Genomic DNA, 113,166 nt, shown 5'->3' on the forward strand with positions numbered 1-113,166 from the left:
GCATGCCCGCCACCGCGTCTACAGGGACGTGACGGCGGACGATCCCGTCGCCGTCGAACAACAGACCCGCCGCACCCGGCTCGGCGCCGCTGGCCTGGATGAAGGACTCCAGCCAGGCCTGCTGTTCCTCGGTCAGCCCGGCGCGGGCGTCACCCCAGGCGACGACGACGGGCGCGGGAAAATTGCGGATCGCCTTCGCCAGACGGAGGTCCTTCTCCGGCTCGGTCGGCTGGTCGAACAGGATGTCGAAGGCGACGCTGCGCACCCCGGCGTCACGGATGGCCTCCAGCACATCCGCCAGGAAGCCCCGGTCCACGGGCGAACGATAGGGCAGGCGCGCCATCGTCGCCTCGGTGATGGCGACGACCGAGATCCCGGGATGCTGGGCGGGGGCCGGGGGCCGCGCCACGGCCTGCAGGCGGTCGGTCAGTCCGCCTTCCAGGGCGGCGAACGGCGGCAGGCCTGCGAACGCGCCCAGCGACGCCGCCGCCGCGCCCCCGGCGACCAGCAGGCCGAGCGTCCAGCGCCGCCATCCGCCGGGCAACGCCCGCAGCCAATCCCCTCGCCTCGCCAGCAATTCCGCCCCTCTTTCGTGCGCCGGTTCCTCCGCTTCACTATGCCGCCCCGGCCCGCCAAAGTCTTTAACCGGAACGGAAAACTGTGGCAAAGTTCACGTTCAACTCGTCCGAGGGAACACCGGAAAACAACATGACGCTTCCTGTCCTGGTCCGGCTCTTCGCCGCCGCGGCCATGCTGCTGGCGGCCGCTGCGTGCTCGATGCACATCGAGACGCCGCCGATCGACCCCATGAACCCCGAGCCGGAGCTGTCCGAGACCCGCAAGGTCCGGCTGGCGGCGATCGACCTGGGCGACAACGCCCCGCCCATGCCGGCCATCGAAGAGCTCCGCATCCCGCCGATCGACCCGGATGTACGCCTGCCCCGGGCCGGTGAGAAAACCGCCTTCGGCCTGACGGTGACGCCGGAGCTCGAGCAGCTCTGGCGGGCGGCGCTGGACAAGGACTGGCAATACTGGGAGGCCCGGCTGCAGGAGGCCGAGGCCTCGCTGCCCGACACGCCGGAGGCGAAGTTCTTCCTGCAGTCGCTGCGCATCCAGACCCTGATCCATGCGGGCCGGACCGACGATGTGTTCGTCGCGCTCGAGACCTTCCGCGACATGGAATACGAACTTTTCGGCGACAACGCCGAGACGCTGTCGCAGTACGGCCAGGTGCATTTCTGGCTGGGCGAGCCCGACAAGGCGATCGGCTACTACACCCAGCTTCTCGCCGACGCGGGCGACTGGTGGATCCCTGACTTCTTCTACGGCATCCCCGACAACACCGGCACGGTGACCCGCATCGCTAAGGCGATGGCGCGGGCCTATATCGGCATGGCCGGCGCCTACCTGATGAAGCACGACTACGCGAAGGCGGTGCACTGGGGCCAGCGCGGGCTGGAACGCCAGCAGCAGGTCATCCGGCTGACGCAGCATCCGGTCTTCGGGCTGGTGGTGAAGGCGGACGCCCATCTCTACGAGGGCGAGGCCTGGCTGCTGACCTTCCTCGGCTCGGCCAGGATCGGCCTGACCGGCGACGTGGCGGGCAACCGCCCGATCCTCGAGAAGGCGGGGGCTTATTTCGAACAGGCCCAGTACCGCTGGAGCGACCTGGTCGTGAAGTCGATCAGCGACTACGCGCTCTACGACATCGGGCTGAAGCGGCAGGCGACCGACGTCATCGGCGTGCTGCCCGCGCCGGCGCCGGCGACGGCGGAACGCCTGTCCCGGGCCGTGCGCTTCCGCCCCGACGACCTGACCGCGCGCGAGGACATGACCCTTCCGGTCCCCGCCCGCCACACCATCGCGCTGCCTGGCGAGGGTCAGGTGAACAGCTACGACTTCGTCGTCACGCCGGCGCTGGCGCGCGTCAACGACGCATTCCTGGCCGGCGAGTACGAGACCGCGCTGGAACACCTCGACACGGCAGCGGCCGAAGCAAGCAGTCCGCTGCAGCGCTGGCATGCCTCCTTCAGCCGGGCGCGCACGCTCATCGCCGCCGGCCGGGCAGCGGACGCCGAGTCGGAGCTGGCGCGGACCGAGACGCTGGAGATCGCCTATTTCGGCACCAACCTGGGCAGCCGCGCGCTGCGCGGCGAAGCGCGGTTCTGGCTGGGCGACTACGAGGCCGCGATCCGCGACGAGCTGTCGGTCGTGGAAGCGCTGGGCGACTTCCGCGCGCCGACGCTGTTCGTCTTTCCACCCCAGATCCCGCAGCTCGCACTGATGAACCGGGCGCAATTCCGCGCCTATCTGGTCATCGCCAACGCGTTGATGTTCCAGGGCGACTATGCCGCCGCTCTGCCCTGGGCCGAGGCCGCCGAGCAGCTGTTCGAGGAAAGCCACTACGCCTGGCAGCACCAGCTCTACAGCGCCTATCTGAAGCTGGACGCGGACATGTTCTACGGGCGCGGGGTGAATCTGGCGGTGATCGCGGCGGCGCGGATGCAGGATGGCGGCGACGCCCGGCGCGCCGACCGGACCTTCGCCTCCGCCCGCGCCTATCTGCAGGCCATGGGCTATGACGCCGGCGTTTCCATCGTCGAGGCGGTCCGCGCCCGGGCCCTGCTCGACGCCGGACAGCCCGCGAAAGCCGAGATTGTCGCCGCCGAGGCCGCCGAACAGGCCGCGCGGCGCGGTCTCGCCGGCATGTTGTGGCAGCTTCAGGCGCTCCGCGGCGAGGCGCTGCTGGCGCTCGGCCGGCCGGCGGAAGCCGAGAGCGCCTACCGCGCCGCGCAGCTCGGCATCGAGGGTGTCACCGGCGCGCTCTCCACCGACAGCGCCAAGCGCCGCTTCGGCGTCGGCAAGGACGAGGTGACGCGTGTGCTGGCCGAACTCGCCCTGGCGCGCGGCGATCTGGATGCGGCCTTCGCCGATCTGGAACGTGGCCGGGCCCGCGCCTTCGTCGACATGCTGGGCCGGCGGAGCGTGGCCGAGGGACGCCAGGCGGAACTGGTGGAGCGCATCCGCGGCGTCTCCGACGCCATCCGCCGCCAGCGCATCGTCAATGCCGCGCCCGGCGCCGGCACGGCCGAAGGGGTCACCCGCGTCGCCGGGCTGATGGACGACCGGGTGGCGCTGGTGACGGAACTGCGCCGACGCGATCCCGAGATGGCCGACGTTCTGAACGTCTCCAGCCGGCCGCTGGCCGAGATACGCGCCCGGCTCGCCCCGCAGGACCGCCTGCTCTATGCCCTGCCGGCCGCCGACGGCGGCGAGCCGATCCGCTTCCTGGACATCCGCCGCGGCGGCGTCGCGCTCGGGACGACGGCGATGACCGGAGACGAACTGGAGCGGGCGCTGACGCCCTTCGCCTCCGACGAGCCGTTGAGGCATGCGCCGGCGCAGACGGCGGCGGCGCGGACGATCACCGAGGGGCTCGGCCTCGATGGCGGCGCGGACAGCGGCGTCCTCTATGTGGTGCCGAGCGGTCCGCTCTATTTCGTGCCGTGGGGCGCGCTCGCGATCGAACGACCCGTGGTCGTACTGCCCACGGGCGGCTGGCTCGCCCGGGGCGCCGAAGGTCGGAGTCGCGTCCGCCGGGCGGCCATCGTCGGCGACCCGCATCTCGGCACCAGCTGGGTTTCCCTGCCGGGCGCCCGGACCGAGGCGGAAGACATCGGCCGGCTCTACCGCGCCGAGACGCTGCTTGGGGGCCAGGCGACCGAGACCGCGCTCCGCGCTGCGGTCGGCGACGGCGTCGGCGTGCTCCACCTGGCGACGCATGGCCTGTTCGACGCCCGCGATCCGCTGGCCTCGGCCATCCTGCTCAGCGACGGGACCGGCCAGGCGCCGCTCACCGCCGCGCGCCTGTTCGAGCAGCCGCTGGCCGCCGATCTGGTCGTGCTGTCGGCCTGCGAAACCGGCCTGGGCGCGGCGACGGCGGGCGACGATTTCCTGGGGCTTGCGCGCAGCTTCTATCTCGGCGGCGCGCGGGCCGTGGTGAACAGCCTCTGGCCGGTGCACGACAGGCCGACGCGGATCTTCATGACCGAGTTCCACCGTCTCGCCCGCGGCGGCGACTACGGCGGCGCCTGGCTGGCCGCCCGCGACCGGCTCAGGGCCGAGGGTTTCCCGCCTTCGGTCTACGGCGCGTTCGTGCTCGGCGGCGCGGCTTCCGGCTGAGGCGGCGATGACCCGGCCCGTCGCCCACCCCGTCCTGGCGGAGATCGAACGCCGCCGGGCGGGCGGGCCGCGCGACCCGGACATCCGGCTGGCCCTGGTGATCGAGGGCGGCGGCATGCGCGGCGTGGTCTGCGGCGGCATGGTCGCGGGACTGGAAGCGCTGGGCCTCACCGAGGTCTTCGACGAGGTGATCGGCAGTTCCGCCGGGGCAATCGCCGGCGCCTATTTCGTCGCCGGTCAGGCCGCCTTCGGCACGCGCATCTTCTACGAGGAAATCAACAACCGCCGCTTCATCTGGAAGCCGCGGCTGTTCATGCGCCGGCCCGTGGTCTCGGTCGACTTCCTGCTGGACGATGTCTGCCGCGACGCCAAGCGGCTGGACTGGCGCGCCGTGCTGGCGGCCCGCTCGCGGCTGGTCTGCGTCGCCGCCAACCTCGACCGGGAATGCGCCGCGGCGCTGACCGGTTTCGCCGACGACAAGGCGCTGTTCGCGGCGATGAAGGCCAGCGCCCGCATCCCGGCCGTGGCCGGGCCGCCGGTCGTCATCGATGGCGAACGCCATGTCGACGCCGGCGTGTTCGAGAACATCCCGCTGGCCACCGCCGACAGTCGCGGCGCGACGCATGTGGTGGCGCTGTTGACCCGGCCCGAAGACACGCCGGCACCGGAACTGGAGCGGATCGAGCGCTTGCTGATCGTGCCCTGGCTCGACCGCCAGAAGCCGGGCCTCGGCGCCGGCTACCGCCTCTCGCCGGCGCGCTACGCCGGTGAACTGGCCCGCGCACGGGGTGTCGCCCCCTGCCCTGACGGGGCTGCCGTCCTGGCGATCGCGCCGACGGCGGCGCGGCCGGAGATCTCCAATATCGAGGTGGATGCGCGGATTCTGCAGCAGGGCGCGCTGGACGGCTACACGGCCGTCCTCGACGCGTTCGGCCGCCCGGCCCCGACCACACCGCCGGCGGCGCTGCGCCTCGACCGCCTCGGCTAGCCGATCGCGCGGCCGATCTTCAGGAACTTCTCGCGGCGGCGCTCCAGCAGCTTGTCGGCGGGCACCGCCTCCAGCTCCTTCAGGGTCTCCGCGATCACGTCGCCCAGCCCCATGATGGCGGCGCCCGGATCGCGGTGGGCGCCGCCCACGGGCTCCTCGATCACCATGTCGGCGACGCCGAGGCGCTTCATGTCCTGCGCGGTCACCTTGAGCGCCTCGGCCGCGTCCTGGGCGCGGTCGGCGGAGCGGAACAGGATCGACGAGCAGGCCTCGGGCGAGATCACCGAATAGACCGAGTTCTCCAGCATCACCACCCGGTCGCCGACGGCCAGCGCCACGGCGCCTCCGGAACCGCCCTCTCCCGTGATGCAGGCGATCAGGGGCGTCTTCACGTTCAGGCAGACCTCGATGCAGCGGGCGATGGCCTCCGCCTGGCCGCGCTCCTCGGCGCCGACGCCCGGATAGGCCCCGGCGGTGTCGACGAAAGTAAGGATCGGCAGACGGAAGCGCTCGGCCAGCTTCATCAGCCGCTGCGCCTTGCGGTAGCCCTCGGGACGGGCCATGCCGAAATTGTGCTTCAGCCGCGCTTCGGTGCTGGCGCCCTTCTCGGTGCCGATGACCATCACGCTGCGTCCGCGGAAGCGGCCCATACCGCCCATCATCGCCTTGTCGTCGCCATAGGCGCGGTCGCCGGCGAGCGGCGTGTAGTCCCGGATCAGACCGTTGATGAAATCACCCGCATGGGGCCGCTCGGGATGGCGCGCGACCTGCGTCTTCTGCCACGGTGTCAGGGTCCGGTAGGTGTCGGTCAGAAGCTTCTGGACCTTGGCCTCCAGGGTTCCGACCTCGCTGTCGATATCGACCTCCTGGCCGCCCTCGGCCAGATGCCGCAGTTCGCGGATCTTGCCTTCCAGTTCGGCGATGGGCTTTTCGAAATCGAGATAGGTCTTCATGTTCCGTCCGCGTTGTTGGGCTGCCGGCAGGACTAGCGCAACATCTGCCCGCCGTCCACGGCGACCGTCTGACCGGTGATCCATGAGGCCGCGTCGGAGGCCAGGAAGACGGCGAGGTTGGCGACCTCCTCCGGTGCGCCCATGCGGCCGAAGGGAATGGAGGCCTGGATCGAATCGTAAAGGGGCCGGTTGTGCTGGCGCGCCTGGTCCCAGACGCCGCCCGGAAACTCGATCGAGCCGGGCGCGATGCAGTTGACGCGGATGTTCTTCTCCGCCAGCGCCGCAGCCTGGGTGGTGGTGTACTGGATGACCGCGGCCTTCACCGCGCCATAGGGCGGCGTCCGGGTCGAGTTCTGCAGGCCCGAGATCGAGGAGATGTGGACAAGGCTGCCGCCGCCGGACTTCTCGATCAGCGGGATCGCCGCCCAGCCGGCCCGGACCAGCGCCATCAGGTCGACGTCGATGCTCTTCTTCCAGCCTTCCTCGTCGTCGCCACGCCCGAAGCCGGACGGATTGTTGACCAGCACGTTGAGGCCGCCAAGCGCGGCGGCGGCTTCTTGGATGTAGACTTCAAGCCTTTCGGGGTCAGCGACGTCGCAGATCGCCGTGTGCACCGTCACGCCGGCTTTCTCCAGCTCGCCCCGGGCGGCGTCGAGCGATTCCTGTCCCCTGGCGCAGATCGAGACGTTGGCGCCCTCCGCGGCGAAACCCTTCGCGATGCCGAGGCCAATGCCCCGGCTGCCGCCGGTGACGATGACGTTCCTGCCCTTCAGGCCGAGTTCCATGGACTTCCCCCGCTCGATATTGCTTGATTCCCCGGCGCGGACGCGCATCCCGCAACCATATGGACACGACCGGCCCGAAAGGAACCCGCAACATGGCGATTTCGGCGGAATTCCGCGACCATCTGCTGGAACTGCTCGACCCCCTGGGCGGCGTCGAGGCGCGGCGCATGTTCGGCGGCGCGGGCCTGTTCAGAGGAAACCTCATGTTCGCGCTGATCGTCGGCGACGTCGTCTATCTGAAGACCGATCCGACGACCCGGGCCGCCTTCGAAGCGCGCGGCAAGGGGCCCTTCGCCTATGACACGAAACACGGCCGGCGCGTCATCGCCGGGCTGCACGAACTGCCCGAGGAACTGTTCGACGAGCCGGACGAACTGGTCGAATGGGCCCGCACGGCGTTCGAGGTCGCCTGCCGCGCCGACGCCGCGAAACCGCCGTCCAAGCGCAAGCGGGTCTGACGGCGGGGCGCGATCCTGCGTATGTCATCCCGGCCTTGCGCGGGGATCGGGATCAGGACGAACCGTCGCCCGAACCTTACGAACATTGGAGACGGCGGGCCGGCCGGCCCATCCATCCCCGGCCCGCCTGCGTTTCAGGCCTCGCCGACGCAGTCCATCATCGCGGCCTCGGCGGCATCCTCGGCGGACTTGCCGCCCCAGAGGACATACTGGATCGCCGGATAGATGCGTTCGCATTCGCTGAAGGCGATCTCGAACAGCGCCTCGATCTGGTTCGGATCGATCTCGCCGTCCGCGCCCAGCAGCAGCGCGTGACGGAACAACAGCAGCCCCTCGTCGCGCCAGAGGTCGAAATGGCCGATGGTCATGCGTTCGTTGGCCAGGATGACCAGCGGATGCAGCGCCTTCTGCCGGCCCTCCGGCAGCTTCATGTCGAAGACGCAGGCGAAGTGGAGGGCGTTGATCTCCGGACGCCAGGAAATCCACAGATGGAAGTCGCACCACTTGCCGCTGACGCCGACCGTCATTTCCTCCTCGGTCGAGCGTTCGACGGGCCATTCATTGGCGTCGACGAACTCCTCGATCGTGTCGAGCGGATTGATGACGGACGGTTCAGCGAGTTCGATCAACAGTCCCATGAGATCGTCCTCCACTGCTGGATGCGCCGGGGCCGAAACCCTGCACATATGGAGCGTAAAGCGAATCGCTACGCTAGATATAGGCTAAGTGTGGCGGAGTCAGGGCGTCAACAAACTTGCGCCCGACGCGTCAAGCGCCCGCGTCGCCGGCCTTTTTCCGACGCGGCGCACGCTTCGGTTTCTTCAGTTCGGCGATTTCACGGCGAAGCGATTCGATTTCGCCCGACAGTCGCTCGTTTTCCATGCGCGCCTCGGCCGCCATTTCCTTCACCGCCTCGAAGCTGTCGCGGTCCACGAGGTCCATGTCGGCCAGAATGCGTTCCAGCCGCGTACGCACCGCCGCCTCGGCCTCGTCGCGGGCACCCTGCATGGCGCCGGCGGCGGAGGTCATCAGCCGTGCGATGTCGTCGAACAGCGGATTTCGCGTCTGCATGTGAGCCTCGTTTGCGGTCGAGGCCAGACTATGACGCGGATGGGTCCGGGGGCGCAACGCGTCAACGCCGCACGGGGCCGATACGCGCCAGCAGTGTCGGCAGATCGGCGAGATAGGGCAGTCTAGCCTGCGCCCGCGCGACCGAGTCCCGGTCGATTACCGCGCCGATCAGCGTCTCGTCCTCGACCCCGGCGCGGGCGCGGACCTCGCCGAAGGGCGAGACGATGCAGCTCAGTCCCGCACAGGCGAGGCCGTTCTCCTCGCCTGCGTGGTCGGCATAGACCATCCAGACACCGTTCTCGAAGGACCGGGCCGGGATCATGGCGTCGGCGACGACCCGCCATTGCCGCGCCAGCGCCGTCGGCACGAGGATCGCCTCGGCCCCCGCCCGGGCGAGCGCGCGGACGGCTTCGGGGAATTCCGCCTCGTAGCAGATCAGCATACCGCAGCGCAGGCCGGCGACCTCGAAGACGGCCGGGGGCTGATCGCCGGGCGCAAAGACCTCGCCCTCGTAGCTCGGCGGCAGAAGAAGCTTGCGGCGGCGGTTCAGTAAGCCCCCGTCCGCCCCGATGCAGATGGCGGCGTTGTAGAGACAGTCCCCGTCCCGCTCCGGATAGCCAAAGGCGAGGGCCGTGCCGCGCCGCCGCGCCAGGTCCGCCGCGGCCTGCGCGAAGGGGCCATCCGCCGGTTCCGCGCGCTCCCGGATCCGGTCGAGCCCGATGTTGTATCCGGACATGAACAGCTCCGGGCAGACCACCAGGTCATGGGACTGGTCGTCCATGGCCCGCGCCAGCCGCGCGAGCCGGTCCGTCGGACGGCCGCCGGGCCCGCTCTGGAAGACGCCGACGCGCACCGGGCGCGCGTCCACCGCTCAGTCCGCCGCCTCGGCCGCCGCTTCTTCGGGCTCCCAGCGCAGCACCGGATTCCGCGCCGCCCGGGTCTCGTCGAGCCGCCGCCTCGGCGTCAGCACCGGCGCCTGCTCGAACATCTCCGTCTCGCCGGCCTTCGCCTTCTCGACGAGGCCACGCATGACGCGGATGAACTCGTCCAGCGTGCCGCGGTTCTCCGTCTCGGTCGGCTCGATCAGCATGGCGCCGTGGACGACCAGCGGGAAGTAGACCGTCATCGGGTGATAGCCCTCGTCGATCAGGGCCTTGGCCAGCCCCATCGTGTCGACGCCGCTGCCGTTCAGGCCCTTGTCCGAGAACAGCGCCTCGTGCATGCAGTGACCCGCGTAGGCGGGCGGCAGCACGTCCTTCAGCCCGGCGAGAACGTAGTTGGCGTTGAGCACCGCGTCCTCGGCCACCTGCTTCAGGCCGTCCCTGCCGTGGCTCATCATGTAGGCGAGGGCGCGCACGAACATGCCGAACTGGCCGTGAAAGCCCTTCATGCGGCCCACACGCTGGCCGCCGTCGTGCTCGACCAGCTCGAAGGCGCCGTCCTTCTCCACCACCATCGGCAGCGGCGCGTAGGGCGCCAGCGCCTCGGAGAAGACCACCGGCCCGGAGCCCGGCCCGCCGCCGCCATGGGGCGTGGAGAAGGTCTTGTGCAGGTTGATGTGCATGGCGTCGATGCCCAGGTCGCCGGGCCGCACCTTGCCGACGATGGCGTTGAAGTTGGCGCCGTCGCAGTAGAAGTAGCCGCCGACCGCATGGATCTTCTCGGCGATCTCGACGATGTCGGTCTCGAACAGGCCGCAGGTATTGGGGTTGGTCAGCATCACCCCAGCGACATCGTCGCCCAGCTTCTCCTCGAAGGCCTTCATGTCGACGCGGCCGCTCTCGTCGGCGGGAATGGCGTCGACGGCATAGCCGCACATGGCCGCTGTCGCCGGGTTGGTGCCGTGCGCCGACTCCGGCACCAGCACGCGGCTGCGGCTCTCGCCCTTCGCGTCGAAGGCAGCGCGGATGGCCATCAGGCCGCAGAGTTCGCCATGGGCGCCGGCGCCGGGCGAGAGCGCCACCGCCGGCATGCCGGTCAGCGTCGTCAGCCAGTGCGCCAGTTCGTGCATCAGCCGCAGCCCGCCCTGCACGGTGGAGACCGGCTGCATCGGGTGCAGGTCGCCCAGGCCGCCCAGACGCGCCACCTTCTCGTTCAGGCGCGGGTTGTGCTTCATGGTGCAGGAGCCCAGCGGGTAGAAGCCGTAGTCGATGGCGTAGTTCATCCGGCTGAGGCGCACGAAGTGGCGCACGACCTGCGGCTCCGACAGGCCGGGCAGGCCGATCGGACCCTTGCGCTTCAGCCCGCCGAGGCGGCTCGCCGCCTTCGGGCCTTCGGGCAGGTCGACGCCGCTCCGGCCCTCGGCGTCCTGCTCGAAGATCAGCGGCTCGTCCTTGTCGAGGCCGCGCGCGCCGGAAATGGTCTGCTTCGCTTCGGTCATGCCAGCGCCTCCTTCAGCGCGTCGCGGAACGACGCGATGTCTTCTTCGGTCACCGTCTCGGTGGCGGCCACGATCAGCAGCCGCTCGCGGCTTTCGTCGCCCGGCCAGAGCCGGGAGCCGGGAATGCCGCCCAGCACGCCATTCTCCGCCAGCGCCTCGACCACCGGGCCGGCCGGCTTCGGCAGCTCCAGCGTGAATTCGTTGAAGAAGACGTCGGTCTTCAGGTCGACGCCGTCGATGGCCGACAGCGCCTGCGCCGCCGCAGCCGCGGTGCGGTGGTTGAGATCGGCGAGCGCCGTCATGCCGCTTTCCCCCAGCAGCGTCGCGTGGATGCAGAAGGCCAGCGCGCAGAGGCCGGAATTCGTGCAGATGTTGCTGGTCGCCTTCTCGCGGCGGATGTGCTGTTCCCGGGCGTTGAGCGTCAGCACGTAGGAGCGGCGGCCGTCGACGTCGACGGTCTCGCCGGCCAGCCGGCCGGGCATCTGGCGGACGAACTTGCGCCGGCAGGCGAACAGGCCGACATGCGGACCGCCGAAGCTCAGCGGCACGCCCAGGCTCTGGCCTTCGGCCACCACGATATCGGCGCCCATGTCGCCGGGCGGCGTCACCGCGCCCAGCGAGACGACTTCGGCCACGGCCACGATCAGCAGCGCGCCCTTCGCATGGCAGGCCTCGGCCAGCGGGCCGAGGTCGCGCAACTGGCCGTAGACGTCCGGATTCTGGACCACCACCGCCGCCGTGTCGTCGTCGATCGCGCCGGCGAGATCCTCCTCGGCGCCGGGCGCGGCTTCCAGCGCCACGGTCTCGAAGTCGGTGAAGCGCGTCAGGTTCAGCGTCGCGTCGCGGTAGTGCGGATGCAGACCGCCGGACAGCACCGTCCTGCGGCGCTTGTTGACCCGGTGGGCCATCAGCACCGCCTCGCCGCAGGCGGTCGCGCCGTCGTACATGGAGGCGTTGGCGACCTCCATGCCGGTCAGCAGCGCGACCTGGGTCTGGAACTCGAACAGGTACTGCAGCGTGCCCTGGGCGATCTCCGGCTGGTAGGGCGTGTAGGAAGTCAGGAATTCGGAGCGCTGGATCAGGTGATCCACGGTCGCCGGGATATGGTGGTGATAGGCCCCGCCGCCGATGAAGCAGGGCGCCGTCGACGGGCCGAGATTGTCCGCCGCCAGCTTCCGGAAATGGCGCTCCACCGCCATCTCGCTCATGTGGTCGGGCAGGCCCTCGATCGGTGCGTTCAGCACCCTGGCGGGCACGTCGTCGAAAAGGTCGTCGATGCTGCCGACGCCGATCGCCTTCAGCATCATCGCCCGGCTGTCGGGCGTCTGCGGCAGGTAGCGCATCAGTTCAGGGTCTCCAGGTAGTCCTCATAGGCCTGCCGGTCCATCAGGCCGTCCAGTTCGGACCGGTCGTCCAGCGTCATGCGGTAGAACCAGCCGTCCCCCTCCGGGCTCTCGTTCACCAGCGCGGGGTTGTCGTCCAGGGCATCGTTGCGGGCGGTGACCTCGCCGGACACCGGCGCGTAGACTTCGCTCGCGGCCTTCACGGATTCGACCACCGCCGCCTCGGCGCCCCGCTTCACCTTCGCGCCCGGCTCGGGCAGCTCGACATAGACGACGTCGCCCAGCTGATCCTGGGCGTAGTCGCTGATGCCGATGGTGGCCTCATCGCCGTTCAGTTCGATCCATTCGTGATCACGGGTGAATTTCATCTCGGACATCGGTGCGTGGCTCCTGCTCAGCGCTTGTAGTTGCGGGTAACGAAAGGAAGGGCCGTGACGGTCATGGGCAGCGACCTGCCGCGCTGCACGGCCGCGACCGCGCCGCCGGGAGGCGCGAACCCGACGGTGACATAGCCCATGGCGACCGGATGGCCGGCCGTGGGGCCGAAGCCGCCGGAGGTGACGCGGCCGATGACATTGCCGTCGGCGTCGGCGATCTCCGCGCCTTCGCGGACCGGCGCGCGGCCTTCCGGCTTCAGGCCGACGCGCAGCCGGGCGGGCCCGTCGGCCAGTTCCTTCAGAATGCGGTCGGCGCCGGGAAAACCGCCCTGCTCGCGGCGGCGTTTCTGCATCGCCCATTGCAGGCCGGCCTCGACCGGCGAAGTGGTCTCGTCGATGTCATGGCCATAGAGACAGAGACCGGCCTCGAGCCGGAGCGAATCCCGCGCGCCGAGGCCGATCGGCTTCACCCGTTCGTCGGCCAGCAGGCGCTCGGCCAGTTCCTCGACGCGGTCGGCCGGGACGGAAATCTCGAAGCCGTCCTCGCCGGTATAGCCCGAGCGCGAGATCCACAGATCCACGCCTTCCCACATGAATCCGGTGGCCTGCATGAAGCTCAGCGTCTCGACGCCGGGCACGATCGCCTGCAGCGCCGCCTCGGCCTCGGGCCCCTGCAGCGCCAGCAGGGCGCGGTCATCCAGGGTCTCGAGACGGACGCCGGCCGGCAGACGCTCGCGCATGTGGGCGACGTCGCCTTCCTTGCAGGCGGCGTTGAGCACCAGCAGCAGATCGTCTCCGCGGCGGGTGACCATGAAATCGTCGATGATGCCGCCCTTGTCGTTCAGCAGCATGGAATAGCGCTGCCGCCCGGGCTTCAGCTCCCGCACGTTGGACGGGATCAGCGTCTCCAGCGCCTTGTCCGCATCCGGCCCGCTCAGGCTCACCTGGCCCATGTGAGAGACATCAAACAGGCCGGCCGCCTCGCGGGTATGGCGGTGCTCGGCCATGATCCCCTCGAACTGCACGGGCATGTCATAGCCGGCGAACGCGACCATCCGTCCGCCCAGGCGGCGGTGCAACTCGTTCAGGGGGGTCGTCCGTACGCCGTCCGCGCTCTCGTTCACACCGATCCTCCGCGACAGGTCCATTGGCACGCGCCCGCCACGACCGGTTTTCACCGCGGCCGGCATGCCCCCTCTGTCACGGAACCTGAGAGATTGCGCCGGAGAGAACCTCCCTCCCGCCTTACCCCTTCGGTGAGGAAGACGGCCTCAGCCGCCTGCCTGCTTTCCAGAGCGTCGTCCTTCAGCGGTCCCTATTGCCTGAGAGTTTCCGGGGCGGTTGCTCCTTCGGCGCCGGACGGGCGGGCCCGTCCGGTCTCTCCCACTGAATTCGACCGAACGCGGACCAATGTGCCGACGATTCATCATGTCGTCAATTGGCCAGCGGATGACGATCCGATGACATTTCCCGCCGATTGCCCTTGCGGAAACCCCTCAGGCTTGAAACCATTTGCTCCCGTGGCGCGGCCCCGGGGCGGACGGAAAAGCAACAAGGGAGGAGCCGTCAGATGTCGGGAGGAAGAGCCGAAGGCCCCAGAAACATCGCCATTGTGGGACCCTATCTGAGCGGGAAGACCTCGCTGCTCGAGAGCATTCTCTTCGCCACCGGAGCGGTCGACCGCAAGGGCGGGGTGAACCAGGGCAACACGGTCGGCGACGGTTCGGCCGAGGCGCGCGAGAAGCAGATGAGCGTCGAGGTGAATGCCGCGACCACCGCCTATCTGGGCGACGAATTCACCTTTCTCGACTGTCCCGGATCCATCGAGTTCATCCAGGAAGCCGCGAATGCGCTGGTCGGCGTGGATGCGGCGGTGCTGGTCTGCGAGGCCGACCCGGCCAAGGCGACGGCGCTGCAGCCCTGGCTGAAGCTGCTCGACGAACTGGACCTGCCGCGTTTCATCTTCGTCAACAAGGTCGACCGCGCCAGCGGCGACGTGCAGACCGTGACCGAGGCGCTGCAGGCCGTCAGCGAGAAGCCGCTGATCCTGCGCCAGCTTCCCATCGTCAAGGACGAGATCATCACCGGCTATGTCGACCTGGTCCAGGGCCGGACCTACGTCTACCGCGAGAGCGGGCCGTCGGAGCTGATCGAGGCCGGGAGCGAGGTCGCCGACGTGCTGGGCGAGGCCCGCTTCGCCATGCTGGAGCAGCTCGCCGACTTCGACGACCATCTGATGGAAGAGCTGCTGGAGGACATCGAGCCGGAGAAGGAAGAGGTCTTCCGCGACCTGACCGACAACATGCAGGCCGGCAACATCGTCTCCGTGCTGATCGGCGCGGCGGAACGCGAAAGCGGCGTGCGCCGGCTGCTGAAGGCGCTGCGCCACGAGGTGCCGGGTCACGGCACGGCGGCGGCCCGCGCCGGCGTCGATCCCGCCTCGAAGGATACCGTCGCCCAGGTGCTGAAGACCTATCACACGCAGCATGGCGGCAAGCTCTCCCTGGTCCGCATCTGGTCCGGCTCGATCGCCGAGGGCGACGTCCTCAACGGCGACCGGGTCGGCTCCCTGGGCCAGCTCATGGGCCAGCAGTTCAACAAGCTCGACCGCGCCGAGGCCGGCCAGGTGGCGACGCTGGGCCGGATGGAAGGCATCGTCACCGGCGATGTGCTGACCGCCGGCGGCGAGGCGCCGAAACTGCGCCGCGCGCCGCGCTTCGCCCCGGTCTTCGCGCTGGCGCTCAATGTCGAGAACCGCAATGACGAGGTGAAGCTGTCCGGGGCGCTCGCCAAGCTGATGGAGGAGGATCCCTCGCTCTCGGTGGAGCAGAACGAATCCACGCGCCAGATGCTGCTCTGGGGGCAGGGCGACCAGCACCTGAAGGTCGCCGTCGCGCGCCTGAAATCCAAGTATGGCGTCTCCGTCGACACCGAGAAGCCGAAGGTTCCCTACAAGGAGGCGATCCGGAAGGGCGTGACACAACATGCGCGCCACAAGAAGCAGTCGGGCGGCCACGGCCAGTTCGGCGACGTCACCGTGGAGATCAAGCCCCTGCCGCGCGGATCCGGCTTCCAGTTCGACGACAGCATCACCGGCGGCGTCGTGCCCAAGCAGTACATCCCTGCCGTCGAGGCCGGCGTGAAGGAGTATCTGAGCCACGGGCCGCTGGGCTTCGAGGTGGTCGACCTGGCGGTCACGCTCACCGACGGCAAGTATCACGCCGTCGACAGCTCCGAGCAGGCCTTCAGGACCGCCGGCCGCATGGCCATGGCGGAAGGGCTGCCGCAATGCGATCCGGTGCTGCTGGAACCCGTCCTGCAGGTGCAGATCATGGTGCCCAATGAGCACACGGCATCGGTCAACAACCTGATCAGCGGCCGGCGCGGGCAGATCCTGGGCTTCGACGCCCGCGAGGGCTGGCCGGGCTGGGACCAGGTCTCGGCCTATCTGCCCCAGGCGGAAGTGGGCGACCTGATCGTGGAACTGCGCTCGCTCACCCAGGGCGTCGGCACCTTCACCTTCGAGTTCGACCGCCTGCAGGAAGTGACCGGCCGCGCCGCCGAACAGGCCATGGCCAACGCCGCCGCCTGACGCCTGCCCTTGTCCCCGGCGGACGGAGCACCGAAGATGCGCGCCGCCAACAAGGGGGACAGAGCGCATGGACAGGGCCGAAGAAGCGGCGCAGCAACTGATGGACGTCCGGACCGGCCGGCGGCGGATCGCCGCCCTGCCGCCGGAACTCGCGCCGGCGGACCCCGAGGCCGCTTACGGAATTCAGCGCCACATGCGCCGGCTGATCGGCGAGGGCGGCGGCGGCCGCCAGATCGGCTGGAAGATCGGCTGCACCAACGAACGCGCACAGGCCCATGTCGGCATCGACGAGCCGTTCTACGGCGGCGTCTTCGAAGCCACGGCCTGGACCTCGCCCGCCGAGATCGACGCCAGCGGCTTCTTCATGACCGTGATCGAGGCCGAGATCGGCTTCCTGATGGGTGAGGACCTGCCCGCGGCGGCGGCGCCCTACGACCCCGGCTCGGTAGCGGACGCGGTGAAGGCCGTGCTGCCCTGCATCGAGATCGTCGACAGCCGCTACGAGGACTGGACCGGCGTCGGCGCGGCCCACATGATCGCCGACAATGGCAGCCATGGCGGCTGGATCCGCGGCGCGCCGGTCGCCGACTGGCAGGCTCTGGATCTCTCCGAGATCGAGGTGACGCTTTCCGTGGACGGCAAGACCGTCCGCGAGGGCAACGGCTTCGCGGTGATGGGCAATCCGATCAACGCGCTGACCTGGCTGGCCAATGTCCGCGCCGTCTATGCCCGGGACGGACTGAAGGCGGGCGACTTCGTCTCCACCGGCACGACGATCGACGTCTATCCGGCGAAGGCCGGCGAAAGCCTGGTCGCCGATTTCGGGCCGCTGGGCGAGGTCCGGTTCCGGATCGTCTGAGACGGGTCCGGATCAAGCCGGAGCCGAAATGAAACCTTAAGCTTTCCCGTTCTAGCCTTACCGCTCCACCCATGTGCGGAGACAGTAGGGTATGACGACTCCGGCATCGCAACCGGGGCGGGACGAGGGGATGGAAACGCCGGATGCGAAGTCCGCCGGCCGCCGTATATGGTGGTCGGGGGAGTTCGCGGATCCACTGCTGGAAAACGCTTTCAAGACCGCCAGCTACGATCAGTTCGCGGTCCAGCACACGATCCTGGGCGTGATTATCATGCTCGTCGCCGGGCCCGTCTTGCTTGCAGATTATCTGCTTTACCACGACTGGGCCTGGGCCGGGCCCTTCACCGTGTTTCGCGGCTTCCATTTCCTGCTGCCGGGCCTGTGGGTTCTCGGCTGTCGGCTGCGCTGGCCGCGGAAGCGCATCGCGGCGATCGTCAGTCTGTATGTCTTGTTCATCGTCGGCGAGACACTGGTGCTCATCCTGGTCAACGACGGCCATTACGAGCTGACGGTCATCCGCATGGTGATCTTCCTGATCGCCGGCAACATCCTGCTGGACATCGACGCCCACTGGCGGCTGTTCTGCAACGTACTGCTGCTGGCCATCGGCTCGGTCGGTTTTCTCTACGCTTTCGACCTGCCGATCGAGATCCGCGTCGTCGAAACCTCTCTGTTCGTCGCCTCCGCTCTGATCGGCAATTCGGCGGCCGCGTGGCAGGCGGGAACGCGGCGCACCGACTTCGCGCGCAAGCTGGATCTGGAGGCCGCCAATGCGGCGCTGAGCGAGGCGCGCCGGAGATCGGACGAGGCCAGCGCCGCCAAGTCGGTCTTCCTGGCCAATGTCAGTCACGAACTGCGGACGCCGCTCAACGCCGTGATCGGCTTTTCCGAAACCCTTCGCACGGAGCTTTTCGGACCGCTCGGCCACAGCAAGTACAAGGAATACGTCGGCGACATCCACCAGAGCGGCCGCCATCTGCTGATGCTGATCAACGATCTGCTGGACCTGTCGCGCATCGAGGCCGGCAAGCTGGTCATCGAACCCGAATGGACGCCCCTAGCGGCGGAAGTGCGGGACTGGCGCGCGATGATGCGCCCTGCCCTGGAGGAACGGCGCCAGACCCTGGAGATCGATCCCGGATGGGATGCCTTCGAGATATGGATCGACCGGCGTTCGCTGCACCAGATGATCGTCAACCTGCTGACCAACGCCAGCAAGTACGCCCCCACGGGCACGACGATCCGCCTGGGCTTCGACCAGAACGGCCACCGCGAGACGGTACTTTCGGTCTGCGACGAGGGGCCGGGCATGAGTCCGGATCAGCTGGAACGCATTCTGCGGCCCTTCGAACAGGCCGACTCGCGGACGGCGCGCGATACCGACGGCTGGGGCCTGGGCCTGCCGCTGACCAACGCCCTGGCGGAAGCCAATGGCTGTGCGTTGCAGATCGACAGCCGCCCCGGTGAGGGCACCGCGGCGCGGCTGCGGATCCCCGCGGACAGGGTCCGGCCGCGCACCGGGGCCGGCGACGCCTTCGGGGTGCCCCTGGCCAGCGAGGCCGGAGCCTCTGACGGCGGCGTCACGGCCCTTTGATTGGCGCGTCAGCGCCGCGGGGGTCAACTTCGTTTCCGTAACGAAGCCACAGGGAGTCCGACATGCTGATCCGGAAACGACGCGGCTGGGAGATCCCGGAGAGCCAGGTGACGCCCGAGCATGTCTTCCTCAACCGCCGCCAGATCCTGAAGGCCGCCGGTTTCGGCGCCGCCGGCATCCTGGCGTCGCGCGGTATCGGCCCGGCCCGCGCGGCCGAGGAGACGATCCCCACCGCCGACCTCTACCCGGCGGCGCGCAACGACGCCTATACGGTCGAGCGCGCCATCACCGACAAGGACATCAACTTCACCTACAACAACTTCTACGAATTCGGCTCCCACAAGCGCATCTACCGCGACGCCCAGGATCTGGAGATCCGGCCCTGGACCGTCGAGATCGCCGGCATGGTCGACAACCCGAAGACCTGGGACATCGACGACCTGGTGCGGACCATGGGCGTGGAGGAGCGTATCTACCGCCACCGCTGCGTCGAGGCATGGTCGATGGTGGCGCCCTGGGCGGGTTTCCCGCTGGCGAAGCTGGTCGCCGCCGCCGGCCCGAAACCGGACGCGAAATATGTCGTCTTCAAGACCTTCATGGACCCCGATACGGCCCGCGGCCAGCGCCAGAGCTGGTATCCCTGGCCCTATGTCGAGGCGATGACGGTCGCCGAAGCGATGAACGAAATGCCGTTTCTGGTCACCGGTGTTTACGGCCAGCCGCTGGTCAAGCAGATGGGCGCGCCGATCCGCCTTGCCCTGCCCTGGAAGTACGGCTTCAAATCCATCAAGTCGATCGTCTCGATCGAGTTCACGGACACGCGGCCGAAGACCTTCTGGGAAGAGATCCAGCCCGCCGAGTACGGCTTCTGGGCCAATGTGAACCCGGAGGTCGACCACCCGCGCTGGAGCCAGGCCACCGAGGAGGTGCTGGGCACCGACGGGCGCGTGCCGACGCAGATCTACAACGGCTATGGCGAGCAGGTCGCCCATCTCTACAAGGACATGGACCAGAGCGCCCGCAGTCTCTGGATGTAGGTCCGGCGCCCCCCGGACCAGCCGGGCCGCGACGGCGAGAGCGTCGTCATTGCCCGGTTCATCCGGGCAATCCATGACGCTCATTCCTCCCGCGCGCTTTCGTCGGTTCTCCAGCGCGCGCGCCTGTGCTTCAAGACGGCCATGAATACGCAATCTGACACGGCGCCGGAGCCGCTGACGCCGGAAGTGGGCTTCGTCTCACCGTACTGGGAAGACTATGCGATCGGCCGGCAATGGACCGGCGGCCACGAGCCGCTGAGCGAGGAATCGATCATCGCCTTCGGCAGGCTCTACGATCCGCAGCCCTTCCACGTCGACCGGGAGGCGGCGAAGGATTCCATCTTCGGACGGCTGGTCGGCTCCTCCAGCCAGACCATCGCGCTGATGACGCGCATGTGGACGCAGATGCTGATGGCCCACGAGCACCTGCTCGCCGGGCCCGGCTATGACGAGATCCGCTTCGAGCGCGCGACGGAACCGGGCGACGTGCTCTCGCTCCGGGTGACCCTGGTCGACAAGCGGCCGCAGCGTTCGCGCGCCGACCGGGGCATGCTCACCTTCCTTGTGGAGGTGCTGCGCCAGGACGGGGAGACGATCCTCTCGGCGCGGGCGCCGATGATCTGCGCCCGCCGTCCGGCCGCCTGATGAGGCGCGAAAGCCGGGCATGACAAGGCCGCCGCGCGGCTGCTATAGAGCCGGCTTCCACCATCCCGGGAAGCCAGTTCCATGCGCACCGCCAGCTATGAACGCAAGACGAAGGAAACCGAGATCGCCGTCGAGCTGAACCTCGACGGCACGGGCGTCTATGACGTCGCCACGGGCATCGGCTTCCTCGACCACATGCTGGAACAGCTTTCCCGCCACAGCCTGATCGACCTGAAGGTGAAGGCGAAGGGCGACACCCACATCGACTTCCACCACACCACCGAGGACACGGGGATCGCCATCGGCACGGCCTTTTCCGAGGCGCTGGGCGACCGCGCCGGCATCGTGCGCTACGGCTCGGCGCTGATCCCGATGGACGAGACGCTGACCCGCGTCGCCCTCGACATCTCCAACCGCCCCTACCTGATCTGGAAGGTGCAGTTCAGCCGCCCGAAGCTGGGCGACTTCGACACGGAGCTGTTCAAGGAGTGGTTCCAGGCCTTCGCCCAGGCCGGCGGCGTCACGCTGCACATCGAGAATCTCTACGGCGACAACAACCATCACATCGCCGAATCCAGCTTCAAGGGCCTCGCCCGGGCGCTGCGCCAGGGCCTGGAGATCGACCCGCGCAAGTCCGACGCGGTGCCGTCGACCAAGGGCGTTCTCGGCGGGAGCCTGTAGGGAGCCATGAGCGTCGTCATCGTCGACTACGGCTCGGGCAACCTGCATTCGGCGGCCAAGGCCTTCGAGCGTCAGGCGGCGACGCTCGGCCGGCGTCCGAAGATCCTCGTCTCCGGCCGGCCGGAGGACGCGGCGGGCGCCGACCGGCTGGTGCTGCCGGGCGTCGGCGCGTTCGGCGATTGCCGCGCGGGACTGAAGGCCGTGGACGGCCTGTGGGAGGCCATCGCCGAATTCGTGGAGCGGCGCGGACGGCCTTTCCTCGGCATCTGCGTCGGCATGCAGCTGATGGCGAAGCAGGGGCTGGAGCACGGCGTCCATGAAGGCTTCGGCTGGATCGACGGCGTGATCGACCGCATCACACCCTCCGATCCGGCGCTGAAGATCCCGCACATGGGCTGGAACGAACTGATCGCCGATACCGACCATCCGGTGTTCCAGGAATTCGGCGACCAGCCGCACGCCTATTTCGTCCACTCCTTCGCCTTCCGCGGCCTGCCGTCGGCGGAATGCCTGGCGACCGTCGATTATGGCGGACCGGTCACAGCGGCGGTCGGCCGCGACAACATGGTCGGCACCCAGTTCCACCCCGAGAAAAGCCAGCATGTCGGCTTGACCCTGATCCGGAGCTTCCTGACATGGACGCCATGAAGAAGCCCGGCGATCACACCACCCTGGTCGAGCGCCTGTCGTCCATCGAGGAGGTGGACCTGCAGGATCTCTGCGACGCTACCGAGGCGGCGATCCGCGACGGCAACGGCTTCGGCTGGCTCGCGCCGCCGCGCCGCAGCGTGCTGGAGTCTTACTGGAAAGGCGTCATCCTGATGCCGGAGCGGGAGCTGTTCGTCGCCTGGCTGGACGGCCGGATCGTCGGCTCGGTCCAGCTCCTCCGCCCGTCCCGCCACAACGAGGCGCAGGCCCATATCGGCCGGCTGACGACCTTCTTCATCGCGCCGCACGCGCGCGGCCTGGGCCTGGCCCGCGAACTGCTGCGCCTGGCCGAGCAGGATGCGGTCGAGGACGGCTTCCAGCAGCTCGACCTGGACGTCCGCGCCACCCAGACCGCGGCGATCCAGCTCTACGAACGGCACGGCTTCATCCGCTGGGGCGAGCGGCAGGCCTACGCCATCGTCGATGATCAGCCCGTCGCCGGCTATTTCTACGCCAAGGTCCTGGACCGCAGAGGCAAGGCGAAGTCATGAACATCTACCCCGCCATCGACCTGAAGGACGGCAAGTGCGTGCGCCTGCTGAAGGGCCGCATGGAGGACGCGACGGAGTTCAATCCCGATCCGGCCAACCAGGCGGTGCGCTTCCGCGAGGCCGGTTTCGACCGGCTGCATCTGGTCGATCTCAACGGCGCCTTCGACGGGCGCTCGACCAACGAGGCGGCAGTCCGCGCGGTGCTGAACGCGACCGACGCGCCGGTGCAGCTGGGCGGCGGCATCCGCGACCGCCAGGCGATCGACAACTGGCTTGAACGCGGCGTCACGCGGGTGATCCTGGGCACCTTGGCGCTGCGCGATCCGGAGACCGTGAAGGCCGCCTGCCGCGATCACCCCGAGCAGATCGTGGTCGGCATCGACGCCCGCGGCGGCAAGGTCGCGGTCGAGGGCTGGGCCGAGCAGTCGGAGATGGATGCGCTGGACCTGGCGAAGGCCTTCGAGGACGCCGGCGTCGCCGCCATCGTCTTCACCGACATCGACCGCGACGGCGCCTTGCAGGGCGTCAACGCGGAAGCCACCGCCGAACTGGCGCGGGCGATCTCCATTCCCGTCATCGCGTCGGGCGGCGTCGCCGGCATCGAGGACGTGAAGCGCCTCAAGGCGCTGGAGGACGCGGGCATCGAGGGCGTCATCATCGGCCGCGCGCTCTATGACGGCCGCATCGAGCCCATGGAGGCGCTCCGGATCGCGCGCGACAACATTGTCTAGAAGCAGGTTGCCGTTCGCGCTTTCCACAGGCCCGGTTGCTGCACCTTTTGCGAGTCCTGGGGCCGGCGCAGCCGGAGCCCGGGATCCACGCCTGAGCCCCTCCGCATCTCGCGCCATCGCCGGACCGGCTCAGGCGTGGATCCCGGACCGGGCCTTCGGCCCGTCCAGGATGCGGGCATTGTTCGGGAGAACGGCATGCTGAAGGCGCGGGTCATTCCCTGCCTGGACGTCAAGGACGGCCGGGTGGTCAAGGGCGTCAATTTTGTCGACCTGGTCGACGCCGGCGATCCGGTGGAGCAGGCCACCGTCTACGATGCCGCAGGCGCGGACGAGCTGTGTTTCCTGGACATCACCGCCAGCCACGAGAAACGCGGCATCCTGCTGGACGTGGTCAGCCGCACCGCCGAATGCTGTTTCATGCCGCTCACCGTCGGCGGCGGCGTCCGCGAGGTCGCCGACGTGCGTTCGCTGCTGCTGGCCGGCGCCGACAAGGTCTCCATCAACACCGCCGCGGTGCATCGCCCCGAATTCGTCTCGGAGGCGGCAGAGAAGTTCGGCAGCCAGTGCATCACCGTCGCCATCGACGCCAAGTCGACCGGCGCCGGGAAGTGGGAAATCTTCACCCATGGCGGGCGCAACCCCACCGGCATCGACGCCGTGGAGTGGGCCCGCGAGATGGAGCGCCGCGGCGCCGGCGAAATCCTGCTCACCTCCATGGACCGCGACGGCGCGAAATCGGGCTACGACATTCCGCTGACCCGGACGATCTCCGATGCGGTGGGGGTGCCGGTGATCGCTTCCGGCGGAGTCGGAGATCTGGATCATCTGGCCGAGGGCGTCCTCGACGGCCACGCGTCCGCCGTTCTGGCGGCCTCCATCTTCCATTTCGGAACCTACTCCATCCAGCAGGCCAAGGCCCACATGGCCGCGCGCGGGGTGCCGGTGCGGCCGGTCTGAGCCGCGGAACCCGGTGCTAGAGCGCGAAGGCGCCGATCAGCACGAGGCCGACGCAGGCGACGATCAGCGCGGCGACAAAGTAGCGCCAGTGGCGGGTGATACGCCCCTGACGGGCATCCTGCGGGCGGATGTGGATGGGCATGGCGACGCTCCTCTTGTTCAATCGCTGTGGCGTGCCTTTCTCGCCACTTCGATCTGGCCTCCGGACCCGGCGCGTTCAAGCGGGACGCAGCCCCTGTTCGCAGCGCGGCCACTGCGGCATGATCGGATCCATGTATCGCGTGTTCTTTTCCCGGATCCGGATCGGCGGACCCATCGCCGGCCTGCTCGCAGGCTTCGTTCTTTCATTCGCGGCCGTTCAGCCGGCCGCCGCGCAGGCCGCCGCGGATGACATCGCCGGCGCGCTGACCGGGCTGTTGGAGAGCGGCGCCCCGCCCGGCGCAGAAGACCCGCGGGGGATGGCGCGCGCCGTTCGCGACTTCTACCTGGCGCGCTCGGGCCAGCCGCTCTGGTTCGGGACAGGCGCGGGCGGACAGGCCCGTCTGGCGGCGGGGCTCGACGTGCTAGCCAATGCAGGGCGGGAAGGGCTGGAGCCTCTCGACTACAGGCTTTCGCTGCTCGCGGGAGGGCTGCCCGAAGCGGCGAAGAGCGACGACCCGGCGACGCTGGCCGCCACGGAACTCCAGGCCACGCTGGGCCTGCTGCGCTATGCGCGCGACGTCTCTGTCGGCCGCACCGGACCGGCCAGGACCGATCCCAACGTCTTCGTCGCCGCAAAGACCTTCGATCCCGCGCCCGTGCTGAACGCCTTCGCGGACCCGGCGGCGAACCCCGGCGACGTGCTGCGCGCCATGCCGCCGTCCCACCGCGAATATGCCGGGTTGCGGGACGCGCTCCGGCGCTACGCGGAACTGCGGGGCGAACCGCGCCGGGTGGACGAAGGGCCGGCGCTGAAGCCCGGCATGCGCGATCCCAGGGTGGCCCAGATGCGCACCCGGCTCGCCTTCTTCGGCGATCTCGGCGCCACCGGGGCGGAAACCGATCCGGAACTCTACACGCCTCTGCTGACCCAGGCGGTCAGGCGGTTCCAGACCCGCCACGGCTTGGAGACCGACGCCATCGCCGGTGCGCAGACGCTGGGTGCGCTGAACGTCTCGAAGTCCGAGCGGCTGCACACGATTCGCCTCAACATGGAACGCTGGCGCTGGCTGCCGCACGAACTGGGCGAGCGTTTCGTGCTGGTCAACATCGCCGGCTTTCAGGCCGAGATGGTGGAGGATGGCCGGGTTGTGGACCAGATGCGGGCGGTCGTCGGCCGCACCTACCGCATGACGCCGGTGTTCTCCGACCGCATTTCCTATGTCGAGGTCAATCCGACGTGGACGGTACCGCCGAAGATCGCGCGCAAGGACCTGCTGCCCAAGATCATGGCCGATCCGGGCTATCTGGCGGAAGGCGGCTACGAGGTCTTCGCCGGCTGGGGCGAGGGTGCGGCGCGGCTCGACCCGTCGAGCATCGACTGGAGCCGCTACGGCGAAGGCAATTTCCCCTTCCGGCTGCGCCAGACGCCCGGGCCGAAGAACGCGCTGGGCGAGGTCAAGGTGATGTTCCCGAACCGCTTCGACGTCTACCTGCACGACACGCCGGCGCGGGAACTGTTCCAGCGAAGCGTGCGCGCCTATTCGTCGGGCTGTATCCGGCTGGAGCGCCCCTTCGACATGGTGAACTGGCTGATGAACGTGACCGGCGGTCCCGGTCCCGGCGAGATCGACAGCCTGAGGGAAAGCCGGAAGACCGCGGTGGTCGGCCTGCCCGAGACCGTGCCGGTGCACCTCATCTACGCGACCGCGTGGACCTCCCCGGGCGGCAATGTCCATTTCCGCCACGACATCTACAACCGCGACCGCTTGCTGAACCGCAGCTTGCAGGCGCGTTAACCAGAAATTCGGAAGCGCGTGTTGCAGTGGAAACCGGGTTGACGCCGCGGTCGGGCAATGGCCTTCTGTCGGCGTCGCAGTAGCATGTCATACGTGAAGGAAACTGGATGAACGACACCCACGATGGGGACGTCCGCGATGTCCCTCGTGCGTCGGCCATGGGCCGGCGCCTGTTTCTCACCGGCCTTGGCGCAGCCGCGCTCACCGCGGGTTTCGGCCTGCCGTCAGGCGAAGCCCTGGCGGCCCAGCCCGTGGCCCGGAGCCTCAGCTTCAACAACCTCCATACCGGCGAACGCCTGAAGACGGTATTCCAGGAACATGGCCAGTTCGATCCCGCCGCCCTGGGCGAGATCAACCATCTTCTGCGCGATCACCGCACCGGCGACGTCGAGGACATCGATCCCCGGCTGCTCGTCCTGCTCAGCGATCTCAGGCACAAGCTGGGCAGCAAGTCGCCATTCCAGGTGATCTCCGGCTACCGCTCGCCCAAGACCAACGCCATGCTCGCTTCCAACAGCAACGGCGTGGCCAAGAAGAGCTATCACATGCGGGGCATGGCCATCGACTGCTACCTGCCCGACGTCGATCTGCGGAAGCTGCACAAGGCGGCCCTGCAGCAGCGCGGCGGCGGGGTCGGTCTCTACGCCAGGTCCGGCTTCGTGCACCTCGACGTGGGCCGCGTCCGCTCCTGGTAGGGGCGCCCGCAGCCGAACGGTAACCAGAAATCAGACGCCGCCGGCGCCCGGGCGCCGGCGGCGTTTTCGTTTCCGGGCGCAGACGCGCCGCTCAGGCGATGTCGAAGCGGTCGGCGTTCATCACCTTCGTCCAGGCGGCGACGAAGTCGTGCACGAACTTCTCCGCGCTGTCGTCCTGGGCGTAGACCTCGGCATAGGCGCGCAGGATCGAATTCGAACCGAAGACGAGGTCGACGCGGGTCGCCGTCCACCTGACCGCGCCGCTCGCCCGGTCGCAAACCTCGTAGAGATTGTCGCCCGCCGGCTTCCACGCATGGGCCATGTCGGTGACGTTGACGAAGAAGTCGTTCGTCAGGGCGCCTTCCCGGTCCGTGAAGACGCCGTGCGGGACGCCGCCGTGATTGGCGCCGAGCACCCGCATGCCGCCCACCAGCACGGTCATTTCCGGCGCGGTCAGACCCATGAGCTGGGTCCGGTCGAGCATCAGTTCTTCGGGGCTGACGGCGTAGTCCGCCTTCAGCCAGTTGCGGTAGCCGTCATGGATCGGCTCGAGGACATCGAAGGACGCCGCGTCGGTCATCGCGTCGGTGGCGTCGCCGCGGCCCGGCGCGAATGGCGCCTCGACATCGAAGCCGGCGGCCTTCGCCGCCCGCTCGACGCCGACATTGCCCGCCAGCACGATCACGTCGGCCAGACTCGCGCCGCTCTCGGCGGCGATGGGCTCCAGCACGGACAGCACCCGGGCGAGGCGCTCCGGCTCGTTGCCCGCCCAGTCCTTCTGGGGGCGAGGCGGATGCGCGCGCCGTTGGCGCCGCCGCGCATGTCGGAACCGCGGAAGGTCCGCGCGCTGTCCCAGGCGGTGGCGACCATCTCGGCGATGCCAAGGCCGCTTTCGGCGATGCGCGCCTTGAGCGCGGCGGCATCGTAACCGGTGGGGCCGGCGGGCACCGGATCCTGCCAGATCAGGTCCTCGGCCGGCACATCCGGGCCGATATAGCGGGCCTTCGGGCCCATGTCGCGGTGGGTCAGCTTGAACCAGGCGCGGGCGAAGGCATCGCGGAACGCCGCCGGGTCGTCCCTGAACCGCAGCGAGATCTTGCGGTAGGCCGGATCGACCTTCATCGCCATGTCCGCATCGGTCATGATCGGGTTGTGACGGATCGAGGGATCCTCGACGTCGACCGGCCTGTCCTCCTCGGCGATGTCGACGGGCTCCCATTGCCAGGCACCGGCCGGGCTCTTGCGCGATTCCCATTCGTACCGGAACAGCAGGTCGAAATAGCCGTTGTCGAAGACCGTCGGGTGCGTGGTCCAGGCGCCCTCGAGACCGCTTGTCACAGCGTCATGGCCGACGCCCCGCGTGGTCTTGTTGATCCAGCCGAGGCCCTGATCCTCCGGCTCCGCGGTCTCCGGATCCGGTCCCAGCAGCGCGGCGTCGCCATTGCCATGGCACTTGCCAACGGTGTGGCCGCCGGCGGTGAGAGCCACGGTCTCCTCGTCGTCCATCGCCATGCGCGCGAAGGTCTCGCGTACCTCCGCCGCGGTCTTCAGCGGATCGGGATTGCCGCCCACGCCCTCGGGATTGACGTAGATCAGACCCATCTGCACGGCCGCCAGCGGGTTCTCCAGCGAACCCGCCTCCGCGTCGCTGCCATAGCGGTCGCGGCCCAGCCATTCCTTCTCGGAGCCCCAGTAGACGTCCTTCTCCGGGTGCCAGATGTCGGCGCGCCCGAAGGCGAAGCCGAAGGTCTTCAGGCCCATGGATTCATAGGCGATGTTGCCCGCCAGGATCATCAGGTCGGCCCAGCTGATCCGGTTGCCGTACTTCTTCTTGACCGGCCAGAGCAGCCGCCGCGCCTTGTCCAGATTGACGTTGTCGGGCCAGGAGTTGAGCGGCGCGAAACGCTGGTTGCCGGTACCGCCGCCGCCGCGGCCATCGGCCAGGCGGTAGGAACCGGCGGCGTGCCAGGCCATACGGATCATCAGGCCGCCATAATGGCCCCAGTCGGCCGGCCACCAGGGCTGGCTGTCGGTCATCAGCGCGTGCAGATCCCGCTTCAACGCCTCGACGTCAAGCTTCCTGACTTCCTCGCGGTAGACGAATCCCGGCCCCATCGGATCGGTCTTCGCATCATGCTGATGGAGGATGTCCAGGTTCAGCGCCTTCGGCCACCAGTCCATGTTCGAGGCGCCGGTGGAGGTCTGGCCGCCATGCATGACCGGACACTTGCCGGACGCGTTCATGTGCGGGTGCGTGTTCATGTGATTTCCTTCCATGCCCTCTGTCGCCTGGGGCGCGATCTACCTTGTCGGGGCGCTTCCGCAGGACCGCCGCATCGCCTTGGATACGTCCCGAACATTGCCCTAGTTTAGAATATTTCTAAAATATTTCATAGCGATTTCTCTTCATCACCGGCAATCGTCCGACGATTTGCGCTGGAACAAATGGCTGATCGACGGACCAGCCAGAGTTCCGCTGCGGCTGTCGGACGCGCTTGCTTTCGGGCGCACAACCGGTCAGCATCCGCATCAGCGGCAATAACAATCAGGGGGGTCGCCCCATGAGTGACAATAATACCGCCGTCGATGATGAATTCGACCGCCCGGCGGATCGGCGCAGGGCTGAAATCCGAACCTTTCTGTTCACCACTTTTGTCGTGATTCCAGCGCTTGCGGTGGCTTTTGTGGGCGCCTACGGCTTTGTCGTCTGGATTTCCCAGATGTTTTTCGGACCGCCTGGGCCACCTGGCAGCTGATCGGGGGAACGTGCCATGCCAGCCAACCCCCAGCCGCCGGACCGGAGCCGACGCGCCTTCCTGCGCGGCCGCAGCCGCCCGGTGCCATCACCCGTGCGCCCGCCATGGACGGACGAGACACGGCTGGCCCGCGCCTGCACGCGCTGCGAGGCCTGCATCGAGGCCTGTCCGGAGGGCATCCTGTTCAACGGCGAAGGCGGCTATCCGGCGGTGAACTTCCGGCAGGGCGCCGGCGCCTGCACCTTCTGCGCCGCCTGCGCGGAGGCCTGCCCGGAACCGGTCTTTGCCGAGACCGGAACGGCGCCATGGCGGCTGAGCGTGACGATCGACAGCGGCGCCTGCCTGGCCCATCGCGGCGTCCATTGCGAGACCTGCCGCGATGCCTGCGAGCCGGCAGCGATCCGCTTCGCGCCGCGCATCGGCGGGCCGTCGACGCCGATCGTGAACACCGACCGCTGCAACGGCTGCGGCGCCTGCGCCGGCGTCTGTCCCGCCGAAGCCGTACGCATCACGCCCGGGGAGGCGCTGCGATGACCGCCACCGTTCATATCTCCAGCCTGGTCGTGCAGTGCCGGCCGGAAAGGCTGGGCGACGTCCGTGCCGCCATCGCCGCCGAGCCCGGCGCCGAAATCCACGCCGACGATCCGGCGGGCAAGCTCGTCGTGGTCGTGGAGACCGCCACCGAGGGGGCGATCACCGACCTGTCCTACCGCCTCGGCCACACCGACGGCGTCCTGAGCTGCAACCTCGTCTACCACGCCGTCGACGACGGCGAGGCCGCGCCTTTCCAGGGGAGTTCAGCATGAACGAGTTCAATATCACCCGACGTTCCGTGCTCAAGGCGCAGGCGGCCGCGACCGCCGCCGCGGCCGCTGGCATCGCCCTGCCGGCCGGCGCGCAGAACCTGGTCACCGAACGCGAGAAGACGGACCTCAAATGGTCGAAGGCGCCCTGCCGGTTCTGCGGCACCGGCTGCTCGGTCATGGTCGCGACCAAGGACAACCACGTCGTCGCCACCCATGGCGACGTGAAGTCCGAGGTCAACCGCGGCCTGAACTGCGTGAAGGGCTATTTTCTGTCCAAGATCATGTACGGCACGGACCGGCTGACCAAGCCGCTGCTGCGCATGCGGAGCGGCCAGTACGCCAAGGACGGTGAGTTCACGGAAGTGAGCTGGGATACCGCCTTCGACGTCATGGCCGAGAAGTTCAAGGCCGCGCTGAAGGACAAGGGGCCCACCGCCGTCGGCATGTTCGGTTCCGGCCAGTGGACGGTGTGGGAGGGCTACGCCGCAGCCAAGCTCTACAAGGCCGGCTTCCGCTCCAACAACATCGATCCCAACGCCCGGCACTGCATGGCCTCCGCCGTCGGCGGGTTCATGCGCACCTTCGGCATGGACGAGCCCATGGGCTGCTATGACGACATCGAGGCGGCGGACGCGTTCTTCCTCTGGGGCTCCAACATGGCGGAGATGCACCCGATCCTGTGGACACGGGTGACCGACCGCCGGCTCAGCGCGCCGCACGTGAAGGTGGGCGTGCTGTCGACCTTCGAGCACCGCTCCTTCGACCTTGCCGACATTCCGATGGTCTTCACGCCGCACACCGACCTTGTGCTGCTGAATTTCATCGCCAACCACATCATCCAGACCGGGCGGGTGAACGAGGACTTCGTCGGCCGCCACACCATCTTCCGGCGCGGCAATACCAGCATCGGCTACGGCCTCCGGCCCGAGCACGCGCTGGAAAAGGCCGCGATGAACGCCGACGCGCCGTCGGGCTCCACGGACATGACCTTCGAGGAGTACCGGGACTTCGTCGCCGACTACACGCTGGAGAAGGCGCACGAGATGTCCGGCGTGCCGAAGGAACGGCTGCTGGAGATGGCGGAGCTCTACGCCGACCCGGACGTGAAGGTCACGTCCTTCTGGACCATGGGTTTCAACCAGCACACCCGCGGCGTCTGGGCCAACAACCTGATCTACAACATCCACCTGCTGACCGGGAAGATCGCCACGCCGGGCAACAGCCCGTTCTCGCTGACCGGCCAGCCCTCGGCCTGCGGCACGGCGCGCGAGGTCGGCACCTTCTCCCACCGCCTGCCGGCGGACATGGTGGTGATGAACCCCGCGCACAGACAGTACGCGGAGAAGATCTGGAAGCTGCCCGACGGCACGATCCCGGCGGAGCCCGGCTACCACGCCGTGCTGCAGAACCGGATGCTGAAGGACGGCAAGCTCAACGCCTACTGGGTGCAGGTGAACAACAACATGCAGGCGGCGCCCAACATGATGGAGGAGACGCTGCCGGGCTACCGCAACCCGGAGAACTTCATCGTCGTCTCCGACGCCTATCCGACGGTCACCGCCCAGGCTGCCGACCTGATCCTGCCCACCGCCATGTGGGTGGAGAAGGAGGGCGCCTACGGCAACGCCGAGCGGCGCACCCAGTTCTGGCGCCAGCTGGTCGATGCGCCGGGCGAGTCGCGCTCTGACCTCTGGCAGGTGGTCGAGTTCTCCAAACGCTTCTCGATGGAAGAGGTCTGGCCCGAGGAGTTGCTGGCCCAGGCCCCGGAATACCGTGGCAAGACGCTTTATGATGTCCTGTTCGCCAACGGCCAGGTGGACGCCTATCCGCTGTCCGAAACGGCCGGAGACTACGCCAATGACGAGGCGGAGGCGTTCGGCTTCTACATCCAGAAGGGCCTGTTCGAGGAATACGCCCGCTTCGGCCGCGGCAAGGCCCACGACCTGGCGGACTTCGACACCTATCACGAGGTACGCGGCCTGCGCTGGCCGGTGGTCGACGGCCAGGAAACCCGCTGGCGCTACCGCGAGGGGACCGACCCCTATGTCGAGCCCGGCGCCGGCTTCCAGTTCTACGGCTATCCCGACGGGCGGGCGCGGATCTTCGCCCTGCCCTACGAACCACCGGCGGAGAGCCCGGACGCGGATTATCCGATCTGGCTGTCGACGGGCCGCGTGCTGGAGCACTGGCATTCGGGGTCGATGACCCGGCGGGTGCCGGAACTGCACAAGGCCGTGCCCAACGCGCTCTGCTACATGCACATCGACGACGCGCGCGAGATGGGCCTGCGCCGCGGCGACGAGATCAGGGTGGTCTCCCGCCGGGGCAGCATCCGCACGCGGGTCGAGACCAAGGGCCGCAACCGCCCGCCCAGGGGCCTTGTCTTCGTGCCGTGGTTCGACGCCAGCCAGCTCATCAACAAGGTCACGCTGGACGCCACGGACCCGATCTCGAAACAGACCGACTTCAAGAAGTGCGCCGTCAGGATCGAGAAGGTCTGAGCGTGCGCGCAAGGGAGGACAAGCACATGCCGAAGCGCATCGCGATGATTGCCGCCGCCCTGCTGGCGCTGGCGGCCGCGCCGCTGCTGGCCCAGCAGCTGGCCACCGACGTCGACCCGGCGGCTGCGCTCAAGGGGCTGCGCGGTCCGGCCGCGCTGTCCCAGCACAACGAGGCCCCGATGATGATGCAGCTGGAGGACGGCGCGGAGCGGCGGGTCCGAAACTACCCGGAGCAGCCGCCGACCATTCCGCACGACATCGACGGCTACCAGGTCGACCTCAACGCCAACAAGTGCCTGTCCTGCCACGCCAGGACCCGCACGGGCGAGAGCGGGGCGCCCATGGTTTCGGTCACCCACTTCATGGACCGCGACGGGCAGTTTCTCGCCGCCGTTTCGCCGCGTCGCTATTTCTGCACCCAGTGTCATGTGCCCCAGCACCGGGTCGCCGAAGAGGTCGGCAACAGCTTCGTCGACATAGACAGCCTGATCGCGCCCCGCGCGGGCCGGCAATAGGCGGAGGTCGGGATGCGCAAACTGCTTCACTGGCTGCGGCTCTACTGGCGCACGCTCTGGCGGGCGCCGCTGCACCTCAGCCTGGGCGCGGTCACCCTCGCCGGCTTCGCTGCGGGCGTGATCTTCTGGGGCGGCTTCAACACGGCGCTGGAGGTGACCAACACCGAGGAGTTCTGCGTCTCATGCCACGAGATGGAGAACAACGTCTTCAACGAGCTGAAGAGCACGGTCCACTTCTCCAACGCCTCGGGCGTGCGCGCGACCTGCCCCGACTGTCACGTGCCGCACGACTGGACCGACAAGATCGCGCGCAAGATGCAGGCTTCCAAGGAAGTCTGGGGCCATCTCTTCGGCACCATCGACACGCGCGAGAAGTTCCTGGAGGAGCGCCTGCGGCTGGCCAAGCACGAATGGCACCGGCTGAAGGAGAACGATTCGCTGGAATGCCGCAACTGCCACAGCGAGGAGTCGATGGACCTGACCCGGCAGAGCCCGCGCGCGGCCGAGGCCCATCGCGAGCGCCTGATTACCGGGGCGAAGACGTGCATCGACTGCCACAAGGGGATCGCTCACGAACTGCCCAACATGGCCGGCGTCGAGGGCTGGCAGTAGGGTCAGCCTTCCGGCGCGGATGAAACTGTTCTAGCTTCCTCCCCCGCAATCGCAGAGGGGGGAATCGAGGGCATGGACGGCATTCTGGACGAGGTGACATTCCGGCAGGTGCCGACGAACGGGATCGAGCTGCGCGTCGCCACGCTGGGCGACGGGCCGCTGGTGCTCATGGTCCACGGCTTCCCCGAGAGCTGGTATTCCTGGCGTCATCAGATGAAGCCGATCGCGGAGCTGGGCTTCACGGCGGCGGCGGTGGACGTGCGCGGCTATGGCGGCAGCGACAAGCCCCACCCGGTCGAGGCCTACCGCCTGGAGGAGATCACCGCCGACATCGCCGGCGTCGCCGACGCCCTGGGCGGCGGCAGCGCCATCCTGATCGGCCACGACTGGGGCGCGCCGATCGTCTGGAATACCGCGCTGCTCCATCCGGAGAAGATCCGCGGCGTGGCCGGGCTGTCGGTGCCCTACATGCCCATGGGGGAGCGGTCGTTCATCGACGTCGTCCGCGCCGCCTTCACCGACCGCGGGCGCTTCTTCTACCAGGTCTATTTCCAGGACGAGGGCGTGGCGGAAGCCGAGCTGGAGGCGGACGTCCGCGCCAGTCTGCGCCGCTTCTGTTACGCCATTTCCGGCGATGCGCCGGACGGCACCTGGCCGGTCGACAAGCCGCACGGCGCGGCGCTGCTGGAGCGCCTGCCCGACCCGGACCCCTTCCCCGCCTGGCTGACGGACGCGGACATCGACTACTACGTGGCCGAGTTCGAGCGTTCCGGCTTTCGCGGGCCGCTCAACCGCTACCGGAACCACCGCGCCGACCATGCCTTCCTCAGACCGCACGCGAAGACGCCGATCGTCCAGCCATCGCTGTTCATCGGCGGCACCCGCGACCTGGTTCTGAAGATGCTGCCCGGCGTCGACATGGTGGCGATGATGCGGCCGAACCTGCCCGGCCTGCGCGGTGCCCGCCTGCTGGACGGCATCGGCCACTGGACCCAGCAGGAGGCGCCGGACGAGGTCAACGAACTGCTCACCGGCTGGCTGAAGGGGTTCCGGGCCGCCGAATGACCCGCCCGAAGGCCTATCTCGCCGGACCCGACGTGTTTCTGCCGGACGCACGCCGGGCGCTGGCCATCAAGGCGGACATCTGCCGCGCCGCGGGGCTGGAACCGCTGCCGCCGGTGGACGGGGAGAGCGCCGGCGACGCCGCCGACCCGCCGGCCCGGGCGGGCGCCATCGCTCGGGGCAACGAGGCGCTGTTGGACCGCGCCGACCTGATCGTCGCCGACTTCACGCCGTTCCGCGGGCCGGGGATGGACGCGGGCACGGCCTTCGAAGTCGGCTACATGCGCGCCCTGGGCAAACTCGTCTTCGCCTATACCAACCTGCCCGGCGCCTACATGGAGCGCGTGCAGGAACTCGGCCTGATCGGGCCGGACGGGATCCGCGACCGGGACATGTTGCTGATCGAGGATTTCGGCCTGGCCGAGAATCTGATGCTGGCGACAGTGGCGAGGGGCGGCGTCTTCGCCCCGGCGGCGCGGCCCGCCGACATCCGCCGCGACCTGGAGAGCTTCCGCCTCGCGGTCGCCGCGGCCGCCGAGATGCTGGCGTGAGCCGGGACGTCCGAAGCCCTATCTGAAGCGCGTGCGGGCGCGCTCCATGGCCGCATCGAGATCCTTCCAGGCGTTCTCGACCCCCGCCTGGATATCGCCCAGCGCGGATTCGCCGGCCTGGCGCAGATCATCCATGCGGCGCTGGAACTCGGCGCGGCGCGACTTCAGATCCGAAAGACTCTCGGCATATTCCAGCTGGGCGTCGGCCTCCTTGCCCTTGGCCTCGGCCTTCAGACGATCCATCTCGGCGTCGATGGCCTCCAGCCGGGCCTCCATCTTCTTTCGATAGGCGTCGTTGGCGGTCATGGCCTGGTCCTCCGCAATCTGCATCGTTCCGACGATTCACAATCTGGGAAGCGGCGGCGCGGACGCAATCGAGAGCGTCATTCCGCTGCTGCCACGCGGGCCAGCGGCAGAACCAGGCTGAAGCAGCTTCCCGTCCCGTCGCTGCGGGTCAGTTCCAGCCGGCCGCCGAGCCGCCGGGCGATCTGCGCGCTGATGGCCAGGCCGAGACCGGTGCCGGACCGGCCCCGCTCGATCTGCCGCCAGCCGCGGGCGAACTTGGAGAACAGGTGATCGGCCTCGACGTCGTCGACGCCGGGGCCGTTGTCCTCGACATGGACGCGGTAGTCGCCGTCCGCCGTCTCGCAGGCGATGCGCACCCAGGGTTCGGGGTTGTCGTTGTACTTGATGGCGTTGGAAATCAGGTTGATCAGCACCTGGGCGATACGGTCCCGGTCGCCATTGACGCGCGCAAGCAGCCCCGCGTCCTCATGCTCTATACGGACGCCGGAATCGGCAGCCAGTCCCTCGCAGGCGGAGATGGCGCGCTCCACCGCGGCCTCGGGGTCCAGCAGCTCCATCTTCCAGTTGACCTCGCCGCGCTCCAGATGACTGAGGTCCAGGATCTCGTTCAGCAGGCCGGTCAGGCGGATGCTCTCGTCGTGGATGATGCGCACGAAACGGCGCGCCTGCTCCGGGGGTAGATCCCCGGCATTCATCAGCACCTCGGCGAAGGAGCGGATCGAGGTCATCGGCGTGCGGAGCTCGTGGCTGACCTGGCTGAGGAAGTCGTCCTTCTCGTTGTCCAGGCGCATCAGCCGCTCGTTGGCGCGCCTGAGTTCGCCGGCAGTGCGCTCCAGCGCGCGCGAGTTCGCCTCCAGCGCCTGGCTGTACTCGATCACCTGCTGGGTCTCGTCGACCATGCGAATGAGCTCGTCGAAGCTGATGGTCTCGCCGGAGACGACCTCCGAGATCATCACTCTGGCGGAAGCGGCGCCGACGCTGCCGCCGATCTCGCGCTCCAGATGGGCGATGAAGGAGGCGTCGGGCGTCGGCGTCTCGTCGCCATGGCCCTGGCGGACGGCGAACTCCCGGAACAGCCGGTCGGCCCGCTCCGCGCCCAGGATGCGCCGGGTGAGGATGCGCAGATCGTCGATCGCCGCGGTGCGCACCAGGGCGCGCGATTCATTGCCCGCCGGATTGCGGAAGACGTTGACGAACAGCGCGCTCTGCAGCCGTTCCAGCGGCTGCGGCTCGCTGAACAGCGACCCGGCCACCAGCAGCACGACATTGGCCGTCAGGCTCCAGACGACCGAGTGAACCAGCGGGTCCATGTCGGTCAGGCCGAACAGGGCCTGGGGCCGGAGGAAGGCGTAGCCGCCCAGGCCGTCGCGCACGATGCCGGCGACCATGTTGCCCTCGGCCGCAAGGCTGGGCAGCAGCAGGGTGTAGATCCACAGCAGCACCCCGCCCACCAGGCCCAGCTTGGCGCCGGCCGCTGTGGCGCGCCGCCAGTAGAGGCCCGCCAGCATGGGCGGCAGGAACTGGGCGACGCCGGCGAAGGCTATCAGACCCATGGAAGCCAGGGCCTCGTTCTGGGCGGAGAAGCGGTAGTAGAGCAGGCCCAGGCCCAGCACCAGGACGATGGAGAAGCGGCGGCTGTTGAGCACCAGCGTCTTCAGGTCGCCGGAGCGGTTGAAGCCGAGCCAGGGCATGCGCAGCACCACCGGCATGACGATGTGGTTGGAGATCATGATCGAGAGCGCGATGCAGGCCACGATCACCATGGACGTCGCCGAGGAAAAGCCGCCGATGAAGGCGAACAGCGCCAGCATGTCCTGGTCGGCGGCCATGGGCAGGGTCAGCACGAACATGTCCGGGTCCGCGCCCTCCGGCAGCATGGTCAGCCCCGCCAGGGCGATGGGCAGCACGAACAGGCAGATCAGCAGCAGATAGAGCGGGAACAGCCAGCCGGCGGTCTGCAGGTGCGCCTCGTGCGAGTTCTCGACCACCGTGACCTGGAACTGGCGGGGCAGGCAGAGTATGGCGGCGGCGGCAAGGAAGGTCAGCGCCGCCCAGCGGCCGCCGAACATGTCCTCGCGCTGCAGCAACGCCCGCGCCCTGTCATTGTCGAACAGCTCCCCCATGCCGCCTGCGGCGAAGATCACGAAGGCCCCCACCATCACCAGCGCCAGCAGCTTGACCAGCGCCTCGAAGGCGATGGCGGCGACCACGCCCGGGTGCTGTTCGTTGGCCTCCAGATTGCGGGTGCCGAACAGGATGGTGAACAGCGCCATGCCCATCGCCACCCAGAGCGCGCCCTCGAAATCGCCGGCGGCGGCGGTGAGTTCGACGAAGTCGGGATCGTTGGCCGAGCTCAGCACCGCGAAGCTGGAAGTCACGGCCTTGAGCTGCAGCGCGATATAGGGCGTGGTGCCGACCACCGCGATCAGGGTGACGAGCACGGCCAGTGTGTTCGACTTGCCGAAGCGCGACGAGATCAGGTCGGCGATCGACGAGATGCGATGGACGTGGCCGATGCGCACCAGCTTGCGCAGCAGATACCACCAGCCGATGAAGATCAGGGTCGGCCCGAGATAGATGGTGACGAACTCCAGCCCGCCGCGTGCCGCGGAGCCGACCGCGCCGTAGAACGTCCACGATGTGCAGTAGACCGAGATGGACAGCGTGTAGATCAGCGGCGAATTGGTGATCCAGCGGTTGCCGCGGCGGGTCATGCGGTCGCTGAACCAGGCCAGCAGGAACAGGAAGCCGACATAGCCGAGCGCGATGACGATGACGGCGTCAGCGGTCAGCATCGCCCGCCTCCGCCGCCTCGGCCTCCATTTCCGCCGCCGCGTCCTCGATCGCCAGGCGCTCCGCCCGGCCCAGCCGCCGCGACAGCAGAACGCCCAGCGCGATCAGGCCCGCCCAGACCCCGAAGACGTAGAGCACCACCGCCGGGACGCCGGCGATTGTCCCGCCGCCGACGAACAGCCCGGCGAACGGCGGCATGATCAGGATCAGCCCCGCCGCCGGCAGGACCAGCGCGGCGTCGCGGAGCTTCTGACGGTCCATGGGCACCGTCCTCCCTAGCGCCCGGCCAGGCCGATCACGCAGTCGACCACGTCCTGGTTCGAGAAGGGCTTGGTGATGAACGCGCTCACGCCCAGCGATTCGGCGACCTTGCGGTCCTTCTCCTGACCCTTGGCGGTCAGCATCACGACCGGCAGGTCGCTGAGGCGGCTGTCGCCCCGGACCGCCTTGAGCACGTCGTAGCCGTCCCGCTTGGGCAGCATCAGGTCCAGGATCATCACGTCGGGCCGCAGGCCGCGCAGCGCCTCGATCGCGGCATCGCCGTCATAGACGGCGCGGGCGCGGCAGCCGGCGCGCTCGAGAATGAACGTCAGCAGCTCGACGATGTTCGGTTCGTCCTCGGCGATCAGGACCTCGGTCGCCACATCCTTTCCCTCCCGCTGATCCGGACGTTCTTGGCGCGCCCGGTTGGTTCCCTCGAAGTCTAGCGAACACGAAGTCGCGCCGGTACTCAATCCTCCCGCGCGCGGCCGGTACTCAATCCTCCCGCGCGCGCAGGACCGATTCCTCGCCGCGGTGGATGCAGGCGCGGCGAGGGCAGAGGCGGCAGGCCGGCCCGACCGCCGTCGCCATCTGCCGCTTCGCCAGATCCAGGCCGTCGCCGTAGACCGTGCGGTCGGCATAGACCACGTCGCAGGCCAGCATCACCGAGCGCAGGAACGGCTGTTCGTGGAACAGCCCCGGCTCGTGGCGGATGGTGCGGGCGACGAAAAGGTAGCGGCTGCCATTGGGAAACTCCGCCAGTTGCCGGATCACCCGGCCCGGCGTCTGGAAGACGCTGTAGAGCGGCCACAGCGAACAGCCATTGCCCGAGCGCGGGATCGGCAGGCCGGCGACGGGAAAGCGCTTGCTGATATGGCCCGAGGGATCGGCGCGGAAGAAGGCGAAGGGAATGCCCTCAGCATCCGGCCGGCGCAGCGAGACCAGGCGCTGGAAGACCTGCTCGACGCTGGCGGCGTAGCGCTGACGCAGCAGTTCCACGTCGTAGCGGAAGCGTTCGGCGTCCTCCAGGAAGGCGTCATAGGGCGCCAGCATGGCGGCCGCGGTGTAGGAGGTCAGCGCCTCGAAGGCGCGGGTCCGCGCCTCGTCGCTTGACAGCAGTTCGTCGCGCGCAGCCGCGGCCACGGCCGCCGCCTCCGACAGGCGCACCAGCAGCCGGGCAAGCTGGAAGCGGCGGGTCGAGGCCGGCGCGTTGTCGAGAAAGGTCAGCGTCCGGGCCCCGGCGTCATAGTGGCAGAGATTGCGGAAACGGCCGAGATCGGCCTCCAGCGCCGACTGGTGACGTATCCCGACGCCGAAGCGCTCCTCGAGATGGCCGGCCAGCGCGCCGTCCTCCAACGCGCCTTCGGGGCGGACGCGGCGGCGAAGGTCCGCCGCCAGGTCCTCCAGCGCCGGATAGTGGGACCGGTTCTGGATGATGAAGTCGTCGACCTCCTCGGCCGGCGAGAGCGAGCGCGGTCCCGCGCCGGCGGATCCGAAACGCTCGACCAGCTCCTGGGCGAGGGTGGAGAGTTCCCCGCTCTGGGAGAGTATGATGTCGACGAAACGCTGACGCTGGGTGGCGGTCAGATCGTCGACATTGGTAAGGATCTCGGAAGTGGAGCGAACCGCCGCCGCATGGTTCAGCACCTGATGCACCGCGCCGGCCAGCGCCGGATCCTGGGCCAGGCGGTCGCTCATCGCCGCGGCGTGCTGTTCGGCGTCGCGCCGGAGGCGCGCCAGGGCGAGCAGGGCGGAGGCCCAGTCCGGATGGCGGCTGACCAGCAGGTTGGCGCTGCCGGGATCGATGCGCAGGCCCGCCAGCGACGGGTCGGCCGCCAGCTCCCCGAGCCGCTCGATCAGGCGCCGCTCGGTGGTGCCCGTCAGGACGTCGAGCTGCAGTTCCAGGGCGTCCGCCAGCTTCTTCAGCAGACGGCCGCCGACCGCCCGCTTGTCGGCCTCGATCAGGTTCAGATAGGACGGCGAGATGCCGATGCGCTGGGCCAGCGCGACCTGCGTGACACCCAGCTCCTTGCGGCGCTGACGCACCCTGATCCCGACGGGTCCGGCCACCTGCATGACCCTGCTCCCCTGTTCCCGGCGCCTCCCCGCAGTCAATTCTTTACAGAACAGCGCCCCCTCTGTTGGTGAATTTTACAAAATTATTGAAGTTTTTCAATGACTAATTGCCGGAATTGACCCGGTGTTTTACGAATTGGTGGGTCTGGATGCGCAGATCCGGGCGACAAGAGCAAGTCGTTTCAAACGATATCCCCACGGGAGGGAACCCAATGAAGATCATCGACAAGAGCCTGTCGCGGCGCAGCCTGCTGAAGACCGGCACGGCGCTCGGCGCCGGCGCCATCGTGGCGCCGACGATTTTCTCCAGCCAAGCCTGGGCGGCCGGCTACACCAACGAACCGAAGGGCGGCACCGTGACCTTCGGCTTCAACGTGCCGCAGACGGGCGCCTATGCCGACGAGGGCGCGGACGAGCTGCGCGCCTACCAGCTGGCGGTCGAGCACATCAACGGCGAAGGCGACGGTGGCATGCTGAACACCTTCTCGTCGAAGGCGCTGCAGGGCAACGGCATCAACGGCAAGAAGGTCGTCTACGTCACCGGCGACACCCAGACCAAGTCGGACGCCGCCCGCGCATCGGCCAAGCGGATGATCGAGAAGGACGGCGCCATCATGATCACCGGCGGCTCCTCGTCGGGCGTGGCGATCGCCGTCCAGGGTCTCTGCCAGGACGCCGGCGTCATCTTCATGGCCGGCCTGACGCACTCCAACGACACCACCGGCAAGGACAAGCGCGCCAACGGCTTCCGCCACTTCTTCAACACCGAGATGTCGGGCGCCGCGCTCGGCCCGGTGCTGAAGAACAACTTCGGCACCGACCGCAGGGCCTACCACCTGACCGCCGACTATACCTGGGGCTGGTCGCAGGAAGGCTCGATCAAGAAGTACACCGAGCAGCTCGGCTGGGAGACGGTCGCGGCCGTCCGCACCCCGCTTGGCGCGGGCGACTTCTCGCAGTACATCACGCCGGTGCTGAACTCCGGCGCCGACGTGCTGGTGCTGAACCACTACGGCCGCGACATGGTCAACTCGCTGACCCAGGCGGTCCAGTTCGGCCTGCGCGACAAGCAGGTCAACGGCAAGGACTTCGCCATCGTCGTCCCGCTCTACAGCCGCCTGATGGCCCAGGGCGCGGGCGAGAACGTCAAGGGCATCTTCGGCTCGACGAACTGGCACTGGTCGCTGCAGGACGAGGGCTCGCAGGCCTTCGTCAAGTCCTTCGGCCAGAAGTACGGCTTCCCGCCGAGCCAGGCCGCGCACACCACCTACTGCCAGGCCATCCTCTACGCCGACGCCTGCCAGCGCGCCGGCTCCTTCCGGCCCTCCGAGGTCGGCAAGGCGCTCGAGGGCTTCGAGTTCGACGGTCTCGGCAACGGCCCGACGGAGTACCGCGCCGAGGATCACCAGTGCTTCAAGGACGTGCTGGTCGTGAAGGGCAAGGAGAACCCGTCGTCCAAGTTCGACGTTCTCGAGGTCGTCGAGGTCACGCCGCGCGCGCAGGTCGAATATCCGGCCAGCATGCTGGGCGGCGAGCTCGGCCCGTACAATGATGGCTCCGCCTAAGAAGAGCCTTCCTCCTCTCCAGAACTGGCAAGGTTGCTCCGGCGTTTCGCCGGAGCAACCTGCTCTTTCCGACCGAAGGGCCCACCGATGGACGTGATCCTGCTGCAGTTGCTGAACGGCCTGGACAAGGGCGGCGCCTACGCGTTGATCGCGCTGGGCCTGACCATCATCTTCGGCACGCTGGGCGTGGTGAACTTCGCCCATGGCGCGCTGTTCATGCTGGGCGCCTTCTGCGCAGTCAGCGTCAAGGCGCTGCTGGGCCTGGAGAAGGTCGCCCTGCACCCGACCGAGAAGACCGCATGGGGCTCGCCGGTGGAGATCCGCACGCCCTATGTCGAGGATCTGCTGGGCGATTTCGGCCTGCTGCTGCTCGACTACTCCGTACCCGCGTCGATCATCATCGCCATACCGATCATGCTGCTGATCGGCATCGCCATGGAACGCGGGCTGATCCGCTTCTTCTACAAGCGCCCGCACGCCGAACAGATCCTGGTCACCTTCGGCCTCGCCATCGTGCTGCAGGAAATCGTCAAGGCGCAGTTCGGCGCCAACCCGATACCTCAGCCGGCGCCGGACGCGGCCCAGGGCATGCTCGACTTCGGCGCCGCCATCGGCTTCGACGCCGGCAACGTGGTCTACCCCACCTGGCGTCTGGTCTACTTCCTGTTCTCGCTGGGCGTGATCGGGGCCGTGTTTGCCTTCCTGCAGTTCACCACCTTCGGCATGGTCGTCCGCGCCGGCATGGCCGACCGGGAGACCGTCGGCCTGCTGGGCATCGACATCGACCGCCGCTTCACCATCGTCTTCGGCATCGCGGCCATCGTCGCCGGGCTCGCCGGCGTCATGTACACGCCCATCCTCAGCCCCGACTATCACATGGGCATGGACTTCCTGGTCCTCAGCTTCGTGGTCGTCGTCGTGGGCGGCATGGGCTCGCTCCCCGGCGCGGTCACCGCCGGCTTCGTACTGGGTATCCTGCAGTCCTTCGCCTCGATGAACGAGGTCAAGAACATCCTGCCCGGGATCGACCAGATCATCATCTACCTGATCGCCGTCGTGATCCTTCTTGTCCGTCCACGCGGCCTGATGGGCCGCAAGGGCGTCATGGAGGGCTGAGCCAATGACTACCGTCACCGAGAGCTCGCCCCGCGGCGACCTGATCCTGCTGATCTGCTTTTCCGCATTCGTGCTGGCGGGGCCGATCATCCTGCAGCCCTTCGGCGCCGGCTATCCGGACCTGCTGCAGAAGTTCGCGATCTACGGCCTGTTCGCGATGGGCTTCAACATCCTGTTCGGCCTGACCGGCTATCTCTCCTTCGGTCACGCCGCCTTTCTGGGCGTCGGCTCCTACACCGCGGTCTGGACCTTCAAGCTGCTCAGTATGAACCCGATTCCGGCGATCATCCTCGCCACCCTGCTGGGCGGCGCCTTCGCGGCGCTGATCGGCTACATCTCGCTCAGGCGGTCCGGCATCTACTTCTCCATCCTGACGCTGGCCTTCGCGCAGATGTGCTACAACCTGGCGTATTCGGTGCTGACGCCGATCACCAACGGCGAGACGGGACTGCAGCTCACCCAGTCCGACCCGCGCGTGCTCGATGTCGCCTTCGGCCGCGACTACGGCGCGGTGCTGCCGTCCTCGGACCTCTTCGGCATCGACATGACCGGCTATCCGGGTTTCTACTTCTGCGGCGTCATCCTGATCATCTGCTTCTACATCTCGATGCGGATCTTCCGCTCGCCCTTCGGCATGATGCTGCGCGCGGTCAAGTCCAACCAGAACCGCATGAACTACACCGGCCTGAACACCCGGCCCTACGCGCTGACCGCCTTCGTGATCTCCGGCATGTACGCCGGCCTGGCCGGCGGGCTGCTGGCGGTCACCGACCCGCTTGCGGGCGCCGAGCGCATGCAGTGGACGGCCTCCGGCGAGGTCGTGCTGATGACCATCCTGGGCGGCTCGGGCACGCTGCTCGGCCCGGTCCTGGGCGCAGGCCTCATCAAGTATTTCGAGAACATCTTCTCGGCCTTCAACGACCAGATCCTGGCGGCCGTCTTCGGTTTCCTGCCCGACGGCCTCCGGGACGTCATGGTCTCACTCTCCGCCCTGTTCGTCGGCGAGGGCTGGCACCTGACCCTGGGCGTGCTGTTCATGGTGATCGTGATCTTCCTGCCCGGCGGCCTGATGGAAGGTTTCTCGCGGCTGCGCCGGCTGATCGTGACGCGCACGGGCCGGAACGGCGACGCCGCCGCGCCGCAAGCCGCCGAATAGGGAGCGGCAGCGATGAGCATTCTCAAGGTCACGGACGTCAATAAGTCCTTCGCCGGGCTGAAGGCCCTGGACGCGGTCAACCTGGAAGTCGAGGCGGGCAAGGTCCACGCCATCATCGGCCCCAACGGCGCCGGCAAGTCGACGCTGCTCAACTGCTTCGTCGGCCGGCTGATGCCGGATACGGGTTCGGTGGACTTCGACGGCACCTCGCTGCTCGGCATCAAGCCGCACCAGATCAACCAGGCCGGCGTGGCGCGCGTGTTCCAGACGCCCGAGCTGTTCACCGAGATGTCGGTGCTGGAGAACGTGATGATTCCGGCCTTCGCGAAGTTCGACGGCGCCTTCCGCATCAACGCCTGGGGTTCCATCCGGGGCCGCGCGGAAATCCGCGACAGGGCGGAGGGCGTGCTGGCCGATATCGGGCTGATCGACCACAAGGACGAGATCGTCGCCAGCCTTTCGCGGGGCGACAAGCGCCGGGTGGAAATGGCGATGTGTCTGGTGCAGGAGCCGAAGCTGCTGCTGCTGGACGAACCGACCGCCGGCATGTCGCGCGCGGACACGAACAATACCGTCGAACTGCTGCAGAAGGTCGGTACCCACATCACCAAGGTGGTCATCGAGCACGACATGCACGTGGTCTTCAGCCTTGCCGACCGCATCAGCGTGATGGCCCAGGGCACGGTGATCGCCGAGGGCCGGCCCGAGGAAATCAGGGGCAATCCGAAGGTACAGGAAGCCTATCTGGGAGGATCGCACCATTGAGCGCGACTGAAACCAACGCCCAGCGGCCCGCCGCGGCGCCGGAACGCGCCTATTTCTCCTGCCGGAATCTGGAGGGCTATTACGGCGAGAGCTACATCGTCCAGAAGGTCAGCTTCGACATCCGCGAAGGCGAAGTGCTGGCGCTGCTGGGCCGCAATGGGGCCGGCAAGACCTCGACGCTGCGCACCATCGCGCGCCTCGACAATCCGCAGCTCGTCAGCGGCGAGATCTGGCTCGAGGACAAGGCGCTGCACCGGATGCGGGCCTATCAGGCCTCGCGCTTCGGCGTCGGCCTGGTGCCGGAGGACCGGCGCATCATCGCCGGCCTCACCGTCGAGGAGAATCTGAAGCTGGCGCAGATCGCCGAGCCCGCCGGGTGGTCGCTTGAGCGGATCTACGGACATTTCCCCCGCCTCGCCGAGCGCCGCCGCCAGGAAGCCGTGACCCTCTCGGGCGGCGAGCAGCAGATGCTGGCCGTGGCCCGCGCCCTGGCGCGCGAGGTCAAGCTGCTGCTGCTGGACGAGCCCTATGAGGGACTGGCGCCGGTGATCGTTCAGGAGATCGAGAAGATCGTGGCCGAGATCAAGGAACTGGGCATCACCACCATCATCGTCGAGCAGAACGCGGTCGCCGCGCTGGAACTGGCCGACCGCGCCATCATCCTGGACATGGGCCAGGTCGCCTATGCCGGCACCGCCGCGGAGGTTCTCGACAACGCGGAGCTCAGGCAGGAATACCTGGCCATCTGATCGGAGGTCGTCATGCCGGCGCGGAAACCGCAAGCCGAAGCGCGGGCCGCCAGCCTGGAGGACGATTTCGTCACTCCACTGACCACGATCCGCGGTCTGCTGGAGATCCTGCGCGACTGCCCCGACCTGCCGCCCTCGGAGCGACGGCGCTTCGTCGACATGGCGCTGACCGACTGCGCGCGCCTGGACCGCGGCATCGAGCGGTTGCTGGAAGAGGATTGATTCCGGAGCGTGGACACGCCGCGTGAGGACGGTCCGGACAGCGGCGCGCCGCTCAGAACAGGCGGGTCATGCGGAAGAAGGCCAGGAACCAGGCCACGGCCGCCGCCAGAAGGGTCGCCAGCACGAAGAGCGACCAGACGACCCAGGCGGCCGGATCGAACAGCAGGATGCCGCACCATAGGACCAACACCAGAAGCGCAACCAGAAGCGTGGATTCGGTCTCGACATAGCCGAGCACGAAAAGCTGGTACAGGAGCACGGCGATCAGCGCCCCGCCGGTGAGCAGCATCGCGCGGCGGAGCGGCGACACCGTGCCCATCCTCCAGGCGAGGATCATCAGCGCAAGCGGGGTGGCGACGAGCAGCAGGGCGGCGAACTTTTCCATGTCTTCGGCAGGCTAGGGTGTTCCGGTGTTTGATTGAACCGCTCAAAATTGTCGCCATCGAACCCCGGATCACGTCCGAGGCAGGCTTGATCCGAGGGCCTGGGCGCCCGGCCGCGCCACGACACAGGTCCTAGGGTCTAGCCCGAGGACGTCAACAGAATCCGATTGATCTAGAGAACCCGGTCCGGCGGCACGTCGAGGCGCACCGTGGTGCCGACGCCGACAGCGCTGTCGATGTCCAGCGCGATCCTGTGCAGGTCGCAGAACTTGCGCGCCAGCGGCAGCCCCAGGCCGTAGCCCTGGTTCTCCTTCGAGGAAACCTGACTGGCGCGGGCGAAGGGGCGGAAGATGCGCTCCATGTCCTCCTCGGGAATGCCGACGCCGTCGTCGGCCACCGTGATCGCCATGCGCGCGCCGTCCGTCCGGCCGGCCCCGATCCGGATCTCGCCGCCGTCCTCGCTGTATTGCACGGCGTTGGAGATCAGGTTGATGAAGATCTGGCGCAGCATCCGCGCGTCCGCCCGCACCCGGGGCAGATCCCGGGGCACGGCGACACGCACGGTCTTGCGCTCGCGCCGGGCGCGCGGCTCCAGCATGCGCACCGCGCCGTCGAGTTCGGCGGCGACGTCGACGGCCTCCTCGTGCAGTTCGACGACGCCGGCCTCGATTCTGGACAGGTCGAGGATCTCGTTAATCAGCGCCAGCAGGTGCTGGCCGCTGACATGGATGTCCCGGGCGTAGTCGACATAGCGTTGCTGTCCGACCGGGCCGAACATCTCGCCGCCTATCAGCTCTGCGAAGCCGATGATGGCGTTCAGCGGCGTGCGCAGTTCGTGGCTCATGTTCCAAAGGAACTCGGACTTGGCGCGGTTGGCCGCCTCGGCCGCCTCGCGCGCCGCGATCAGATCAGCCTGGGCGCGCTTGCGTTCGGTGACGTCCTGGATGGTGACGTTGAACAGCCAGTGCCCGTCGAGCTTCAGCTTGGAGATCGAGGCCTCGGCCGGAAATTCGGCGCCGTCGCGCCTGAGCCCGATGATCTCGCCGCGCAGGTTCATCGGGCGGCTGACGATGTCGGAGTGCGCAAATTCGGCCATGCGCTTCTCGTGAAGATCGCGGAACCGCTCGGGCATCAGCCGTTCCACCCGCTGGCCCAGCATCTCCTCTTCCGCATAGCCGAACAGCCGCTGCGCGCCCTTGTTGAAGATCCGGATGCGGCTCTGTTCGTCGACCGACATGATCGCCTCCGGTGCGATGTCGAGGATGCCGGCCAGGCGTTGTTCCGTGCGCTCGAGCTCACGCCACGCCGTCTTCCTTTCCGTGACATCGTAGATCGTGGCAAGAACCGCCAGACGTCCCTCCCACTCGATGACGCGGGCGCGGTTCTCCACCCAGATCATGGTCCCGTCTCGGCGCTTCGCCCGCAGTTCGTAGTTTTCCGGCGCGTCCTCCCCCTTCAGCCGCGCCTGCCGGTAGGCTTCCAGACGAGGTATCTCGTCCGGCCAGAAGAGCTCGTGCACCGAATCCAGCTCGAGCAGTTCGTTGCAGCGCTCGTATCCCAGAATCTCGGCAATCTTCGGATTGGCGAAGACGATCCTGCCTTCGACATGAACCATGACGCCCTGGAGCGAACCTTCGACGATATCCCGGAACCGCCGGTCGCTCTCTGCGACGCGACGCTCCATCTCGACCAGATGCGAGATCTCCCGCCCAACGCCGCGATAGCCGACGAACTCGCCCGCGCGGTTCAAGACGGGCTTGCCGTCGACGCTGAAGTGCGCCAGGCCGCCTTCCTTGTTCCGCCGCGAATAGCGGAAGTCGCGAATGGTTTCGCGGTTGTCCAGTGCCCTGCGGTGCTTCAGCCAGAAAGCGGAGTCCGGCGCTTCGACAATACCGGGCACCTCCCAGCGGCGGAGACCGACAAACTCGTCGACACGCAACAGCGTGTGTTCGTCCACCGGATTGCCGACATAGACGAAGCGGTGGTCCGCATCCGTCTCCCAGTACCAGTCCGCGAACGCCTCCATGACGTCGGCAAAGCGCCGTTCGATCGCCTCGATGCGGCGGAGCTGTTCGCGGTCCTGAAGCACCCGATGAATCAGAACGAACCCGCCCGCGGCCATGACCGTGACCTCGACCTCGATCCGGATCGCCGCCGATTCGAACTGTATCCTCCCCTCGCCGGCGTCATCGGGTTCCGGGAAGCAGGTCCGGCGAAAGGCCCCGGCATCACCCACAAGGCCCAGGCGGTGGACATGGTCCGCCAGGTTCTGCGCCATCGCGGCGTAGTCGAGGCCGACCAGCATGAGGTGGCGGGGGAGCGCGTGAATCTCGCGGAAGCGGTCGTTCGCGAAAGCGATGCTGCCGTTTTGCCCGACCACGAGAAGGCCCGGTTCAGCCGCGCCCACGTCGGTCCGATCCCGTCCGATATGATCGAAAAAGTCCAAGTTCCAGCCGCCCGGCAGTTGATCCACGACCATGCACGACGCAACGGGAGATGACGGAGGATTCTCCCGTCAATGTTGAGTTCGTCTCTTAACTGACGACATCCGGGTTAAGAAAGGACTTAACCCGCACCGGCCTCTCACGCTGTCGTGATCGGCCGCGCCGCGGCCGGGCCGTGGCCGTAGCTAGAAGAACGCCATGGTGCGGATCTCGATGCTCTGCCGGGGCTTGCGGTCCGGCGGCGAGTTCGGGTCGTCGAAGGCGCTGTGGCCCATGAAGCGCGCCCGGCCGTCGGTCTCGCTGTCATAGGTCTTCAGCAGCAGCGCCTGGTCCGGCGCCATACCCGGAAAGTAGCGCCAGCGGTGGCCGGAGGAGTGGCGCAGCGTGTAGATCTCGCCGTCGCGGTCGCGATATTTGAGGTGCATTACCAGGAAGTCGTCGTCGGGCACGCTCCGCGCATCGCACAGCCCCAGCGGGAACTCCTCGACCGGATCGTAGAGGGGCTTCCAGACATTGTAGAACGCCACGCGCCGCGCCAGCAGCGCGTCGGCTTCGCCGCCCATGATGTCGCGCACACGCTGCGGGCCCGAGCGGGGGGTGAAGTCGCAGTGCGCGAGGAACACCACAGGGCGCTGCACCTCGGTCTGCGTGCGGATATCCTGGGAGCGCTTGCGGCGCAGCGTGTGGTCGAAGACCACCACCTGCCGCGCGCCGGTATGGCGCTTCACGAAGTCGACGGCCTGCGGGTAGAACGCGTCGCGTACCGTCTCGTCATTCTCGAAGGCGTCGAAGCCGCCCTCGAAGGGATGGACCTCGAAGCCCTCCACGTCGGCGGACAGCCGGTCCGCCTGCGGCCAGGCGTCCTCGACGAGGACGCTTCGGCGGTCCTGGCCCGCGGGACGGAAATTCTCCCGCACCTCCGGCTCGTAGAAGTAGTAGCCGATGGGCCCGCCAGCCTCGCTGGAGTAGTTCATCACCGTCTCGACTGTCGCGGCCTCCCCGGCCACCGTCGCGGTTCCGTGCGTTTCGGTCATCTGCTCTCCGGCCTCCCCTGCCGTTGCGCGCCCGTCCTAGCACGGCGCCGCCGGCCGTGCACGCCCGCGCCTAGTCGTCCCGGGTGGTCCAGACCGGCAGCACCGAGCCTCTCAGATCCGCGGCGATCACATCGGGCGCCCGCGCCGGCGTCTCGGCGGCATGCAGTGGCGTGATGCCGAAGCCCTCCAGCAGCAGGCGCAGATAGCCGATCTTGATGGCGAAGTTGACCTGCTCGACATCGCCGCCCTTCAGATGGGAGACGGAGACGGCAACGACATTGCCGTGGCGGTCGACCACAGGGCCGCCGCTGCTGCCGGGCTGGGTCGCCGCCGAATGCTGCAGCCGGGTCGGGTCGCCCTTGTCGCCGTTCTGGCCGTTCACCACGCCCGTGGTGACCTTCATCTTCTCGCCCAGCCGGCGCGCCAGGGGATAGCCCAGTACCGTCACTTCGGCCCCGTCAGGATAGGCCGGGCCGGCCGCCAGCGGCAGCGGCGGGCCGAGAATGTCCGGATTCTCGACCTCCAGCACGGCCAGGTCCATGCGCTCGTCGGCGATGACCACGCGGGCCGGCCGCCAGGGACCCTCACGGAAGCCGACGCGGATCTCGGCGGCGTCCTTGATGACGTGGAAATTCGTGACCACGTGGCCCTCGGCGGTCGCCACCCAGCCGGTGCCGTTGTGCAGCGGCTCCCGGTCGAAGTCGATCCGCGGTCCCAGCCGGACATAGCGCACCGCGCCCTCGGGCCCGTTCAGGGCGACCAGGTTCTCGCGCTCGACGCGCCAGACGATATCGGCGCGGGCGCGGTCGTCGCGGAACAGCGGCCCGCTGGCCAGGTCTTCCTCCAGCAGTTCCATCTCGAACTTGATCTCGCCGGTGCGCCAGGCCCCGTTCTTCGGGGCCTCCAGCACCATGGCGTGGTAGATCCGGCCCGGGGCCTCCAGGTTGCGGTAGATGCCGACCAGCACCTGGCCGTCATGGCGGCGCCAGACACCCTCGACCGGATCGGGCGGGCGGCGGCGGATGAATTTCTCGAACACGTCGGCACGCCGCGGCACGGTGCGCTCGGCCTCCACGATCTCGGCGCGGTCGCTCAGAACCTCCGGCCAGATCACGGAGACGACGGGGACATGCCGGCGGGCGGCCTCCTGCTGCAGCGCCGCGTCCAGTTCGGCGGCGAGGGCGTCGCGGGCGGCGTCGCCGGCGCCCCCGGCGCCCAGCATCTCCACATGAAAGGTCACGCCGCCCTGACGGCCGAAGGAGGCGCGCAGAAGCCGCGGCTCCACCAGGCCGAGCATGAAGGCGCCCTCCGGCGTGACGTGGGTGAAACGGACGACCTGCCGGATCCGGTCGTGCTGTTGGTCGGCGACACGGTAGCGCAGCACCTCGGCGGCCAGTTCCGCAGCCTCGGCGAGGGTCAGCGCCCAGGCCTTCGCCACCATGTCCCCGGGCTGGACGGGCGGCGCGGCGGCGTCCTCCGGCGGCTTCTCGACGGCATGGGCCTGGATGGGCGGGACGAGGGCGAGAATGATCGCGGACAGGATCACACGCGGAAAGCGGAACATGGCCGGGCACTCGAGAGGACTTCGGGTCGGCACCGATCCTAGCACGGGGCCCGGCTCCGGCGTGTGACGGATTTAACGCTTCTGCATGACCGCGCGGTGCGCCGGCGGGTCAGTGCGACCGCGCCGCCCTGACGATCTCGCCCACCAGTTCGCGTTCGGCGATCGGCTTGGCGACATAGCCGTCCATACCCATGGCCAGATAGCGCTCGCGGTCGCCCATCATCGCGTCGGCGGTGAGCGCCAGCACCGGCACCTTGCGCCAGGGCGCGTCCGCCTGGCGGATCCGGCTGATCGTCTCAGGCCCGTCCATGACCGGCATGTGCACATCCAGCAGGACGATGTCGAAGGTCTGGGCCGAAAGCCGGTCCAGCGCCTCCTGGCCGTTGCCGGCCTCCGTCACCGCACAGCCATAGGGCTCGAGATAGAGGCTGGCGACCTTGCGGTTGACCAGATGATCGTCGACCAGCAGCACGCGCAGGCCGCGGCAGCGTTCCGGGTCGATGGGCTGGCCCGTCTCGTCGACCATGCCCATCTCCTGCAGCGGCCGGGAGGGGATGACGGGGTCGGCGCGGAAGCTGAGCCGGAAGGTCGAACCCCGGCCCGGCGTGCTCTCGGCGACACAGTCGCCGCCCATCATCCGCGCCAGGCGGCGGGTGATGGAGAGACCGAGGCCGGTGCCGCCATGCTTGCGGGAGGTGGACGAGTCGGCCTGGGTGAAGGGATGGAACAGACGCGCCAGCGTCTCTTCTTCCATGCCGCAGCCACTGTCGCTGACCTCTATCTGGATCATCGGCTCGCCGTCGTCGCCCGTTTCCGTGGTGACGACGATCTGGATCCGGCCCTTCTGGGTGAACTTGATGGCATTGGAAATCAGGTTGTTGGCGCACTGGCGCACGCGCACGGGATCGAACACGACGCGCTTCGGCAGGTCGGCGTCCAGCATCAGCGACAGGGTCAGGCCCTTCTCGTCGGCGCCCGGCTGCCAGAGGCGGCGCAGGCCGCGCATGACATCGCCCAGGTCGCCGTCGCGCGGATCGATGTCCAGCCGGCCGGCCTCGATCTTGGAGAGGTCGAGAACGTCGTTCAGCAGGTCCATCAGCATCTGGCCCGACTCGGCGATGGTCTCCGCCTGACGCTTCTGATCGGGCGGCAGGTTCGCCTTGCACAGCATCTGGGACATGCCGAGGATGCCGTTCAGCGGCGTGCGGATCTCGTGGCTGATATTGGCGAGGAAGGCGGACTTGGTCTCGTTGGCGGCCTCGGCGGCCCTGCGCGCCTCCTCCAGTTCCTTCTCGCGCGCCCGGAGTTCGGTGATGTCGACGGAGATGGCGACGCGGCGGCCTTCACTCATCTCCCGGAAGCGGGTGCGCACGATGCGGCCGTTCTGGGTCTCCAGGTCGACCGTCTCGCCCGCCTCGAGGGTTTCGGTGAGGCGGCGTACCATCCTCTCCGCCTTTTCCTCGGGAATGTCCGGACGGGTTTCCCGGATGCCGCGGCGGTTGGCTTCCAGGAAGGTGCCGCCCTTCGACAGGGTGTCGAAGGCAATGGGGAAGCGGTTGAGAGACTCCCGGTTCACGACCAGAGGCCGGAAGTCCTTGTCGTATAGGGCGAAGCCGTCCGGCATGCAGTCCAGCGCCTCGAGCAGGACCGGCACCATACGCGCCAGCTTGTCGGCATCATTGTACATTTCGGGGTCCATCGTCCGTGTGGGCCATGGACGAAAGCTAGGATACCGACCTTAAATATTTCTGAATTGTGACGCCCGGACGGGCAGTTGCCCGGAATGCCGGCGCGCGCCGCCCGCTTTTCGTGCATCGGCCCTGCCGCGCAGGGCGCTCAGTCGGCCGCCTGGCCGTGGTCGGCCGCCTCGATCTCCCTGAGCTTGCGGTAGAGCGTAGAGCGGCCGATCTCCAGCCGCCGGGCGACCTCCGACATCTGGCCGCCATAGCGGTCGATGGCGTTGCGGATGATGTCGAGTTCCACCTCGGCCAGCGGCCGTGCATGGCCCTGCGCATCCAGCAGGCCGACGCGGTCCGGCTGGGCGGCGAACGTGATACCGATGTCGGCGCCGGTTTCGGCGTCGGCGGTCCGGCGCGGCCGATGTCCGGCGCCGGTCAGCTGCGGGAAGTCGTCCAGCGTCAGCATCTCGCTCTCCGCCAGCACGATGGCGCGGAAGATGGTGTTCTCCAGCTGACGGACATTGCCGGGCCAGTCATGGCTTTCCAGCAGTTCCATGGCTTCCGGCGCGACGCCCCGGATCGGCTTGTTCTCGCTCGCCGCGAAGGTGCGGGTGAAGTGCTCGACCAGCAGGGGGATGTCGCCGACCCGGTCGCGGAGCGGGGGAATCAGGATCGGATAGACGTTGAGGCGGTAATAGAGATCCTCGCGGAAGCCGCCTTCGCGCACCATCTCCGCCAGATCCCGGTTGGTGGCGGAGATCAGCCGGATGTCGACCTTGACCGGGCTGGCGGCGCCGACGGGATCGACCTCGCCCTGCTGCAGGGCGCGGAGCAGCTTGACCTGCATGTCGAGCTTGAGTTCGCCGATCTCGTCGAGAAACAGCGTACCGCCGGAGGCTTCCTGGAACTTGCCCATATTCCGGTGCGTCGCGCCGGTGAAGGAGCCCTTCTCGTGGCCGAACAGCACGCTCTCCACCAGGTTCTCCGGGATCGCGCCGCAGTTGACGGTGACGAAGGGCCGGCGCGCGCGTTCGCTGGAGCCCTGGATGGCGCGAGCGACCAGCTCCTTGCCGACGCCCGATTCACCCTCGATCAGGATGGGGATGGTGGAGGCGGCGGCGCGCTTCGACAGGTCGATGACCGATGTCATCGCCGGGCTCCGCGCCACCAGGTCGTCGAATCCGAGCTCGCCGGATATCTTGCGGGTCAGCCGCGAGATCTCGCCGGTCAGCGTCTTCAGCTTCAGCGAGTTCTCCAGCGTGACCCGGATACGTTCGGGCGAGGCGGGCTTGACCAGAAAGTCGGAGGCGCCGGCGCGCATCGCCTTGACCACCGTGTCGACGCCGCCATGGGCTGTCAGGACGACGACGGGCAGGTCGGGATGCTGCGGCCGGACCCGCTCCAGCACCTCAAGGCCGTCGATCTCCGGCATCGCCAGATCCAGCAGCACCACGTCAATGTCGCCTCGGCGGCCCTGAGTCAGGCGTTTCAGCGCCTCGGCGCCGCCGGTCGCCTTCTCGACCCGGAACTCCGCCTTCGCCACGACGCTCTCAAGCAGCCGCAACTGGGTCGGATCATCGTCGACGATCAGTACGGTCTTCGCCATGCCGCTCCCCGGACCATGCCATTCTGGGACAGGCTAGCATCGATACACCGCTGTATCAATCTGACACATCGCCGGGCGACCATTGAACGCGCCGGTTCCTGATGCATGGCGCCCGCGCGCACTCTATGTTCCGGGAAATGCCGGGCGGCGATGCCGAGACGCCGGCCGGAGACCCCACACGGATCACGGAGGACACGCCCCATGGCGGTCGATCCATCCAGCATGAGCTGGGAAGACAAGGTCAGGATGATGGCGGAGACCAGCGAAGGGCAATTCCGCGCGCTGGGCCTGTCGCTGGTCGAGGCCTCGAAGGAGCGGGTCACGGTGAAGCTGCCCTGGCAGGAGAAGCTGATCGGCGATCCGAAGGAACGGGTGCTGCATGGCGGCGCCATCACCACGCTGATCGATTCCGCCTGCGGCTACGCGCTGTTCACTCATCTGCGCGAACTGGCCGATATCGCCACGCTGGACCTGCGCATCGATTACCTGAAGCCCGCGGCGCCGGAAAGGGACGTCTTCGCCACCGGCGAGGTCTATCGCATGACCCGCTCCATCGCCTTCATCCGGGCCAGCGCCTACCAGGCGGAAGGCGATCCCATCGCCAACGCCGTCGCCACCTTCATGCTGGGGGCGAACGCCCCGAAATACGCCGCACGGGAGAAGACAGAATGAGCATCGCCGACGCCGTGGCCCGCGCCCGCGAGACCGGAGAGTATCAGGATGTGCTGGAATCGATCCCCTACATGGCCTTTCTCGGCCTGACGGTGGATCACGACGAGAACGGCCCCATCGTGCGCATGCCGGGCAGCGACCACATCATCGGCAACCCCGTGCTGCCGGCGATCCATGGCGGCGTGGTCGGCGCCTTTCTGGAATCGGCGGCCATCATCCACCTGATCTGGGCCCATGAAAGCCGGCAGGTGCCGAAGATCATCAACCTGACGGTCGAGTACCTGCGTTCGGCGCGGGTGGTGGAAACCTTCGCCCAGGCGACCATCACCAAGCATGGCCGGCGGATCGCCAATGTCCGCATCGAGGCCTGGCAGGCCGACCGCGCCAAGCCGGTGGCGGCGGCCCACGCCCACTTCCTGCTGCCCGCCGAGGAGGATTGACACCATGCGCCTGGTGGTCGAACCGCGCCCCGAATGGCGGCGCTTTCCGGCAGTCGACATGGCCGGCATGCAGCAACTGGAGGATACCCTGCCGCATATCCGGTCGCTGGGCATCCGCATCATGTCGCTGGACGGGCCGGTCGCGGTCTCGCGCCTGCCCTATGCCGACCGGCTGGTGGGCGATCCCGACACCGGGGTCCTGCACGGCGGCGCCATCACCACGCAGATCGACAATCTCTGCGCCGTGGCCATGCACTCGGCCATCGGCCACTACGTGCCCTGCGTGACCATCGATCTCAGGGTCGAGTATCTCAAGCCGGCGACGCCCGGCCACGACGTGATCGCGAAGGCCGAATGCCGCCGCATCACCCGCCAGGTCGCCTTCATTTCCGCCGTCGCCTATCACGACGAGAACGATCCCATTGCCTTGGCAAGCTGCACGTACATGCTGTTGCCGGAGCGGGAAAGCTCCATGTATGAAACCGGAGGAAACCAATGAACGAGATGTCCGCGCTGCCCGCATGGGATTTGCGGGATCTCTACCAGGGCGTCGACGATCCTGCCATCGACGCGGACTTCGGCTGGTGCGAGGCCGAGGCCGACCGGCTGCGCGCCGACCTCAACGGCCGCATCGCCGATGCCGCCGGCGATGCCCTGGCCGAGGGCATCGCGCGCTACGAGGCGCTGCAGGACCGCTTCGGGCGGCTGATGGCGTTCTCCTTCCTCAACTACTGCACCGACATGCAGGACGGCGCCCGGGTGCGCTTCTTCCAGGCGACGCAGGAGAAGGTGAACCGGATCACGGCGAAACTCCTGTTCTTCTCCATCGAGATCAATCACCTGGAGGAAGACGACCTGCAGGCGCGCATGGCCGCGTCGCCCGCCCTGGCCCACTACGGTCCCTGGCTGCGCGACCTCAGGACCATGCGCAAGCACGTGCTCTCCGACGAACTGGAGCGCCTGTTCCACGAGAAATCCATCACCGCCTACAGCGCCTGGACGCGGCTGTTCGACCAGACCATGGCCGGGCTGGTCTTCACTGTCGGCGGCAAGGAGATGCCGTCGCAGGACGCCATCAACCTGCTTTCCAACCGCGACCGCAAGGTCCGCCAGGAAGCCGCCGCGGAAATCTCCCGCGTGCTGGGCGACAACGTCCGGCTGTTCGCCCTGATCACCAACACTCTGATCCGCGACAAGCAGACCGAGGACGAATGGCGCGGCATCGCGCAGCCCGAATACGGCCGCCACATGATGAACCAGGTGGAGCCGGAAGTGGTCGACGCGCTGCGCGACGCCGTCTTCGACAGTTTTCCGCGGCTCTCGCACCGCTACTACGCGCTGAAGGCGAAGTGGCTGGGTCTGGAGAAGCTGGAGCATCACGACCGCAACGCGCCGCTGCCCGACAATGACGACGCGCAGATCCCGTGGAACGAGGCGGTGGAGACCGTGCTCCACGCCTATGACCGCTTCTCCGGCGGACTGGCCGACGTGGCCCGGAGCTTCTTCGACAAGCCCTGGATCGACGCCGCGCCGAAGGCGGGCAAGTCGCCCGGCGCTTTCGCCCATCCGGTGGTGCCGAGCGCGCATCCCTATCTGCTGATGAACTATCAGGGGAAGGTCCGGGACGTCATGACCCTGGCCCACGAACTGGGCCATGGCTGCCATCAGGTGCTGGCGGCGAAGCAGGGGCCGCTGATGTGCGACACCCCGCTGACGCTGGCGGAGACCGCATCCGTGTTCGGCGAGATGCTGACCTTCCAGTCCATGCTGGCCGGCGCGGAGACCCCGGAGCGGCGGCGGTTGATGCTGGCCTCCAAGGTCGAGGACATGATCAACACCGTGGTGCGCCAGACCGCCTTCTACGAATTCGAGCGCAGGCTGCACCACAAGCGCCGCGAGGGCGAACTGGCGCCGGAGGAGATCGGCGGGATCTGGCTGGACGTGCAGCGCGAGAGCCTGGGCCCCGTCTTCGACCTGGGCGACGATTACGGCGTCTACTGGGCCTATATCCCGCATTTCGTGCACACGCCGTTCTACGTCTACGCCTACGCTTTCGGCGACTGCCTGGTGAACGCGCTCTACCAGACCTACCAGGCCGAACCGGAAGGCTTCCAGGAGAAGTACCTGGAAATGCTCTCGGCCGGGGGCACGCTGCGCCACCGCGACCTGCTGCAGCCCTTCGGCCTGGACGCCAGCGACCCGCAGTTCTGGCAGCGTGGTCTCACGCTGATCGAAGGCTTCATCGACGAGCTGGAGGCAATGCAGGGGCCCGTCCCGGCTACCTGATAGTACGCTTGCGTACCATCGGGCGGCTCGCCATACTGCCGCCCGCTCCGAGCAGACCCTGGGGAGGGGACGTGACCGAGGAAAGCGACGTGGTGAAGACCGGCCGTGATGGGCCGGTCTTCCGCATCACCATCAATCGGCCGGACCGGCGCAATGCGCTGAACGACCATGTCACCGGCGGCATCGCGGCGGCGCTGAAGGCCGCACAGGCCGACGATGAGGTCCGCGCCATCGTGCTGACGGGCGCGGGCGACAAGGTCTTCTGCGCCGGCGGCGATCTCTCGCCCCAGCCGGACGGCAGCCCGTTCAAGACGGACCCGGCCCGGCCGCAGCTCAAGCTGACCGAGATGTTCGAGGCCTTCGAAGCCTGTACCCTGCCGATCATCGCCCGGGTCAACGGCCATGCCCTGGGCGGCGGCTTCGGCCTGGTCTGCGTCTGCGACCTCGCCGTCGGCGTGAAGGGCGCCAGGCTGGGAACGCCGGAAGTCGGCGTCGGCCTGTTTCCCATGACCATCCTGCCCTACATGCTGCGCGTCCTGCCGCGCCGGAAGGCGCTGGAACTGTGCATGCGCGGCGTGCCGTGGAGCGCCGAGAAGGCCTATGAGGAGGGGCTGCTGAACGCGGTGGCCGATCCCGGCGACCTCGACGCCGTGCTCGACGCCTTCCTCTCCGACATCACCAGCCGCTCGCCCACCGCCATCCGGCTGGGCAAGCTGGCCTATCACGCCATCCAGGACATGCCGATCCGCGAGGCGCAGCAGTACACCCAGCTGATGCTGCCGATCATGGCCGGCACCGAGGACGGCAAGGAAGGCTTCGCCGCCTTCCAGCAGAAGCGCGAACCCGACTGGCCCAACAAATGATCAAGCGACTCCTGATCGCCAATCGCGGCGAGATCGCCCAGCGCATCCAGCGCACGGCCAAACGCCTCGGCATCGAGACCGTCGCCGTCCATCATCCCGTCGACGCCGGCGCACCGTGGATGGCGCTGTCGGACCGGACCGTCGAACTGCAGGGCACCCCGCCGGTCCAGGCCTATCTGGACATGGACCAGATCATCGCCGCGGCGAAACAGAGCGGCGCGGACGCCATCCACCCCGGCTTCGGCTTCCTGTCGGAGAACGCCCGCTTCGCCCGCGCCGTCAAGGACGCCGGCCTGATCTGGGTCGGGCCGGACGCGGACGCGATCGAACTGATGGGCGACAAGCAGAAGGCCCGCGCCTTCGCCGAGAAGCATGGCGTCCCGCTGGCCCCTTCCGCCGAGGCCGACGATCCGTCGAAGCTGGCCGAGGCGGCGGCGAAGATCGGCACGCCGCTGCTGATCAAGGCGGCGGCCGGCGGCGGCGGCAAGGGCATGCGCATCGTCCGCGAGGACGCCGAGCTGAAGCAGGCCATCGAATCCGCGATTTCCGAGGCCGAGCGCGCCTTCGGCGACGGCCGCGTCTACGCCGAGCGCTATGTCGACCATCCGCGCCATGTCGAGGTGCAGGTGCTGGGCGACGGCAAGAAGGCGATCCACCTCGGCACCCGCGACTGCTCGATCCAGCGCCGTTTCCAGAAGATCGTCGAGGAAGCGCCGGCCCCCGCCCTGCCCGACGGGCTGTTGCGGGAGATCGAGGCAACGGCGGTGAAGCTCGCGGAAGCCTGCAATTACCGCAATGCCGGCACGGTGGAGTTCATCGTGGCGCCCGACGGCGCCTTCTACTTCCTGGAGATGAACACCCGCCTGCAGGTGGAGCATCCGGTAACCGAGGAGATCACCGGCGTCGACCTGGTGGCGGAACAACTCGCCATCGCCGCGGGCGGGGAACTCAGGTTCTCCCAGGCCGATATCCGCTTCGAGGGCCATTCGGTCGAGGTCCGTATCTATGCCGAGGACGCCGACGCCGGCTTCCTGCCGGCGGCCGGAACCCTGCTCCTGCTGGAGCCGCCGGCGGGCGTGCGCTGGGAGAGCGGAATCGAGACCGGCGGCGAGGTTACCGCCGACTTCGATCCGATGATCGCCAAGCTGGTCGTCTCCGGCCCGACGCGGGAGGCTGCGGTCCGCGCCTGCGCGCAGGCTGTCGGCAAACTGACGGCGCTGGGCGTCACCACCAACCAGTTCTTCCTGAAGCGGGTGCTGGAGCATCCGGCCTTCATGGCCGCCGAAGTCCATACCGGCTTCATCGACGAGCACGGCGAAGCTCTCGCCCTTGCCCCGCTGGCCCCGGAGACGCGGGACCGGCTGGCGCTGCGCGCGCTGGCCGCATGCGCCGGGCCGACGGCGGCGCCGGAACGCGCGCTTCCGATCCAGGAAGCCGCCGGCGACTGGAGGAACTGACGATGCGGCGGATGGCAGTTGTGGACGGCGAAATGCTGGACGTGGTCGCGCGGATTTCCGGCGCGGGCGCCGAGGCGTCGGCCCATGGCCGGATCGACATGCGGCCCGTCCCCCCGGCGCCGCTGGCTGAGACGCCGGAGGTCCGGGCGATCGCCCGCGCGGGCGACCGGGTCTTCTTCAAGCTGGCCGACCGGGTCGTCGAGGTGGAGGTGCGCGATCCCGACCGCACGGCGATGGAGGCCGGCGGCGCCGAGGTGGTCACGGCGGCCATGCCGGGCACGGTTGTCTCGCTGTCCTGCGCCGCGGGCGACACCGTGAGCGAGGGGCAGACGCTGATGGTGATCGAATCCATGAAGCTGCAGACCACCATCATCGCGACCCATGACGGCACGATCGGCGAGGTCCATGTCGAGCAGGGCGGCACCTTCAACAAGGGCGCGCCGCTCGTCACCTTTGCCGCGGAGGAGGAGGAATGAACCGTATCCAGAGCCGCGTCTCCACCGCCTCGGACGACTACAAGCGCTTCCGCGCCCACAACGAGAAGATGATCGCCGAGTTCCGCGAGGCGCAAGACGCCGCCCGGTTCCAGCGGCCCCAGCGCGATATCGACCGGCTGACGCGCCAGAGCAAGATGACGGCGCGGGAGCGGATCGACCTGCTGCTCGATCCGGGCACGCCGTTCCTCGAGCTCTCCACGCTGGCCGCCAACCAGGCCTATGACGGCGGCGCGCCGGGCGCAGGCCAGGTGGTCGGCATCGGCACGGTCTCGGGCCGCGAGGTCATCATCCGCGCCGACGATCCCTCGGTGAAAGGCGGCGCCTGGTATCCGCTGTCGATCAAGAAGATCGTCCGCTGCCTCGACATCGCCATCGAGAACCGCCTGCCCGTGGTCCATCTCTGCGACTCGGCGGGCGGCTTCCTGCCGCTGCAGTCGACGCTGTTCGCCGACCGCTATTACGCCGGTCGCATCTTCCGCAACCAGTCGACGCTCTCGAAGCTCGCCTGCAAGCAGCTCGCTCTCGTCTTCGGCCACTGCACCGCAGGCGGCGCCTACATCCCGGCGTTGAGCGACTATTCGATCATGGTGCGCGGCAATGGCGGCGTCTTCCTGGGCGGACCGCCGCTGGTCAAGGCGGCGACCGGCGAGGAGCACACGGCCGACGAGATCGGCGGCGCGGACCTGCACACCCAGATTTCCGGCACGGTCGACTTCGCCGCCGACGACGAGCGCCACGCCATCGATCTCGGCCGGGAAATCGTCGCCCAGTGGGAGCGCGCGCCGAAGACGCCGATCCAGCGCCAGGACTTCGAGGAACCGTACTACGACCCCGACGAGCTGCTGGGCGTCATCCCCGACGACGTGAAGATCCAGTTCGACATGCGCGAGGTCATCGCTCGGCTCGTCGACGGCAGCCGCTTCCTGGAATACCAGCCCGACTACGGCACCACCCTGGTCGCGGGCTTCGCCCATATCTGGGGCTACAAGGTCGGCATCCTCGGCAACAACGGCGTGCTGTTCAACGACTCGACCCTGAAGGCCACGCACTTCATGGAGCTCTGCAACCAGAACAACACGCCGCTGGTCTTCCTGCAGAACATCACCGGCTTCATGGTGGGCCGCGACTACGAGATGGCCGGCATCACCAAGGACGGCGCCAAGATGATCATGGTGCAGACCAACTCCAAGGTGCCGAAGTTCACCGTGATGACCAACGGCAGCTTCGGCGCCGGCAATTACGGCATGTGCGGGCGCGCCTTCGATCCGCGCTTCCTGTTCTCATGGCCCAACCACCGCATCTCGGTCATGGGCGAGGAGCAGGCGGCCAAGACCCTGGCTGAAATCAAGATCGCCCAGCTCAAGCGCCTGGGCGAGGATCCGGACCAGAAGGAGATCGACGAGATCTTCGAAAGCGTCGCCCGCGACTATCGCCAGCAGGCCAGCGCCTGGTGGTCGACGTCCGAGATCTGGGACGACGGCATGATCGATCCGCGCGACACCCGCAACGCGCTGGGACTGGCGATCCAGGCGAGCCTCAACGCGCCCTTCGGCACCGACGGCTACGGAGTGCTGCGGCTCTAGTTGCTGCAGAGGGAACTCGACCCCCGCCCCTGCCTCCGAGATATCCACTCCCGTCCCGGGGCTTGACCCCGGGACCCAGAATACGCGGTTCCGCAGGGCTGGGCTCCGGGATCAAGTCCCGGAGGGGGCGGACGCTCAATCCGCCGCGTCGGGCGCCATGCGCGGCCGTTCGGACTCGGCCAGCTCCTCCTCCAGAGCCTTCGCGGCATCGCCGCGAGGCTTCGCCATCCAGGCGAGCAGGACGTAGACGGCCGGCGTCAGCAGCAGGGTGAAGACCGCCGCCAGGCCGAGACCGCCGAAGACCACCCAGCCGATGGCCCCGCGCGCCTCGGAGCCCGGGCCGGCGCCCAGAATCAGCGGCAGGCCGGCCAGCACCGTCGAGACCATGGTCATGCCGATGGCGCGGAAGCGGATGCGCGCGGCTTCGCGGGCGGCCTCGCGCACCGACGCGCCGCGGTCTCGCAACTGGTCGGCGAACTCCACCATCAGGATGCCGTTCTTGGCCATGACTCCGACCAGCAGCAGCACGCCGATCTGGCTGTAGATGTTGATCGTCGTGCCGGTCAGCCACAGCGCATAAACGGCGGCGCCGACGCCGAAGGGCACGGTCGCCATGACGATCAGCGCGCTGGTGAGGCTCTCGAACTGCGCCACCAACACCAGGAAGATGACCACCAGCGCGATGACGTAGGTGATCTGCACGTCGGAGGTCGTCTCCTCCAGCGTCGCCGCCTCGCCGAGGAACAGCAGGCCGATGTCGCCGGGCAGACGCTCGGCGGCCAGTTCGCGGATGCTGTCGACGGCCTCCCGCTGGGAGAGGGTCGGCGGCAGGTCGGAGCGGATCTCGATCGCGCGGCGCTGGCCGTGGCGGTCGAGTTCGGCGGCAACGCCCTCCTCGCGGAAGGTGACCAGCTGGGACAGCGGCGTCAGCCGGCCGTCGGCGGCGGGCACGTAGAGGTTCAGCAGGTCCGATGGATCGGTCACGACGCCGGTCTTCGATTCCAGGATGACCGGTATCGCACGGTCGTCCACGGTCAGCTCGGCCACCTCGTCGCCGTCGACCAGCGCACGCACGGTGGCGGCCAGATCCTCCATCGCCACGCCGAGATCGGCGGCGCGGCTGCGGTTGATGAGCACGCTGAGCTGCGGCTGGGTGGACTGGTACTCGATGCGGACATTGTCGAGTTGCGGGATCTCGCGCTGCACCGCCAGGGCGAATTCGTCGGCGACGGCAGCAATGCGCGGGTAATTGGCGCCGGTGAGCGCGAAGTTGATACCGCTTTCGGAGCCGCGCAGCCCCAGGCTGTTGCCGCGGCGGATGCCCACATTGGCGCCGGCGATGTCCTTCAGGGCCGGCGAGATGGCGGCTTCGATCTCGGCCTGTCCGACCTCGCGCGCTTCCCAGGGGATCAGCGCGGCATCGATCTGTCCGCGGTTGAGGTCATAGCTGCCGGTGACCGAAAAGACGTTGCGCACCACGCCACGCTCCACCCAGGGGCGGAACAGCGCCTCCACCTGCTCGACCTGGCGGTCGGTATAGTCGAGGCCGGTGCCGTCCGGACCCTGCAGGCGGACATTGACCTCGCCGCGGTCCTCGGCCGGCGCGAGTTCCTCGCCGAGCTGGCCGAAGACCAGCGCCGCCGAGCCGGCGATCAGGCCGAAGACCGTGACGGTCACCAGCGGCGCCGCCAGCGACGCCGTCAGCGCCTTGTCGTAGAGGGCGGCAAGTCCCGCGCCGGCCAGCGCCAGCGGCCCCCGCTGCGCGGGCGCCCGGCCCAGCCCCGGCAGGCGGGAAGCGATCATGGGACAGAGACTGAGCGCCACGAAGGAGGACAGGATCACCGTCACCGCGAGGACGAAGCCGAATTCGCTGAACAGCCGCCCCGCGGTCGACGGCAGGAAGGAGATCGGCACGAAGACGGACACCAGCACCGCCGTGGTGGCGATGACCGCGAAGAACACCTGGCGCGCGCCGAGGACGGCGGCCGCGCGGGCCTTCATTCCCTCCCGCCGGCGGCGCTGGATGTTCTCCAGCACGACGACGGAGTCGTCGACGACCAGGCCGGTCGCGATCACCAGCGCCAGCAGCGTGATCAGGTTGATCGAGAAACCCATCAGCCAGATGCCGGCCACGGCGCCGATCAGGGCGACGGGAATCGTCGTCATCGGGATCAGCGTCGCGCCCAGGCTGCGGATGAACAGCGCCACCACGGTGACGACGATGACGACCGCGAAGCCGAGGCTGATCAGCACCTCCTCGATCGCGCCCTCGATGAAGACGGCGTCGTCGGAGATGGTTTCGATGGTGAGGTCCGGGAAGCGCGCGTTCAGCGCGGCGACGACGCGCTTGACGTCGCGGGAGATGGCGACGGTGTTGGCGCGGGCCTGACGGATGACGCCGACATTGATGACCTCGCGGCCGTCAAGACGCACCACGGAAAGCGGCTCGGCCGGCGAGAAGAAGACCTCGGCGACGTCGCCCAGCCGCACCGGCCCGCGCAGCACCAGCGCCTCGAGGCCGGCGACATCGGAGACCGAGGCGTCGGCGCGGACGATGACGTCCTGATCGCCGGAGGAGAAGCTGCCGGCGGGAACGTCGAGCTGCGCGCTCTGCAGCACGCGGGAGACGTCGGCGATGGAGAGGCCGTGGCTGGCCAGCAGCAGCGGGTCGACGGCGACCCGCAGCACCTTCTCCCGCTCGCCGAACAGACTGAGGTCGGCAACGCCCTCGATGGAGGTGAAGGCCGGCGTGATCTCGTTCTCGATCACCTCGGTAAGCGCCTCCACCGGCAGGCTGTCGCTGGAGATGGCGAGATCGATGATCGGGCTGGCGTCGGCGTCGGCCTTGACCACGAACAGGTCCTCGACGCCCGCGGGGAGGCGGTTGACGACGCGGCTGACGGCCTCGCGGACGTCGTTGGCGGCGTCGACAAGGTCCACGTCGGGGCGGAACTCGATGCGGATGCGGAAATTGTCCTCTTCCGAAGAGGACCGGACATTGACGACACCGTTGACCCGGGCGACGGCGCTCTCCAGCACACTGGTCACCTCGGCGTCGATGGTCTCGGGCGAGCCGCCGGGGAAGTCGGCGCGCACGCTGACCACGGGGCGGTCGACGTTGGGCAGTTCGCGCACTTCGACACCCATCAGTGCCGCGACGCCGGCGATGATGATCAGCAGGTTCAGGACGATGGCCAGCAGCGGCCGCCGGACGCTCAGTCCCGCCAGTCCGCCCTGGCCGCTCACGTCCCTTCTCCCCCGGCCGATGCCGTCTGGCCCAGCAAGCGTACCGGCCGGCCGGGCCTGAGACGCTGCACGCCCTCGACGACCACCAGATCGCCCGGCGCGATGTCGCCTTCCAGCAGGGCGAGACCCTTCTCGCGGCCGATGAGCCGCACTTCGGCGCGCTCGGCGACGCCGTCCCTCACCCGCCAGACATAGGCGCCGCCGCGCTCCCACTGCAGGGCGAGCTGCGGCGCCGCGGCGCGGACCTCGCCGGGCAGGCTGGCGACGACCTCGAAGGACATGCCGGGGCGGAGCAGGTCCTCGGCATTGGGAATCTCCGCACGCACCGGCGCGGTGCGCGACAGCGGATCGATGCGGCTGTCGATCTCCACCACGGTGCCCTCGAAACTGCGGGCCGGCCAGGCCGGCGTCCGCGCCTCCACGATGCTGCCGATGGGCAGACGGGAGAGATATTCTTCGGGCACGTCGAACCGCACCCGGATCGAGGAGCGGTTGTCCAGGCTGGTGATCGGCGTCTGTTCGTCGATGCGGGACCCCGTGTCGACAAGCGGCAGGCCGGTGACGCCGGCGAAGGGCGCACGGACGGTGCGCTTCGACAATGCGGAGGCGGCCTGGTCGCGCTCGATCCGGGCCAGCGCCGCAGCGGTTTCCGAATCTTCCAGGGTCACGCCCGCGGCGGAGCCCCGGTCCCGGAGCTGGCGCAGACGCTCGACATTGCGCTCCGCGTCCCTCAGCCGGACCTCGGCGAGTTCCAGCGCGAGCTGTTCCTGACGGTCGTCGAGACGCACCAGCGGATCGCCATCCCCGACGACGGTGCCGGCGTCGAACAGGATCCGTTCGACCTGGCCGGGAACCTGGGCGCGGACAGTGACCGAGCGCACGGCGCCGCCGGTCCCCACGGCCCGGACGCGCACGTCGTCCGGACGGCCGGTGACCGCGGCGACGATGACGGGAATACCCGGCTCCGCCCCGGTCTGCGCCTGGACGGGCTTCGTGTGGTCGAAACCGAGATAGGCGAGGGCGGCCTCGCGCTCCTTGACCACCCATATCGCAGCGGCGACGAGCGCCAGCGAAACACCGGCCTGCAACAGCAGCGCTACTCTTCTATTCAACTGCCGGACCTCGAACGGTCGTTCATGGCCGTCCTATATCACAATTCGCATGATCTACCGACAGGTACGCGGGCAGACCGGCAGCGGATCGCCGGGCGCGGCGCCTCAGTGGAAGAGGGGCTCGCGCTCCTCCCTGCAGTCCAGAAGGGCGGCGACGGTGCGCTCCACCATCTGCCAGATGGCGGCGAGATCGGAGCGGCCTTCGAGCTCCATCTCGGCGGTGCGCGCCTGCGCCAGACCCGGCGCGTCGTCGCCATGACAGTCGACCAGATGGTTCGCGGCCCAGATGACGGAGTTGCTGGACAGGCGGGCGGTGCGGGTCATGATCGTCTCCCTGTTCGGTCGTTGCGGCGGACAACGCAATGGATGCGCCAGCTTCGGAAGACATGATTTCAATGACTTGCGCTGGCCCGCATCGCGTCGGCGGCAGGAATTGCCCGGCAGGCCGCGCCGCGCCATGATGCGCGGGCGGGGAGGGCGGCATGATCGAGACCACGGAAATCAGGGCGGGCGGCTTCGGCTACACTGCCGATGTCGACGGGCCGGCGGACGGCGAGCGGGTGATCTTCCTGCACGGCTTTCCGAACTCCCGCCACAGCTGGCGCGCGCAGATCGCGGCCGTCGCCGGGGCCGGCTTCCGCGCCATCGCACCGGACCAGCGCGGCTATTCCGCCGGGGCGCGTCCGCAGGGCGTCGACAGCTATCACGTTGACCTGATCGTCGGCGACGTCATCGCCCTCGCCGACGCCACGGGCGCGGACCGCTTCCACCTGGTGGGCCACGACTGGGGCGGCCAGATCGCCTGGCTGACGGCGATCGCGCATCCGGAACGCCTGAAGACGCTGACGGTGCTGTCGCGGCCGCATCCGGCGGCCTTCGCGCGCGCCTTCAAGGCCGACGCCGGACAGGCCTCGCGCTCGCGCCACCACAAGGCGTTCCAGGATCCGGAGATGGCGGACCGTCTGCTGGCCGACGACGCGAAGGCGCTGCGCAACACCCTGATCTTCGAGAACGCCCGGGGGCTGTTCGGCCAGGACGATGGCGGCGGCCCGCCGGCGAAGCGCCGCATGTCCGACGAGACGGCGGCCGCGCACCTTTCGGTGCTGGGCGAACGGGCCGCGCTGGACGCGGCGCTCAACTGGTACCGCGCGGCCTTCGGCGGCGGCTCCACGCTCGCCGTGGCGGATGCGCCGAAGGTCACCGTGCCGACGCTCTACATCTGGGGCAACGAGGACATGAGCGTCGGCCGCATGGCCGCCGAGGGCACTGGCGGATTCGTCGACGCCCCCTACGCATTCCACGAGATTCCGGGCGCGGGCCACTTCCTGGCCGAGGAAGTTCCGGCCAAGGTCAACGCCGCGCTGCTCCGCCATATCGGCGGCTGAGACGACAGAAGAGGAGAGTACGATGGCCCGGTTCGACCACGCCGACGAGGCGGCCACCTGGCTGGACGAGGCCCATCGGGCGGGACGGCGCTACGAGCCCCTGCCCGACCGCTTCCGGCCCGCAGACCTCGCCGGCGCCTATGACATCCAGCGCGCCTTCGTCGCCCGTCTGGAGAAGCGGGGCCGGGCCATGCACGGCTGGAAGATCGCGCTGACGGCGGAGACCATGCAGCAGATGGTCGGCATCGACCGCGCCGTCGGCGGCCGCATCGCCGCGCCGGCCATCCTTGAGAGCCCGGCCGAGATCAGCGCCGCAGATCATGGCCGGGTCTGCATCGAATGCGAGGTCGCCCTGCGCCTTGGCCGCGATCTGGCCCCCGGCGGCGCGCCGTTCGCCGAAGCGGCGATCATCCAGGCCGTCGACGCCTGCGCCGCGACCTTCGAGATCGCCGACGACCGCAACGCCGACTACGGGACGCTCGACGCCTTCAGCCTGATCGCCGACAACGCCTGGAACGGCGGCATGGTGCTGGGAGAGGTTCACCCGCCCGCCGCGCCGGCGGACCTGGCCGCGGCCACCGCTGTGCTGGAAGAGGATGGCGTCGAGGCCGGGCGCGGCGAGGGCCGCGACGCCATGGGCCACCCCTATGCCGGCCTGCGCTTTCTGGCCGACGAGATGACCGCACGCGGCGAGACCTTGCGCGCGGGCGACTGGATCCTGACCGGCACCGTGATCCGCACCCGCTTTCCGGCCGTAGGCCAGACGCTGATCTACCGCCACAGCCTGCTGGGGGAGGTGCGCGCCCGGATCGTCTGACCGCCGGAGGCCCGAACTGTCCGAGAAGCCCATCCTCCACTGGTTCCGCCGCGACCTGCGCCTCGACGACAATCCCGGCCTCGACGCCGCGGCCCGCTCAGGCCGGCCGGTCATCGCGCTTTTCATCCTGGATGACGAGAGCCCGGGCCCGTGGCGCATGGGCGGCGCCTCGCGCTGGTGGCTGCACCATTCCCTCGAAGCGCTGGCGACGGAGATGCACAGGCGCAACAACCGCCTGATCCTGCGCCGGGGCCGCGCAGACGACGCCATGGACGCGGTGATCGAGGAGACCGGCGCCGACGCGGTCACGTGGAACCGGCTCTACGACCCCTGGGCGGTCGCTCGCGACCGGCGGATCAAGACCGCGCTGAAGGACCGCGGTCTCGACGTCCGCAGCTTTCCCGGCAATCTCGCCTTCGAGCCCTGGACCATCGCGGCCGGCGCGGGCGAGCCCTACAAGGTCTTCACGCCCTTCCTGAAGGCCTGCCTCGCCGCCGGGCCGCCGGCCGAGCCCCTGCCGCCGCCGGAGCGCATCGCCGTTCCCGGCCGCTGGCCGGCCAGCGACGAACTCGCCGACTGGGGTCTGACGCCCGCGAAGCCCGACTGGGCAGGCGGGTTGCGAGAGGCATGGACGCCCGGCGAGGCCGGCGCCAGGGCCCGTTTCGAGACCTTCCTGGACGAGAAGCTGGACGACTATGCGGCGGGGCGGGATGCGCCGGCGCGCGATGTCACCTCCCGTCTTTCACCGCACCTCCATTTCGGCGAGATCTCGGTCCGCCGGATCTGGCGCGCGCTGGACCACCGGGAGCGATCGGGCGTGCCGGGTGCGGCGAAGTTCCGCGCCGAGGTCATCTGGCGGGAGTTCAGCCACCACCTGCTCTGGCACTGGCCCGACCTGCCGGAAGCGAACTGGCGGGCGCGTTTCGACGGTTTCCCCTGGGCCGATGACCCGGAAGCACTCGCAGCCTGGCAGGCAGGCCGCACAGGCTATCCGCTTGTCGACGCCGGCATGCGGGAGCTCTGGGCCACCGGCTACATGCACAACCGGGTGCGCATGGTCGCCGCCAGCTTCCTGATCAAGGACCTGCTGATCGACTGGCGCGAAGGGGAGAAGTGGTTCTGGGACACGCTCTGCGACGCCGATCTCGCCAACAACGCCGCGGGCTGGCAGTGGGTGGCGGGCTCCGGCGCCGACGCCGCGCCCTATTTCCGCATCTTCAACCCCGCGAAGCAGTCCGAGGACCACGACCCGGACGGCGACTACATCCGCCGCTGGGTGCCGGAGCTCGGGGCGCTGCCGGCGAAGCACATTCACGCGCCCTGGAAGGCGCCGGCGGAGGTTCTCGACGCCGCGGGCGTCCGTCTCGGCGAGACCTATCCCCGCCCCATCGTCGATCACGGCCAGGCGCGGGGACGCGCCCTCGAAGCGTATCAGCAGGTGAAGGCCAGCTGACCGGTTCGCGGGCGTCCGTCCACTCTTTGTGGCGGCGGCGGGAAGCCGGAGCTTTACCGACGCTGTGGATCGCCCTAAATACCCGCCATTGGGCGAGGAACAGGAATTCCACGGAAAAATCATGGGTATCAAGAACGGCTTTGTCGGCACCATTGGAAACACGCCGCTGATCCGCCTGCGCAAGGCGTCGGAGGAAACCGGCTGCGAGATCCTCGGCAAGGCCGAGTTCCTCAATCCCGGCGGGTCGGTGAAGGACCGCGCGGCGCTGGCCATCATCACCGACGCCGAGCGCCGGGGACTGCTGAAGCCCGGCGGCACCATCGTCGAGGGCACGGCGGGCAATACCGGCATCGGCCTGTCGCTGGTCGCCGCGGCGCGCGGCTATCGCTGCGTCATCGTCATCCCCGAGACCCAGAGCGACGAGAAGAAGCAGATGCTGCGCATCTGCGGCGCCGACCTGCGCGAGGTGCCGGCCGTCCCCTACAGGGACCCGAACAACTACGTGAAATATTCCGGCCGCCTGGCCGAGGAACTGGCTGCGGAGAATCCGGAAGGCGCGATCTGGGCCAACCAGTTCGACAATGTCGCCAACCGCCAGGGCCATTACGAGACCACCGGTCCGGAGATCTTCGATCAGACGGACGGCAGGGTCGACGGCTTCGTCTGCGCCGTCGGCTCCGGCGGCACGCTGGCCGGCGTCGCCCAGGCGCTGAGGGAGCGGAAGAAGGGCGTGAAGATCGGCCTGGCCGACCCGCACGGCGCGGCGCTCTGGCACTACTACGCCCATGGCGAACTGAAGGCCGAGGGCAGCTCGATCTCCGAAGGCATCGGCCAGGGCCGGATCACGGCCAACCTGGAGGGGCTGGATGTCGACCTGCCCTACCGCATATCCGACACGGAGATGATGGAAACGGTCTTCGACCTGGCGCAGGACGAGGGGCTGATCCTGGGCGGGTCCAGCGGGATGAACGTCGCCGGCGCGGTCCGCATGGCGAAGGACATGGGCCCGGGCCACACCATCGTCACCGTGCTCTGCGACGGCGGCGAGCGCTATTTCAGCCGCCTCTACAATCCCGCCTTCCTCGAGAGTAAGGGCTTGCCCACGCCGCCCTGGTTGGCCTAATCGATCTCCCCAGAGGCAGCAGCCGATCCGGGGAGGCCGACATGACCGAACTGCTCTTCCGCGACGACGCCTATCTGAAGTCGTGCGAGGCGACCGTGGTGGCGGTCAACGACCGCGGCGGCATCGTCCTCGACCGCACCGTCTTCTATCCCACCGGCGGCGGCCAGCCCGGCGACAGCGGCGTGCTGCGTCTGGCCGATGGCGGCGAGGTCCGCATCGCGACCGCGGTGAAGGGCGAGGGCGCGGACGAGATCGTCCACGTGCCCGCCGAGGGCGAGACCGCGCCCGGACCCGGTGAGACGGTCACCGCCGAGATCGACTGGCAGCGGCGCTACGCCCACATGCGCATGCATTCCTGCCTGCACCTGCTGTCGGCCGTGCTGCCCTTCCCCGTCACCGGCGGCCAGGTCGGCGCTGAGAAGTCGCGCCTGGACTTCGACATCCCCGAAGCGACCCTCGACAAGGACGAGATCACGCAGAAGCTGAACGACCTGGTCCGGGCCGACGACGCGGTGGGCTTCCGCTGGATCACCGACGCCGAGCTGGAAGCGACGCCCGAACTGGTCAAGACCATGTCGGTGAAGCCGCCGACCGGCGCGGGCCATGTCCGCCTGATCGAGATCGAGGGCCGCGACCTGCAGCCCTGCGGCGGGACCCATGTCCGCCGGACCGGCGAGATCGGCCCCGTCGAGGTCCGCAAGATCGAGAAGAAGGGCCGCCAGAACCGCCGCGTCAGCATCCAGTTCGCCGAATAGGGAAGTCCAGATGTCCTACGCCAATCCGCAATCCCTGGTCTCGACCGAGTGGCTCGCCCGGCACATGAACGCGCCGGATGTCCGCGTGGTCGACGCTTCCTGGTACATGCCCCAGCTCGGCCGCGATCCGAAGGCGGAGTTCCGCGCCGAGCATATTCCGGGCGCCGTCCATTTCGACATCGACGATATCGCCGACACCGACAGCGACCTGCCGCACATGCTGCCGAGCCCGGAGAAGTTCTCCTCGCGCTGCCGCAGGCTGGGCCTGGGCGACGGCGTCCGCATCGTGGTCTATGACGGCGGCGGCTGCACCGCGGCGGCCCGCGCCTGGTGGATGTTCCGCGTCTTCGGCCATGACGACGTCTCGGTGCTCGACGGCGGCCTGCCCAAGTGGAAGGCAGAGGGCCGCCCGCTCGACAACCTGCCCGACGTGCCACGCGAACGGCATCTCTCGGCGCGTTTCAACAGCTTCCTGGTCCGCGACCTGGAGCAGATGAAGGCGAACGTGAACCGCAACCGCGAGCAGGTGGTGGACGCCCGCGCCGAAGGCCGCTTCAGGGGTACGGAGCCGGAGCCCCGCGAGGGCCTGCGGTCGGGCCACATCCCCCACAGCCTGAACCTCCCCTATCAGCGCCTGTTCCGCGAGGACGGCACCTTCAAGGAGGGGCCGGAACTGCGCCAGGCCTTCGAGGACGCCGGCGTCGACCTGAAGAAACCGGTGGTCACCACCTGCGGCTCCGGGGTGACCGCCTGCGTGCTGGCGCTCGGCCTGCATCTGACGGGCCACCGCCAGACGGCGGTCTATGACGGTTCCTGGACCGAATGGGGCGGGCGCGAGGACACGCCCGTGTCGCGATGAGCGGGGCGGATCGATCCGGCATCCCGGTCACCATCACCTTCCTGGAGATGGACACGCCGCCCGTGCGGCCCGCACCGCCGAAGCCGCTGGTCCCGCATGCCGTGATGCGCGCCGAACGGCCGACCGTCCACTTCTACCGCTATCTCTACAACACCGTCGGCGCGGCCTGGACCTGGACCGAGCGGCGCTGGCTCTCCGACGAGAGCCTCGCCGCCATCGTCCAGGACGAGGCGGTCGATATCATGGTGCTCTACGTGCGCGGCGTGCCGGCGGGCTTTGCCGAGCTGGATTTCCGCGAGCTCCCGGCGCGCGCCGACCTCGCCTATTTCGGGCTGATGCCGGAATTCATCGGCCAGAAGCTGGGGCCGTGGTTCCTGCACTGGGCGGTGAGCGAGCTGTGGTCGCGCGAACCCGACCGGGTCACGGTCAACACCTGCACCGCCGACCATCCCTCGGCCCTGCCCATGTACCAGCGGATCGGCTTCACGCCCTATGAGCGCCGCGAGGCGACGCTGATGCCCATGCCGGCGGCGTAGGGCACGCGCCTACTCCTCCGCCAGCTCGGCCCAGTCGATGGTGGCCTCGGGATCGTTCGGATCGAAGCCGAGCAGGTCCAGCCCTTCCAGGAACGCCTTCGGCGGATCGGCGGTGACATCCAGCTTCCGCCCGTCCGGCCGCGCCAGCACGATGCGCCGCGCATGCAGGTGCAGCGTCGGCGCAAAGCCGCCTGGATGCGCCTTCTCGCCGCCATACTTGCCGTCGCCGATGACGGGGCAGCCGATGGCTGCCGCGTGGACGCGGAGCTGGTGGGTGCGGCCGGTGACCGGACGCATGGCCAGCCAGGCCGCCCGCGTGCCGGCTTCGTCGATCACCGTGAAGTGGGAAATGGCCCTCTGGCCGCCCTCGGGCACCGGCTCGACGCGCTCGCCCCTCGGCCCGCCTTCCTTGGAAAGGCGCAGGTCGATCTCGCCCCGGCGGGGGCGCGGCACGCCCACCGTGATCGCCCAGTAGGTCTTCTCCGTGTCGCGGTCGCGGAAGGCGCGGGTCAGCCATTGCGCCGCCTGACGGGTCCGCGCCAGCACCAGAACGCCGGAGGTGTCCTTGTCGAGACGGTGGACCAGCCGCGGCGGCTCCCCGGCGTCGAACTGCAGCGCCGGCAGCATGGCGTCGACATGACGGCCGACGCGCGTGCCGCCCTGCACCGCCAGCCCGGCAGGCTTGTTCAGGACGATCACCTCCGGGTCGCGGTAGATCACCATCGCCATGACCGCCTTGCGGTCGGCTTCGCTGACGCCGCCATCGCGGTCCTTCGGCGCCGACGGCGGCGCATCGCCCAGCGGCGGCACGCGCACGGTCTGGCCCGAGGCGACGCGCTGGTCGGCCTTCACCCGTCCGCCGTCGAGACGGATCTCGCCCTTGCGCAGCATCTTCTGCAGCCGGCCCTGGGTCACTTCGGGGAAGCGGGCGCGGAACCATCGGTCGAGGCGCATGCCGTCCTCGTCGCGTTTCACCCGCTCCTGGCGAACACCGCTCATGGCGCGACCATGCGCGCGAGCGAGACGCCGGCGAACAGCGCCCCGATCGACAGCACCACCGAAGCGCCGACGTAGAGCGCGGCCAGTCCCATCGCGCCCCGCTCGTAGAGGCTCACCGCATCCAGCGAGAAGGTCGAGAAGGTGGTCAGTGCGCCGAGGCAGCCGATCAGCAGGAAGCTTTTCAGTTCCGGCGAGGCGCCGCGCGCCACCAGCAGGTGCACGAGAAAACCCATCAGCAGGCTGCCTGCGACATTGACGGTCAGCGTGCCCAGCGGGAACCCCGCGCCGAAATGGCGCAGCATCAGCGCCTGCACGCCATAGCGGCCGAGCGCGCCGAGCGCGCCGCCGAGCGCCACCGCGATCACCGCGTTCATTGGCGAGCCTCCCGAGACGTATCACCCATCACCGTCCTCCCGCGTCTTCTCGCGCCGCAGGCGGTCCCAGTAGGCGAGGCGCTTGGCGATCTCGCGTTCGAAGCCCCGTTCGACGGGGTTGTAGAACCGTTCCCGCGTCATCCCGTCGGGAAAGTAGTTGCGGCCCGAGAAGCCCTCCGACGTGTCATGGTCATAGGCGTAGCCATCGCCATAGCCGAGCTGTTTCATCATCTTCGTCGGCGCATTGAGAATGTGCATGGGCGGATTCAGCGAGCCGGTCGTCCGGGCCGAGCGCGAGGCCGCACCGAAGGCCTTGTAGGCGGCGTTCGACTTGGGCGCGGTGGCGAGATAGATCGCCGCCTGCGCCAGCGCCAGCTCGCCCTCGGGCGAACCCAGGAAATCGTAGGCGTCCTTGGCGGCGAGGGTCTGGTGCAGCGCTTCCGGGTCGGCCAGGCCCACATCCTCGGAGGCGAAGCGCACCAGCCGCCGCGCGATATAGAGCGGATCCTCCCCGCCGGCCAGCATGCGCGCCATCCAGTAGAGCGCGGCGTCGGCGTCCGAGCCCCTGAGCGACTTGTGCAGCGCGCTGATCAGGTTGTAGTGGCTCTCCTGCGCCTTGTCGTAGAGCGGCGCGCGGCGCTGCAGCGACTCCGCCAGCCCCGCCGGGTCGAGCGGCTCGTCCGGCGCGATGCGGTAGAGCTCCTCCGCCAGGTTGAGCAGGTAGCGTCCGTCGCCGTCGGCCATCGCCTTCAGCGCCAGACGCCCGTCCCCGGTGACCGGCAGGGGCTTTCCCTCTACCGCCTCCGCACGGTCCAGCAGCCGTTCCAGCGAGACGTCGTCATGACGGCGCAGCACCAGCACCTGACAGCGCGAGAGCAGGGCGGGATTGAGTTCGAAGGACGGGTTCTCGGTCGTCGCCCCGATCAGCACGATGGTGCCGTCCTCCACCACCGGCAGGAAGCCGTCCTGCTGGGCGCGGTTGAAGCGGTGGATCTCGTCGACGAAGAGCAGCGTGCCGCGGCCGTCGCGGCGGCGCTGGCGCGCTTCCTCGAAGGCCTTGCGCAGGTCGGCGACGCCGGAGAAGACCGCCGAGAGCTGCACGAACTCGAGGTCCACGGAACGCGCCAGGAGCCGCGCGATGGTGGTCTTGCCGGTCCCCGGCGGACCCCAGAGCACGATCGAGCCCAGCCTGCCCTGGGCCGCCATGCGCCCGATCGGTCCTTCCGGGCCGGTCAGATGCTCCTGACCCACGACGTCGGCGAGAGTCTCGGGGCGGAGCCGGTCGGCCAGCGGCCGGGTGCCCCCATCGCCCACCCCCGCCGCCTCGAACAGGCTTTCCGCCATCAGCCCCGCCTGGCCCGGAGGACGTAATCGCTGCCATCGCGGCGGAGACGGATGGCCCAGCGTTCGCGCACCGCGAGCAGCAGCGGTTCGACCTCCCGGACCAGCGAGACCCGCCGGCCGTTCACGTCGACGATGACGTCGCCGGGCCGGACGCCGAGCCGCGCGGCCTGGGAGCCGCGCCGGACGCGAAGCACGACCACGCCGCGGTCCGGGCCGGCGAAGCCGATCTCCTCGATCAGGGCCGGCGAAAGGTTGGCGAGTTCGGCGCCCTGCAGGGGATGCGCTTCCTCAAGCAGCGTGACGTTGCGCGGCGGCACCTCCGGCGCCCGCTGCAGCGGCAGTTGCACGTCCAGTGCGCTGCCGCGGCGCCAGACGTCCAGATCGACGACGTCGCCCACCGACCGGGTGGCGAGGCGGAACTGGAAATCGGCCGGGTTCGCCACCGGCCGGCCGTCGAAGGCGAGGATGACGTCGCCGGTCTGCAGCCCGGCGCGTTCGGCGGGACCGCCGGGATAGATGTCGGCCACCAGAACGCCGCCAGGGCGCGCGCGCCCCAACCCTTCGGCGATGTCGGCGGTCAGCTCCTGGCCGCTCATGCCGATCCAGGGCCGGACGATCCCCCGGCCCGAGCGCGCGCCCTCGACCACGGCGCGCACCAGGGCGGCGGGAATGGCGAAGCCGATGCCGTGGCTGCCGCCCGAGCGGGAGAAGATCGCCGTGTTGATGCCGGCCAGCCGGCCGTCGAGGGTCACCAGCGCGCCGCCGGAATTGCCGGGATTGATCGCTGCATCGGTCTGGATGAAGTTCTGCGGCCCACCGGCGCCGGTCACGCGGCTGCGCCCCAGGCCCGAGACAATGCCGCTGGTCACCGTCTGGCCCACGCCGAAGGGGTTGCCGATCGCCAGCACGATGTCGCCCACCTTCAGCGTGTCGGAGTCCCGGAAGGCCAGCACCGGCAGATCCAGATCCTCGCGCTCCAGGCGCAGTACGGCCAGGTCGGATTCCTTGTCGGTGAGCACGATCTCGGCGGCGAACTCCCGCCGGTCGTGCAGCACCACGGTGATGTCGTCGGCGTCCTCGATGACATGCGCGTTGGTGACGATCAGACCCGAGGGATCGACGATCACCCCGGAGCCCAGTGAGGGCACCTCCTGCTCGCGCGCGCCGCCGCCGAAGGCGTCGCCGAAGAAACGGCGGAAGAACGGGTCGTCAAGCAGGGGGTTGGCGCGCCGGCGCACCATGCGCTTGGCGTAGATGTTGACCACCGCGGGCGCCGTCTTCTCCACCACCGGCGCGAAGGAAAGCATCATCTCCGTGCGGTCGCCGGGCGCCCGCCGCGCCTCCTCGGCGCCCGCCGAAAGCACCGGGGCCAGAAGCAGGATCAGTATCGTCGCCAGTCGCAGCATGCGTCCTCCCCGATACGCAGAAGGGGGCAGACCGTGGCCGGTCCGCCCCCCTCCGTCACGTCTCGTCCGGATGCCGGCCGTTCAGGCGGCGTCTTCGAACTCGTCCTCGTCGTCGCCCGGGACCGGACCGGAATCGGCGCCCTTGGCGTCCACATTGCGGTCGACGAACTCGATGATCGCCATCGGCGCGGAGTCGCCATAGCGGTAGCCGGCCTTGATGATGCGCAGATAGCCGCCGGGACGGTCCTTGTAGCGCTCGGCCAGTTCGTCGAACAGCTTGGCGACGATCCGCTCCTCGGGCAGCTGGGCGTAGGCCTGGCGGCGCGCGTGCAGGCCGCCCCGCTTGGCCAGGGTCACCAGCTTCTCCACCACCGGGCGGAGATCCTTCGCCTTGGGCAGGGTCGTCTTGATCTGCTCATGCTTGATCAGAGCGTTCGCCATGTTCGCCAGCATCGCCTTGCGGTGCGAAGCGGAGCGGTTGAACCGCCGGCCTTTCTTGCGATGACGCATTGTTCCGCAACCTTCCCGTTCGGGGCCTCAACGGGCCTCAGTAATTGTCTTCCAGCTTCTTCGCCAGGTCCTCGATGTTGTCCGGCGGCCAGCCCGGCACTTCCATGCCCAGCCGCAGACCCATCTGGGACAGCACTTCCTTGATCTCGTTCAGCGACTTGCGCCCGAAGTTCGGGGTCCGGAGCATCTCCGCCTCGGTCTTCTGGATCAGGTCGCCGATATAGACGATGTTGTCGTTCTTCAGGCAGTTGGCCGAACGCACCGACAGTTCCAGCTCGTCGACCTTGCGCAGCAGGTTGCGGTTGATCTCGGGCTCGCTGGACTTCTCCTCGACCGTCTCGCGCTGCGGCTCCTCGAAGTTGATGAAGAGCTGGAGCTGGTCCTGCAGGATGCGCGCGGCATAGGCGACCGAGTCCTCCGGCGAGATCGAGCCGTTGGTGACGATCTCCATCGACAGCTTGTCGTAGTCCAGCACCTGGCCCTCGCGGGTGTTCTCGACCTTGTAGGCCACCTTGCGGATCGGGGAGAACAGCGAGTCGACCGGAATCAGACCGATCGGCGCGTCGTCGGGCCGGTTGGAGGACGCCGCGACATAGCCGGAGCCGTTCTCGACGGTCATCTCCATGCTGATGGTCGCATCGTCATCCAGATGCATCAGCACCAGGTCCGGATTGAGGACGTCGATGTCGTGGCCGGCTTCGATCTGGGCCGCCGAGACAGGGCCCGGACCGGTGGCTTTCAGCGAAATCCGCTTCGGCCCGTCGCCGTGCATCTTTAGCGCCAGCTGCTTGATGTTCAGCACGATGTCGGTGACGTCCTCGCGCACGCCCTCGATGGAGGAGAACTCGTGCAGGACATTGTCGATGTGGATCGCGGTGACCGCCGAACCCTGCAGGCTCGACAGCAGCACGCGGCGGAGCGCATTGCCGAGCGTCAGGCCGAAGCCGCGGGCCAGGGGCTCGGCGACGACGGTGGCGCGGCGGGAGACATCGTCCCCACCCTTGATCTCAAGCTTGTTCGGCTTGATCAGTTCTTTCCAGTTGCGCTGGATCACTTGGCGCACCTCATCTCAAAGTCTCAGACCGCTTCGCCGACCGGACCGGGCGGAGCGTCGGATATTGCCGGCGGCGGAGGGTCCGCCGCCAGCGCCCGCATCAGACCCGGCGGCGCTTGCGCGGCCGGCAGCCATTGTGGGCGATCGGGGTCACGTCGCGGATCGAGGTGATCTCGAAACCGGTCGCCTGCAGCGCGCGCAGCGCGGACTCGCGGCCCGAACCCGGCCCCTTCACCTGCACCTCGAGGATGCGCACACCATGCTCCTGGGCCTTCCGGCCGGCGTCTTCCGCCGCCATCTGCGCCGCATAGGGCGTCGACTTGCGGGAGCCCTTGAAGCCCATGGAACCGGCCGACGACCAGGAAATCGCATTGCCCTGAACGTCCGTGATGGCGATCAGGGTGTTGTTGAACGACGCCTGGACGTGAGCCACGCCGTTGGTGATGTTCTTCCGCTCGCGGCGGCGGACGCGTGTTTCTTTCTTCGCCATCTGGATCCTACTTCTTCTTGCCGGCGATCGGCTTGGCCGGCCCCTTGCGGGTGCGGGCGTTGGTGTGGGTCCTCTGGCCGCGCACAGGCAGGCTGCGGCGGTGCCGGAGCCCGCGATAGCACTTCAGGTCCATCAGCCGCTTGATGTTCATCGCGGTCTCGCGACGCAGGTCGCCTTCGACCATGTAGTCGCTCTCGATGACCTCACGGATCTGGATGACCTCGGCGTCGGTCAGGTCGTTGACGCGCCGTTCCTGGGCGATCCCGATCTTGTCGCAGATCTCCCGGGCCTTGGCCGAGCCAATTCCGTGAATGTAGGTCAGACCGATCTCCACGCGTTTCGCGCTCGGAATGTTGACACCAGCAATACGCGCCACGTTGCTCTCTCCTCAAATAACGCAGCCGGGAAGGCGCGGCGAAGGCCGCCCGAAGACCAGAAGCTCGTTGAAGGCGCGCGATTATACGAATGCGCGTCTGTCCGTCAACCGCCTCCGGCCTATTCTTTCCCGTCCAGAACCTTGGTGATCTCCGTCGTCACCGCTTCGATTGACTGCAGACCGTCGACGGTGTCCAGCATGCCCTGCTTCTCGTAGTAGGACAGCACCGGCGCGGTCTGCGAATGATAGACGTCGAGACGCTTCTTCAGCGTCTCCGCGTTGTCGTCGGCCCGGGCGCCGCCGGTCTCGGCGGCGCGGGTCTCGATGCGCTTGTAGAGTTCCGCGTCGGGCACGCGGATCTCGATCACCGCGTCGAGCTTCAGCCCCTTGTCCGCCAGCAGCCGGTCCAGCCCCTCGGCCTGGGCCTGGGTGCGCGGAAAGCCGTCCAGGATGAAACCGTTGCGGCAGTCGGGCTCGTCGATCCGGTCGCCGATGATGCCGATGATGGTCGCGTCGTCGACCAGGTCGCCGCGGTCCATCACCGCCTTGGCCTGCTTGCCCAGTTCGGTGCCCTCGGCCACCGCGGCGCGCAGCATGTCGCCCGTCGAGAGCTGCACCACGCCATAGCGTTCCACGATGAACTGGGCCTGGGTTCCCTTGCCCGCGCCCGGAGGGCCGAAAAGGATGATGTTCAACGCCTCGCTCCCCTCAGCTTCGATTTCTTGATCAGCCCCTCGTACTGATGCGCCAGCAGATGGCTCTGAATCTGGCCGACGGTGTCCATGGTCACCGAAACCACGATCAGCAGGGACGTGCCGCCGAAGTAGAAGGGCACGTTCCACTGCCCGCGCAGGATCTCCGGCAGCAGGCAGACGGCGGCCAGATAGGCGGCGCCGATCACGGTGATGCGGGTCAGCACATAATCCAGATAGTCGGCCGTGCGCTGGCCCGGACGGATGCCGGGCACGAAACCGCCGTTCTTCTTCAAATTGTCGGCCGTGTCCTGCGGATTGAAGACCACCGAGGTGTAGAAGAAGCAGAAGAAGACCACGCCCGAGATGTAGAGCGCGAGGTAGAGCGGCTGGCCCGGGCCCAGCAGGGCGACGACCGACTGCAGCCACTCCGGCCCGGAGGCCTGGCTGAACTGCGCCACCGTCACCGGCATCAGCAGCAGCGACGAGGCGAAGATCGCCGGGATGACGCCGGCGGTGTTGACCTTCAGGGGCAGGTGCGAGGTCTCGCCGCCGATCATGCGGTTGCCCATCTGGCGCTTGGGATACTGCACCAGCACCCGGCGCTGCGCCCGCTCGACGAAGACGATGAAGGCGATGGTGGCGACGACCATGACGATCAGGAACAGGATCACCGCGGTCGACAGCGTGCCCAGGCGGCCGAGTTCCAGCGTGCCGGCCAGCGCGCTGGGCAACTCGGCGACGATGCCCGCGAAGATGATCAGCGAGATGCCGTTGCCGACGCCGCGGGCGGTGATCTGCTCGCCCAGCCACATCAGGAACAGTGTGCCCCCGGTCAGCGTCACCACGGTGGTGAAGCGGAAGAACATGCCCGGATCCTGGACCGCGCTGCCGGCGCTGCCCTGCAATCCCTCCAGCCCCGCGGCGATGCCGTAGGCCTGGAAGGCGGCCAGGATCACCGTGCCGTAGCGGGTGTACTGGTTGATCTTCTTGCGGCCCTGCTCGCCTTCCTTCTTCCACTGCTCCAGGGTCGGCGAGACCGTGGTCAGCAGCTGCATGATGATGGAGGCGGAAATGTAGGGCATGACGTTGAGCGCGAAGATCGTCATGCGCTCCAGCGCGCCGCCGGCGAAGACGTTGAACATGCCGAAGACGCCGCCGGCCTGCTGCTCGAAGACGTCCTTCATGATGATCGGATCGACGCCGGGCACCGGTATGTAGGTGCCGAGCCGATAGATCACCAGCGCGCCCAGGGTGAACCACAGGCGCTTCTGCAGCTCCGTCGCCTTGGCGAAGGCGCTCCAGTTCACATTGGCGGCGAGTTGTTCGGCGGCAGACGCCATCGGTTCACCTCAAACAAGGGCGCGGAGCCGGAACGGCTCCGCTGATGCCACACCCTCGGTTCATTCTGGATCGGGACGCGCCGCCGGATGGGCGACCCCGATCCGCGATCACTTCTTCTTCGGCTTCTTCTTGCCGCTGCGGGCGCGCTCACGGCGCTTCTCCGCCTTGGCCGCCTTGGCCGCCAGTTCTTCCTCGGTCGGCTTGTCGGACAGCGCGACGGAACCGCCCGCGCCCTCGACCGCCTCGACCGCCTTCGCCGACGCGCCGGCGATCTCGAAGTCGAGCTTCGCCGTGAGTTCGCCCTTGGCCAGCAGCCGGACGCCGTCGCGGGCGCGGCTGATGACGCCGGCGGCGACCAGGGCCGCGCCGTTGACCTTCTCGTTTGCGTCGAGACGGCCGTCGTCGACCGCCTGCTGCACCCGGCCGATGTTCACGGCCACGTAGTCCTTGCGGAAGATGTTCTTGAAGCCGCGCTTCGGCAGCCGCCGGTAGATCGGCATCTGGCCGCCTTCGAAGCCCTTGATGGCCACGCCGGAGCGCGCCTTCTGGCCCTTCTGTCCGCGCGAGGCGGTCTTGCCCCGGCCGGAACCGATGCCGCGGCCGACGCGCTTGCGGTCGACCCGCGAGCCCGGATTGTCGTTCAGCTCATTCAGACGCATGGCTGATCGTCCTTCCTGTCCGTTCCGTCGGCCCGCCTTTTCAGGCGCCGACTTCCTCCACCTTCACCAGGTGATGTACCTTCGCTATCATGCCGCGCACCGAGGGAGTGTCCTCGAGCACGCGGGAGCGATGCATCTTGTTCAGCCCCAAGCCGACCAGCGTCGCGCGCTGGTCCTTCGGCCGCCCGATCGGGCTGCCGATCTGGGTCACCTTGACCTTGCCTGCCTCAGCCATCGGCCGCCTCCTGAATCGCCGCCTGGTCATCCCGGCGGCTGACGATGTCGCCGACCTTGCGGCCGCGCTTGGCGGCCACGCGCTTCGGCGACGTGATGTGCTCCAGCGCGTCGAAGGTCGCGCGGATCATGTTGTAGGGATTGGAGGTGCCGGTCGACTTGGTCACCACGTCCTGCACGCCCAGCGTCTCGAAGACCGCGCGCATCGGACCGCCGGCGATGATGCCGGTGCCGGCCGGGGCGGCGCGAAGCACCACCTTGCCGGCGCCGTGACGGCCGGTGATGTCGTGATGCAGGGTCCGGCCCTCGCGCAGCGGCACGCGGATCATGGTCTTCTTGGCCATCTCGGTCGCCTTGCGGATCGCCTCCGGTACCTCGCGGGCCTTGCCCTTGCCGAAGCCGACGCGGCCCTTCTGGTCGCCGACCACCACCAGCGCGGCGAAGCCGAAGCGGCGGCCGCCCTTGACCACCTTGGCCACGCGGTTGATGTGGACCAGCTTGTCGACGAACTCGCTGTCGCGATCCCTGTCATGAAAGTCGGGACGTGCCATGCGTCGTACCCCTTAGAATTCCAGGCCGCCCTCACGGGCGGCGTCCGCCAGCGCCTTCACGCGGCCATGATATTTCAGCCCGCCCCGGTCGAAGACGACCGCCTTCACGCCGGCCTCGCCGGCACGCTCGGCGAGCGCCTTGCCGACCGCCTCGGCCGCCGCCACGGACATGGTCGACTTGATGTCGCCGACAAGGCCCTTCTCGACGGTGCCCGCCGCAGCCACCGTGCGGCCGCCCCGATCGTCGATGATCTGGGCGTAGATATGCTTGGAACTGCGGTGGATGGACAGCCGCAGCCGATCGCCGGCAACCCGGCGTAGCTTGGCGCGGACGCGTTCGCGACGCCGATCCGCCCCTGTCTTGCGCTTGTAATAAGCCATAGCCGCTGCCCTTACTTCTTCTTGCCTTCCTTGCGGACGACGTATTCGTCCGCATAGCGCACGCCCTTGCCCTTGTAGGGCTCCGGCGGACGCCAGCCGCGGATCTCGGCGGCCACCTGGCCGACCTGCTGCTTGTCGATGCCGGAAACGCGGATCGAGGTCGGCTTCTCGCACTTGATGTCGATGCCGTCCGGGATGTCATAGACCACGTCGTGGCTGAAACCGAGCTGCAGGTTGAGCTTGTTGCCTTGGACCTGCGCGCGGTAGCCGGTGCCGGTGATCTCCAGATCGCGGTGAAAACCTTCCGAGACGCCGTGGACCAGATTGGCCGCCAGGGTGCGCTGCATGCCCCACATCATGCGGGACTTCTGGCTCTCGTCCTTGGGCCGGACCGTGATCCTGCCTTCGTCGAAGCTCACCTCGACCTCCGGGACGAAGCGCATGCTGAGCTGGCCCAGCTTGCCCTTCACGGTGATGTCCCGGCCGTCCAGCTTGACGTCGACGCCGCTGGGAACCGGGACGGGGTTCTTGCCGATACGCGACATGATCAGAACACCTCGCAGAGTACTTCGCCGCCGACATTCTCGGCGCGGGCTTCCTCGTCGGAGAGCACGCCCCGCGGGGTCGAAAGGACCGAGATGCCCAGGCCATTGGCGACCTTGCCCAGGTCGGCGATCTTGGAATAGACGCGCCGGCCCGGCTTCGAGACGCGGCGGATCTTCGAGATCACGGGCGTGCCCTCGAAATACTTGAGTTCGATGACCAGTTCCGGAAAGCCCCGATCGCCGTCTTCCAGACGGAAATCGCGGATGTAGCCTTCGCGCTTCAGCACGTCGAGCACGCCCGCGCGGAACTTCGAGGCCGGCGCCCGGACGGCGGTCTTGCGCGCCATCTGGCCGTTCCGGATACGGGTCAACATATCTCCGATGGGATCAGAAAACGACATGTCTCTATCCTTACCAGCTCGACTTGACGAGGCCCGGGATCAATCCCTGGGAGCCGAGTTCACGCAGCGCGATGCGCGACAGGCCCAGCTTGCGGTAATAACCGCGGGACCGGCCGGTGATCGCGCAGCGGTTGCGCAGGCGCGTCTTGGAGCTGTTGCGCGGCAGTTCCGCCAGCTTCAGACGGGCGGCGAAGCGCTCTTCCTGCGGACGCGAAGGATCCTTCGCGATCGCCTTCAGCTCGGCGCGCTTGGCGGCGTACTTCTTCACCAGCTGGCGGCGCTGCTTGTCCTTCTCGATAGAGCTGACCTTGGCCATTATTCGCTCCCCGGCTTGCGGAACGGCATGTTGAACCCGGCGAGAAGCTCCCGCGCCTCGTCGTCGGTCCGCGCCGTCGTGCAGATGATGATGTCCATGCCCCGGATGTCGTCGACCTCGTCGTAGTTGAGCTCCGGAAAGACGATCTGTTCCTTCAGGCCCATGGCGTAGTTGCCGTGGCCGTCGAAGCTGTTGGGGTTCACGCCCCGGAAGTCCCGCACGCGCGGCAGCGCGATGGTGATCAGCCGGTCCAGGAACTCGTACATGCGGCTGGCGCGCAGCGTGACCTTCACGCCCACCGGCATGCCCTCGCGCAGCTTGAAGGTCGCCACCGACTTGCGTGCCTTGGTGATCACCGGCCTCTGGCCCGTGATCCGGGCCAGTTCCGCGGCGGCGGCCTGCACCTTCTTGGAATCGCTGACCCCTTCGCCGACGCCGATATTGACCACGATCTTCTCGAGCTTCGGCAGCTGCATGACGTTCTGGTAGCCGAACCGTTCCGTCATCTGGGGAACGACCTGGCTGGTGTAATGTTCTTTCAGTCTTGGCTGAGCCATCCTGCTCCTCCTCAGACGTCGATCACTTCGCCGGACCGCTTGGCGACGCGCACCTTGCGGCCATCCTCGAGCACCTTGAAGCCGACGCGCGTGGGCGCGCCGTCCTTCGGATCCTCGTGGGCGACATTGGAAATGTGGATCGGCGCCTCGCGCTCGATGATCCCGCCGGGATTGCCCGCGCCGGGACGCTGATGACGCTTGATCATGTTCACGCCGGAGACCACGACGCGGCGCTCGTCGCGGATCACGCGCAACACCTCGCCCTTGCGGCCCTTGTCGCGGCCGGCCAGCACGACGACCTTGTCGCCTTTCCTGATCCTGAACTTCTCGGCCATGGTTACAGAACCTCCGGCGCCAGCGAGATGATCTTCATGTAGCCCTTGCCGCGCAGCTCGCGGGTCACGGGACCGAAGATGCGCGTGCCGATCGGCTCGTTCTGCTTGTTGATCAGCACCGCCGCATTGCGGTCGAAGCGGATCGCCGTGCCGTCGCCGCGGCGCACTTCCTTGGCCGTACGCACGATCACCGCGCGCATCACGTCGCCCTTCTTGACGCGCCCGCGCGGGATGGCCTCCTTGACGGAGACGACGATGATGTCGCCCACGCCGGCCACCTTGCGCTTCGAGCCGCCCAGCACCTTGATGCACTGCACCCGGCGTGCGCCCGAATTGTCGGCGACGTCCAGGTTGGTTTGCATCTGAATCATCGGACCACTCCTGTCCCTTCACAAAGACCGACCGAAATCAGCCGGCCTCGTTGCTCACGTTCGTCGCCACCACTTCCCAGCGCTTCAGCTTGGAGTAGGGGGCGCATTCGATGACCCGCACCGTGTCCCCGACCTTGCAGCTGTTCTCGGGGTCGTGGGCGTGGATCTTCTTGCTGTGGCGAATGATCTTCTTGTAGAGCGGATGGCTCACCCGCCGCTCCACACGAATGACCACCGTCTTGTCATTGGCGTCGCTGACCGCGACGCCCTGCATGACGCGCTTCGGCATCTTCTCAGGCTCCCTTCGTCCGCTCGCCCATGACCGTCTTGATGCGCGCGATCTCGCGGCGCACCTGGCGAATGCGGGCCGTGTTCTCGACCTGGCCGGTGACCCGCTGAAAGCGCAGGTTGAACTGCTCCTTCTTCAGGTCGGTCAGGCTTTCCTTCAGTTCGTCTTCGGACTTGGCGCGGATATCCTGCACGTCCATCTCAATTGCCCTCCGGATACCGGCTGACCATCTTGACCTTCATCGGCAGCTTCGCGGCCGCGCGCTCGAAGGCTTCCTTGGCCAGCTCGTGCGGGACGCCGTCCAGCTCGAACATGATCCGCCCCGGCTTGACCCGGGCTACCCAGTATTCCGGCGAGCCCTTGCCCTTGCCCATGCGGACCTCGGTCGGCTTCTTCGAAACCGGCACGTCCGGGAAGATGCGGATCCAGACGCGGCCCGCGCGCTTGATATGGCGCGTGATGGCGCGCCGCGCGGCCTCGATCTGACGCGCGGTGACCCGCTCCGGCTCCTGGGCCTTCAGGCCATAGGCGCCGAAGTTCAGCGTCGTGCCGCCCTTGGCGACGCCATGGATGCGTCCCTTGTGGGCCTTGCGGAATTTCGTCCGTTTCGGTTGCAGCATTTTCCCGCCTCAACTCAACAGTTCGTCACGAGGAACGGCCGCCGGAGCTCTGCTGCTCCTGCAGACGCTTGTCCTGCGCCATCGGGTCGTGCGCCATGATCTCGCCCTTGAAGACCCAGACCTTGACGCCGATCGCGCCGTAGGCGGTCTTCGCCGTCGCGGTGCCGTAGTCGATGTCGGCGCGCAGCGTGTGCAGCGGCACGCGGCCCTCGCGGTACCACTCGGTGCGGGCGATCTCCGCGCCGCCCAGACGGCCCCCGCAGTTGATCCGGATGCCCAGTGCGCCCAGGCGCATGGCATTCTGGACCGCACGCTTCATGGCGCGCCGGAAGGCCACGCGGCGCTCCAGCTGCTGGGCGATGTTCTCGGCCACCAACCTGGCGTCGACCTCGGGCTTGCGGATCTCGACGATGTTCACCGCGACTTCCGAGGACGTCATGGCCGAGAGATCCCGGCGCAGCTTCTCGATGTCGTGGCCCTTCTTGCCGATGACCACCCCCGGCCGCGCCGAATGGATGGTCACGCGCGCCTTCTTGGCCGGCCGCTCGATGACGACCCGCGACACGCCGGCGCCCGACAGGCGCTTGAACAGGTGATCGCGGATCCTGAGATCCTCGTGCAGCAGGTCGGAATAGACCTTGTCGTCCGCGAACCAGCGCGAGTCCCAGGTGCGGTTGATGCCGAGCCGGAGCCCGATCGGATTGACCTTGTGACCCATCAGTTCGCCTCCTCGACTTCGGCGACCACGACCGTCAGATGGCTGAACGGCTTCACGATCCGCCCGGCGCGGCCCCTGGCGCGCGCCTGAAAGCGCTTCATCACCAGGCCCTTGCCGACATGGGCTTCCTTGACCACCAGCAGATCGGGATCGAGCTGGTGATTGTTCTCCGCATTGGCGATGGCGCTCTGCAGCACCTTCTTCACGTCCAGCGAGATCCGGCGCTTGTTGAAGCTCAGCTGGACCAGCGCGTCCTCGACCTTGCGGCCGCGGATGATCTGGGCGACCAGATTGAGCTTCTGCGGGCTAATGCGCAGGTTGCGCCCGATGGCCCGGGCCTCGTTGTCGGCGAGCGTCCGTTCTCTTGCTTGCTTGCCCATCCGACTATCTCCTCTTGGCCTTCTTGTCGGCGGTATGGCCGTAATAGGTCCTGGTCGGCGCGAACTCGCCGAACTTGTGACCGACCATTTCCTCCGACACCAGCACCGGAATGTGCTTCTGGCCGTTATAGACGCCGAACGTCAGACCGACGAACTGCGGCAGAATCGTCGAGCGCCGGGACCAGATCTTGATCACGTCCTTGCGCCCCGACTCCCGCGCCGCCTCGGCCTTCTTCAACAGAAAGCCGTCGACGAACGGTCCTTTCCAAACTGAACGTGCCACGGTCCGCTCTTCCCTTCGTTTCCGAGGCCCACCGGCCTCTCGTCAATTCGCGCTACCGCTTGTGGCGGCTGCGCATGATCCACTTGTCGCCGGCCTTGTTGCGCCGTGTGCGCGCACCCTTGGTCGGCTTGCCCCACGGGGTCACCGGATGACGGCCGCCCGAGGTACGGCCTTCGCCGCCGCCATGCGGATGGTCGACCGGGTTCATGGCCACGCCGCGCACGGCGGGCCGCTTGCCGATCCAGCGCTTGCGGCCGGCCTTGCCCAGCTTCGTGTTGGCCTGGTCGGGGTTGCTCACGGCGCCGACGGTGGCCATGCACTCGCCGCGCACCATGCGCTGTTCGCCCGAGGACAGACGGAGCTGGGCATAGCCCGCATCCTTGCCGATCAGCTGCGCGTAGGCCCCGGCGGAGCGGGCCATCTGGCCGCCCTTGCCCGGCTTCATCTCCACATTGTGGATGATGGTGCCGACCGGCATGTTGCGCAGGGGCATCGCGTTGCCCGGCTTGATGTCGCAGCGCTCGCCGGAGAGCACGCGGTCGCCGACGGCCAGACGCTGCGGCGCCAGGATATAGCTCAGCTCGCCGTCCTGGTACTCGATCAGCGCGATGAACGCCGTCCGGTTCGGATCGTATTCCAGCCGCGTCACCGTCGCCGGCATGTCGAACTTGCGCCGCCGGAAGTCCACCATGCGGTACCGCCGCTTGTGGCCGCCGCCGATCCGGCGCGCGGTGATCCGGCCGGTGTTGTTGCGTCCGCCCTTCTTCGTCAGGCCTTCGGTCAGGCTCTTGACCGGACCGCCCTTGTGCAGGGCCGAACGGTCGACCGAAACCAGGCCCCGCTGGGACGGCGTCGTCGGATTGTACGTCTTGAGCGCCATGGCTTCAGAGTCCCGTGGTCACATCGATGGAGTGGCCTTCCGCCAGGGTGACGATGGCCTTCTTGACGTCCGGCCGGCGGCCGGGCCGCCCGCGGAAGCGCTTGGTCTTGCCCTTCACGATCATGGTGTTGACGGCCGAGACCTCCACCTTGAACAGGGTCTCCACCGCCGCCTTGATCTCGGGCTTGGTGGCGTCCTTCGCAACCCGGAAGACCACCTGGTTGTGCTCCGACAACAGGGTCGACTTCTCGGTGATCACCGGGCTCTCGATGATGTCGTAATAGCGTTCAAGGCTCATTTGAGACGCGCCTCCAGCGCTTCGACCGCCGCCCGCGTCAGCACCAGGTGCTCGCGGCGCAGGATGTCGTAGACATTCGCGCCCTGGCTGGGCAGCACGTCGATCATCGGGATGTTCCTGGCCGCGCGGACGAAGTTCTCGTTCGGCTCCATGCCGTCCACGATAAGCGCCGAGCTCAGGCCGAGGCCCTTCAGCTTCGCCGCCAGGCCCTTGGTCTTGGCTTCGTCCAGCGACGCCGTGTCGACGATGATCAGCTTGTCGTCGGCGCGCTTGGACGACAGCGCATGCAGCATGGCCAAGCGCCGGACCTTCTTGGGCAGATCATGGGCGTGGCTGCGCACCACCGGGCCGTGGGCGACGCCGCCGCCGCGGTGGTTCGGGGCCTTCCACGAACCCTGGCGGGCGCGGCCCGTGCCCTTCTGCTTGAAGGGCTTGGCGCCGGTGCGCGCAACTTCGTGGCGGCCCTTGACCTTGTGAGTGCCGGCGCGCCGCTTGGCGAGCTGGTAGTTCACCATGCGGTGCAGGATGTCGGCGCGGGGCTCGAGGCCGAAAATGCCGTCGTCGAGTTCGATCTCGCCGGCCTCGCCGTTCTCGAGGTTGATGACCTTGGCCTGCATGGTCACTTCTCCTCCTTGCTCTCGGCGCCCTGCGCCTCGGCCGGCGCCTCGCTCGAGGCCTCGGCTTCGGCTTCCGCCGGCTCTTCCGCAGGGGCTTCCGCCGGCGCGGCCGCGGCCGCACGGACGGACGCCGGGAACGGCGCCTCCTCGGGCAGGGCCCGCTTGACCGCGTCGCGCAGCAGCACCCAGGCGCCCTTGGCGCCCGGCACCCCGCCCTCGACCAGGACGATGCCGCGCTCGTCGTCGGCGCGGACCACCTTCAGGTTCTGCACCGTGACCCGCGCGTCGCCCATGTGGCCGGCCATCTTCTTGCCCTTGAACACCCGGCCCGGATCCTGGCACTGGCCGGTGGAACCGTGGCTGCGGTGCGAGACCGAAACGCCGTGGCTGGCGCGCAGGCCGGCGAAGTTGTGGCGCTTCATGGCGCCCGCGAAGCCCTTGCCGATCGAGGTGCCGACAACGTCGACCTTCTGACCGGGGACGAAGTGCGAGGGCAGCAGCTCGGCCCCCACGTCGACCAGCGCGTCGGCGTCGACGCGGAACTCGGCCAGCTTCATCTTCGGCTCCACCTCGGCCTTGGCGTAGTGGCCGCGCATGGGCTTGTTGACGTTCTTCACCTTGGCCTTGCCCGCGCCCAGTTGCAGCGCGGTATAGCCGTCGGTCTCCGCCGTGCGGTGCGCGACGACCTGACAGCCGTCGATCTGCAGCACCGTCACCGGCAGATGCTCGCCGCCCGCGCCGAAGACGCGGGTCATGCCAAGCTTGCGTGCAATTAGTCCGGTTCGCATGGAACTCATCCCGACCTAGAGCTTGATCTCAACGTCGACGCCCGCGGCGAGGTCGAGCTTCATCAGCGCGTCCACCGTCTGGGGCGTCGGTTCGACGATGTCCAGCAACCGCTTGTGGGTCCGGATCTCGAACTGTTCGCGCGACTTCTTGTCGATATGCGGCGAACGCAGCACCGTGAACTTCTCGATCCGCGTCGGCAGCGGGATCGGCCCACGCACCTGGGCGCCCGTGCGCTTGGCGGTGTTCACGATCTCGCTCGTCGACTGGTCAAGTACCCGATGATCGAAGGCCTTCAGCCTGATCCGGATATTCTGACTGTCCATGTCGCGCTTCCCTTAAGTAAAACCGGCCGCCGTCGAAAAGGCCCGGCGGCGGCCAGGTATTCGTGTGCCTACTCTATGATGGACGCGACGACGCCGGCGCCGACGGTACGGCCGCCCTCGCGGATGGCGAAGCGCAGGCCCTCGTCCATCGCGATCGGGTTGATCAGCTGCACCGTCATGGCGACGTTGTCGCCCGGCATCACCATCTCCGTCCCCTCCGGCAGCTCGATCACGCCCGTGACGTCCGTCGTCCGGAAATAGAACTGCGGCCGGTAGTTGCCGAAGAACGGCGTGTGGCGGCCGCCCTCCTCCTTCGTCAGGATATAGGCCTCCGCCTTGAACTTCGTGTGCGGCGTGATCGAGCCCGGCTTCGCCAGAACCTGACCGCGCTCCACGTCGTCGCGGGCCACGCCGCGCAGCAGCGCGCCGATGTTGTCGCCCGCCTCGCCCTGATCCAGCAGCTTGCGGAACATCTCCACGCCCGTGCACGTCGTCTTCTTGGTGTCGCGGATGCCGACGATCTCGACCTCCTCGCCCACCTTGACGACGCCGCGCTCAACGCGCCCCGTCACCACCGTGCCGCGGCCCGAGATCGAGAACACATCCTCGATCGGCATCAGGAACGGCTGGTCCTTCGGGCGCTCCGGCTGCGGCACGTAGTCGTCCACCGCCTTCATCAGCTCCAGGATCGCCTTCTTGCCGATCTCGTCGTTCGTCCCCTCGACCGCGGCAAGGGCCGAGCCGCGGATGATCGGAATGTCGTCGCCGGGGAAATCGTACGAAGACAGCAGCTCGCGGATCTCAAGCTCCACCAGCTCCAGCAGCTCCTCGTCGTCGACCTGGTCGACCTTGTTCATGAACACCACCAGCGCCGGAACGCCGACCTGGCGCGCCAGCAGGATGTGCTCGCGCGTCTGCGGCATCGGACCGTCAGCCGCCGAAACCACCAGGATCGCGCCGTCCATCTGCGCCGCGCCCGTGATCATGTTCTTCACGTAGTCGGCGTGACCCGGGCAGTCGACATGCGCGTAGTGACGGTTCTCCGTCTCGTACTCCACATGCGCCGTCGAGATCGTGATGCCGCGCGCCTTCTCCTCCGGCGCGTTGTCGATGTCCGCGTACGACTTAACCGCCCCGCCATACTCCGCAAGCGTCATCGTGATCGCCGCCGTCAGCGTCGTCTTGCCGTGGTCAACATGGCCAATCGTGCCAACGTTGCAGTGCGGCTTGTTACGCTCAAACTTCTCCTTGGCCATCTTCTCTTCTCCGGCTCTCGGCTTTGTCGTGTCTCTTCAGTGATGCCCGATCCGCGCGGTCACGCCAGCTTGGCGATGACTTCGTCGGAAATGCTCTGGGGCACCTGCTCATAGTGATCGAACTGCATGGTGAACTGCGCCCGTCCCTGGGTCATGGAGCGCAGCGTGTTCACGTAGCCGAACATGTTGGCCAGCGGCACCATGGCGCTGATGACCGTCGCGTTGCCGCGCGGCTCGGAGCCCTGCACCTGGCCGCGGCGGCTGTTCAGATCGCCCATGACGTCGCCCACGAATTCCTCCGGCGTCACGGCCTCGACCTTCATCATCGGCTCCAGCAGCTTGGCGCCCGCCTTCGGCGCCGCCTCGCGGAACGCCGCCCGGGCGGCGATCTCGAAGGCCAGGACCGAGGAGTCGACGTCGTGGCTGGCGCCGTCGATCAGCTCCGCACGCACGTCGATCAGCGGGAAACCGGCCAGCACGCCGGCGTCGATGACCGAGCGCAGGCCCTTCTCGACGCCCGGGATGTACTCCCGCGGCACCGAACCGCCGACGATCTTGCTTTCGAAGGTGAAGCCGGAGCCCGGCTCGCCGGGACCCAGGATCAGCTTCACCCGCGCGAACTGGCCGGAACCGCCGGTCTGCTTCTTGTGGGTGTAGTCGATCTCGGTGTCTCGGGTCAGCGTCTCGCGGTAGGCCACCTGCGGGGCGCCGACATTGGCCTCGACCTTGAACTCGCGCTTCATGCGGTCGACGATGATGTCGAGGTGAAGCTCGCCCATGCCCTTGATGACCGTCTGGCCGGTCTCCTGGTCGGTAGTCACGCGGAAGGACGGATCCTCCTGCGCCAGCCGGCCGAGCGCGATCGACATCTTCTCGTGGTCGGCCTTGGTCTTCGGCTCCACCGCGATCTCGATGACCGGATCGGGGAATTCCATGGCTTCCAGGACCACCGGCTTGAGCGGATCGCAGAGCGTGTCGCCCGTGGTGGTGTCCTTCAGTCCGGCGATGGCGATTATGTCGCCGGCCATGGCGACCTTGACGTCCTCGCGGTCGTTGGCGTGCATCATCAGCATGCGGCCGATGCGCTCGCGCTTGCCCTTGACGGAGTTCATGATCGACTGGCCGCTCTCGACCTGGCCGGAATAGATGCGGCAGAAGGTCAGCGAACCGACGAAGGGGTCCGACATGATCTTGAAGGCCAGCGCCGAGAAGGGCTCGTCGTCGGACGAACGGCGGACCATCTCGGTCTCCGGCTCATCGACCTTGTGGCCCTGGATGGCCTCGACGTCGGTGGGGGCCGGCATGTAGTCGACCACGGCGTCCAGCAGGGGCTGCACGCCCTTGTTCTTGAACGCGGTGCCCAGCAGCACGGGCACGAAGGCGTTGGTCAGGGTGGCCTTGCGGATCAGCCGGCGCAGCGTGTCGGCGTCCGGCTCCTCGCCATCGAGATAGGCCTCCATGACCGCCTCGTCGAGCTCCACGGCCGCCTCGACCAGCTTCAGGCGGTACTCCGCGGCCTGGTCGGCCAGATCCGCCGGAATCTCGCGGTACTCGAACTCGGCGCCCAGCGTCTCTTCCTTCCAGACGATCGCGCGCATCTCGACCAGGTCGACCACGCCGACGAAGTCGGATTCCATGCCGATCGGCAGCTGCAGCGGGATCGGCAGGCAGCCCAGGCGGTCGACCATCATCTCCACGCAGCGGAAGAAGTCGGCGCCCATGCGGTCCATCTTGTTGACGAAGCACATGCGCGGCACGCGGTACTTGTCGGCCTGACGCCAGACGGTCTCGGTCTGCGGCTCCACGCCGGCGACCGCGTCGTAGACGGCGACGGCGCCGTCGAGCACGCGCAGGGAACGCTCCACCTCGATGGTGAAGTCCACATGGCCGGGCGTGTCGATGATGTTGATGCGGTGGTCGCGCCAGAAACAGGTCGTCGCGGCCGAGGTGATGGTGATGCCCCGCTCCTGCTCCTGCTCCATCCAGTCCATCGTGGCGGCGCCGTCATGGACCTCGCCGATCTTGTGGGAGCGGCCGGTGTAATAGAGGATCCGCTCGGTCGTGGTCGTCTTGCCGGCATCGATGTGGGCCATGATGCCGATATTGCGATAGCGGTTGAGAGGCGTCTGGCGGGACATGTCCTGAACTCCTGCTCCGGCCTTACCAGCGGTAATGCGAGAAGGCCTTGTTGGCCTCCGCCATACGATGGGTGTCTTCGCGCTTCTTGACGGCGCCGCCGCGGCTGGAGGCGGCGTCCATCAGTTCGCCGGCCAGACGTTCCATCATGGTGTTCTCGGAACGCTTGCGCGCCGCGTCGATCAGCCAGCGGATGGCCAGCGCCTGGGCGCGCTCGGGGCGGACGTCGACCGGCACCTGGTAGGTGGCGCCGCCGACGCGGCGGGAGCGGACCTCCAGATGGGGACGCGCATTGCTCAGCGCCTCGTGGAAGATGTCGACCGGGTTGCGGCCGATCTTGCGCTCGACCTGTTCGAACGCGTTGTAGACGATGCGCTCCGCGGCGGACTTCTTGCCGTGGTACATCAGATTGTTCATGAACTTCGACACCACCACGTCCCCGTGAATGGGGTCGGGCAGGATCTCGCGCTTCTCGGCTGCGTGACGACGTGACATGATCTAATTCTCTCCGATCACTTCGGCCGTTTGACGCCGTATTTCGAACGGCGCTGGCGACGGTCCTTGACGCCCTGGGTGTCGAGCACGCCGCGCAGGATGTGGTAGCGCACGCCGGGCAGGTCCTTGACGCGGCCGCCGCGGATCAGCACCACCGAGTGCTCCTGGAGGTTGTGCCCCTCGCCCGGGATATAGCTCGTGACTTCGAAGCCGTTCGTCAGCCGAACGCGCGCGACCTTGCGCAGCGCCGAGTTCGGCTTCTTCGGCGTCGTGGTGTAGACGCGCGTGCAGACGCCGCGCTTCTGGGGGCACGCCTCCATCGCCGGCACCTTGTTGCGCTCGATCGGCGCCTTGCGCGGCTTGCGGATCAACTGGTTAATCGTCGGCATGGTGTCCGAGCCTTCTCCAAACGAAATCTGCCGGGGCACACCCCGGTACGTGATTGTTGCGAAACGTGGGTAGCGTTCTTCCAAGCACCGGACAAAGACGAAGCGAGCCGTGAGCCGGCCCGCCGATGTTCCCTGTCCCGACGGCCTGTCCACTGGCCACTGTCAGAGCTTGGACGAACGGAACTGCGTCTTGGACGAAGCCAACTACCAGCACCGCAATGGGCGCGGACTATATGAAGGCGCCCCCATAGCGTCAACAGCAAAAGCGCGGAAAAAACCACTGCCTGGAAAGGGAGTTAGCGGAACGACTTGAGGGACGGAATCGAACGGATTCCGCTGCGTCCACGCAACAATCTTTCAAGAACGGAACGGGGCGGACGCCGAGACGCCCGCCCCCTCCATCATTCGCGGTCGACCGCGCGCCGCCGGACTACTCCCCGGCGGCGGGGATCGCGGTCGGCTCCTCGGCCTCCGGCCTGGCGCTCTCCTCCGCCAGCTTGCGGTCGCGCTCGGCGGCCACCCGGCGGATCTCGTTCATCATCGCGCCCGTCCCGGCGGGGATCAGACGGCCGACGATGACGTTCTCCTTCAGGCCGGCAAGGTCGTCGACCTTGCCGTTGACCGACGCCTCCGTAAGCACGCGCGTGGTCTCCTGGAAGGACGCCGCGGAGATGAACGACCGGGTCTGCAGGCTGGCCTTGGTGATGCCCAGCAGCACCGGCTCGCCCCTGGCGATCTCGCCGCCCTCCTTCGCGACCTTGGCGTTCTCGGCCTCGTACTCGTGGCGGTCGATCTGCTCGCCGATGAGCATCGTGGTGTCGCCGGTGCGCGTGATCTCGATCTTCTGCAGCATCTGGCGGGTGATGACCTCGATGTGCTTGTCGTTGATCTTCACGCCCTGCAGCCGGTAAACCTCCTGGATCTCGTTGACCAGGAACTCGGCCAGCGCCTCGACGCCCAGGATCTTCAGGATGTCGTGGGGCGCCGGATTGCCGTCGACGATATAGTCGCCGCGGCGGACCTGGTCGCCTTCGTGGACCAGGATGTGGCGGCCCTTGGCGATCAGATAGTCGACCGGCTCCTCGCTGTCGTCATCGGGGATGATCGTCAGCTTGCGCTTGGCCTTGTAGTCCTTGCCGAACTCCACCCGGCCGTCGACCTCCGCCAGGATGGCGTGGTCCTTCGGCCGCCGGGCCTCGAACAGCTCCGCCACCCGCGGCAGGCCGCCGGTGATGTCGCGTGTCTTCGAGCCCTCGCGCGGTATGCGCGCCAGCACGTCGCCGGCGTGGACGTTCTGGCCATCCTGGACCGACAGGATCGCGTCCACCGGCAGGAAGTAGCGGGCTTCCTGATCGTTCTCCAGGTTGATCACCTCGCCCTTCTCGTCGCGGAGCGTGATGCGGGGCCGGAGATCGTTGCCGCCCGCCTGGCTCTTCCAGTCCATGACGACCTTGGAGGCGATGCCCGTGTTCTCGTCGACCACGTCGCGCAGGCTGACGCCGTCGACCAGATCGCGATAGGTGACGTCGCCCGACTTCTCGGTGATGACGGGGATCGTGTAGGGATCCCATTCGGCGATCTTCTCGCCGCGCGCCACGGGCTTGCCGTGGTCCTTCGACAGACGGGTGCCATAGGGCACGCGGTGACGGGCCCGCTCGCGGCCGTTCTGATCCAGCAGCACCAGTTCGGTGGTGCGGTTCATCACCACCAGCCGGCCCTGCGAATCCTCGACCACGTTGCGGTCCTCGATCTTCAGCGAGCCGTCATAGGCCGCCTCGACGCTGGAGTTCTCGCCCGCCTGCGCCGCGCCGCCGATGTGGAACGTGCGCATGGTGAGCTGAGTGCCCGGCTCGCCGATGGACTGCGCCGCGATGACGCCGACCGCCTCGCCCTGGTTCACCGGCGTGCCCCGGGCCAGATCGCGGCCGTAGCAGGCCGCGCAGACGCCCTGGCGGTTCTCGCAGGTCAGCACGGAGCGGATGCGCACCGCCTCCACGGCGGCGTCGCTGATGACCTCGACCTCCGGCTCCTCGAGCAGGGTGCCGGCCTTGTAGAGCACGTCGCCGCTCACCGGGTCGGTGATGTCCTCGGCCGAGGTACGGCCCAGGATACGTTCGCCCAGCGGCGCGATGACGTCGGCGCCGTCGACCACTTCGCGCACCAGCAGCCCCTGGGTGGTGCCGCAGTCGACCTCGGTGATCACCGCGTCCTGCGCCACGTCCACCAGACGCCGCGTGAGATAGCCCGAATTCGCCGTCTTCAGGGCGGTGTCGGCCAGGCCCTTGCGGGCGCCGTGCGTGGAGATGAAGTACTCCGACACGGTCAGGCCTTCCTTGAAGTTGGAGATGATCGGGGTCTCGATGATCTCGCCCGAAGGCTTGGCCATCAGGCCGCGCATGCCGGCGAGCTGCTTCATCTGGGCCTGCGAGCCGCGGGCGCCGGAATGGGCCATCATGTAGATCGAGTTCGGCTGGCCGTTGTTGGCCAGGCGGGTCGATTCCATGCCCTTCATCATCTCGTCGGCGACCTTGTCGGAGCACTGCATCCAGGCGTCGACGACCTTGTTGTACTTCTCGCCCGTGGTGATCAGGCCGTCGAGATACTGCTGCTCGTACTGCTTGATCAGCTCGTTGGTCTCGCCGACCAGCTTCTCCTTGGCCTCGGGGATGATCATGTCGTCCTTGCCGAAGGAGATGCCGGCCCAGCAGGCGTGGGCGAAGCCCAGGCCCATGATCCGGTCGCAGAACATGACCGTCTCCTTCTGACCGGCGTGCCGGTAGACGATGTCGATCATGTTGCCGATCTCCTTCTTGGTCAGCAGCTGATTGACCAGGGAGAAGGGGACATTGGCGTTCTTCGGCAGTTCGCGCGCGATCAGCATGCGGCCCGGCGTGGCCTCGACCAGCTCGGTGACCTCGTTGCCCTCGGCGTCGACCGTCTTCCAGCGCGCCTTGATCTTCGCGTGCATGGCGACGACGCCGTGATCGAGCGCATATTCGATCTCGTCGTCGGTGGCGAAGATCATGCCCTCGCCCTTCGCGCCGTCGGTCTGCATCGACAGGTAGTAGAGGCCGAGGACGATGTCCTGGCTGGGGACGATGATCGGCTTGCCGTTGGCGGGCGAGAGGATGTTGTTGGTCGACATCATCAGCACCCGGGCCTCGAGCTGGGCTTCCAGGGACAGCGGCACGTGCACCGCCATCTGGTCGCCGTCGAAGTCCGCGTTGAACGCGGTGCAGACCAGCGGATGGAGCTGGATCGCCTTGCCCTCGATCAGCACCGGCTCGAAGGCCTGAATGCCGAGGCGGTGGAGCGTCGGCGCCCGGTTCAGCATCACCGGATGCTCGCGGATGACCTCCTCCAGGATGTCCCAGACCTCCGGGCGCTCCTTCTCGACCAGCTTCTTGGCCGACTTCACGGTGGGCGCGAGGCCCTGCAGTTCCAGCTTGGCGTAGATGAACGGCTTGAACAGCTCCAGCGCCATCTTCTTGGGCAGGCCGCACTGGTGCAGCTTCAGCTCCGGACCGACCACGATGACCGAACGGCCCGAATAGTCGACGCGCTTGCCCAGCAGGTTCTGGCGGAAGCGGCCCTGCTTGCCCTTCAGCATGTCGGCAAGCGACTTCAGCGGGCGCTTGTTGGCGCCGGTGATGACGCGGCCGCGGCGGCCGTTGTCGAACAGGGCGTCGACCGCCTCCTGCAGCATGCGCTTCTCGTTGCGCACGATGATGTCCGGCGCGCGCAGCTCGATCAGCCGCTTCAGGCGGTTGTTGCGGTTGATCACCCGGCGGTAGAGATCGTTGAGGTCGGAGGTCGCAAAGCGGCCGCCATCCAGCGGCACCAGCGGGCGCAGTTCCGGCGGCAGCACGGGAATGACCTCCAGGATCATCCACTCCGGGCGGTTGCCGGATTCGATGAAGGCCTCGATCAGCTTCAGGCGCTTGACGATCTTCTTGGGCTTCAGCTCCGACTTGGTCTCGGCCAGCTCGCGGCGCAGATCCTGGCGGATTTCCTGCAGGTCCAGGCCCATGAGGATGTCACGCACCGCCTCGGCGCCGATGCCGGCGGTGAAGGCGTCCTCGCCGTACTCGTCCTGGTAGTCGTAGAACTCCTCCTCGGTGAGGAGCTGGAAGCGCTTCAGCGGCGTCAGACCCGGCTCGATGACGATGTGCTGCTCGAAATACAGCACCCGTTCCAGATCCTTCAGCATCATGTCGAGGACCAGGCCGATGCGGCTGGGCAGCGACTTCAGGAACCAGATGTGGGCGACGGGCGCGGCCAGTTCGATATGGCCCATGCGCTCGCGCCGGACCTTCTGGGTCGTGACCTCGACGCCGCACTTCTCGCAGATGATGCCGCGGTACTTCATGCGCTTGTACTTGCCGCACAGGCACTCGTAGTCCTTGATCGGACCGAAGATGCGGGCGCAGAACAGGCCGTCCCGCTCCGGCTTGAAGGTGCGGTAGTTGATGGTCTCCGGCTTCTTCACTTCGCCGAAGGACCAGGAGCGGATCTGGTCGGGACTGGCCAGGCCGATCTTGATGTGATCGAAGCTCTGGGCCGTCTGCTGCTGACCGAACAGTTGCAGGGCGTCTTGCATGGTTACTTACCTCCGAAGGTAGGGCCGAGGGGGTTCGGGGCGGAACCCGCCATCAGCCGTCGGAATCCCTGAGTTCGACGTTCAGACCCAGCGAGCGCATTTCCTTGACGAGCACGTTGAAGCTCTCGGGGATGCCGGCCTCGAACGTGTCGTCGCCGCGGACGATCGCCTCGTAGACCTTGTTGCGGCCGGCCACGTCGTCGGACTTCACCGTCAGCATCTCCTGCAGCGTGTAGGCCGCGCCATAGGCTTCCAGCGCCCAGACCTCCATCTCGCCGAAGCGCTGGCCGCCGAACTGCGCCTTGCCGCCCAGCGGCTGCTGGGTGACCAGGCTGTAGGGGCCGATCGAGCGGGCGTGGATCTTGTCGTCCACCAGATGGTGCAGCTTCAGCATGTAGATGTAGCCGACGGTCACCGGACGGTCGAACTGCTCGCCGGTGCGGCCGTCGTGCAGCATGACCTGGCCGGTGCGGTCCAGACCCGCGCGCTCCAGCATCTCCACGATGTCGGGCTCACGGGCGCCGTCGAACACCGGCGTCGCCATGGGCACGCCGCGGCTGAGATTGGTCGCCAGCTCCATGCGCTCTTCGTCGCCGAGCGCCTGGATGTCCGACATCTCCTCGTCGTTGTAGACCTTGGCGAATTCGGTCAGCAGCGGCTTGGTGCCCTTGCCGTTGGCCTTCACGCCTTCCAGCGCCTCGCCGATCTTCAGGCCCAGGCCGCGCGCGGCCCAGCCCAGATGGGTCTCGAGGATCTGGCCGACGTTCATGCGGCTCGGCACGCCGAGGGGGTTGAGCACCACGTCGACCGGGGTGCCGTCCTCCAGGAAGGGCATGTCCTCTTCCGGCACGATGCGGCTGATGACGCCCTTGTTGCCGTGGCGCCCGGCCATCTTGTCGCCGGGCTGGAGCTTGCGCTTGATGGCCACGAAGACCTTGACCATCTTCATCACGCCCGGAGGCATCTCGTCGCCGCGCTGCAGCTTCTCGACCTTGTTGTTGAAGCGGGCCTGCAGGGCGCCGATGGCCTCGTCGAACTGGCGCCTGAGCGCCTCGATGTCGGCCATCGCCTTGTCGTCGGCCAGCACGATCTGCCACCACTGGCCGTGGCTCAGGCCGCCCAGCACGTCCTCGGTGATCGCGACGCCGGTGCGGAAGCCGCGGGGACCGCTCTCCGCCTCCTTGCCGAGCAGCAGGTTGCGCAGGCTGGCGTAGATGTTGCGCTCGTAGATGGCGCGTTCATCTTCCATGTCCTTGCGCAGGCGCTCGATCTCGTCGCGCTCGATCTGCAGGGCGCGCTCGTCCTTCTCGACGCCGTGGCGGTTGAAGACGCGCACCTCGACCACCGTGCCGGAGGTGCCCGGAGGCATCTTCAGCGAGGTGTCGCGCACGTCCGCCGCCTTCTCGCCGAAGATGGCGCGGAGCAGCTTCTCCTCCGGCGTCATTGGGCTCTCGCCCTTCGGCGTGATCTTGCCGACCAAGATGTCGCTCGCCTCGACCTCGGCGCCGATGTAGACGATGCCGGCCTCGTCGAGATTCTTCAGCGACTCCTCGGAGACGTTGGGAATGTCGCGGGTGATCTCCTCCGGGCCCAGCTTGGTGTCGCGGGCCATGACCTCGAACTCCTCGATGTGGATCGAGGTGAAGACGTCGTCCTTCACGATCCGCTCGGAGATGAGGATGGAGTCCTCGAAGTTGTAGCCCATCCACGGCATGAAGGCGACGAGCACGTTCCGCCCGAGCGCCAGTTCGCCCATGTCGGTGGAGGGGCCGTCGGCCATGATGTCGCCGACCTTCACCATGTCGCCGACCTTCACCAGCGGCCGCTGGGTGATGCAGGTCGACTGGTTGGAGCGCTGGAACTTCAGCAGCTTGTAGATGTCGACGCCCGAACGCGACAGGTCGGCCACGTCGGTGGCGCGGACCACGATGCGCTCCGCGTCGATCTGCTCGACCACGCCGTCGCGGCGCGCCACCACGGTGACGCCCGAATCGCGGGCCACCACGGATTCCATGCCGGTGCCGACATAGGGCGCCTCGGGCTGCAGCAGGGGCACCGCCTGGCGCTGCATGTTGGCGCCCATCAGGGCGCGGTTGGCGTCGTCGTTCTCCAGGAACGGCACCAACGCCGCGGCGACGGACACGAGCTGCTTCGGCGAGACGTCGATGTAGTCGATGTCCTGCGGCCGGGCGAGGATGAACTCGCCGCCATGGCGGCTGGAAACCAGATCCTCGGTGAAGGCGAAGGTCTCCGGATCGAAGGGCGCGTTTGCCTGGGCGATGGTGTAGCGGCCTTCCTCCATGGCGGAGAGATAGGCGGCCTCCTCGGTGACCTTGCCGTCCTTCACCCGGCGGTACGGGCTCTCGATGAAGCCGTACTGGTTGATCCGCGCAAAGCTGGCCAGGCTGTTGATCAGGCCGATGTTCGGGCCTTCCGGCGTCTCCACCGGGCAGATGCGGCCATAGTGCGTCGGGTGCACGTCGCGCACCTCGAAGCCGGCGCGCTCGCGGGTCAGGCCGCCCGGGCCGAGGGCCGAGAGGCGGCGCTTGTGGGTGACCTCGGAGAGCGGGTTGGTCTGGTCCATGAACTGGCTGAGCTGCGAGGAGCCGAAGAACTCCCGCACCGCCGCCGCCGCCGGCTTGGCGTTGATCAGGTCCTGCGGCATCACGGTGTCGATCTCGACCGAGCTCATGCGCTCGCGGATCGCGCGCTCCATGCGCAGCAGGCCGATGCGGTACTGGTTCTCCATCAGCTCGCCGACCGAGCGGACTCGGCGGTTGCCGAGATGGTCGATGTCGTCGATCTCGCCCTTGCCGTCCTTCAGGCCGACCAGGTAGGTGACGACCGCCAAGATGTCCTCCTTGCGCAGCACGCGCACGGTGTCCTCGGCCTCCAGCTCCAGGCGCGCGTTCAGCTTCACGCGGCCGACGGCCGAGAGATCGTAGCGCTCGGAATCGAAGAACAGGCCCTGGAACAGGGCTTCGGCGGTCTCCTCGGTCGGCGGCTCGCCAGGGCGCATGACGCGGTAGATGTCGACCAGCGCGGTGTCGCGGCTGGTGTTCTTGTCCACCGCCAAGGTGTTGCGGATGTGGGCGCCGACGGTGATGTTGTCGATGTCCAGCAGCGGCAGTTCGGTCATGCCGGCGTCGACCAGGGTCTCCAGCAGCTTCTCGTCGATGGCGTCGCCGCCCTCGGCGAAGACCTCGCCGGTCTTCTCGTCGATCAGGTCATGGGCGACGAAGCGGCCGATCAGGTCCTCGGCCGGAATCAGCATGTGGCTCATGCCGCCCTCGACCAGCTTCTTGCCCGCGCGCGGCGCCAGCTTGTCGCCGGCCTTCGCCACCACTTCGCCCGAGTCGGCGTCGGTGATGTCCGCCAGCAGGCGCTGACCGCGATAGCGGTCAGGGTCGAACGGCGCGCGCCAGCCCTTCTTGTCGTGGGCGACGGTCACGGTGTCGTAGAAATGCTCCAGGATCTCGTCCGACGACATGCCCAGCGCATAGAGCAGCGTCGTCGCCGGCAGCTTGCGCCGGCGGTCGATGCGGACATGGACGATGTCCTTGTGGTCGAACTCGAAGTCCAGCCAGGAGCCGCGATAGGGAATGACGCGCGCGGCGTGCAGCAGCTTGCCGGAGGAGTGGGTCTTGCCGCGGTCATGGTCGAAGAACACGCCGGGCGAGCGGTGCATCTGGGAGACGATGACGCGCTCGGTGCCGTTGATGATGAAGGTGCCCTTGTCCGTCATCAGGGGCATGTCGCCCATGTAGACGTCCTGCTCCTTGATATCGAGGACCGACTTGGCGCCGGTGTCCTCGTCGACCTCGAAGACGATCAGCCGCAGCGTCACCTTCAGCGGCGCGGCATAGGTCAGCCCGCGCTGGATGCATTCGTCGACGTCGTATTTCGGCTCCTCGAACTCGTAGCGCACGAACTCCAGGCTCGAGGTCTCCGAGAAATCGGAAATCGGAAAGACAGAGCGGAAAACGCCCTCCAGCCCGTTGTCGCCCCGTTCCTCGGCCGGTGTATCGGCCATGAGGAAGGTTTCATAGGAGGCCCGCTGAACCTCGATCAGGTTCGGCATGGGGACCACTTCGGCGATGCGGCCGAAGTTGTGGCGAACGCGCTTGCGAGCGGTAAAAGAAAGCGGCATTCCTGTTCCTCGTCCGACCGGGGCCCTCGTGGACGGGCCCGCATTGTCCGCCGGCTTTCGCACCCGGTGGCCGGCAGGGCCGGACCGGGACGGGGCGCCGCGCTATCCCCCGTTCGGGGCCGTGGGGGCCCTAAACGCCTTCAACCGCCCGGAGACGCACTCCGGCCGGTCGCCGCGGCGCCCTCGACGTGGCCGCCGCCTGACAGATGGCGATCCCGCCGGCCGCCGGAAACCCGGCAGCCGGCGAAATCACGCAGATCACTTCAACTCGACCTTGGCGCCAACGCCCTCGAGCTGCTCCTTGATCTTCTCGGCCTCGTCCTTCGAAGCGCCTTCCTTGATGGCCTTCGGGGCAGCCTCGACCAGTTCCTTGGCCTCCTTCAGGCCCAGGCCGGTGATGCTGCGGACTTCCTTGATCACGTTGATCTTCTTGTCGCCGACTTCGGCCAGAACGACGTCGAACTCGGTCTGCTCCTCGGCCGCGGCGGCTTCACCGCCGCCCCCGGCTGCGGCAGCCGGCGCCGCGACGGCGGCAGCGGCGGAGACGCCCCACTTCTCCTCGAGAAGCTTGGCGAGTTCGGCCGCCTCGAGGACGGTCAGGTTCGAGAGGTCTTCGGCAATTTTTTCCAGATCAGCCATTTGTTCGGTTTCCTTGGTCAGTGAGGTTGTCGACGGGGCCCGTATGAGAAGACCTTGTCCGTCAGGCGTCTTCCTTGGTGGCGTATGCGTTGAGCACCCGCGCGAGCTGCGAAGCCGGGGCCTGCACCACCTGGGCGACCTTGGTCGCCGGGGCGTTCAGCAGGCCGATGATCTTCGCGCGCAGATCGTCGAGCGACGGCAGTTCGGCCAGAGCCTTGACGCCGTCGGCCTCGAGCACATGCTCGCCCATCGCGCCGCCGAGAATCACGAGTTTCTCGTTCTTCTTGGCGTACTCCACCGCCACCTTCGCCGCCGCGACCGGATCGTTCGAATAGGCGATCGCGGTCGGTCCGGTGAAGCTGTCGGTGAGCGCACTGTAGGACGTGCCTTCGAGAGCGATCTTCACGAGCCTGTTCTTCGTGACTTTGAAGCTGGCGCCCGCTTCGCGGACCCGGCTCCGGAGATCGGTCATCTCCGCAACCGAGAGGCCCTTGTAGTGGGTGATGACGACGAGGGCCGTGTTCTCGAACACGTCCTTCATCTCGCCGATCAGCGCCGCCTTTTCTTCCCGGTTCACTCTTTCGCTCCTTCTCACGGAACCCTTCGGCCGGCGATCCGGCTTCGGGGTTCCAGCCCTGGGACGGCTGGTTTGCGGAGCCGAGGCTCCCCGTCCCTCTTCATGTCCTGCCCCAGGGTCTTGACCCGGAAACGCGCGCGGCGGACCGCGTTCATTCCGGTTCGCAACTCCCGTCTATTGCAGGCCCGGCTTCGGATTAAGCCGTTCGGGCGCGGAGCCGTCGCGGCGCCTGCAGTCTCGGACAGGTGATCCCTCGGGCCGCAGGGGCCGTCGGGACCGCGCCGCCACCGGTTGGACCCGGCGGCGGAATTCCGTGGTCGACGCTCAGGCCGCGGGCTGCGGATTGAGCGTCGAGATGTCGATCTTCACGCCCGGCCCCATGGTCGAGCTGACCGCCGCGCGCTTCAGATACTGGCCCTTGGCGCCCGCCGGCTTCGCCTTCAGCAGCGCCTCCACCAGGGAGCGCGCATTGCCGAGAAGCTGTTCCTCGGTGAAGCTGGCCTTGCCGATGCCGGCATGGACGATGCCCGCCTTCTCGACGCGGAACGACACCTGGCCGCCCTTGGCCGCCGCGATCGCTTCCTTGACGTTCGGCGTGACCGTGCCGAGCTTCGGGTTCGGCATCAGGCCGCGCGGGCCCAGCACCTTGCCGAGCCGGCCGACCACCGGCATCATGTCGGGCGTCGCGATCACGGTGTCGAAGGGCATGTCGCCGGCCTGCACCCGTTCGGCCAGGTCCTCGGCGCCCACGATGTCGGCCCCGGCGGCGGTGGCCTCATCGGCCTTGTCGCCCTTGGCGAAGACCGCCACGCGGACGGTCTTGCCCGTGCCGTTGGGCAGCTGCACCACGCCGCGCACCATCTGATCGGCGTGCCGCGGATCGACGCCCAGGTTGACGGCCATCTCCACGGTCTCGTCGAACTTGGCGACCGCCCTGGCCTTCACCGCCTTGATCGCTTCTTCCAGCGACACCTGCGCGTCGCGGTCGATGCCCTCCTGGGCGGCAGTGTAACGTTTTCCCTTGCGCGCCATCGTTCTACTCCACCACCTGCAGGCCCATCGAGCGGGCGGAGCCCGCGATCACCTTCATCGCCTGGTCCAGATCCGCGGCGTTGAGATCGGGCATCTTCTGCTCGGCGATCTCGCGGACCTGCGCCCTGGTCACCTGGCCGACGAAGCCCTTGCCGGGCGTCGCGGCGCCCTTCTGCAGGCCGGCGGCCTTCTTGAGGAAGTAGGACGCCGGCGGCGTCTTGGACACGAAGGTGAAGGAGCGATCCGAATAGGCGGTGATGATCACCGGGATCGGCATCCCCTTCTCCATGTTCTGCGTCTCGGCGTTGAACGCCTTGCAGAACTCCATGATGTTCAGGCCGCGCTGACCCAGCGCGGGACCGATCGGCGGCGACGGGTTGGCGGCGCCCGCCGGCACCTGCAGCTTGATGTAGCCTGCGATCTTCTTTGCCATTTCAGACCCTTCTGACGTCTACCAAGGGGGCGTGGTGCGGCCATGGCGGGCCTTCCACACCGTTCGCTCGCCAAATGCGCGCGTGACCTCGCTGCGTACCCGGTCCGTGTCGCCGAACCCGCGTCGCAGTCGGATCAGTTTGATGCACCTCGAGGCATTTGGTTGAGCCGACGGCTTTTATAGCCCCCGGCCATCCGATTCAAGGAAAAAGAATCGCCTTTCGCCCGATCGGCGGGCGGCGGCGCTCAGTCCAGCTTCTCCACCTGGGTGTATTCGAGCTCCACCGGCGTGGCGCGGCCGAAGATGGAGACCGACACCTTGACCCGGGCGCGCTCCTCGTCGACATCCTCGACGACGCCGTTGAACGAGGCGAAGGGCCCGTCGGAGACGCGGACCTGCTCGCCGATGTCGAAGGTGATCGAGGGCTTGGGCCGCTCGATGCCCTCCTGCATCTGCTGCAGGATGCGCATGGCTTCCTTTTCCGGGATCGGCTGGGGCTTGTTGCCCGAGCCCAGGAAGCCCGACACCTTGCCGACGTTCTTGACCAGGTGATAGCTCTCGTCGGTCAGTTCCATCTTCACCAGCACGTAGCCGGGAAAGAACTTGCGTTCGGCGCTGACCTTCTGGCCGCGGCGCATTTCCACGACCTCCTCCATCGGCACCATGACCTCCTCGATCAGGTCGGTCATGTTCTTCTGGACGGCCTGCTCGCGGATCGCCTGGGCGACCTTCTTCTCGAAACCGGAATAAGCGTGAACGATGTACCAGCGCGCTGTCATGGTCAGCTCCCCAGTTCCAGAATGAAGCCGACACCCGTCTGGATGATGATGTCGACCACCAGGAAGAAGACCGCCGCGATGGCGACCATGATGAAGACCATCATGGTGGTGACGCCCGTCTCCTTGCGTGTCGGCCAGGTCGTGCGCGCGCCCTCGGCCCGGACCTGGCGCAGGAACTCGACCGGCCCGACCTTCTTCTTCGGGGCGGGCTTGTCGGCCGGCTTGGACGATGCCGCGGGGGTCGTTTTCTGGCCGCGACCGCGCGGGGTCCCGGACTTCGACTTGGCCATAGCGATCTTTCTGCTGTTCTACGCCAACACTTGCGCGCCAGCCGCTTCAGGGTCGGGCATGGCAGGAGTGGAGGGACTCGAACCCCCAACCCCCGGTTTTGGAGACCGGTGCTCTGCCAGTTGAGCTACACTCCTATGCCCGGCGGGCCGGCTGGCCCGCCTGTACGCGATACTACTCTATGATGGACGCGACGACGCCGGCGCCGACGGTGCGTCCGCCCTCGCGGATGGCGAAGCGCAGGCCCTCGTCCATCGCGATCGGGTTGATCAGCTGCACCGTCATGGCGACGTTGTCGCCCGGCATCACCATCTCCGTGCCTTCCGGCAGTTCGATCACGCCCGTGACGTCCGTCGTCCGGAAATAGAACTGCGGCCGGTAGTTGCCGAAGAACGGCGTGTGACGGCCGCCCTCCTCCTTCGTCAGGATATAGGCCTCCGCCTTGAACTTCGTGTGCGGCGTGATCGACCCCGGCTTCGCCAGAACCTGACCGCGCTCCACGTCGTCGCGCGCCACGCCGCGCAGCAGCGCGCCGATGTTGTCGCCCGCCTCGCCCTGATCCAGCAGCTTGCGGAACATCTCCACGCCCGTGCACGTCGTCTTCTTGGTGTCGCGGATGCCGACGATCTCGACCTCCTCGCCAACCTTGACGACGCCGCGCTCCACGCGCCCCGTCACCACCGTGCCGCGGCCCGAGATCGAGAACACGTCCTCGATCGGCATCAGGAACGGCTGGTCCTTCGGGCGCTCCGGCTGCGGCACGTAGTCGTCCACCGCCTTCATCAGCTCCAGGATCGCCTTCTTGCCGATCTCGTCGTTCGTCCCCTCGACCGCGGCAAGGGCCGAGCCGCGGATGATCGGAATGTCGTCGCCGGGGAAATCGTACGAAGACAGCAGCTCGCGGATCTCAAGCTCCACCAGCTCCAGCAGCTCCTCGTCGTCGACCTGGTCGACCTTGTTCATGAACACCACCAGCGCCGGAACGCCGACCTGGCGCGCCAGCAGGATGTGCTCGCGCGTCTGCGGCATCGGACCGTCCGCCGCCGAAACAACCAGGATCGCGCCGTCCATCTGCGCCGCGCCCGTGATCATGTTCTTCACGTAGTCGGCGTGACCCGGGCAGTCGACATGCGCGTAGTGACGGTTCTCCGTCTCGTACTCCACATGCGCCGTCGAGATCGTGATGCCGCGCGCCTTCTCCTCCGGCGCGTTGTCGATGTCCGCGTACGACTTCACCGCGCCGCCATACTCCGCAAGCGTCATCGTGATCGCCGCCGTCAGCGTCGTCTTGCCGTGGTCAACATGGCCAATCGTGCCAACGTTGCAGTGCGGCTTGTTACGCTCAAACTTCTCCTTGGCCATATCCTAGCGCCTCGTTCTTCCTGGTTTCCGGCCGCGGCCCATCGACCGAGCAACACGGATTCTTATTTCAGCCTTCGCGACGACCCGGCGCGGCTGGAGCGGGTGATGGGAATCGAACCCACGTAACCAGCTTGGAAGGCTGGGGCTCTACCATTGAGCTACACCCGCCTGGATTCCGGCCTGCCGCCATGTCGTCCTGCGCCCGTGGACCTCGGCGTGAGCGATGGTGGAGGGAGTTGGATTCGAACCAACGTAGGCATAGCCAACGGGTTTACAGCCCGTCCCCTTTAACCACTCGGGCATCCCTCCGTATCGGCTCATGTCGGATGGTTTCGAGCGCGAGGTGCTCTATCGTCAAATCACCTGCCCTGTCAACCGCGTTGCCGGGCATTGGCGGAGCTGTGCCGGCCCCCGGCGAATCCGCACAGCGGGCCGGGGCCCCTGTGATCGCTGTTGCTCCGGACCGGCGCACTCAATATAAGCCCGCCGATGGATGATCGCAGAGACAATCGCGGCGGGCGCAACGGCCCGCGCAATGACGGACGTGGCGGGCGCGGACGCGACGGCGGCGAACGCCGTCCCGCCGGCGGCCAGAGCCAGGGCCGCGGGGACCGGCCACCCAGGCGTGACGACCGCGGTCAGACTCAGGCGCGCGGTGATCGCCCGCCCCGGCGCGACGATCGCAGTCAGGGTCCGGGCGGCGGCGACCGGCCGCCCAGGCGCGACGACCGCGGGCCGACCCAGGCGCGCGGTGATCGCCCGCCCCGGCGCGACGACCGCAGTCAGGGTCCGGGCGGCGGCGAGCGGCCGCCCAGGCGCGATGACCGCAGCCAGTCTCAGGGACGCGGTGATCGCCCGCCCCGGCGCGAAGGCGGCGGCGACTATCGTGGCGACCGCGGCGCCCCTCGTGGCGGACAGGGCGACAGCCGCCCGCCACGGCGCGACGACCGGGACAATCGCGGCGGTCGGGACCGGAGGGATGACCGGGAGGCGCGCGGCGACCGTGGCGGCTACAGGGGCGAACGCGGCGGCGACAGGCCGCCCAGACGCGACGACCGGGCCGACAGCGGACCACGGCGCGACGATCGCGGACCGCGGCGCGAGGGCGGCGACGAACGCCCCTTCCGCACCCGCGAGGACCGCGAGCGCGAGGACCGCGTCGCCCGGGAGGGGCAGCGCGGCGACCGCCGCGACGGACGCACTCATTTCCGCCGCCCCGAAGGGCGCGAGCCCGGCCGCCGCGAGCGGCCCGGCGGCAGCCGCCGTCCGGTTTCCGTCGAGGTCCGGTCGGGCGGCAAGGGCGGCGGCGCCCAGGAAGGGCAACACTGGATCTTCGGCCGTCATGCCGTGCTGGCCGCACTGAACAATCCGAAGCGGGACATCGGCCGTCTGGTCGCCACCGAACAGATGGCGGAGCAGGCGGGCATCGCCGGGCACGCCCTGCTGGAGAAGGCGACCCGCGCGGACATGGACCACATGCTCGCCCGCTACGACGCCGACGCCACCCATGGCGGCATCGCGGCCTACGCCTCGACGCTCAATCCGCCCTCCGTGGAGAGCCTGCTGAAGCCCGAAGGCCGTTCGCTGGTCATCCTGCTCGATCAGGTCAGCGATCCGCACAATGTCGGCGCGGTGATGCGCACGGCCGCCGCCTTCGGCGCGCGGGCGGTGATCGCGCCGGAACGCAACGCGGCGCCGGTGACCGGCGCCCTGGCCCGGGCCGCTTCGGGGGCGCTGGAGAGCGTGCCCTATCTGCGCCCCACCAACCTTTCCCGGACGCTGGCCATGCTCAAGGAGTGGGGCTACTGGCGCATCGGCCTGGACGGCGCTGCGGAAAAGCCGATCGAGGCCGCGGCCGAGTTCGAGCGCGTCGCCCTGGTGCTCGGCGCCGAAGGCAAGGGGCTGAGGCGGCTCACGGCGGAGAACTGCGACCTGCTGGTCTCCATCCCCATGTCGGACGCCGTGGAGAGCCTGAACGTCTCCAATGCGGCGGCCATCGCCTGCTATGCCCTCTACCGCCGCGACGCGTGACAGGCGGGGCGTTTTCCGCTACCTCCTGCACCGTCGCCGGCGTGGCTCAACTGGTAGAGCAACCGCCTTGTAAGCGGTAGGTTGGGGGTTCAAGTCCCTCCGCCGGCACCATCTTCAATGCAGACTCGCAACCACCCTCTAACAAGCTGAAAACGCTTGATTTTTTGGTGTTCAAACAGCCTGTATCGCGGACATACGAAAGAGGCTCTGAAAACGCCAGTCTGATCACAAGTGAGCGGGCCTCGGAGCCACCGATTTTCCAGCAATCATAAGGGCTTGCGAGGAATCGAAGGGCGAGTTCAAACATTTCCTCGAAAGGCCTTGCCGGTACAGGCTTTCTGGACGCCTTATCAAGGGCGATCAGCTTCTTCTTTTCCAGTTCCGCAATGCGCCCCTCGAACGCGCTCAAGGCGCGTGGATTGCTGACTTCGAGCATCTTGTCGAGCACCATGCCGATCTCGGCTTCGATCTCACGGGCCTTTGCCGCATGGAGCTTGGTCGCGGCTTCGAGACGCTTTGCTTGCGCGTCCCAGGCTCGAACGAACATGGCCTTGATGAGGTTGAGGTACTGGCGTGTCGGCTGGAGCGAATGGAGCACTTCCTCAAAGCAGGTTTCCAGCTTCGCCTTCGGAATGCCCTTGCCCCTCTGATCGCACCCATGATGGTGGCACGAGTAGTAGGCGTAGTGCTTGCACTTTCCCTTGCTCCATCCCCCCGTCAGCGAATAACCGCATTCAGCGCACGACACGGCGCCACGGAGCGGAAAGTCGTCGCTCGTGTCTTTTCGAGCGGG

The 113,166-nt window shown here is 67.9% G+C and carries 113 protein-coding genes, 4 tRNA genes, 1 pseudogene and 1 other annotated feature (1 of these 119 only partly in view); of the genes and pseudogenes, 46 read left to right on the top strand and 72 right to left on the bottom strand.

Annotation, left to right across the window (positions count from 1 at the left end; all coding sequences use genetic code 11):
* Window positions 1-544, bottom strand: partial view of a hypothetical protein gene (locus TEF_21340; protein ANK83060.1) — the beginning only. Its footprint begins 1,406 nt before the window's first position; the window shows 544 of its 1,950 coding nt (coding positions 1-544); its start codon is at window positions 542-544; the stop codon falls past the left edge of the window.
* A gap of 164 nt (window positions 545-708) precedes the next feature.
* On the opposite strand from TEF_21340, the gene TEF_21345 reads away from it, so the two are divergent.
* Both TEF_21345 and TEF_21350 read left to right on the top strand, forming a co-directional pair.
* Complete coding sequence (locus TEF_21345; protein ANK83061.1) at window positions 709-4,182, top strand: hypothetical protein; 3,474 nt, start codon at window positions 709-711, stop codon at window positions 4,180-4,182.
* A gap of 7 nt (window positions 4,183-4,189) precedes the next feature.
* Window positions 4,190-5,170 carry a hypothetical protein gene (locus TEF_21350; protein ID ANK83062.1) on the top strand — a complete coding sequence of 327 codons (981 nt, stop codon included), beginning with the start codon at window positions 4,190-4,192 and terminating at the stop codon, window positions 5,168-5,170.
* Here TEF_21350 and TEF_21355 read toward each other — a convergent pair.
* Together TEF_21355 and TEF_21360 are read right to left on the bottom strand one after the other, a co-directional pair.
* The gene (locus tag TEF_21355; GenBank protein ANK83063.1) at window positions 5,167-6,123 is read right to left on the bottom strand and encodes an acetyl-CoA carboxylase carboxyltransferase subunit alpha; all 957 of its coding nucleotides are present in this window, start codon (window positions 6,121-6,123) and stop codon (window positions 5,167-5,169) included. The two genes, TEF_21350 and TEF_21355, sit on opposite strands and share 4 nt — an antisense overlap.
* Window positions 6,124-6,155: 32 nt before the next feature.
* A complete protein-coding gene (locus TEF_21360; protein ID ANK83064.1) occupies window positions 6,156-6,908 on the bottom strand; it encodes a 3-oxoacyl-ACP reductase in 753 nt (250 codons plus the stop codon).
* 92 nt (window positions 6,909-7,000) lie between these two features.
* Here TEF_21360 and TEF_21365 point away from each other — a divergent pair, with 92 nt between their 5' ends.
* The gene (locus TEF_21365) at window positions 7,001-7,366 is read left to right on the top strand and encodes a hypothetical protein (GenBank protein ID ANK83654.1); all 366 of its coding nucleotides are present in this window, start codon (window positions 7,001-7,003) and stop codon (window positions 7,364-7,366) included.
* A gap of 134 nt (window positions 7,367-7,500) precedes the next feature.
* Here TEF_21365 and TEF_21370 read toward each other — a convergent pair whose 3' ends face one another.
* The 7 genes from TEF_21370 to gcvT all read right to left on the bottom strand — a co-directional run bounded on the left by TEF_21370 (window position 7,501) and on the right by gcvT (window position 13,661).
* Complete coding sequence (locus TEF_21370) at window positions 7,501-8,004, bottom strand: hypothetical protein (protein ID ANK83655.1); 504 nt, start codon at window positions 8,002-8,004, stop codon at window positions 7,501-7,503.
* A gap of 130 nt (window positions 8,005-8,134) precedes the next feature.
* Complete coding sequence (locus tag TEF_21375; GenBank protein ID ANK83065.1) at window positions 8,135-8,437, bottom strand: hypothetical protein; 303 nt, start codon at window positions 8,435-8,437, stop codon at window positions 8,135-8,137.
* A gap of 61 nt (window positions 8,438-8,498) precedes the next feature.
* Entirely contained in the window at window positions 8,499-9,305 is an 807-nt protein-coding gene (locus TEF_21380; GenBank protein ID ANK83066.1) for a hypothetical protein, read from the bottom strand.
* Between the two features lie 3 nt (window positions 9,306-9,308).
* A complete protein-coding gene (locus TEF_21385; GenBank protein ID ANK83067.1) occupies window positions 9,309-10,817 on the bottom strand; it encodes a glycine dehydrogenase (aminomethyl-transferring) in 1,509 nt (502 codons plus the stop codon).
* Window positions 10,814-12,160: a glycine dehydrogenase (aminomethyl-transferring) gene (locus TEF_21390; protein ID ANK83068.1), complete on the bottom strand. Its 1,347-nt coding sequence runs from the start codon at window positions 12,158-12,160 to the stop codon at window positions 10,814-10,816. Before TEF_21390 ends, TEF_21385 begins: the two co-directional genes overlap by 4 nt.
* Window positions 12,160-12,537 (bottom strand): glycine cleavage system protein H, encoded by a 378-nt coding sequence (locus tag TEF_21395; protein ANK83069.1) that lies wholly within the window; start codon window positions 12,535-12,537, stop codon window positions 12,160-12,162. The genes TEF_21390 and TEF_21395 overlap by 1 nt, the downstream gene beginning before the upstream one ends.
* A 17-nt stretch (window positions 12,538-12,554) precedes the next feature.
* Window positions 12,555-13,661, bottom strand: a complete 1,107-nt coding sequence (gene gcvT / locus TEF_21400; protein ID ANK83656.1) for a glycine cleavage system protein T — start codon at window positions 13,659-13,661, stop codon at window positions 12,555-12,557.
* 175 nt (window positions 13,662-13,836) lie between these two features.
* Window positions 13,837-13,933 (bottom strand) — a binding site (glycine riboswitch).
* Window positions 13,934-14,107: 174 nt separating this feature from the next.
* Here gcvT and TEF_21405 point away from each other — a divergent pair.
* The 12 genes from TEF_21405 (at window position 14,108) to TEF_21460 (ending at window position 26,464) form a co-directional block, all read left to right on the top strand.
* On the top strand, window positions 14,108-16,129 hold the full coding sequence (locus TEF_21405; GenBank protein ANK83070.1) for an elongation factor G: 2,022 nt from the start codon (window positions 14,108-14,110) through the stop codon (window positions 16,127-16,129).
* A gap of 67 nt (window positions 16,130-16,196) precedes the next feature.
* A complete protein-coding gene (locus TEF_21410; GenBank protein ANK83071.1) occupies window positions 16,197-16,988 on the top strand; it encodes a hypothetical protein in 792 nt (263 codons plus the stop codon).
* Between the two features lie 130 nt (window positions 16,989-17,118).
* The gene (locus TEF_21415) at window positions 17,119-18,582 is read left to right on the top strand and encodes a hypothetical protein (GenBank protein ID ANK83072.1); all 1,464 of its coding nucleotides are present in this window, start codon (window positions 17,119-17,121) and stop codon (window positions 18,580-18,582) included.
* Between the two features lie 62 nt (window positions 18,583-18,644).
* A complete protein-coding gene (locus tag TEF_21420; GenBank protein ANK83073.1) occupies window positions 18,645-19,619 on the top strand; it encodes a mononuclear molybdenum enzyme YedY in 975 nt (324 codons plus the stop codon).
* A 186-nt stretch (window positions 19,620-19,805) separates the two neighbouring features.
* Window positions 19,806-20,264, top strand: a complete 459-nt coding sequence (locus tag TEF_21425) for a hypothetical protein (protein ANK83657.1) — start codon at window positions 19,806-19,808, stop codon at window positions 20,262-20,264.
* Window positions 20,265-20,345: 81 nt separating this feature from the next.
* Window positions 20,346-20,945 (top strand): imidazoleglycerol-phosphate dehydratase, encoded by a 600-nt coding sequence (locus tag TEF_21430; GenBank protein ANK83074.1) that lies wholly within the window; start codon window positions 20,346-20,348, stop codon window positions 20,943-20,945.
* A 6-nt stretch (window positions 20,946-20,951) separates the two neighbouring features.
* On the top strand, window positions 20,952-21,593 hold the full coding sequence (locus tag TEF_21435; GenBank protein ID ANK83075.1) for an imidazole glycerol phosphate synthase, glutamine amidotransferase subunit: 642 nt from the start codon (window positions 20,952-20,954) through the stop codon (window positions 21,591-21,593).
* The gene (locus tag TEF_21440) at window positions 21,581-22,144 is read left to right on the top strand and encodes an acetyltransferase (protein ID ANK83076.1); all 564 of its coding nucleotides are present in this window, start codon (window positions 21,581-21,583) and stop codon (window positions 22,142-22,144) included. The genes TEF_21435 and TEF_21440 overlap by 13 nt, the downstream gene beginning before the upstream one ends.
* Window positions 22,141-22,875: a 1-(5-phosphoribosyl)-5-[(5-phosphoribosylamino)methylideneamino]imidazole-4-carboxamide isomerase gene (locus TEF_21445; GenBank protein ID ANK83077.1), complete on the top strand. Its 735-nt coding sequence runs from the start codon at window positions 22,141-22,143 to the stop codon at window positions 22,873-22,875. Before TEF_21440 ends, TEF_21445 begins: the two co-directional genes overlap by 4 nt.
* Before the next feature lie 195 nt (window positions 22,876-23,070).
* Window positions 23,071-23,832, top strand: a complete 762-nt coding sequence (locus TEF_21450; GenBank protein ID ANK83078.1) for an imidazole glycerol phosphate synthase subunit HisF — start codon at window positions 23,071-23,073, stop codon at window positions 23,830-23,832.
* A 260-nt stretch (window positions 23,833-24,092) separates the two neighbouring features.
* A complete protein-coding gene (locus tag TEF_21455) occupies window positions 24,093-25,769 on the top strand; it encodes a hypothetical protein (protein ID ANK83079.1) in 1,677 nt (558 codons plus the stop codon).
* Window positions 25,770-25,876: 107 nt separating this feature from the next.
* Window positions 25,877-26,464, top strand: coding sequence for a hypothetical protein (locus tag TEF_21460; protein ANK83080.1), 588 nt, complete (start codon window positions 25,877-25,879; stop codon window positions 26,462-26,464).
* 91 nt (window positions 26,465-26,555) lie between these two features.
* Here the strand turns inward: TEF_21460 and TEF_21465 are convergent.
* A pseudogene (locus TEF_21465) lies at window positions 26,556-28,741 on the bottom strand (catalase/peroxidase HPI).
* Between the two features lie 494 nt (window positions 28,742-29,235).
* Between TEF_21465 and TEF_21470 the strand changes: the two are divergent.
* From TEF_21470 to TEF_21500, 7 genes are all read left to right on the top strand, one after another.
* Window positions 29,236-29,754 carry a ferredoxin-type protein NapF gene (locus TEF_21470; protein ID ANK83081.1) on the top strand — a complete coding sequence of 173 codons (519 nt, stop codon included), beginning with the start codon at window positions 29,236-29,238 and terminating at the stop codon, window positions 29,752-29,754.
* On the top strand, window positions 29,751-30,026 hold the full coding sequence (locus TEF_21475; protein ID ANK83082.1) for a hypothetical protein: 276 nt from the start codon (window positions 29,751-29,753) through the stop codon (window positions 30,024-30,026). Before TEF_21470 ends, TEF_21475 begins: the two co-directional genes overlap by 4 nt.
* Window positions 30,023-32,527 (top strand): nitrate reductase catalytic subunit, encoded by a 2,505-nt coding sequence (locus TEF_21480; protein ANK83083.1) that lies wholly within the window; start codon window positions 30,023-30,025, stop codon window positions 32,525-32,527. The genes TEF_21475 and TEF_21480 overlap by 4 nt, the downstream gene beginning before the upstream one ends.
* 26 nt (window positions 32,528-32,553) lie before the next feature.
* Window positions 32,554-33,042 carry a nitrate reductase gene (locus tag TEF_21485; protein ID ANK83658.1) on the top strand — a complete coding sequence of 163 codons (489 nt, stop codon included), beginning with the start codon at window positions 32,554-32,556 and terminating at the stop codon, window positions 33,040-33,042.
* 12 nt (window positions 33,043-33,054) lie between these two features.
* Window positions 33,055-33,654 (top strand): cytochrome C, encoded by a 600-nt coding sequence (locus TEF_21490; protein ANK83084.1) that lies wholly within the window; start codon window positions 33,055-33,057, stop codon window positions 33,652-33,654.
* Window positions 33,655-33,726: 72 nt separating this feature from the next.
* Window positions 33,727-34,719: an epoxide hydrolase gene (locus TEF_21495; protein ID ANK83085.1), complete on the top strand. Its 993-nt coding sequence runs from the start codon at window positions 33,727-33,729 to the stop codon at window positions 34,717-34,719.
* Window positions 34,716-35,267, top strand: coding sequence for a hypothetical protein (locus TEF_21500; GenBank protein ID ANK83086.1), 552 nt, complete (start codon window positions 34,716-34,718; stop codon window positions 35,265-35,267). Before TEF_21495 ends, TEF_21500 begins: the two co-directional genes overlap by 4 nt.
* An 18-nt stretch (window positions 35,268-35,285) precedes the next feature.
* Here the strand turns inward: TEF_21500 and TEF_21505 are convergent, their stop codons facing one another.
* The 5 genes from TEF_21505 to TEF_21525 form a co-directional block, all read right to left on the bottom strand.
* Window positions 35,286-35,573, bottom strand: a complete 288-nt coding sequence (locus tag TEF_21505; GenBank protein ID ANK83659.1) for a hypothetical protein — start codon at window positions 35,571-35,573, stop codon at window positions 35,286-35,288.
* Between the two features lie 77 nt (window positions 35,574-35,650).
* A complete protein-coding gene (locus TEF_21510; protein ID ANK83087.1) occupies window positions 35,651-38,368 on the bottom strand; it encodes a sodium:solute symporter in 2,718 nt (905 codons plus the stop codon).
* Window positions 38,355-38,627 (bottom strand): hypothetical protein, encoded by a 273-nt coding sequence (locus tag TEF_21515; protein ID ANK83088.1) that lies wholly within the window; start codon window positions 38,625-38,627, stop codon window positions 38,355-38,357. Before TEF_21515 ends, TEF_21510 begins: the two co-directional genes overlap by 14 nt.
* A gap of 14 nt (window positions 38,628-38,641) precedes the next feature.
* On the bottom strand, window positions 38,642-39,010 hold the full coding sequence (locus TEF_21520) for a two-component system response regulator (GenBank protein ANK83089.1): 369 nt from the start codon (window positions 39,008-39,010) through the stop codon (window positions 38,642-38,644).
* Between the two features lie 112 nt (window positions 39,011-39,122).
* Entirely contained in the window at window positions 39,123-40,703 is a 1,581-nt protein-coding gene (locus TEF_21525; protein ID ANK83090.1) for a hypothetical protein, read from the bottom strand.
* Between the two features lie 212 nt (window positions 40,704-40,915).
* Here TEF_21525 and TEF_21530 point away from each other — a divergent pair, with 212 nt between their 5' ends.
* The 6 genes from TEF_21530 to TEF_21555 all read left to right on the top strand — a co-directional run bounded on the left by TEF_21530 (window position 40,916) and on the right by TEF_21555 (window position 46,276).
* The gene (locus TEF_21530; protein ID ANK83091.1) at window positions 40,916-42,268 is read left to right on the top strand and encodes a branched-chain amino acid ABC transporter substrate-binding protein; all 1,353 of its coding nucleotides are present in this window, start codon (window positions 40,916-40,918) and stop codon (window positions 42,266-42,268) included.
* A gap of 87 nt (window positions 42,269-42,355) precedes the next feature.
* Window positions 42,356-43,384 carry an ABC transporter permease gene (locus TEF_21535; GenBank protein ANK83092.1) on the top strand — a complete coding sequence of 343 codons (1,029 nt, stop codon included), beginning with the start codon at window positions 42,356-42,358 and terminating at the stop codon, window positions 43,382-43,384.
* 4 nt (window positions 43,385-43,388) lie between these two features.
* On the top strand, window positions 43,389-44,540 hold the full coding sequence (locus TEF_21540) for an ABC transporter permease (GenBank protein ANK83093.1): 1,152 nt from the start codon (window positions 43,389-43,391) through the stop codon (window positions 44,538-44,540).
* Window positions 44,541-44,552: 12 nt separating this feature from the next.
* On the top strand, window positions 44,553-45,305 hold the full coding sequence (locus TEF_21545; protein ID ANK83094.1) for an ABC transporter ATP-binding protein: 753 nt from the start codon (window positions 44,553-44,555) through the stop codon (window positions 45,303-45,305).
* A complete protein-coding gene (locus tag TEF_21550; protein ID ANK83660.1) occupies window positions 45,293-46,054 on the top strand; it encodes an ABC transporter ATP-binding protein in 762 nt (253 codons plus the stop codon). Before TEF_21545 ends, TEF_21550 begins: the two co-directional genes overlap by 13 nt.
* Before the next feature lie 12 nt (window positions 46,055-46,066).
* Complete coding sequence (locus TEF_21555; protein ID ANK83095.1) at window positions 46,067-46,276, top strand: hypothetical protein; 210 nt, start codon at window positions 46,067-46,069, stop codon at window positions 46,274-46,276.
* A 52-nt stretch (window positions 46,277-46,328) separates the two neighbouring features.
* On the opposite strand, the gene TEF_21560 is transcribed toward TEF_21555, so the two are convergent.
* The 6 genes from TEF_21560 to TEF_21585 all read right to left on the bottom strand — a co-directional run bounded on the left by TEF_21560 (window position 46,329) and on the right by TEF_21585 (window position 54,986).
* Window positions 46,329-46,661, bottom strand: coding sequence for a hypothetical protein (locus TEF_21560; protein ID ANK83096.1), 333 nt, complete (start codon window positions 46,659-46,661; stop codon window positions 46,329-46,331).
* Window positions 46,662-46,831: 170 nt separating this feature from the next.
* Window positions 46,832-49,138 (bottom strand): hypothetical protein, encoded by a 2,307-nt coding sequence (locus TEF_21565; protein ANK83097.1) that lies wholly within the window; start codon window positions 49,136-49,138, stop codon window positions 46,832-46,834.
* Window positions 49,139-49,288: 150 nt separating this feature from the next.
* Window positions 49,289-50,020: a hypothetical protein gene (locus TEF_21570; protein ANK83661.1), complete on the bottom strand. Its 732-nt coding sequence runs from the start codon at window positions 50,018-50,020 to the stop codon at window positions 49,289-49,291.
* 187 nt (window positions 50,021-50,207) lie between these two features.
* Complete coding sequence (locus TEF_21575) at window positions 50,208-51,701, bottom strand: hypothetical protein (protein ID ANK83098.1); 1,494 nt, start codon at window positions 51,699-51,701, stop codon at window positions 50,208-50,210.
* Window positions 51,702-51,810: 109 nt separating this feature from the next.
* Window positions 51,811-53,400, bottom strand: coding sequence for a hypothetical protein (locus tag TEF_21580; protein ID ANK83099.1), 1,590 nt, complete (start codon window positions 53,398-53,400; stop codon window positions 51,811-51,813).
* Window positions 53,401-53,537: 137 nt separating this feature from the next.
* Window positions 53,538-54,986, bottom strand: a complete 1,449-nt coding sequence (locus TEF_21585) for a sigma-54-dependent Fis family transcriptional regulator (protein ANK83100.1) — start codon at window positions 54,984-54,986, stop codon at window positions 53,538-53,540.
* A gap of 201 nt (window positions 54,987-55,187) precedes the next feature.
* On the opposite strand from TEF_21585, the gene TEF_21590 reads away from it, so the two are divergent.
* The 8 genes from TEF_21590 (at window position 55,188) to TEF_21625 (ending at window position 62,784) form a co-directional block, all read left to right on the top strand.
* Window positions 55,188-55,658 carry a hypothetical protein gene (locus tag TEF_21590; GenBank protein ANK83101.1) on the top strand — a complete coding sequence of 157 codons (471 nt, stop codon included), beginning with the start codon at window positions 55,188-55,190 and terminating at the stop codon, window positions 55,656-55,658.
* Complete coding sequence (locus TEF_21595) at window positions 55,655-56,098, top strand: hypothetical protein (protein ID ANK83102.1); 444 nt, start codon at window positions 55,655-55,657, stop codon at window positions 56,096-56,098. Before TEF_21590 ends, TEF_21595 begins: the two co-directional genes overlap by 4 nt.
* Window positions 56,099-56,156: 58 nt before the next feature.
* Entirely contained in the window at window positions 56,157-56,597 is a 441-nt protein-coding gene (locus tag TEF_21600; GenBank protein ID ANK83662.1) for a hypothetical protein, read from the top strand.
* Window positions 56,594-58,384: an oligoendopeptidase F gene (locus tag TEF_21605; GenBank protein ID ANK83103.1), complete on the top strand. Its 1,791-nt coding sequence runs from the start codon at window positions 56,594-56,596 to the stop codon at window positions 58,382-58,384. The genes TEF_21600 and TEF_21605 overlap by 4 nt, the downstream gene beginning before the upstream one ends.
* Window positions 58,385-58,455: 71 nt before the next feature.
* Window positions 58,456-59,247, top strand: coding sequence for a hypothetical protein (locus TEF_21610; protein ID ANK83104.1), 792 nt, complete (start codon window positions 58,456-58,458; stop codon window positions 59,245-59,247).
* Entirely contained in the window at window positions 59,244-60,704 is a 1,461-nt protein-coding gene (locus tag TEF_21615) for a biotin carboxylase (GenBank protein ANK83105.1), read from the top strand. Before TEF_21610 ends, TEF_21615 begins: the two co-directional genes overlap by 4 nt.
* A gap of 98 nt (window positions 60,705-60,802) precedes the next feature.
* Complete coding sequence (locus tag TEF_21620; protein ANK83663.1) at window positions 60,803-61,180, top strand: hypothetical protein; 378 nt, start codon at window positions 60,803-60,805, stop codon at window positions 61,178-61,180.
* The gene (locus TEF_21625) at window positions 61,177-62,784 is read left to right on the top strand and encodes a methylcrotonoyl-CoA carboxylase (GenBank protein ANK83106.1); all 1,608 of its coding nucleotides are present in this window, start codon (window positions 61,177-61,179) and stop codon (window positions 62,782-62,784) included. The genes TEF_21620 and TEF_21625 overlap by 4 nt, the downstream gene beginning before the upstream one ends.
* Window positions 62,785-62,919: 135 nt before the next feature.
* Here the strand turns inward: TEF_21625 and TEF_21630 are convergent, their stop codons facing one another.
* The 3 genes from TEF_21630 to TEF_21640 all read right to left on the bottom strand — a co-directional run bounded on the left by TEF_21630 (window position 62,920) and on the right by TEF_21640 (window position 67,466).
* A complete protein-coding gene (locus TEF_21630) occupies window positions 62,920-66,030 on the bottom strand; it encodes a multidrug transporter AcrB (protein ID ANK83107.1) in 3,111 nt (1,036 codons plus the stop codon).
* Complete coding sequence (locus tag TEF_21635) at window positions 66,027-67,079, bottom strand: hypothetical protein (protein ANK83664.1); 1,053 nt, start codon at window positions 67,077-67,079, stop codon at window positions 66,027-66,029. The genes TEF_21630 and TEF_21635 overlap by 4 nt, the downstream gene beginning before the upstream one ends.
* A gap of 168 nt (window positions 67,080-67,247) precedes the next feature.
* Entirely contained in the window at window positions 67,248-67,466 is a 219-nt protein-coding gene (locus TEF_21640; protein ID ANK83108.1) for a hypothetical protein, read from the bottom strand.
* Window positions 67,467-67,624: 158 nt separating this feature from the next.
* Here TEF_21640 and TEF_21645 point away from each other — a divergent pair, with 158 nt between their 5' ends.
* The 7 genes from TEF_21645 to TEF_21675 all read left to right on the top strand — a co-directional run bounded on the left by TEF_21645 (window position 67,625) and on the right by TEF_21675 (window position 74,070).
* Window positions 67,625-68,527 carry a hypothetical protein gene (locus TEF_21645; GenBank protein ANK83109.1) on the top strand — a complete coding sequence of 301 codons (903 nt, stop codon included), beginning with the start codon at window positions 67,625-67,627 and terminating at the stop codon, window positions 68,525-68,527.
* A gap of 22 nt (window positions 68,528-68,549) precedes the next feature.
* Window positions 68,550-69,344: a hypothetical protein gene (locus TEF_21650; protein ID ANK83110.1), complete on the top strand. Its 795-nt coding sequence runs from the start codon at window positions 68,550-68,552 to the stop codon at window positions 69,342-69,344.
* Between the two features lie 16 nt (window positions 69,345-69,360).
* On the top strand, window positions 69,361-70,797 hold the full coding sequence (locus tag TEF_21655; GenBank protein ID ANK83111.1) for a deoxyribodipyrimidine photolyase: 1,437 nt from the start codon (window positions 69,361-69,363) through the stop codon (window positions 70,795-70,797).
* Window positions 70,798-70,918: 121 nt separating this feature from the next.
* Window positions 70,919-71,920, top strand: coding sequence for a cysteine synthase A (locus TEF_21660; protein ANK83665.1), 1,002 nt, complete (start codon window positions 70,919-70,921; stop codon window positions 71,918-71,920).
* Between the two features lie 41 nt (window positions 71,921-71,961).
* The gene (locus tag TEF_21665) at window positions 71,962-72,675 is read left to right on the top strand and encodes an Ala-tRNA(Pro) hydrolase (protein ID ANK83112.1); all 714 of its coding nucleotides are present in this window, start codon (window positions 71,962-71,964) and stop codon (window positions 72,673-72,675) included.
* 10 nt (window positions 72,676-72,685) lie between these two features.
* Window positions 72,686-73,534 carry a 3-mercaptopyruvate sulfurtransferase gene (sseA, locus tag TEF_21670; protein ANK83113.1) on the top strand — a complete coding sequence of 283 codons (849 nt, stop codon included), beginning with the start codon at window positions 72,686-72,688 and terminating at the stop codon, window positions 73,532-73,534.
* A complete protein-coding gene (locus tag TEF_21675) occupies window positions 73,531-74,070 on the top strand; it encodes a hypothetical protein (protein ANK83114.1) in 540 nt (179 codons plus the stop codon). The genes sseA and TEF_21675 overlap by 4 nt, the downstream gene beginning before the upstream one ends.
* Before the next feature lie 9 nt (window positions 74,071-74,079).
* Here the strand turns inward: TEF_21675 and TEF_21680 are convergent, their stop codons facing one another.
* From TEF_21680 to TEF_21910, 47 genes are all read right to left on the bottom strand, one after another.
* Window positions 74,080-75,069 (bottom strand): RNA pseudouridine synthase, encoded by a 990-nt coding sequence (locus TEF_21680; GenBank protein ID ANK83115.1) that lies wholly within the window; start codon window positions 75,067-75,069, stop codon window positions 74,080-74,082.
* Complete coding sequence (locus TEF_21685) at window positions 75,066-75,443, bottom strand: hypothetical protein (protein ID ANK83116.1); 378 nt, start codon at window positions 75,441-75,443, stop codon at window positions 75,066-75,068. Before TEF_21685 ends, TEF_21680 begins: the two co-directional genes overlap by 4 nt.
* 21 nt (window positions 75,444-75,464) lie before the next feature.
* A complete protein-coding gene (locus TEF_21690; GenBank protein ANK83117.1) occupies window positions 75,465-76,787 on the bottom strand; it encodes an AAA family ATPase in 1,323 nt (440 codons plus the stop codon).
* On the bottom strand, window positions 76,787-78,193 hold the full coding sequence (locus TEF_21695; GenBank protein ANK83118.1) for a serine protease: 1,407 nt from the start codon (window positions 78,191-78,193) through the stop codon (window positions 76,787-76,789). Before TEF_21695 ends, TEF_21690 begins: the two co-directional genes overlap by 1 nt.
* 81 nt (window positions 78,194-78,274) lie before the next feature.
* Complete coding sequence (locus TEF_21700; GenBank protein ANK83119.1) at window positions 78,275-78,703, bottom strand: 50S ribosomal protein L17; 429 nt, start codon at window positions 78,701-78,703, stop codon at window positions 78,275-78,277.
* Window positions 78,704-78,740: 37 nt separating this feature from the next.
* A complete protein-coding gene (locus tag TEF_21705; GenBank protein ANK83120.1) occupies window positions 78,741-79,757 on the bottom strand; it encodes a DNA-directed RNA polymerase subunit alpha in 1,017 nt (338 codons plus the stop codon).
* A 100-nt stretch (window positions 79,758-79,857) separates the two neighbouring features.
* Window positions 79,858-80,247 carry a 30S ribosomal protein S11 gene (locus tag TEF_21710; GenBank protein ANK83121.1) on the bottom strand — a complete coding sequence of 130 codons (390 nt, stop codon included), beginning with the start codon at window positions 80,245-80,247 and terminating at the stop codon, window positions 79,858-79,860.
* A gap of 7 nt (window positions 80,248-80,254) precedes the next feature.
* Window positions 80,255-80,623 carry a 30S ribosomal protein S13 gene (locus TEF_21715; protein ID ANK83122.1) on the bottom strand — a complete coding sequence of 123 codons (369 nt, stop codon included), beginning with the start codon at window positions 80,621-80,623 and terminating at the stop codon, window positions 80,255-80,257.
* A gap of 119 nt (window positions 80,624-80,742) precedes the next feature.
* The gene (locus TEF_21720; GenBank protein ID ANK83123.1) at window positions 80,743-81,318 is read right to left on the bottom strand and encodes an adenylate kinase; all 576 of its coding nucleotides are present in this window, start codon (window positions 81,316-81,318) and stop codon (window positions 80,743-80,745) included.
* On the bottom strand, window positions 81,315-82,658 hold the full coding sequence (locus tag TEF_21725; protein ANK83124.1) for a preprotein translocase subunit SecY: 1,344 nt from the start codon (window positions 82,656-82,658) through the stop codon (window positions 81,315-81,317). The genes TEF_21720 and TEF_21725 overlap by 4 nt, the downstream gene beginning before the upstream one ends.
* 108 nt (window positions 82,659-82,766) lie before the next feature.
* Complete coding sequence (locus TEF_21730) at window positions 82,767-83,318, bottom strand: 50S ribosomal protein L15 (GenBank protein ANK83125.1); 552 nt, start codon at window positions 83,316-83,318, stop codon at window positions 82,767-82,769.
* 40 nt (window positions 83,319-83,358) lie between these two features.
* Entirely contained in the window at window positions 83,359-83,553 is a 195-nt protein-coding gene (locus TEF_21735) for a 50S ribosomal protein L30 (protein ID ANK83126.1), read from the bottom strand.
* A complete protein-coding gene (locus tag TEF_21740) occupies window positions 83,546-84,103 on the bottom strand; it encodes a 30S ribosomal protein S5 (protein ID ANK83127.1) in 558 nt (185 codons plus the stop codon). Before TEF_21740 ends, TEF_21735 begins: the two co-directional genes overlap by 8 nt.
* A 12-nt stretch (window positions 84,104-84,115) precedes the next feature.
* Window positions 84,116-84,484 (bottom strand): 50S ribosomal protein L18, encoded by a 369-nt coding sequence (locus tag TEF_21745; GenBank protein ID ANK83128.1) that lies wholly within the window; start codon window positions 84,482-84,484, stop codon window positions 84,116-84,118.
* An 11-nt stretch (window positions 84,485-84,495) separates the two neighbouring features.
* Entirely contained in the window at window positions 84,496-85,029 is a 534-nt protein-coding gene (locus TEF_21750; GenBank protein ID ANK83129.1) for a 50S ribosomal protein L6, read from the bottom strand.
* Window positions 85,030-85,031: 2 nt separating this feature from the next.
* Window positions 85,032-85,430, bottom strand: coding sequence for a 30S ribosomal protein S8 (locus TEF_21755; GenBank protein ID ANK83130.1), 399 nt, complete (start codon window positions 85,428-85,430; stop codon window positions 85,032-85,034).
* A 10-nt stretch (window positions 85,431-85,440) separates the two neighbouring features.
* The gene (locus TEF_21760; GenBank protein ID ANK83131.1) at window positions 85,441-85,746 is read right to left on the bottom strand and encodes a 30S ribosomal protein S14; all 306 of its coding nucleotides are present in this window, start codon (window positions 85,744-85,746) and stop codon (window positions 85,441-85,443) included.
* Window positions 85,746-86,303 (bottom strand): 50S ribosomal protein L5, encoded by a 558-nt coding sequence (locus tag TEF_21765; protein ID ANK83132.1) that lies wholly within the window; start codon window positions 86,301-86,303, stop codon window positions 85,746-85,748. Before TEF_21765 ends, TEF_21760 begins: the two co-directional genes overlap by 1 nt.
* Before the next feature lie 11 nt (window positions 86,304-86,314).
* Window positions 86,315-86,638, bottom strand: a complete 324-nt coding sequence (locus TEF_21770) for a 50S ribosomal protein L24 (protein ID ANK83133.1) — start codon at window positions 86,636-86,638, stop codon at window positions 86,315-86,317.
* Window positions 86,639-86,640: 2 nt separating this feature from the next.
* Window positions 86,641-87,009 (bottom strand): 50S ribosomal protein L14, encoded by a 369-nt coding sequence (locus TEF_21775; protein ANK83134.1) that lies wholly within the window; start codon window positions 87,007-87,009, stop codon window positions 86,641-86,643.
* A gap of 37 nt (window positions 87,010-87,046) precedes the next feature.
* The gene (locus TEF_21780) at window positions 87,047-87,298 is read right to left on the bottom strand and encodes a 30S ribosomal protein S17 (GenBank protein ID ANK83135.1); all 252 of its coding nucleotides are present in this window, start codon (window positions 87,296-87,298) and stop codon (window positions 87,047-87,049) included.
* 4 nt (window positions 87,299-87,302) lie between these two features.
* The gene (locus tag TEF_21785) at window positions 87,303-87,497 is read right to left on the bottom strand and encodes a 50S ribosomal protein L29 (protein ID ANK83136.1); all 195 of its coding nucleotides are present in this window, start codon (window positions 87,495-87,497) and stop codon (window positions 87,303-87,305) included.
* Between the two features lies 1 nt (window position 87,498).
* On the bottom strand, window positions 87,499-87,918 hold the full coding sequence (locus TEF_21790) for a 50S ribosomal protein L16 (GenBank protein ANK83137.1): 420 nt from the start codon (window positions 87,916-87,918) through the stop codon (window positions 87,499-87,501).
* 25 nt (window positions 87,919-87,943) lie between these two features.
* On the bottom strand, window positions 87,944-88,636 hold the full coding sequence (locus tag TEF_21795) for a 30S ribosomal protein S3 (protein ANK83138.1): 693 nt from the start codon (window positions 88,634-88,636) through the stop codon (window positions 87,944-87,946).
* A complete protein-coding gene (locus tag TEF_21800) occupies window positions 88,636-89,016 on the bottom strand; it encodes a 50S ribosomal protein L22 (protein ID ANK83139.1) in 381 nt (126 codons plus the stop codon). The genes TEF_21795 and TEF_21800 overlap by 1 nt, the downstream gene beginning before the upstream one ends.
* A gap of 4 nt (window positions 89,017-89,020) precedes the next feature.
* A complete protein-coding gene (locus TEF_21805) occupies window positions 89,021-89,299 on the bottom strand; it encodes a 30S ribosomal protein S19 (GenBank protein ANK83140.1) in 279 nt (92 codons plus the stop codon).
* A 52-nt stretch (window positions 89,300-89,351) separates the two neighbouring features.
* On the bottom strand, window positions 89,352-90,179 hold the full coding sequence (locus tag TEF_21810; protein ID ANK83141.1) for a 50S ribosomal protein L2: 828 nt from the start codon (window positions 90,177-90,179) through the stop codon (window positions 89,352-89,354).
* 4 nt (window positions 90,180-90,183) lie between these two features.
* On the bottom strand, window positions 90,184-90,477 hold the full coding sequence (locus tag TEF_21815; protein ANK83142.1) for a 50S ribosomal protein L23: 294 nt from the start codon (window positions 90,475-90,477) through the stop codon (window positions 90,184-90,186).
* Entirely contained in the window at window positions 90,474-91,094 is a 621-nt protein-coding gene (locus TEF_21820) for a 50S ribosomal protein L4 (GenBank protein ID ANK83143.1), read from the bottom strand. The genes TEF_21815 and TEF_21820 overlap by 4 nt, the downstream gene beginning before the upstream one ends.
* 2 nt (window positions 91,095-91,096) lie before the next feature.
* Entirely contained in the window at window positions 91,097-91,882 is a 786-nt protein-coding gene (locus TEF_21825) for a 50S ribosomal protein L3 (GenBank protein ANK83666.1), read from the bottom strand.
* Between the two features lie 15 nt (window positions 91,883-91,897).
* On the bottom strand, window positions 91,898-92,206 hold the full coding sequence (locus TEF_21830; protein ANK83144.1) for a 30S ribosomal protein S10: 309 nt from the start codon (window positions 92,204-92,206) through the stop codon (window positions 91,898-91,900).
* Window positions 92,207-92,274: 68 nt separating this feature from the next.
* Window positions 92,275-93,462 carry a translation elongation factor Tu gene (locus TEF_21835; GenBank protein ID ANK83145.1) on the bottom strand — a complete coding sequence of 396 codons (1,188 nt, stop codon included), beginning with the start codon at window positions 93,460-93,462 and terminating at the stop codon, window positions 92,275-92,277.
* Window positions 93,463-93,521: 59 nt separating this feature from the next.
* Complete coding sequence (locus TEF_21840) at window positions 93,522-95,600, bottom strand: translation elongation factor G (GenBank protein ANK83146.1); 2,079 nt, start codon at window positions 95,598-95,600, stop codon at window positions 93,522-93,524.
* 22 nt (window positions 95,601-95,622) lie between these two features.
* Entirely contained in the window at window positions 95,623-96,093 is a 471-nt protein-coding gene (locus TEF_21845) for a 30S ribosomal protein S7 (GenBank protein ANK83147.1), read from the bottom strand.
* A 17-nt stretch (window positions 96,094-96,110) separates the two neighbouring features.
* On the bottom strand, window positions 96,111-96,482 hold the full coding sequence (locus tag TEF_21850) for a 30S ribosomal protein S12 (GenBank protein ID ANK83148.1): 372 nt from the start codon (window positions 96,480-96,482) through the stop codon (window positions 96,111-96,113).
* 430 nt (window positions 96,483-96,912) lie between these two features.
* The gene (locus TEF_21855) at window positions 96,913-101,082 is read right to left on the bottom strand and encodes a DNA-directed RNA polymerase subunit beta' (protein ANK83149.1); all 4,170 of its coding nucleotides are present in this window, start codon (window positions 101,080-101,082) and stop codon (window positions 96,913-96,915) included.
* 52 nt (window positions 101,083-101,134) lie between these two features.
* Window positions 101,135-105,232, bottom strand: coding sequence for a DNA-directed RNA polymerase subunit beta (locus tag TEF_21860; protein ANK83150.1), 4,098 nt, complete (start codon window positions 105,230-105,232; stop codon window positions 101,135-101,137).
* Between the two features lie 258 nt (window positions 105,233-105,490).
* On the bottom strand, window positions 105,491-105,871 hold the full coding sequence (locus TEF_21865; protein ANK83151.1) for a 50S ribosomal protein L7/L12: 381 nt from the start codon (window positions 105,869-105,871) through the stop codon (window positions 105,491-105,493).
* Window positions 105,872-105,932: 61 nt separating this feature from the next.
* Complete coding sequence (locus TEF_21870; protein ID ANK83152.1) at window positions 105,933-106,448, bottom strand: 50S ribosomal protein L10; 516 nt, start codon at window positions 106,446-106,448, stop codon at window positions 105,933-105,935.
* 324 nt (window positions 106,449-106,772) lie between these two features.
* Window positions 106,773-107,480, bottom strand: coding sequence for a 50S ribosomal protein L1 (locus TEF_21875; protein ID ANK83153.1), 708 nt, complete (start codon window positions 107,478-107,480; stop codon window positions 106,773-106,775).
* A gap of 4 nt (window positions 107,481-107,484) precedes the next feature.
* The gene (locus TEF_21880; GenBank protein ID ANK83154.1) at window positions 107,485-107,913 is read right to left on the bottom strand and encodes a 50S ribosomal protein L11; all 429 of its coding nucleotides are present in this window, start codon (window positions 107,911-107,913) and stop codon (window positions 107,485-107,487) included.
* 245 nt (window positions 107,914-108,158) lie between these two features.
* A complete protein-coding gene (locus TEF_21885) occupies window positions 108,159-108,692 on the bottom strand; it encodes a transcription termination/antitermination protein NusG (protein ANK83155.1) in 534 nt (177 codons plus the stop codon).
* 2 nt (window positions 108,693-108,694) lie between these two features.
* On the bottom strand, window positions 108,695-108,982 hold the full coding sequence (locus tag TEF_21890; GenBank protein ANK83156.1) for a preprotein translocase subunit SecE: 288 nt from the start codon (window positions 108,980-108,982) through the stop codon (window positions 108,695-108,697).
* 59 nt (window positions 108,983-109,041) lie between these two features.
* A tRNA-Trp gene (locus tag TEF_21895) sits at window positions 109,042-109,117 on the bottom strand.
* A gap of 37 nt (window positions 109,118-109,154) precedes the next feature.
* The gene (locus TEF_21900) at window positions 109,155-110,342 is read right to left on the bottom strand and encodes a translation elongation factor Tu (GenBank protein ID ANK83157.1); all 1,188 of its coding nucleotides are present in this window, start codon (window positions 110,340-110,342) and stop codon (window positions 109,155-109,157) included.
* A 94-nt stretch (window positions 110,343-110,436) separates the two neighbouring features.
* Window positions 110,437-110,510, bottom strand: a tRNA-Gly gene (locus tag TEF_21905).
* A gap of 56 nt (window positions 110,511-110,566) precedes the next feature.
* Window positions 110,567-110,651: transfer RNA gene (locus TEF_21910), tRNA-Tyr, on the bottom strand.
* Window positions 110,652-111,671: 1,020 nt separating this feature from the next.
* Between TEF_21910 and TEF_21915 the strand changes: the two genes are divergently transcribed.
* From TEF_21915 to TEF_21925, 3 genes are all read left to right on the top strand, one after another.
* Window positions 111,672-112,373, top strand: a complete 702-nt coding sequence (locus TEF_21915) for a 23S rRNA (guanosine(2251)-2'-O)-methyltransferase RlmB (protein ANK83667.1) — start codon at window positions 111,672-111,674, stop codon at window positions 112,371-112,373.
* Between the two features lie 35 nt (window positions 112,374-112,408).
* Window positions 112,409-112,484, top strand: a tRNA-Thr gene (locus tag TEF_21920).
* Between the two features lie 275 nt (window positions 112,485-112,759).
* Window positions 112,760-113,023, top strand: a complete 264-nt coding sequence (locus TEF_21925) for a hypothetical protein (protein ID ANK83158.1) — start codon at window positions 112,760-112,762, stop codon at window positions 113,021-113,023.
* The last annotated feature ends 143 nt before the right edge of the window (window positions 113,024-113,166 follow it).

It is taken from the genome of Rhizobiales bacterium NRL2 (assembly GCA_001664005.1).
GTDB lineage: Bacteria > Pseudomonadota > Alphaproteobacteria > Minwuiales > Minwuiaceae > Minwuia.

Excerpts from the sequence above, each read along its gene's own strand:
- TEF_21345 (ANK83061.1), top strand. The coding sequence starts at position 709 with ATGACGCTTCCTGTCCTGGTCCGGCTCTTCGCCGCCGCGGCCATGCTG.
- TEF_21350 (ANK83062.1), top strand. The coding sequence starts at position 4,190 with ATGACCCGGCCCGTCGCCCACCCCGTCCTGGCGGAGATCGAACGCCGC.
- TEF_21355 (ANK83063.1), bottom strand. The coding sequence starts at position 6,123 with ATGAAGACCTATCTCGATTTCGAAAAGCCCATCGCCGAACTGGAAGGC.
- TEF_21360 (ANK83064.1), bottom strand. The coding sequence starts at position 6,908 with ATGGAACTCGGCCTGAAGGGCAGGAACGTCATCGTCACCGGCGGCAGC.
- TEF_21365 (ANK83654.1), top strand. The coding sequence starts at position 7,001 with ATGGCGATTTCGGCGGAATTCCGCGACCATCTGCTGGAACTGCTCGAC.
- TEF_21370 (ANK83655.1), bottom strand. The coding sequence starts at position 8,004 with ATGGGACTGTTGATCGAACTCGCTGAACCGTCCGTCATCAATCCGCTC.
- TEF_21375 (ANK83065.1), bottom strand. The coding sequence starts at position 8,437 with ATGCAGACGCGAAATCCGCTGTTCGACGACATCGCACGGCTGATGACC.
- TEF_21385 (ANK83067.1), bottom strand. The coding sequence starts at position 10,817 with ATGACCGAAGCGAAGCAGACCATTTCCGGCGCGCGCGGCCTCGACAAG.
- TEF_21390 (ANK83068.1), bottom strand. The coding sequence starts at position 12,160 with ATGCGCTACCTGCCGCAGACGCCCGACAGCCGGGCGATGATGCTGAAG.
- TEF_21395 (ANK83069.1), bottom strand. The coding sequence starts at position 12,537 with ATGTCCGAGATGAAATTCACCCGTGATCACGAATGGATCGAACTGAAC.
- TEF_21405 (ANK83070.1), top strand. The coding sequence starts at position 14,108 with ATGTCGGGAGGAAGAGCCGAAGGCCCCAGAAACATCGCCATTGTGGGA.
- TEF_21410 (ANK83071.1), top strand. The coding sequence starts at position 16,197 with ATGGACAGGGCCGAAGAAGCGGCGCAGCAACTGATGGACGTCCGGACC.
- TEF_21415 (ANK83072.1), top strand. The coding sequence starts at position 17,119 with ATGGAAACGCCGGATGCGAAGTCCGCCGGCCGCCGTATATGGTGGTCG.
- TEF_21420 (ANK83073.1), top strand. The coding sequence starts at position 18,645 with ATGCTGATCCGGAAACGACGCGGCTGGGAGATCCCGGAGAGCCAGGTG.
- TEF_21430 (ANK83074.1), top strand. The coding sequence starts at position 20,346 with ATGCGCACCGCCAGCTATGAACGCAAGACGAAGGAAACCGAGATCGCC.
- TEF_21435 (ANK83075.1), top strand. The coding sequence starts at position 20,952 with ATGAGCGTCGTCATCGTCGACTACGGCTCGGGCAACCTGCATTCGGCG.
- TEF_21440 (ANK83076.1), top strand. The coding sequence starts at position 21,581 with ATGGACGCCATGAAGAAGCCCGGCGATCACACCACCCTGGTCGAGCGC.
- TEF_21445 (ANK83077.1), top strand. The coding sequence starts at position 22,141 with ATGAACATCTACCCCGCCATCGACCTGAAGGACGGCAAGTGCGTGCGC.
- TEF_21450 (ANK83078.1), top strand. The coding sequence starts at position 23,071 with ATGCTGAAGGCGCGGGTCATTCCCTGCCTGGACGTCAAGGACGGCCGG.
- TEF_21455 (ANK83079.1), top strand. The coding sequence starts at position 24,093 with ATGATCGGATCCATGTATCGCGTGTTCTTTTCCCGGATCCGGATCGGC.
- TEF_21460 (ANK83080.1), top strand. The coding sequence starts at position 25,877 with ATGAACGACACCCACGATGGGGACGTCCGCGATGTCCCTCGTGCGTCG.
- TEF_21470 (ANK83081.1), top strand. The coding sequence starts at position 29,236 with ATGCCAGCCAACCCCCAGCCGCCGGACCGGAGCCGACGCGCCTTCCTG.
- TEF_21475 (ANK83082.1), top strand. The coding sequence starts at position 29,751 with ATGACCGCCACCGTTCATATCTCCAGCCTGGTCGTGCAGTGCCGGCCG.
- TEF_21480 (ANK83083.1), top strand. The coding sequence starts at position 30,023 with ATGAACGAGTTCAATATCACCCGACGTTCCGTGCTCAAGGCGCAGGCG.
- TEF_21485 (ANK83658.1), top strand. The coding sequence starts at position 32,554 with ATGCCGAAGCGCATCGCGATGATTGCCGCCGCCCTGCTGGCGCTGGCG.
- TEF_21490 (ANK83084.1), top strand. The coding sequence starts at position 33,055 with ATGCGCAAACTGCTTCACTGGCTGCGGCTCTACTGGCGCACGCTCTGG.
- TEF_21495 (ANK83085.1), top strand. The coding sequence starts at position 33,727 with ATGGACGGCATTCTGGACGAGGTGACATTCCGGCAGGTGCCGACGAAC.
- TEF_21500 (ANK83086.1), top strand. The coding sequence starts at position 34,716 with ATGACCCGCCCGAAGGCCTATCTCGCCGGACCCGACGTGTTTCTGCCG.
- TEF_21505 (ANK83659.1), bottom strand. The coding sequence starts at position 35,573 with ATGACCGCCAACGACGCCTATCGAAAGAAGATGGAGGCCCGGCTGGAG.
- TEF_21510 (ANK83087.1), bottom strand. The coding sequence starts at position 38,368 with ATGCTGACCGCTGACGCCGTCATCGTCATCGCGCTCGGCTATGTCGGC.
- TEF_21515 (ANK83088.1), bottom strand. The coding sequence starts at position 38,627 with ATGGACCGTCAGAAGCTCCGCGACGCCGCGCTGGTCCTGCCGGCGGCG.
- TEF_21525 (ANK83090.1), bottom strand. The coding sequence starts at position 40,703 with ATGCAGGTGGCCGGACCCGTCGGGATCAGGGTGCGTCAGCGCCGCAAG.
- TEF_21530 (ANK83091.1), top strand. The coding sequence starts at position 40,916 with ATGAAGATCATCGACAAGAGCCTGTCGCGGCGCAGCCTGCTGAAGACC.
- TEF_21535 (ANK83092.1), top strand. The coding sequence starts at position 42,356 with ATGGACGTGATCCTGCTGCAGTTGCTGAACGGCCTGGACAAGGGCGGC.
- TEF_21540 (ANK83093.1), top strand. The coding sequence starts at position 43,389 with ATGACTACCGTCACCGAGAGCTCGCCCCGCGGCGACCTGATCCTGCTG.
- TEF_21545 (ANK83094.1), top strand. The coding sequence starts at position 44,553 with ATGAGCATTCTCAAGGTCACGGACGTCAATAAGTCCTTCGCCGGGCTG.
- TEF_21555 (ANK83095.1), top strand. The coding sequence starts at position 46,067 with ATGCCGGCGCGGAAACCGCAAGCCGAAGCGCGGGCCGCCAGCCTGGAG.
- TEF_21560 (ANK83096.1), bottom strand. The coding sequence starts at position 46,661 with ATGGAAAAGTTCGCCGCCCTGCTGCTCGTCGCCACCCCGCTTGCGCTG.
- TEF_21565 (ANK83097.1), bottom strand. The coding sequence starts at position 49,138 with ATGGTCGTGGATCAACTGCCGGGCGGCTGGAACTTGGACTTTTTCGAT.
- TEF_21575 (ANK83098.1), bottom strand. The coding sequence starts at position 51,701 with ATGTTCCGCTTTCCGCGTGTGATCCTGTCCGCGATCATTCTCGCCCTC.
- TEF_21580 (ANK83099.1), bottom strand. The coding sequence starts at position 53,400 with ATGGACCCCGAAATGTACAATGATGCCGACAAGCTGGCGCGTATGGTG.
- TEF_21585 (ANK83100.1), bottom strand. The coding sequence starts at position 54,986 with ATGGCGAAGACCGTACTGATCGTCGACGATGATCCGACCCAGTTGCGG.
- TEF_21590 (ANK83101.1), top strand. The coding sequence starts at position 55,188 with ATGGCGGTCGATCCATCCAGCATGAGCTGGGAAGACAAGGTCAGGATG.
- TEF_21595 (ANK83102.1), top strand. The coding sequence starts at position 55,655 with ATGAGCATCGCCGACGCCGTGGCCCGCGCCCGCGAGACCGGAGAGTAT.
- TEF_21600 (ANK83662.1), top strand. The coding sequence starts at position 56,157 with ATGGCCGGCATGCAGCAACTGGAGGATACCCTGCCGCATATCCGGTCG.
- TEF_21605 (ANK83103.1), top strand. The coding sequence starts at position 56,594 with ATGAACGAGATGTCCGCGCTGCCCGCATGGGATTTGCGGGATCTCTAC.
- TEF_21615 (ANK83105.1), top strand. The coding sequence starts at position 59,244 with ATGATCAAGCGACTCCTGATCGCCAATCGCGGCGAGATCGCCCAGCGC.
- TEF_21620 (ANK83663.1), top strand. The coding sequence starts at position 60,803 with ATGCGGCCCGTCCCCCCGGCGCCGCTGGCTGAGACGCCGGAGGTCCGG.
- TEF_21625 (ANK83106.1), top strand. The coding sequence starts at position 61,177 with ATGAACCGTATCCAGAGCCGCGTCTCCACCGCCTCGGACGACTACAAG.
- TEF_21640 (ANK83108.1), bottom strand. The coding sequence starts at position 67,466 with ATGACCCGCACCGCCCGCCTGTCCAGCAACTCCGTCATCTGGGCCGCG.
- TEF_21645 (ANK83109.1), top strand. The coding sequence starts at position 67,625 with ATGATCGAGACCACGGAAATCAGGGCGGGCGGCTTCGGCTACACTGCC.
- TEF_21650 (ANK83110.1), top strand. The coding sequence starts at position 68,550 with ATGGCCCGGTTCGACCACGCCGACGAGGCGGCCACCTGGCTGGACGAG.
- TEF_21660 (ANK83665.1), top strand. The coding sequence starts at position 70,919 with ATGGGTATCAAGAACGGCTTTGTCGGCACCATTGGAAACACGCCGCTG.
- TEF_21665 (ANK83112.1), top strand. The coding sequence starts at position 71,962 with ATGACCGAACTGCTCTTCCGCGACGACGCCTATCTGAAGTCGTGCGAG.
- sseA (ANK83113.1), top strand. The coding sequence starts at position 72,686 with ATGTCCTACGCCAATCCGCAATCCCTGGTCTCGACCGAGTGGCTCGCC.
- TEF_21675 (ANK83114.1), top strand. The coding sequence starts at position 73,531 with ATGAGCGGGGCGGATCGATCCGGCATCCCGGTCACCATCACCTTCCTG.
- TEF_21680 (ANK83115.1), bottom strand. The coding sequence starts at position 75,069 with ATGAGCGGTGTTCGCCAGGAGCGGGTGAAACGCGACGAGGACGGCATG.
- TEF_21685 (ANK83116.1), bottom strand. The coding sequence starts at position 75,443 with ATGAACGCGGTGATCGCGGTGGCGCTCGGCGGCGCGCTCGGCGCGCTC.
- TEF_21690 (ANK83117.1), bottom strand. The coding sequence starts at position 76,787 with ATGGCGGAAAGCCTGTTCGAGGCGGCGGGGGTGGGCGATGGGGGCACC.
- TEF_21695 (ANK83118.1), bottom strand. The coding sequence starts at position 78,193 with ATGCTGCGACTGGCGACGATACTGATCCTGCTTCTGGCCCCGGTGCTT.
- TEF_21700 (ANK83119.1), bottom strand. The coding sequence starts at position 78,703 with ATGCGTCATCGCAAGAAAGGCCGGCGGTTCAACCGCTCCGCTTCGCAC.
- TEF_21710 (ANK83121.1), bottom strand. The coding sequence starts at position 80,247 with ATGGCGAAGAAAGAAACACGCGTCCGCCGCCGCGAGCGGAAGAACATC.
- TEF_21725 (ANK83124.1), bottom strand. The coding sequence starts at position 82,658 with ATGGCGTCTGCCGCCGAACAACTCGCCGCCAATGTGAACTGGAGCGCC.
- TEF_21730 (ANK83125.1), bottom strand. The coding sequence starts at position 83,318 with ATGCGTCTGAATGAGCTGAACGACAATCCGGGCTCGCGGGTCGACCGC.
- TEF_21735 (ANK83126.1), bottom strand. The coding sequence starts at position 83,553 with ATGGCTGAGGCAGGCAAGGTCAAGGTGACCCAGATCGGCAGCCCGATC.
- TEF_21740 (ANK83127.1), bottom strand. The coding sequence starts at position 84,103 with ATGGCACGTCCCGACTTTCATGACAGGGATCGCGACAGCGAGTTCGTC.
- TEF_21745 (ANK83128.1), bottom strand. The coding sequence starts at position 84,484 with ATGGCTTATTACAAGCGCAAGACAGGGGCGGATCGGCGTCGCGAACGC.
- TEF_21750 (ANK83129.1), bottom strand. The coding sequence starts at position 85,029 with ATGTCGCGTATCGGCAAGAACCCCGTCCCGGTTCCCAGCGGCGTCGAC.
- TEF_21755 (ANK83130.1), bottom strand. The coding sequence starts at position 85,430 with ATGTCGTTTTCTGATCCCATCGGAGATATGTTGACCCGTATCCGGAAC.
- TEF_21760 (ANK83131.1), bottom strand. The coding sequence starts at position 85,746 with ATGGCCAAGGTCAGCTCTATCGAGAAGGACAAGCAGCGCCGCCAGCTG.
- TEF_21765 (ANK83132.1), bottom strand. The coding sequence starts at position 86,303 with ATGGCTCAGCCAAGACTGAAAGAACATTACACCAGCCAGGTCGTTCCC.
- TEF_21770 (ANK83133.1), bottom strand. The coding sequence starts at position 86,638 with ATGGCCGAGAAGTTCAGGATCAGGAAAGGCGACAAGGTCGTCGTGCTG.
- TEF_21775 (ANK83134.1), bottom strand. The coding sequence starts at position 87,009 with ATGATTCAGATGCAAACCAACCTGGACGTCGCCGACAATTCGGGCGCA.
- TEF_21780 (ANK83135.1), bottom strand. The coding sequence starts at position 87,298 with ATGCCGAAGCGCGTCATGCAGGGCGTCGCGGTCAGCGACGCCAATGAC.
- TEF_21785 (ANK83136.1), bottom strand. The coding sequence starts at position 87,497 with ATGGACGTGCAGGATATCCGCGCCAAGTCCGAAGACGAACTGAAGGAA.
- TEF_21790 (ANK83137.1), bottom strand. The coding sequence starts at position 87,918 with ATGCTGCAACCGAAACGGACGAAATTCCGCAAGGCCCACAAGGGACGC.
- TEF_21795 (ANK83138.1), bottom strand. The coding sequence starts at position 88,636 with ATGGGTCACAAGGTCAATCCGATCGGGCTCCGGCTCGGCATCAACCGC.
- TEF_21800 (ANK83139.1), bottom strand. The coding sequence starts at position 89,016 with ATGGGCAAGCAAGCAAGAGAACGGACGCTCGCCGACAACGAGGCCCGG.
- TEF_21810 (ANK83141.1), bottom strand. The coding sequence starts at position 90,179 with ATGGCGCTCAAGACGTACAATCCGACGACGCCGTCCCAGCGGGGCCTG.
- TEF_21815 (ANK83142.1), bottom strand. The coding sequence starts at position 90,477 with ATGAGCCTTGAACGCTATTACGACATCATCGAGAGCCCGGTGATCACC.
- TEF_21820 (ANK83143.1), bottom strand. The coding sequence starts at position 91,094 with ATGCAGGCCAAGGTCATCAACCTCGAGAACGGCGAGGCCGGCGAGATC.
- TEF_21825 (ANK83666.1), bottom strand. The coding sequence starts at position 91,882 with ATGCGAACCGGACTAATTGCACGCAAGCTTGGCATGACCCGCGTCTTC.
- TEF_21830 (ANK83144.1), bottom strand. The coding sequence starts at position 92,206 with ATGGACAGTCAGAATATCCGGATCAGGCTGAAGGCCTTCGATCATCGG.
- TEF_21835 (ANK83145.1), bottom strand. The coding sequence starts at position 93,462 with ATGGCCAAGGAGAAGTTTGAGCGTAACAAGCCGCACTGCAACGTTGGC.
- TEF_21840 (ANK83146.1), bottom strand. The coding sequence starts at position 95,600 with ATGTCCCGCCAGACGCCTCTCAACCGCTATCGCAATATCGGCATCATG.
- TEF_21845 (ANK83147.1), bottom strand. The coding sequence starts at position 96,093 with ATGTCACGTCGTCACGCAGCCGAGAAGCGCGAGATCCTGCCCGACCCC.
- TEF_21850 (ANK83148.1), bottom strand. The coding sequence starts at position 96,482 with ATGCCGACGATTAACCAGTTGATCCGCAAGCCGCGCAAGGCGCCGATC.
- TEF_21855 (ANK83149.1), bottom strand. The coding sequence starts at position 101,082 with ATGCAAGACGCCCTGCAACTGTTCGGTCAGCAGCAGACGGCCCAGAGC.
- TEF_21860 (ANK83150.1), bottom strand. The coding sequence starts at position 105,232 with ATGCCGCTTTCTTTTACCGCTCGCAAGCGCGTTCGCCACAACTTCGGC.
- TEF_21865 (ANK83151.1), bottom strand. The coding sequence starts at position 105,871 with ATGGCTGATCTGGAAAAAATTGCCGAAGACCTCTCGAACCTGACCGTC.
- TEF_21875 (ANK83153.1), bottom strand. The coding sequence starts at position 107,480 with ATGGCGCGCAAGGGAAAACGTTACACTGCCGCCCAGGAGGGCATCGAC.
- TEF_21880 (ANK83154.1), bottom strand. The coding sequence starts at position 107,913 with ATGGCAAAGAAGATCGCAGGCTACATCAAGCTGCAGGTGCCGGCGGGC.
- TEF_21885 (ANK83155.1), bottom strand. The coding sequence starts at position 108,692 with ATGACAGCGCGCTGGTACATCGTTCACGCTTATTCCGGTTTCGAGAAG.
- TEF_21890 (ANK83156.1), bottom strand. The coding sequence starts at position 108,982 with ATGGCCAAGTCGAAGTCCGGGACCCCGCGCGGTCGCGGCCAGAAAACG.
- TEF_21900 (ANK83157.1), bottom strand. The coding sequence starts at position 110,342 with ATGGCCAAGGAGAAGTTTGAGCGTAACAAGCCGCACTGCAACGTTGGC.
- TEF_21925 (ANK83158.1), top strand. The coding sequence starts at position 112,760 with ATGCGCCCCTCGAACGCGCTCAAGGCGCGTGGATTGCTGACTTCGAGC.